Raw genomic sequence first — 115,343 nt, forward strand, 5'->3', positions numbered from 1 at the left:
TACAAGCATTAGCGAAAGAAAAGGATTTTGATTCAATGGGGGAATAACGCGGGGTAAAGTGGCGGAGAGAGGGGGATTTGAACCCCCGGTAGAGTTGCCCCTACTCCAGTTTTCGAGACTGGTCCGTTCAGCCGCTCCGGCATCTCTCCTGACAACGCTTGCTATCATGCCCGCTTTTGCGGCATTTTTACAGCATTAGCATACCGCTGAACGTTCAAGTGATGAGTTTACGAGCAACCTGATGATTAAATGGCCGTGGAAAGCGACTCAACCCTCTCAATCCCAGGCAGACATCGAGGCCCAGTGGCAGGACGCGCTGGCGATCCCGCTGCTCTCGCCGCTGAATGAGCAGGAGCGGCAGCGGCTGGTGGCCGTCGCCGGGCAAATATTGCAGCAAAAGCGCATCGTGCCGCTGCAGGGGCTGCAACTCACCTCGCAAATGCAGGCGCGCATCGCCCTGCTGTTCGCCTTGCCGGTGCTGGAGCTGGGCGCGGAATGCCTCGACGGCTTCAACGAAATTCTGCTCTACCCCACCCCGTTCGTGGTGGAAGACGAATGGCAGGACGAGATCGGTCTGGTGCACTCGGGGCCGGTGGTGCAGTCGGGCCAAAGCTGGGAACAGGGGCCGATCGTGCTCAACTGGCAAGACGTGCAGGACTCTTTTGACCTCTCCGGTTTCAATCTGGTGATCCACGAAGCGGTGCACAAACTGGATATGCGCAACGGCGGCGTCGCCACCGGCGTGCCGCCGATCCCGCTGCGCGAGGTGGCCGCCTGGGAACATGATCTGCATGCCGCGATGGAAAGCCTGCAGGACGAGATCGACATGGTCGGCGAAGAGGCCGCCAGCATGGATGCCTACGCCGCCACCGATGCGGCCGAGTGCTTCGCCGTGCTGTCGGAGTATTTCTTCAGCGCTCCCGAACTGCTGGCCGAACGCTTCCCGGCGCTGTATCAGCACTTTTGCCGCTTCTACCGCCAGGATCCGCTGGCGCGCCTGCTGCGAGACCAGGCGGAAAACAACGCGCAATGGGCTGATTGACGGGCGCATTGCTCAGATACCGAGCAGTCGCACCGCCTGGGGCAATTTAGCGTTGACACACCCGGAGCCGCTGGATATGATGCGCCCCGTTCACACGATTCCTCTGTAGTTCAGTCGGTAGAACGGCGGACTGTTAATCCGTATGTCACTGGTTCGAGTCCAGTCAGAGGAGCCATATTTAGAGAAGCCCGCTTAAGGAAACTTAAGCGGGCTTTTTGCTGTTGGGCGTTTACAGCCCGCGTTGTTCCATCAGCAGCGCCAGATCGACCAAGCGGTTGGAGAAGCCCCATTCGTTGTCATACCAGGCGAGCACTTTCACCAGGTTGCCGCCGATCACCAGCGTGGACAGGCCGTCGATGATCGACGAACGCGCATCGCCGCGATAGTCGCTCGATACCAGCGGTTCGTCACTGTACCCCAGGATCCCTTTCAGCGGGCCGGACGCCGCCGCCGCGCGGAAAGCGGCGTTGATCTCCTCCACCGTCGCCGGGCGCTTCAGCGTCACCGTCAGATCGACGATGGAAACCACCGGCACCGGCACCCGCAGCGAATAACCGGTCAGGCGGCCGTCCAGTTCGGGGATCACCTTGCCGAGCGCCTTGGCCGCGCCGCTGGAGTAAGGCACGATCGATTCCGCCGCCGCCCGCGCGCCGCGCAGATCTTTTTCCGGCTGATCGTGCAGCGCCTGGCTGTTGGTATAGGCATGCGTGGTATTCATCAAGCCGTATTCGATGCCGAACGCCTGATGCAATACCTGCGCGGCGGGCGCCAGCCCGTTGGTGGTGCAGCTGCCGTTGCTGACCACCTTATGCAGCGCCGGATCGTAGAGGTGATCGTTAACCCCCATCACCAGCGTGATGTCGTCATTCTTGGCCGGCGCTGAGATAATCACCCGCTTGGCGCCGCCGTGCGTGATGTGCACTTCCGCCTTGGCTTTATCGGTAAAGAAGCCCGTCGCTTCGATCACCACGTCCACGCCCACGCTGCTCCAGGGGATTTCGGCGGGATCGCGCTGCGAAAACACCTGAATCGGCCGGCCGTCCAGCAGCAGCTGGTTGTCGCCGGCTTCCACCCTGGCCGCCAGCGTGCCGGAAAGCGTGTCGTATTTCAGCAGGTGCGCCAGCGTCTTGCTGTCGGTCAGATCGTTGATCGCCACCACTTCAAAATCGCTGCGCCCCAGCGCCGCGCGCAGCACGTTGCGCCCGATCCTGCCGAAGCCGTTAATGCCTACTCTCACCATGATGCACTCCTCATTTGTGGACTTTGCCTAAAATCTAGCGCCGACCAGAAGCGGCGTAAATGACGTTTACCAATCAATTTACGCCAAATTGCGCGCATGAAAGCGTTCGCGGTATTCGCTCGGGGTCAGCTGCAGTTTGCGCTCAAACACCCGCCGCAGGTTAAGGCCGTTGCCGAAGCCGGTGGCCAGGGCAATCTGCTCGATACCTTCCGCGCTCTGTTCGAGGCGCTGCCTGGCGGTATGCAACCGCCCCTCTTCAACGAATTTGGCGGGAGAAATGCCCGTCTCGCGGGTGAACACCCGGGTAAAGTTGCGCGGGCTCATCGCCACGCGCTCGGCCAACCGATCGACGCTGAGATCGTCGGCGAGGTTTTCCAGGATCCAGGATTGCAGGTCACGGATCGGCCCCGGCGATTTGGCCTGGTTGAGCGGATAGCGGCTGAACTGCGCCTGCCCGCCGGGGCGGCGCAGAAACATCACCAGGTCCTGTGCCACTTCGCGCGCCTGCACGAAGCCGTAATCATCCTCCACCAGCGCCAGCGTCAGATCGAAGCCGGAGCTGACGCCGCCGGAGGTCCAGATCGGCCCGTCCTGCACGTAGATTGGGCCGTTTTCGACCTGCACCCGCGGGAAGCGCGCCTGCAGCGTTTCCGCCAGCCGCCAGTGGGTGGTCGCCCGCCGCCCGTCCAGCAACCCGGCTTCGGCCAGCAGCAGTGCGCCACCGCAAACGGAAGCGATACGGCGCGCCTGCGGCGCCGCGCGGCGCAGCCAATCGGCGACCAGAGCACCCTCTTCTTCGGTCGCCCCCTTGCCGGCGACGATCACGGTATCGCGCGGCAGGGCCGGATCGAGATCCGCCAGGCGATGATCGGCCAACAGGCTCAGCCCGGACAGGCCGTGCACCACCCGGTGAGATTGCGTGGTGGCGACCGCGATCTGATACAGCGGCGTCTCGGCAGGGCTCAGGCGATTGGCCTGCATCAGGATATCGGCGATGCCCGCCGCTTCGAACAGCATGCCCCCTTCAGGGACAATAATCAGGAATGAGTGCATGGCGATAATATAAATAACAATCAAAACAGGCCAGGCAACCACTGTATAAGAAAAGCCCCGTCGGTTCACCCTGCGGGTATAAAAAAGCCCGCCGATAATCACCGACGGGCCAGGAAGGAACGGCCATCAAGTCTGCGGCAGGTTCACCCCGCCGGCGCGCGCCAATTGCGCCAGCAGCGCCGTTTGAAACGCCTCATCGTGCACCGCCGCGTGAGGTTCAAACCGCTGCTGGTGGTGCCAATAGCCGCCGGACGCCAGTGCCTGCGGTTCATCGCTGCTCACCAGCCACGCCTGCGTCACGTGTCCCAGCGCCAGATCGTCGGGCGCATCCGCGCCGCCCATTTTGGTCGGCACCCAGCCGGGATCGACCGCGCTGCTGATGACGCCGGGCCACAGGCGCGCCACGGCGGCGGCCAGCGCGGTGACGAACAGCTTGCTGTCCGAATAGGAGCCGGCTGCGCCGCCAAGCCAGTCCACGCCGTTCAGTTCCGCCACGCCGTCAAAGTGCATGCTGCTGCTCAGGTAGACGATGCGATCGGGGCGTTCGATCAGGGCCGTCAGCAGATAGGGGGCCATCACGTTCACCGGCATCACCTGCGGCCCGGTGAACATGCCGGCGTTGTGGATCACCGCATTCGGGCGGCCGATGCGATTCACCTGCTCGGCAACCTGCCGGATCTGCTGCACCTCGGACAGATCGCCAATCACCGCCTGCGCGCCTTTATCCAGCAGATCGCGCACCGCCTCCAGACGGCCGGGGGCGCGCGCATGCAGGATCACCTGATGCCCTTCCTCCAACAGCGTTTGCGCGGCGGCGCGGCCCAGCCCGTCGACCGAACCGGTAATGAAAATGCGTGACATGCCACTCCTCCGTTTAGCGCCAGCCGAGCGCCGGCGCGACATGGGTTAAAATCGATTCGATAACGTGGGCGTTATAATCCACGCCCAGCTGGTTAGGCACGGTCAGCAGCAGCGTATCCGCTTCGGCGATGGCCTCGTCCTGCGCCAGCTGCTCGATCAGCGCGTCCGGCTCGGCGGCATAGCTGCGGCCGAAGATCGCCCGGGTCTGCGCGTCGATATATCCCAGCTGATCGCCCTCTTTGCCGCTGCCACCGAAGTAATTGCGATCCCGCTGATCCACCAGCGCAAAGATGCTGCGGCTCACGGAAACCCGCGGCTCGCGCGCATGGCCGGCCTCTTGCCAGGCGGCGCGATAGGCGCGGATCTGCTTGGCCTGCTGGATATGGAAGGGTTCGCCGGTCTCGTCATTCTTGAGCGTCGAGCTTTGCAGGTTCATGCCCAGCTTCGCCGCCCAGACGGCGGTGGCGTTCGAACCGGCGCCCCACCAGATGCGATCGCGCAGCCCGGCGGAAAACGGCTCCGGCCGCAACAGCCCGGGCGGATTGGGGAACATCGGCTGCGGATTGGGTTCAGCGAACCCTTCGCCGCGCAGCGCTTCCAGAAAGACTTCGGTATGGCGGCGGGCCATGTCAGCGTCGGTTTCGCCCTCGGCCGGGGCGTAACCGAAATAGCGCCAGCCGTCGATCACCTGCTCCGGCGAGCCGCGGCTGATGCCGAGCTGCAGCCGCCCGCCGGCGATCAGATCCGCCGCGCCGGCGTCCTCCACCATGTACAGCGGATTTTCATAGCGCATGTCGATCACGCCAGTGCCGATCTCGATACGTTGGGTTTTGGCGCCGATGGCGGCCAGCAGCGGGAACGGCGATCCCAGCTGACGCGCGAAGTGGTGCACGCGAAAATAGGCGCCGTCCGCCCCCAGATCTTCGGCGGCAACCGCCAGATCGATGGACTGCAGCAGCGCATCCGCTGCGGAACGGGTGCCGGACTGGGCGGAAGGCGTCCAGTGGCCAAACGAGAGAAAACCAATCTTTTTCATCGGGCATCGTCCTCAAAAGCAAAATCATCGGCCTACAGTGACAAAAACCGCGCGCCTTGCGCCAGCAAAATCGCCCCCGATCGCACTAAACGAACCGATTGCCGCCGCGCCGCCCGGCGATTGTAATCAAAAAACAAATGTCGTATAACAGGCAGCTCCGAGGGGTGTCCTGTTACGGGCTGAGATGGCGCAAGCCGAACCCTTTGAACCTGATCTGGGTCATGCCAGCGAAGGGACGGTTAGGCAACAACGCGATTACCCGTTGCCTGTTCATACCTCAGCGTGCCCGGATCTCCACTGACTCAAGGAGGTCCCATGTCCATCACCACCCTGTTCGAAAGCGGTCTTTACGGCCGGTTGCGCCACCATGCCGGCAGCCACTGGCAGGACTACGTCGATCACCCGTTTCTGCAGCAGCTGGCCGCCGGCACCTTGCCTGAACGCGCTTTTCGCCGCTACCTGACCCAGGACTATCTGTTCCTGCTGCACTTCGCCCGCGCCTACGCGCTGCTGGTCAGTAAGCTGCGCACCCTGCCGGAGATGCGCGCCGCCACCGCCTCGCTCAACGGCATCGTCGCCGAGCTGCCGTTGCACGTGGCCTACTGCGCCGAATGGGGGTTGAGCGAAGCGCAGATCGCCGCCCAGCCGGAGGCGGCGGAAACCATGAACTATACCCGCTACGTGCTGGACATCGGCCATGCCGGCGACGCCCTCGATCTGTTGGCCGGTCTGCTGCCCTGCGTGGCCGGCTATGCCGAAATCGGCCTGCGGCTGCTGCACGATCCAGCCACCCAGATGGAGGGCAATCCTTACGCCTCCTGGATCCGCAACTACGGCGACGAGGGCTATCTGGCCGGCGTGCGCGCCGCCATCGAGCTGCTCGAGACCGTCGGCCACCAGCGCGGCGCACAGGATCGCTTCACCGAGCTGGCGCAGATTTTCACCACCGCCACCCAACTGGAGTCGGCATTTTGGCAGATGGGGTTGAACGCCTCATGACCTCTCCGCTTCTCCCGCCCGGTATCCAGGTGCGGGATCTCAGCCTGCGTTTCGGTCAGCACATCGTCTTCGACCGGCTGAGCTTCGACATCGCCGGCGGCAGCTTCGTCGCCCTGCTCGGCGCCAGCGGCGCCGGCAAAACCAGCCTGCTGAAGATCATCGCCGGCCTGGCGCAGGCCAGCTCTGGTTCGGTGACCGGCAGCGACGGCCTGCCGATCGCCGGGCGCATCGCCTACATGGGGCAAAAAGATCTGCTTTACCCGTGGCTGACCATCGAGGAGAACGTCGCCCTCGGTTCGCGGCTGCGCGGCGAAACGCCGGATCGGGCGTGGGCGGCGCACCTGCTGGAGCGCGTGGGCCTGGCCGCGCATGGCCGCAGCCTGCCAGCCTCGCTGTCCGGCGGCATGCGCCAGCGCGCCGCCATCGCCCGCACGCTCTACGAACGCCAGCCGATCGTGCTGATGGACGAACCCTTTTCCGCGCTGGACGCCATTACCCGCGCCGAGATCCAGAGCCTGGCCGCCGAGCTGCTGGCGCAAAATACCGTGCTGTTGATCACCCACGATCCGATGGAAGCCTGCCGCCTGAGCCACCGGCTGCTGGTGCTGTCGCCCTGGCCGCTGGGCCTCGACGATACTCATCGCATCAGCGGGCTACCGCCGCGCGCGCCGGATGACGCCGACCTGCTGAAAAGCCAGGCCGAGCTGCTGCAGCAGCTGGTGAGGGCAGCACAATGAATAGTGCCCAAGAGCGTGGACTCACCCGCCTGCGGCGCGGGCTGACGGTATTCGTCGGCCTGCTGCTGCTGTGGTGGCTGGCGGCGCAAAGCGGCATCCCGGCCTTTCTGCTGCCCACGCCGGGCGCAGTGGCGCAGGCGCTGTGGGACGGGCGCGGCTATCTCGCCTGGCACACGCTGGTCACCGCTTCGGAAATCGTCAGCGGGCTGGTTCTGGGTGTGTTGCTCGGCGCGGCGCTGGCGCTGTGCATGATTTTCTCGCCGCGCCTGCAGCGCTGGCTGATGCCGCTGGTGCTCACCAGCCAGGCGATACCGGTGTTCGCCCTGGCCCCGCTGCTGGTGCTGTGGTTCGGCTTCGGCATGAGCGCCAAGGTGGCGATGGCGGTGCTGGTGATCTTCTTCCCGGTGGTGTCGGCCTTTTTCGACGGGCTGCGCCGGGTCAACAACGACTACCTCGATCTGGCGCGCACGATGCGCGCTTCGCGCTGGGCGCAGCTGCGGCACGTGCGGCTGATGGCGGCGCTGCCGGCCTTCGGCTCCGGCCTGCGCATGGCCGCCGCCGTCGCGCCCATCGGCGCCATCATCGGCGAATGGGTCGGCTCGGCCGAAGGGCTGGGCTATGTGATGCTGAACGCCAATGCGCGCATGCAGACCGACGTCTGCTTCGCCGCACTGTTTATTTTGGTGCTGATGACCGTGCTGCTGTGGGCCGCGGTGGATGCGCTGCTGCGGCGCCTGATCGCCTGGGCGCCGGAAAACGACTGATGATTGCAACCATAACCAGGGATAAAGGAACGACCATGATCAAACAAACCGTCTGCGGGCTGTTGCTCGGCGCCGCCATCACCGGCCAGGCCGGCGCGGCCGACAAGCTGACGCTGGTGCTCGACTGGTACATCAACCCCGATCACGCGCCGATTATGGTGGCCGAGCAGATCGGCGCCTTCAAGGCCGCAGGGCTGGACGTCAAGATCGTGCCGCCGTCCGATCCGGCGCTGCCGCCGCGACTGGTGGCCGCCAAACAGGCCGACCTCGCCATCACCTATCAGCCGCAGCTGCATTTCTTCGCCGATCAGGGCCTGCCGCTGATGCGCGTCGGCACGCTGATCAACACGCCGCTGAATACGGTGATCGCGCTGGATAAAAACATCACCTCGCCGGCGGATCTCAAAGGCAAAACGGTGGGTTACTCGGTCAGCGGCATCGAACAGGCGACGCTGGCCACCATGGTCGAACACGAGCATCTCAAACCGCAGGATATCAAGCTCATCAACGTCAACTTCCAACTGACTAGCGCCCTGCTGGCGGGCCAGGTCGATGCGGTGATCGGCGGCTACCGCAATATCGAAGCGCTGGAGCTGAAGCTGCAGGGCAAAAAGCCTGTGGTGTTCAACGTCGAAGACTACGGCGTGCCGGCCTACGACGAGTTGATCATCGTCGCCAACCGCGATGCGGTGAACGAGCCGAAAATTCGCAAATTCCTCGCCGCGCTGAAGCAAGGCAGCGACTACCTGCACGCGCACCCGCAGGACACCTGGTTGGCGTTCGCCAAGGCGCACCCGGAGCTAAATACCGAGCTGAACAAACAGGCGTGGCAAGCCAGCCTGCCGCTGTTCGCCCGCGATCCGGCCAAGTTGGATCGGGCCCGCTACCAGGCTTACGAACAGTTCCTGTTCGACAATAAGCTGATCAAGAAAATCACCCCGGTAGACCAGTACGCGGTGGAGCTGAACTGATCACGCCGAGGCGGCCGGCGGCGCCACCGTCACCTCGCCCTGGCCGCTGCGCTGCAGGGCCGCCTTCACCAGCCCATTGGCCTTGCAGCGTTCGATAAACGCGTTCACGTAGGCGGCGCCCTGCGTGTTTTGCCGCGGCACCGCCATCGCCTGGCGGATGGCGGTAAAATGTCCGTCCAGCACTCGGTAGCCGGGATGGGCGGCCGCGGCGGCCAACAGCGGTTGACGCACGCCGGCCGCCGCCTCCAGCCCCCGTTCGAAAAACAGCGCGATCGCCTCGGCGGAGGTTGCCGCCCGCACCAATTGCGCCTGCTGCAGCGTGCGTGATAAAAACAGATCGTACGCCGCCCCCTGCCCGACCGCGATGCGCACCTCCGGCCGGTCGAGCTGCGCCACCTCAGAGTAAGGCGCGTCGTTCGCCACCAGATAAGTCCCCTCGATGATCACGTAGGGTTCGCTGAAGGCGATTTGCGCCGCGCGCACCGGCTCGATGGCCATAAACGCCAGGTTCCAGGCGCCGCTGTCCAGATCGGCGAACACCTTGCCAGCCGCGTCATAGGTCACCAGCTCCAGCGCCACGCCCAGTTCGCGAGCCAGCGCGGCGGCCAGCTCCACCGAAGCGCCTTGCGGTTTGCCATCAGCCCCGGCCTGCGCCAGCACCGGATTGCCGTAGTTGATCGCTGCGCGCAACACGCCTTGCGGGGCCAGATCGTCGAGTACCGCTGCGGGGATTGTCTGCATACTTCCTCCTGAATGGCTGATGGATGCACCGTCGTGGCGCTCATTAAGCGTAGAGCGAAACCTCCGACCAGCAAGCTTTCGCCGCCGCGGCCGCCGTCGGTGTGATTAACGTCACACTATTGTCATAAAAATGTACAATAGCCGCCGCTCGTCGGCCGTAGCGGGAGATCGCGCGTTGTTCCGCCGCCGGCAATAGGCTATACCCTTCACTTTTCGCGCCGCGGCACGCTCGGCGGCGCAAACCAGGGCAGCAACGGTTTTATTTCAATCAGACAAGGTTTGGCGGATGGTTTTAGCAGTCGTTTCGTTTGTTCTCTTTTTGGCGTCGATTTTGATTTATCGCACCCGGGCCGCCGCCAACCGCTGGTGGTTCGCCATTCTGCTGACGCTGCTCGGCAGCTATCTGGTGCTGAACGTCATCCTGATCGCCAGCAACTACTTCACCGGCGACGGCATCACCGATGCGGTGATCTACACCGTCACCAGCAGCCTCAAAGGCGCGGGCATCAGCAAATACGTGCTGCCGTTTATCGGCCTGCTGGCGGCGCTGGGGGTGATTTTCGCGGTGCTGGCCCGCAGCCTGCTGCGCCGCAAGGCCAAAGGCAGCAGCGTGGCCTACAGCGTCGTCGCCGTGCTGCTGGCGCTGTTTTCTGTCGGCACCACCCCGGCGTTTCAGGACATCTCGCTGCTGGTCAAGAGCCAGATCGTCGGCGATACCGCCGATTTCACCACCTACTACAAGGCGCCGAAAAAGACCGTGCAGGGCAAACGGCCGAACCTGGTGTACATCTATGCCGAGAGTCTGGAGCGCACCTACTTCGATACCGAGCTGTTTCCCGGCCTGGCCGACGAGCTGAACGCCCTGCGCACGGACAGCATCGATTTCAGCAATACCCAGCAATTGCCGGGCACCGGCTACACCATCGCCGGCATGGTCGCCTCGCAGTGCGGCATTCCGCTGTTCGCGCCCTTCGACGGCAACGCCTCCAGCGCGGTCTCCACCTTCTACCCGGAGAACGTCTGCCTGGGCGACGTGCTGAAGGCCGCCGGCTACAGCAACTATTTCTATCAGGGCGCCGAGCTGGCGTTCGCCGGTAAAGACACCTTCCTGAAATCCCACGGCTTCGACCACGTTTACGGCTTCAAAGAGCTGCGCGATCGGGTCGCCGATCCGAGCTACAAAAACGACTGGGGCTGGTACGACGACAGCGTGCTGGACGTGGTGTACGGCAAGTTCGTCGAGCTGTCCAAACAGCGCCAGCCGTTCTCGCTGTTCACCCTGACCGTCGATACCCATCACCCGGACGGCTTTATCTCCGCCGGCTGCAGCAAGAAAAGCTACGCCTGGCAGAACAAGGAAAACCGCTCGCTGAGCGCGGTAGCCTGCAGCCAGCAACACATCGCCGCGCTGATCGACAAGATCAAACGCTCGCCCTATTTCAGCAATACCGTGATCGTGGTGTCCTCCGATCATCTGGCGATGAACAACACCGCCTACGATATCCTGACCAAACAGAAGCGCCGCAACCTGTTCTTCATCATCGACGGCACCCGGCCGCTGGCGGAACAGCGCAACGAGAAGCGCAGCACGCTGGACAACGGCGCCACGGTGCTGGACGTGATGGGCGGCGACAACTACATCGGCCTTGGCCGCAGCAGCCTGTCGGCGCCGTCGCTGTCTACGGTGTTCCTGAACATCGAAGAGAAGATCAACGGCTGGAAACCGGCGGTGATCAATCAGTGGGGCCTGCCGAACCGCATCAGCGACTACAGCGTGGATACGCGCCAACGCAGCTTCAGCTTCTCCGGCGTCACCTACAAGGTGCCGTTCATCCTGCGGGTGGGTGACAACCGCATCGAACCGATGTTCAACGTCTACCTCTCCACCCCACTGCGCAAGCAGCTGGCCGGGCTGGGGGCGGGGGAGAAATTCGTCTGGGTCGATAAATGCTACGAGATCGGCCGGGTCTGGGCGCCGCAGCTGGCGCTGAGCACCGACATCTGCGTGGCCTCGGGCACCCTGGCCTCGCCGCCGCAGATCGCGCAGGCCAGCGGCGAACGCTTCAACGGCAAGGTGAACTTCTCCGGCCCGGCGGCGGACAGCGTCGCCGATTATCAAAACGCCGTCGCCCGCCTGCAGGTGGACGACGCGGCGGTGAAATACCGGGCGGACGCCATCGAGTTCATGCTGCCCGGCATGCCGGAACAGGTGAAAGCCATCACCGGCGTCTCCGCCGTCGAGGAATGGGGCCGCTGGTCCGACGCCAATCTGGCGCCGGCGGTCGACATCGATTACGTCGATCCGCTGCCGAAGCGCTTCGATCTGGTGCTGCGCGCCCGCGCCTACGGCAACAACGTCGGCGAACCGATTTCGGTGCGCGTCGGCGACGAAGAGCGCTTCGTGTCGCTCGGTGAACAGGACAGCACCGTCACCCTGCGCTTCGACAACCCGCGCGGCGCGCAGAAGATCAGCATTACTCCGCCGGCGCCGACCGAGCCAAAAGAGAGCGCCAGCGGCGGCTTCACGCCGAAGAAGCTGGGCATCGGCCTGGTGTCGCTGAAGGTCGAAGCGGGCGCTCCCGCCTCCTGATCCCCCGCCTTCACGGGCGCGGTATTTTCTTTGCCGCGCCCGTCATTTCGACCAAGCTTTTACGCCCTTCTTCGGCTAACCTGTGACGGTAAAACGCCGCAACCCCGCCACAGAGCCGGGACATCCAAGGAGAAAGTATGAGCTATGCCCCACCTCGCAGCGGCCTCAGCGCCGATCAGGCACTCGATCAACTGGAAGCCCTGTATGACGCCGCGGTAGACGCGCTGCGGCAGGCGGTCAGTGACTTTATCAGCCACGGCACGCTGCCGGATGCACAAGCGCGCGCCGCCGGGCTGTTCGTGTATCCCGAACTGCGCGTCAGCTGGGACGGGCAGCAATCCGGCCCGAGCAAAACCCGCGCCTTCGGCCGCTTTACCCATCCCGGCAGCTACAGCACCACCGTGACCCGGCCGCAGCTGTTCCGCCACTATCTGGCCGAACAGCTGGCGATGCTGGAACACGATTACGCCGCCCATATCGAAGTGGCGCCGTCGCAGCAGGAGATCCCGTTCCCTTATGTCATCGACGGTTCCAGCCTGGCGCTCGATCGCTCAATGAGCGCCGGCATCGCGCAGCATTTCCCCACCACCGAGCTGGCGCAGATCGGTGACGAGACCGCCGACGGCCTGTACCACGCCACCGACAACCATTTCCCGCTGTCGCATTTCGATGCGCTGCGCGCGGATTTCTCGCTGGCGCGTCTGCGGCACTACACCGGCACGCCGGTGGAACATTTTCAACCGTTCGTGCTGTTCACCAACTACACCCGCTATGTGGACGAGTTCGTGCGCTGGGCCTGCGCCCAGATCGCCGATCCGGCCAGCCCGTACATCGCGCTCTCCAGCGCCGGCGGCACCTACATCACGCCGGAAACCAGCGCCCCGGAGCAGGCGGTGTCCGATCTGGCGTGGAAAAACCACCAGATGCCGGCCTATCACCTGATCTCGCGCACCGGCCAGGGCATCACGCTGATCAACATCGGCGTCGGCCCATCCAACGCCAAGACCATCTGCGATCACCTGGCGGTGCTGCGCCCGAGCGCCTGGCTGATGATCGGCCACTGCGGCGGCCTGCGCGAAAGCCAGAAGATCGGCGATTACGTGCTGGCCCACGCCTATCTGCGCGACGATCACGTGCTGGATGCGGTGCTGCCGCCGGATATCCCGATCCCGAGCATCGCCGAGGTGCAGCGCGCCCTGTATGACGCCACCAAGATGGTCAGCGGCATGCCCGGTGAAGAGGTCAAACAGCGTTTGCGCACCGGCACCGTCGTCACCACCGACGATCGCAACTGGGAGCTGCGCTACTCCGCTTCGGCGCGCCGCTTCAACCTCAGCCGCGCGGTGGCGGTCGACATGGAGAGCGCCACCATCGCCGCTCAGGGTTATCGCTTCCGGGTGCCGTACGGCACGCTGCTGTGCGTCTCCGACAAACCGCTGCACGGCGAGATCAAACTGCCGGGCCAGGCCAACCGCTTCTACGAAGGGGCGATCTCCGAGCACCTGCAGATCGGCATCTGCGCCATCGATTTGTTGCGCGCCGAGGGCGATCGCCTGCACTCGCGCAAGCTGCGCACCTTCAACGAACCGCCGTTCCGCTAACGGTGCTCAGGCCCGCTGCGGCGGGCCGTTTTTTCCTCAACGCACCAGCGCCAGCGCGCGCTTCTCCTGGCTGCGGCCGCCGGCGATCGACAGCAACAGGTCTTTCACCAGCAGCGCCGGGGCGGACAGCCCCTGTTGGCTGGACATGCACAGTGACAGCGGCACCGACATCGTCGGCGCATTGATGCGCGCCATCCAGGCCTTGGCCGGGCCGATCATCGCGCGCGCCACCGATTCCGGCAGCACGGTCGCCCCCAACCCGCTGGCGATCGCGGCGCTCAGCGCGCCCGAGGATTCGATCTCCCCCACCACGTTGGCAGCCAGCTTGCGCAGCGCCATCGCCTCCTCCAGCTGGTTGCGCACCGCATCGCCCTCGCGCGGCAGGAACAGGTTCAGCCGCGCCACGTCCAGCAGCTCGACGCTGTTGCCGGGATGCGGCACCGCGCGCGTCGCCACCAGATAAAGATCTTCCCGCATCAATGCGATGGCGTGCAGACCGGCGGGCATTTTGGCGCCGTAGACCATCGCCATGTCCAGCGTCTGGTTAGCCACCTGCCCGGCCAACGCCGCGCCGCCGTTTTCATGCAGGCTGAGCAGGATGCCCGGCTGCTGATCGCGCAGGGTCTGCAACAGCGGCAGCGCCAGCTGCGCCGCAGTGCTGCCCGACGCCAGCCCGAGAGACACCTGGCCGCTCATCGCCTGCCCGGCGCTGTTGACCGCGCTCTGCGCCTGTTCGCACTGGCGCAGAATGGTCTGCGCGTGGGCATACAGAATGTTGCCGGCCTCGGTCGGCTGCACCCCGCGCTTGGTGCGGATCAGCAGCTGCTGCTTCAGCTCCCCTTCCAGCGTCGCCAACTGCTGGCTGAGCGCCGGTTGGGCGATGTGCAACACCTCCGCTGCCTGGGTCAGGCTGCCGATATCGACGATTTTCACGAAGTACTTCAGACGTCTGAAATTCATAGTGCCTCCAGCGAGCCGCTAAATTGAGAATGCCGAAATCCGGTCATGCAATCACAGCAAGATCCAGGCCAGAGTCGGTAAACGGCCGTGGAAGCGGGGTACAAGGCGGTAAATGGCCGTTCGCCGGGCGGCGCGCGCCACCGCGCAGGGCAACCGTTGCACCATCGGCAGGCAAATGCGCCACACAACGGGCAATTCGACGGCGCTGCGCGCGGGATAAGCGACAAAAGCGAGAAAAAGCAGCAGGTTGGGCAATCTTGCAGCAAACGAACGCATCGGGCGTTTTCACGCTTTACAAGCCGCAACCGCCCCGCTATTATTCGCCCCGTTCCAACGATTCCTCTGTAGTTCAGTCGGTAGAACGGCGGACTGTTAATCCGTATGTCACTGGTTCGAGTCCAGTCAGAGGAGCCAAATTTAGAGAAGCCCGCTCAGGGAAACCCGAGCGGGCTTTTTGCCTTTCAGCCGCCGTCAAAAGCTGCGTTTCGCCACCAGATAGGCGCCCGCCACCAGCAATAAGGCGCCGACCAGCGCCGGCAGATTCTCACGCAGCGCCGCCGGACCGGCGCGATAGGCATCGGCCAACAGCCCCATGCACAGCTGGCTGGCGACCAGGATCGAAATGGTGGCCGCCGCCCCCAGCTTCTGGTAACCCAGAATGCCGGCGAACACGAACAGCGATCCCAACAGCCCCGGCAACAGCATCCACCACCTGGCGGCGCCGGTCACTTCCGCCACCGCGCCGAGGCCGTTTTTGGCCAGCAGCAACCCCACCAGCAACAACAAACCGACGCTGGAGTTGATCACCAGCGTAATGAGGATGGTCGAAACGCTTTCGGTAATGCGCACCATCAGCAGATTCTGCACCACCAGCCCCATTCCCGCCGCGATCAGCAGTAACAGCATATTCATCGCCCTGTCTCCCGGGATCAGCGCGCGGGCGGCGTCGCCCGCTCGTCGAGCCTCAGCTGCAGGAAGGTCAGATCCAGCCATTGGCCGAATTTGGCGCCCACTTGTTCCATGCGCCCCACGTCGCGAAACCCCAGCGCCAGATGCAGCTTAATCGAGGCCTGATTGCCGGATTCGATGCCGGCCACCATCACGTGCTTGCCGATTTCCCGCGCCCGTGCGATCAGCGCCAGCAGCAACGACTTGCCAATCCCTGCGCCACGATGCGCCTGATGGACATACACCGAATGTTCCACGGTATGGCGATAACCATCCCAGGCGCGCCAGTCGCCGAACGACGCGTAGCCGATCGCCTCGTCCGCGGCGTTCACCGCCACCAGCACCGGGTAGCCCGCCGCCTGCCGCTCGCCGATCCACGCCGCGCGGTTGGCCGCATCCACGGTTTGTTCATTCCAGATGGCGGTGCTGTTCAACACCGCGTCGTTATAGATAGCGGCAATCGCCGCGCTATCGTTGAGCGTCGCATTTCGTATAATCATGGTTTACCCCGGCCAATTGTCCACTATAATACTACGATATGAATATTAAATTAGACAATCTAAATCAGCTGATCGGCGCGCGCATTCGCATTGAACGCGAGGCGCGCCACTGGTCGCTGTCCGATTTGGCCGAACGGGCGGGCGTATCGCGGGCGATGGTGCATAAGATCGAACGCGGCGAGAGCAGCCCGACGGCGATGCTGTTGGGCAGACTGGCGGGGGCGTTCGGTCTCAGCATGTCCAAACTGATCGCCCGCGCGGAAACGCAGGAAGGCCGGCTGCTGCGCCGGGAAGATCAACCGGTCTGGGTCGATCCGGAGAGCGGCTACGTGCGGCGCCACGTGTCGCCGCGCACCGATCTGCCGCTCGATCTGGTGCGCATCGAACTGCCGGCCGGCGCAGCGATCCCGATGCCGGCTTCGGTGTATGCCTTCAAGCGTCAGCTGATCTGGGTTTTATCCGGCGAACTGGTCTTTCTTGAGGGCGACGCGCGCCATGAAATGGCCGAAGGAGACTGCCTGGAGCTCGGCCCACCGGCGGACTGCCGCTTTGAAAACCAAAGCGATGAGGCATGCGTGTATATGGTGGCGGTGCTGAGCGCCGCCTGACGGCTCACCGGCGCTACCCCGGCGTCGGCTGGTTATAGCCGGCGTGGAAAAACTTCTCCGCCAACCGGCTGTCGCCGCCGGAGAAGAACTCGCTCATCGGCTCGCGGCCGAGGCCATAGGCACGGCTGAGCTGCCCAGCCTCGAACGCCGCCCGGTTCTCGTCGCCGCAGCGCTGCGCCAAATGGTGCGCATAACCGAGCACGAAACCGCGCTTGTAGTCGGAGCAAAAGCGCGACAGCTCCGCCTCCGGCTTCAGGTTCTCCACCTTTAACCCCGCCAACAACCCTTTGCCAAAATGATCTCCCACGGGTTCCTCCTCACCGCACAATCGCTATATAACAAAATATACAGCGAATGAGCGAACGAGAACATACTCCCTAAGTTTTACTCGCCGCATAAAAAAGGCCCGCCAAGCGGGCCTGCGAGAAAGCGGGCAATCACAGCGTGAAATTCAGCCCTTCGCTGACGGTCTTGCCGAGCGGCAGGCGGCCCGACGGCGCTTCTTTCTCCTGCAGGAAATCCGGCAGGCGGGCTTTGTCGCCCGGCTTGCCGATCGCCACCATGGCGTGCACCGCATAGTCGTCCGGCAGCTGCAACGCCGCTTTGATCTTATCGTGGTGAATGCCGCTCATGCAGTGGGTCAGCCAGCCTTTCAGATGCGCCTGATGCGCCAGGTTGGCCCAGGCCGCGCCGGTGTCGAATGCATGGGTCGGGTTGTCCACCAGACGCTCGCCGTTCAGGCTGGTGGTTTTGGAGACGATCACCACCAGCGCCGAGGCGTGTTGCGCCCAGCCGCGGTTGAAGTCGATCAGGAACTCCAGGTAGTTCTCCCAGCTGTCGGAGCCGTGCTTGCTGTAGGCAAAGCGCCACGGCTGAATGTTGTAGGCCGAAGGCGACCAGCGCGCTGCTTCAAAGAAGCTCAGCAGCGTTTGATCGTCGATGGCGTCGTTGGTCATCGCGCGCGGCGACCAGCGCTCGATAAATTGCGCGTCAATCGGGTAATCGGAGATTCTTGGCTGGCTCATGATAGGTTCTCGCAGTGAAGTAAAAACAAAAGTTCGCTGATATTCCCACAGCTTAGGACGGTAAAACTTTTATTTCGTGCCATTGTCCTGCGGCAATTCCTGCCGCAGCCAGGCCAGAAACGCCCTGACCGGCGGATGCCGCTCGCGCCCCGGGGCGCACAGCACGCTGTATGCGGCGCCCGGTACGCGCACCTCCGGCCGGTACGCCACCAGCAGACCGTTGTCCACCATCTCGGACACCATCACCGAGCTGGCGAGCACCCATCCCTGCCCGGCCACCGCCGCCTGCAGGGCGTAATGCTCCTCGTGATAGCTGCGCATCGCCGCATGGCGCTGCCACCAGTCCACGCCGGCGGCCCGGCACCAGTCATGCCAGCCGCTGTCGTACAGCGCCGAATCCCCCCACTTGACGGTGATCAGCACCGGATTTTCCGGCGGAGCGGCGGCCAGCCCCGGCGCGGCGTAGACGCCAAAGCTTTCCTCCAGCCGCGCCGCCTGATGCAGCGCGGGATAGTGCGCGCGGCTGTAGCGCACCGCCACATCCACGCTGGCGTCCTGCTGCAGGTCGATCACCTCGGCGCAGGCCTCCAGGCGCACCAGATAGTGCGGATGCGCCTGGTAGAAACGCCCCAGGCGCGGCACCAGCCACAGCGCCGCGAACGAGTGCGTCACCGAGACGCACAGCGAGCCGCTGCTGGGCTGCGGCCGCAGGCCCTCAAGCGTGGCGGCGACATCAAGCAGCGCGCCGTGCACGCCGGCAAACAGCGTTTCGCCCTTCGCCGTCAGCCGCACGCCGCGCGGCACCCGCTCGAACAGCGCAAAACCCAGCTGCTGTTCCAGCGCCTTGATCTGGTGCGAAATCGCCGTCGGCGTCACCGCCAGCTCGGCCGCCGCCAGCTTGAAGCTGCGCAGGCGAGCGGCGGATTCAAAGGTGCGTAACGCGTTGACGGGCAGCGTAGCGAACATGGCGAAGCCTCTTGGGATGAGTTGAGTTCATCCTGGCAGAAAAACCGTCATTTGTCGCCTGCAGACGTTCGCTTCTAGATTAAGGCTGAGTTCACTTCACACCAAGGAGTATGACATGAATACAGCTCATCAATCCAAGCGCCTGGTGGTGCTGATCGGCAGCCCGCGCCGCGACGGCAACAGCGCCACGCTGGCGCAGGCGATCATGGCGGGCGCCGCCGAAGCCGGCACTTCCGCCAGCCTGCATTTTCTCGACGATTACCTGAGCGGTTTTCTCAGCGATGAGCGCCACGCGCCGCCGCCGGCCGATCGCTACGCCGAGCTGTTCCTGGAGCACTTCCTGCCGGCCGACGGCGCGGTATTTTGCACGCCGATTTACTGGTACGGCATGTCGGCGCAAACCAAGGCCTTTTTCGATCGCTCGTTCAGCTTCTATTCCAACGCCTACCCTCAGGCGGAACAGGTGCACCAACGCATGAGCGGCAAACGCATCGGGTTGGCGGTGGCGTCGGAAGAAACTTATCCCGGCGCGGCGCTGGGCATCGTGCATCAGATCCAGGAGTTCAGCCGCTACACCCATTCCGCCTTCGTCGGACTGGTGCACGGCGCCGGCAACCAGCGCGGCGAGATCGCCCGCGATCCGCGCAACCCGCTGCGGGCCGCCCGCGAGTTGGGGCGCGAGTTCTTCACCCGCCCCTACTCGGATTATCAGATGGACAGCCCGCGCAGCACGCAGGTTTGGACGGAATAGCCACGGCCTCAACCGCCACTGCCGATTTGCCAGATAAAGGTCGGCGTATGGCGGTTAATTTCCCAGTCACCGATATTGCGCGCCTTGTAGATCACCGGATTATGTGAAGAGAGCGTGCGCGCATTGCGCCAGTGGCGATCCAACGCCTTGCCGGTACGGGTATCTGAAGCGCCGAGCGCATTGAACAATTCACCGGCGGCGCGCTGCACCCACTCCCCGGCGATGACCTGCGCCCTGGCCGCGTCCAGCTCCGCCGTCACGTTAAGCGCCTGCAGCAGCGCTTCATCGCCGGATCGATGCGCCTCATAAGCCTGCTGCAGCGAGGAAGTCGCTTTTAGCACCGTCGCCTCGACCGCATAGGCCCAGGCGCTGATTTGCCCCACCACCTGCTGGATCTGCACGTCGTCCTTCACCCAACCGGCGTTGCCGTGGCTATAGATCCTTTTACGTTGCCTCACGCCCTCGCCGACGTCTCGCAGCACCGCGCGGCCGATCCCCGCCAGCGTCGCCAGCAACACATGCTGATAGAACGCAGTTTGGTAGCGGAAGCGCTCGGCAAAGTCATAGACGTGCGCCTGCTCGACCTGCGCATCAATAAAACGCGTGGTGCCGCTGCCGGTAGTGCGTTGGCCAAATCCGTCCCAGTCGTCGTCGCGCTCTACGCCCGGCTGGGCGACGTTAACCAAAGCGATCACCGGGCCGCCGCTGTCGCTGCGCTCGGCATACACGTCGATCCAATCGGCAAACAGACTGCCGGTGCTGTAAAATTTCTCGCCGTTGAGCGACCAGCCGTCGGCCTGCGGCGTTACCCGGGTATTGACCTGCCCCAGCTTCACGCCGCCGATCTCGGTCCAACCGCTGCCGACCAGCTCGCCGTCGAGAAAGCGTTCGAACCAGCGATCGCGCTCCGGGCCGTCCGGCGCGTTCAGCCGATCTTCCACGAAGGCGAAATGCGCCCGCAGCGCCTGCGGCAGGTTAGAGTCCGCCTCCGCCAGTTCGGCCAGCAGTTCGAACAGCTGCGGCAACGAAGCGCCGTCGCCGCCCTTTTCACGCGGGATGCGCACCCTGCCGAACCCCGCCTCTTTCAGCCAACGGATCGGTTCATGCGGCAGCGTGCGCGACAGCTCGCGCTCCACCGCCCCGGCGGCGATTTCGGCGAAGATCGGCCGAAATCGCGCGGCCAGCTGTGCGTAGTCTGCTCCGGTGGATAACAGGTGTTGCGTCATGTCAGTGTCCTCTGTGGTTAAGCGCGATCGGCCAGATCGTCGATATCGCGCGCCGTCGGTTCGAAGCGAATGATCAGCAGGAAGACGATGGGGATCGCCGCCGCCAGTGAAACAATCCAAAACATGTCGGTGCCGAAGCGCGCCTGCAAAATCGGCAGAATAAACAGCGCCAGCGCGCTGCCGATACCGGACAGCGAACGGCCGAAACCGACGCCGGTGGCGCGGATCGCCGTCGGGTAAGAGAGCGCCGGGTAAATCATCATCTGCGCGCCGGGGCCGAAGCCTTCGGCGAACAGCCATAGGCCCAACATCAGGATCGCCAGCCCAACGCCGAACGCCGCCTGCGGATGCCCGATCAACGCCAGGGCAATCAGCGCGATAAACTGCAGCGCAAATCCGGCGATCGCCACGTGGCGCGACGGATACTTCCATGCCAGACGCATGCCGAGCAGGCCACCGGTAAAGGCGAACAACACGTTCAGCCCGAGCGAGGCGGAGAGGGTTTCAAACACCCCGGCGCCGAGAAACTGCGCCAGAATCGACGGCAGAAAGAAGGCGATGGCGGTGTATTCAAAGGAAATGCAAACGTTCATCACGCAGGAGACCAGAGTGCGCTCGCGGTACGGCTTGCGGAACAGCACGCGGAAGCTGACCTTCGCCGCCGCCGGTTGGGCGGCGTCAGGTTCCGCCTCATGGGCGGCGATGCCGTATGACTCACGCAGGATGCGCGCCGCCTCTTTCAAATCGCCCTGGTTAGCGGCCCACAGCGGCGACTCGTTCATAAACTTGCTGCGCACCATGATGATCAGCAGCGCCGGCACCGCGCCGAAAATCAACGAGGCGCGCCACAGCCAGTTCGCATGTTCGGCCGGCAACAGAAAATAGAGCGCAAAGATGATCAGAAAACACATCGACGAAGCGGCGTACCACATCGGGCACCAGGCCGCCAGGCGCGACGCCTTGTTGGCCTTGCCGGAGAATTTGGAGAATTCGGCCAGATAGGCCATCGCCACCGGCAAATCGATGCCGACGCCAATACCCATCAAAAAGCGCGCGCCGATCAGCACCCAGACGTTGGGCGCCAGCCCGGCGGCGATGGCGGAAACCACAAAAAACAGCATATCGGCCATAAACACCTGATAGCGGCCGTACTTGTCGGTCAACCAGCCGCCGACCAGGTTGCCGAGAATGGTCCCGACCATGATCGAAGAAGTTACCACCCCGGTCAGCAGCGGGCTGAGGCTGAATTCACGCACCACGTCATCGATGCCGTAAGACAGCGTGGTCAGATCATAGGCATCGAGAAAAACACCGCCCAGCGCCAACAGCACGATCATGCGCGCATGGGTATTTTTCTCGCTGCGTTGGTTAATCAAACGCGCCACATCGCTGGCGGAGCCGATGGGCGCAGATAACGGCGGCGCGGTATCGATATTTAAGGTACTCATAGCTTCCTCGTTGTAATTGGCAGGTGACACCTCGTTTATAGGGTGAAAAAATTACGCCGACAAACAACAAATATTTCTATAAATATCATTAAAATCAATAAATTAAACACAGTTACAGCGTAACGGAAACGCCGGATTAACACGCGTTAATCCGGTCTTTATCACGGCCATTTCGGGCGGGGATTATTCTGCCGAGACCGGCACCAGCACGCCTTTCACCAGCGGGTCGTCGGTGTTTTTCAGCCACGCCTGCAACCTGGGATCGGCAAACGCCCGCTGCAGCTTGCGAATATTTTCGTCCTGCAGATAGGGCGTGCCAATCACCAGCTGCGAGGCGAAGGTCTTCGGCGCCGGTGGGAACAAGATGCCCTTCTCACGCGGCACTTTGCCGGCGTCGAACTGCGACACATAGCCAATGGCCGCATCTACCGAATTCAGCGCGCGCGGCATGGTCAGCAAATCCAGCTCCTTGAAGTTAAAATGGCGTTTGTTCTCGCGAATGTCTTTCAGCCTGGCGGTGCGCGCCTCGATCGCCGGATCCAGCCCGATCAGTCCAATGCGCTGCAGCAGCCACAACGCCTGCCCCTGATTGGCGCCGTCGTTGGGCACCACGATCTCCGCGCCGTCCGGCAACTCGGCGATCGACGTATAGCGGTCGGAATAGATGCCGAACGCCCACTGAAACACCGGCAGCGTCGGGGTCAGCTTAAAACCGTTGGCCTCCACCACCTGCTTTAGCCACCACTGGTGCTGGTAGATCGTGGCGGCGTACTGCCCCTGCGCCACCGCACGATCGGCCTGCACCGGGTCCTGCAGGCCAACCGCCTCCAGCCTGAGGCCGTAATCCGGCGCGATATGCTCGCCGACGTACTCGATCACCCGCTGCTCTCCGGCCATCGCCGGCTCAAAGTGCACTTTCAGCGTGCTGCCGAACTGCACCGTCTGCTGCTGGCGGGCGCTGAAGTGCCAAACCGCGACGGCGATAATCGCCACCGCCGCGATACCCACCGGCCACGGCCAGCGTTTCTTCTTCACTATCTCAAAATCGTGATTAGGCATGATTAAAGGGTTTCCTGATGATGACGCAACGCGGCGACCAGGCGGTCACCAATAAACTGAATCAGTTGGATCGTGGCGATCAGCACCACAATGGTGGCGATCATGATGTGATTGTCGAAACGCTGGTAGCCGTACACCACCGCCAGATAGCCGATGCCGCCTGCGCCAATGGTGCCGGCGATGGCCGAATACTCGATCATCGAGATGACGTTCAGCGTGATGGCGGCGACGATCGCCGGCAGCGCCTCGCTGAGCTGCGCGCGGGTGACTATCTGCCAGATCGAACCGCCGGACACCAGCCCCACCGCCGTCACCTCCGGCGGCAGTTCGCGCAGCGCGTTCTCCACCAGCCGGCCGAAGAACGGAATACCGGCGACGATCATCGGGATCACCGCCGCCGGAATGCCGATGGTGGTGCCGGTCAACCAGAAGGTGAACGGAATAATCGCCGCCATCAGCACCAGAAACGGCAGCGAACGGCCCATGTTCACCAACCAGCTCAGCGCGCGATTCAGCGCCGGGCGCGGAAACAAGCCGCGCGATGAGGTGTTGAACAGCACCACGCCGACGGCGCCGCCAATCGCCACCACAAACAGCATCACGATGCCGACCATCAGCCAGGTTTCGCCGTAGGCCGGCAGCATCAACCGATGGATCTCGCGCCAGGGTGTGTCCTGGCTCATCACGCTGTCAGACAGATTTTTCATACCGCCTCCTTCAACGCCGCCGGCTGTTCCAGCACCTCGGCGAGAATGCCCAACCGCCGCAGCTCGTCCTGCAGTTCAGCCACCGAACGCGAACCGCCGCCAAAACGCACCGCAATCTCCAACCGCCCGGCCAGGCTGCCGCCCACCACTTCAACGTGCCCGCCCAACAGATCGATCTGCAGGTCGAGTTGGCGGCTGATGCGGCTGATCCAGTCGGTGGCCGCCGGTTGACGGGCACAGTAGGTTACCTGCAGCCGCAACGCGGCGTCGGACGCCAGCGTCTTCAGCGGGAACAGCCGGCGGCCCAGCGAGGAATCGGGCGCTGCCAACAGCTCGCGCACCGGCCCTTGCTGCACAATCACGCCGTCGCGGATCTCGGCCACCGCGTCGGCGGCATCGCGCACCGCATCCATCTCGTGGGTGATCAGGATGATCGACAGGCCATACCGATCGCGCAGCTGTTTAAGTAGGCTGAGAATGGCCCCGGTGGCGTCCGGATCCAGCCCGGAGGTGGCCTCATCCGCCAGCAGCACCGACGGATTCAGCGCCAGCGCGCGGGCGATGCCGACCCTTTGGCGCTGGCCGCCGGACAGCTGCGCCGGGTAAAACGCCGCCTTGTCCGCCAGCCCCACCGCCGCCAGCAGGCTCTTTACCCGCTTGTCGATATCGCGCGGCACCACGCCCAGATAGGTCAACGGCAGCGCCACATTCTGCCAGGCGGTTTTGCGCTGCAGCAGCGCGGAAGACTGGAACACCGTGCCTATCGCCCGCCGCTCCCTGCGCAGCGCCTCGCCCGCAAGCCGCGACAAGTCCTGGCCGTTCACCCGGATACTGCCGCTGCTCGGCCGCTCCAGCAGGCTGATGCATTTCGCCAGCGTCGATTTGCCCGCCCCGCTGGGGCCGACCACGGCGGTAATCGATCCGGCCGGCACCCGCAGCGAAACGCCCTTCAGCACCTCAATCCGGCGCCCGTCCGGCGCGCGGTAAGCCTTGTGCAACTCCTCAATCTCTATCATCGCATCCTCACTTGACGCTCAGTGCATCGGCCAAGGACGCGCCGGCCGGCCAGCGGTAGCCCACCGCCGGGTGCGGCTCCGCCAGGCGCGGCCCCTGATTGAACAATTTTTCTCGCAGAGTGCCCGCCGTGTAGTCGCGCTTGTACGCTCCGCGTTTTTGCAGCTCGGGGATCAGCAGTTCCACCACGTCGGTGAAGGTTTCATGGGTAACGGCGTAGGCCAGATTGAAACCGTCAACATCCGTTTCCTCCACCCACGCCTGCAGTTCGTCGGCCACGGTTTGCGGGCCGCCCACCAACAGCGGGCCGAAACCGCCGATGCCGACCCATTCGGCGATGCCCTGTACTGTCCATTCACGGCTGGGATCGGCGCTGGAGAAAGTTTCCACCGCCGACTGAATGGCATTGGTGTGCAGATGCTTCAGCACCTGATCCGGCTGATACTGGCCGAAATCGATGCCGGTCCAGCCGGACACCAGCGCCAGCGCGCCTTCGTAGCTGGTATAGGATTTGTATTCCCGCCATTTTTCCTGCGCCTGTTGGTCCGTTTCACCGACGATCACCGTCTGCAGGTTGAAGATCAGGATGCTGCGCGGATCGCGCCCGGCCTCGGCGGCGCGGCGGCGGATATCGGCTACGGTTTTTTTCAGCAATGTTTTCGAAGGAGAAGCGACAAACACGCATTCGGCGTGTTCCGCAGCAAACTGCTTGCCGCGGCTGGAAGCGCCGGCCTGATACAGCACCGGCGTGCGCTGCGGCGAAGGCTCGCTCAGATGAATGCCCGGCACCTGGAAGAACTCGCCCTTGTGGTTGATCGGATGAATTTTCGCCGGATCGCTGAAGATGCGCCGCTGACGATCGCGCAAAATCGCGCCGTCTTCCCAACTGCCCTCCAGCAGCTTGTAAACCACCTGCAGGTATTCATCGGCGTAGTCGTAGCGCGCATCGTGATCGGTCTGCGCCCGGTGGCCAATATTGCGCGCGCCGCTCTCCAGGTAAGAGGTGACGATATTCCAACCGATGCGCCCCTTGGTCAGGTGATCAAGCGTCGACAATCTGCGGGCGAAAGGATAAGGGTGCTCGAATGACAGCGAGGCGGTCAGCCCGAAGCCGAGATGTTCGGTAACCAGCGCCATTGGCGTCACCAGCGCCAGCGGATCGTTAACCGGCACCTGCGTAGCCTGGCGGATCGCCGCGTCGCCGCTGCCGTTAAGCACGTCGTAAATCCCCAGCACGTCGGCGATAAACAATCCATCGAACTTGCCGCGTTCCAGCAGGCGCGCCAGATCGGTCCAATATTCGAGATCCTTATACTGCCAGGAACGGTCGCGCGGGTGCGCCCACAGCCCCGGCGACTGATGGCCGACGCAGTTCATATCAAAAGCGTTAAGACGAATTTCACGTTGCGATGACATAGCGAGCTCCACAATTATCTGCCGGCCACGGGCGGAGCCGGGCCGGATGGGGGGTCTTAGGGTGTTAAAAACGGGAATGGACGATCAGTTTGCAGCCGGACATCGCGCCAGCAGGTATTGCGCGACGCTTTGGGCGTGTTCCGCCACCTGCGGCAGCCCCATCAGTTCGCCGAAGCGGCCGCGCGCCGCCGGGCCGGCCACCAGCAGGCGCGGGTTGGCAAGGCCGTCGCCGCCGATCGCCTGGCTGTCGGCATTGACCCACAGCCCCAATCCCAGCGGATCGGCGCGCAGCGCCCCCTGCTCCGCCAGCGAACTGAGCAACGGGCTGGCGGCGATCAGGCCGGCATGAGCCGGCCCCGTAGCGATCAGCAACCGCTGCGTCTGCAGCGCCCGCTCTGCGCCCTGGCGCGGCAGAATCGTCAAGCGCACGCCCTGCGGCATGGGTTCCGCCCGCCGCAGACGAGCGGCCAATACCTGCAGCGTGCCCGCTGCCTGTTGCTCCATCAGCAGCGTGCTCACCTGCGGCGCAAGGCGATAGCGGTGCACGTCCCAATAGGCGCGCAGATGCCGCAGAAAGCGCTGCTGTTCGGTCGGCGTCAACGCTTGCCACAGGCGCTGGCCCTGGGCGCGCACCGCGTCCAACACCGCCTGCCACGGCACCCGTTGCCGAGCGGCGCGCGCCACCTCAAGGCGCACCTGCCGCACCCCGTCACGCAGTCCGGATGGCGGGGTAAACGACCACGTCGGGTACTCCCCTTCGGCATTGGCACGCGGCAGCAAGCCGTGACGAGAGAGCGCGGTAATCGGCCCGCGATGCCCGCGGCGGTGCAACGCCGCTACCGCATCGGCCATCGTCAGCCCACTGCCGACGATCGCCAACGATTCATCGGGCTCAATCTCATCCAGCGCCCCCTCCGCCCAGGGATTGGCGATCAAACGCGCGTCGCGCGCCAGTTCCGGGGCGATCTGCCGCGGCAGCGCGGGCGGCGGATGGCTGGTCGCCAACACCACATAATCGCCCCACAGCCGTTCGCCGCCGGCGGTGATGACGGACGCGCCCTGCGCCTGCGGCTGCAGGTGCTGCGCCCGATCGCGCAGGTGCCGCAAGCGGGCCTGGCCCGACTGCGCCGCCTGATGAAAACGTTCCTCGACATAGCGGCCGAAGGCGCCGCGCTGCGGATAGGCTTTACCGTCGCGCCACAACGCCTGCGGATCGGCCGCCAGCCCGCCGCCCTCGCGGAACCAGCGGTCAAAATCCCCCGCCGGTTCATCCGCCAGCTGCATCCTATCGGCCGGAACGTTGATGCGGTGAGTCGGCTCGGTGGTCGAATACGCCACGCCATAGCCCGGCGCGGCGCGCGGTTCGATCACCGTGACATCCACCGCTCCGCGCGCCAGCTGGATCGCCAGTGCCGCGCCGGTGAAACCGCCGCCGATAACGATAATATGGGCACGCTTCGCCATCAGCCCTCCCGCTGCGCCGGGCCGGGACGACGATCGCCGCCGATGGTTTCGCCAAACGGGCCGGTATTGATCGTGCGAGCCGTCTGATGAGTCGACTGCGCCAGCGGCAGCAGCGGCATCACCAGCTCGGCGAAGCGGTGAGCCTCTTCCAGATGCGGATAGCCGGAAAGGATGAAATTGTCGATGCCCAGCGCCTGATACTCGCGTATGCGCGCCGCCACCTGCTGCGGATTGCCCACCAATGCGGTGCCGGCGCCGCCGCGCACCAGGCCGACGCCGGCCCACAGGTTGGGGCCGATGCGCAGACTCTCGCGCGAGCCGCCGTGCAGTTCGCTCATGCGGCGCTGGCCGGTAGAGTCCATGCGCGCAAAGATCTGCTGCGCCGCCGCGATGGTGTCGTCATCCAGATGCGCAATCAGTCGCTCGGCCGCCGCCCAGGCTTCGTCTTCAGTTTCGCGCACAATAACGTGCAGGCGAATGCCATAGCTGAGTTTACGCCCCTGCCGCTCGGCGCGCTGGCGCACCACCGCCAGCTTTTCCGCCACCTGAGCCAGCGGCTCGCCCCAGGTCAGGTAGGTGTCGATCTGCCCGGCGGCGATGTCGATCGCTTCCGACGATGAGCCGCCGAAATAGAGCGGCGGGCCGTTTTCCTGCACCGGCGGGAACAGCAATTCGGCGCCTTCGACGCGAATATGCTTACCGCTGAAATCCACCTTCTCCCCTTGCAACAGCCGTTGATACACCGTGAGAAATTCCTGTGTCACCTCATAGCGTTCGGCATGGCTGAGGAAGATGCCATCCCCTTTGTTTTCCACCGGATCGCCGCCGGTCACCACGTTGATCAGCAGGCGCCCGTCCGACAGCCGATCCAGCGTCGCGGCCATGCGCGCCGCCAGGCTCGGCGGCTGCAGGCCGGGGCGCACCGCCACCAGATAGCGCAACCGGCGGGTGATCGGTGCCAGCGCCGCCGCCACCAGCCAGGAATCCTCGCAGCTTTTACCGGTTGGGATCAGCACGCCGTAATAGCCGAGGTTGTCGGCGGCCAGCGCCACCTGCTGCAAATAAGGCAGGTCCACCGGGCGCCCGCCCTGCGCCGTGCCCAGATAGCGACCGTCGCCGTGGGTCGGCAGAAACCAGAAAACGTTGATGCGATCTTTCACTGACTCAGTCATTTATGCCTTTCCTATATAACTATTTTCATTATTTATCGATAGAAAAACTTTGCTTGGTTATAAAAAGAAAAGCAGGATGCGTGCCACATTGCAGATTAAAAAAAACCAATGCATATCAATATATTGATGAGATATCGACGTCAAAACGCTGCTGCATTGGCAGCAGGCGGCGGCGGCAAGCTGTTGCCAATGCAGCACCGTGCGCCTTTTATCCTCTCGCGGCGACTCATTGGCTGGGATAAGATTTTTTTCCCCATCGTCGTCAGACAGGAGACGCCCATGTACGATCCCCAACCGTTCGCCGCCGACAAACCGGTGCTGATCGATCCGGCGTCGCTCGCTCTGCAAAGCGTGCTCGATCGGCTGGCTCCCACCGACGCCACCGTGCTGATCGTCGGTGAAACCGGCACCGGCAAAGAAGTGGTGGCGCGCTATCTGCACCACCACAGCGCGCGCCGCCATCAACCTTTCCTGGCGGTCAACTGCGGCGCGCTGACGGAAAGCCTGGCGGAAGCCGAACTGTTCGGCCATGAGAAAGGCGCCTTCACCGGCGCCGTCGGCACTCATCAGGGCTGGTTCGAAGCGGCGGAAGGCGGCACCCTGCTGCTGGACGAGATCGGCGAGCTGAACCTGTCGCTGCAGGTCAAGCTGCTGCGCGTGCTGCAGGAACGGGAGATCACCCGCGTCGGTTCGCGCAAACCGCTGAAGATCGATGTGCGGGTCATCGCCGCCACCCACGTCGATCTGGCCGGCGCGATTCGCCAACGGCGGTTCCGTGAAGATCTCTATTACCGCCTGAACGTGGCGGCGGTGACTTTACCGCCCTTGCGCCAGCGGCCGGACGATATTCCGGTGCTGGCCAGACATTTTCTTGCGCTGTACGCCCGCCGTCTGGAACGGCCACTGCCGCGGTTGACGGCGGAAGCGCAGCAGACGCTGCTGGACTACCCTTGGCCCGGCAACGTGCGCGAGCTGGAGAACACGCTGCATAATGCGGTCTTGCTGAGCCAGGAGGGGGCGATCGCCCCGCAGCAACTGCAGCTCACCCATCGCCTGACGGATAACGGCGGCGGCGGCGACGACGCCATCGATCGCTTTGTGCAGCAGCAGTTGCAAGGCGACAGCGCGCAGCTTTACCAACGGGTGCTGGATGCGCTGGTGCGCAACGCCTTCGAACGCAGCGGCGGCAACCAGCTGCAAGCGGCGTCGTTGCTCGGCGTCAGCCGCAATACCCTGCGCACCCATTTGGCGCATCTTGGTCTGATCAAACCGCGCCGCCGCAGCGCCGGCGCCCCCTCACATTCACCGGCCATCAGCGCAGCGCCGCTGCCCGAACGCGAACTGCGCATCGGCTATCAAAAGTTCGGCAACCTCGGGGTGCTCAAGGCGCGGCAAAGCCTGGAACAGCTCTTCGCCACACAGCGCATCAGCGTGCTGTGGAGCGAGTTTCCCGCCGGGCCGCAGCTGCTGCACGCGCTCGACGGCGATGAGATAGACTTCGGCACCACCGGCGAAGTGCCGCCGATCTTCGCCCAGGCACAGGGCAATGCGCTGGTGTACGTCGGTTTTGAGCCGCCGGCGCCGCAGAGCGTGGCGATGGTGGTGCCGCAAGACAGCCCGATACGCAGCGCCGCCGATCTGCGCGGCAAACGCATCGCGCTCAACAAAGGCTCCAACGTGCACTATTTATTGCTGCAGATGCTGGACGAACAGGGATTGACGTTGAACGACGTGCGTATCGTCTACGCGCCGCCGAAGTATCCGCTGTCGGCGACCGATCTGCAGGCGGTGGATGCCTGGATGATGTGGGATCCGCTGCTCAGCGACGCGCAACGCAACGGGGAACTGCGCGTGATCGCCGACGGCACCCAGCGGGTGCTCAATCAGCAATTCTACCTGGCGCGCCGCGACTTCGCCGAGCGCTCGGGCGATCTGTTGCAGCCGCTGATGCAAGCATTGCAGCACACCGGCCGCTACATCACTGCGCAGCCGAGAGAAGCCGCTCGTCACCTTTCCAACGAACTGGGGCTGGCGAGCGCCTCGCTGGAACTCGCGCTGTCGCGCCGCAGCCACGAGATCCGCGCCATGGATTTGCAGGTGATCCGCCAGCAGCAAAGCATCGCCGACCGCTTCTACGCCCTCGGGCTGCTGCCCAGAGCGATCGCCGTGCGCGAGGCGGTCTGGCCGTTGTGATCCCCTGCCAAAAGCGCCGACGCCAGATGTCCGGCGGATCCCGGGCGGCAGCCGACAATGCCGCCGCCTGAAAGAGGGCAGAGATCAGAGATAAGGTTCGCCCAGCGTCAACATCAACCGGTTGGCCCAGGCGAAAAACGCCGTCGCCTGCACCAAATCCAACAGCGCCAGCTCATCCAGGCCCTGAGCGCGCAACGCCGCCAGTTGCCCGGCGTCAGCCTGCGGCGGCGTGGCGGATAGCGCGGCGGCAAAGGTTATCTGCGCTTGCCAGGCGTCATCCTGCCCCTGGCTCAACGCGCCGCCCGGCGCCACCGCCAGCAACCGATCTATCTCGGCTTCGCGCTTCGACAGCTGCGCCGCCTTGCGCGCATGCACCGAGGCGCAGTAGATGCAGCCGTTCACCTTGCTGGCGACCGTCGCCGCCAACTCGCGATCCTGTCGCGACAGCCCGCCGGAGGTATAAAAAATCGCCCGGTCAGCCAGCGTGCGTTGTTCCAGCACCGGATGGTTGCGCGCCAACAGGCGGAAGTAATCGGAATCGGCGTGGCCAAACCGCTCTAGCAACGCCCGGCCGGCGTCATCGAATTCCGCCAACGGCTTGGCGGCGATCCACGGCTCCCACCCCAGTTCTTGCCGGGTAAACGCCGGCGGCGCGTGACGGCCGCCTCGCGTCGCGCTCTCCGTTCGCCAGCGGCCGGCCGTTACCGGCTGATGCGCCGCAGCGTCGTCCGTCTTGCCGCCCAACAACCGGTAGCCCCGCAGCAAGCGGCTTTGGAAACTGACAAAGGCGATTAACTGCGACAATGTGACGATGGCGTCCAGCGACCAGCCGGCCTGCCGCAGCGCCTGCAAGTGCTGGGCGTTGGCGTTGGCCGGTTGAAACGCCAAACGTTCTGCATGCGCCAACGCCGCCGGCAGCCGCTCGTCTTCCGGCGCGTCGCCCTGACGTTCCAGCAGAGCAGCGTAATGCGCGGCCAAGCGCGGCTCGCCATGCCATTCACTGATGCGCTGAGCCAACCGCAGCCGCTGCGCCAACGGGAAATCGCCGGCGTCCGCAGGCGCAAACAGCGCCAGATAGCTGGACTGAACGGCATCGGTCGCCGCCTGCCGGGTGGCTCTGGCCTGCGCCAGCGTGGAATCCGGCGCAATCTCGGCCAGTTCGGCCAGCAGATCGACCTGGTGCGGTAATGTCGTCATAGCTTTTCCTCAACGTGATATTCATAAGCAACGGCGGGCGTGCCGCGCCGCCAGCCCAGTTCAGGGGCCACGTGGCGGGCGATAAGATCGATAGAACGCAGAATATGGGCGTGCGGCGGGTCGATGGAGTGCACCTGAAACGCCAGATCGGTGACGCGCGCCAGCGCGCTGTCCCGTTGCAGCGAGGCTATTACCTGATCTGGCGTGCCCAAGTGCACGTCGAAAGCGCGGATCAGGCCGTCGAGCGACGTATCGGCCAACCGGTGGCCGCTGGCGCGCATCCGCTCCAGCCCACGGCTCAACCCGGCCGTGGCGAAGTCGCGTGCCTGCTGGCCGTTCTCGCTGACAAACGCAGTGCGCGACCCCATGATGCGCGGCGCCACCCCTGGCGGCAGCGCCGCCAGATAAGCGTCAATGATCGGATTCTGCAGTTCGTCCAGCGGCAGGTCAGGCGCGTCCGCCGGGCGCGGCTGCGTGCGCGACAGCATCAGACCGTCACCGGCGCGGCCGGCCCGTTCGCCCCCTTCCACCGAGAACGTGGCCTGCCAGACGCGCTGCGCCAGCTGCGGCGCCGCCGGGTACAGCCGGTTGTCTTCGCCGCCCAACGCCTCTCCGCGCCAGGCGCTCAGCAACGTGCGCAAATTCTCGGCGAATGCCGTGTTGCGCTGCCCGGCGTCGAGACCGAAAGCGGCGAAAGAAGACGGCGTGCCGCCGCCGGCCACGCCCACCTCCAGTCTGCCGTCGGACAACAGATCCAGTACCGCAGTGTCTTCCGCCACCCGCAGCGCCGACTCCATCGGCAACGTGATCACCCCGGTGCCCAGCCGGATACGGCGGGTGCGTGCCGCCGCCTGCGCCAAAAACACCAGCGGTGATGGCAGACCGCCCTCATCGGCATGAAAGTGGTGCTGCGCCACCCAAGCGGTGTCGAACCCGGCTCGTTCGGCGTGCACGATCTGTTCGGTCGCCAGCCGGTAGCGCTCCTGCGCGCTGCCCTGATCCAGCAATCGGGTGAAGAAACCGAGTCTTTTTCCGCTCATATCGCCTCCTCGAATTTTGGCTGTCCGGCATGCGATGCGCGGCCGGGAATGGCGGCGATCAATTGGCGGGTGTAATCGCTCCCCGGCATGGCGAACAACTCGGCGGTGGCGCCGCCGTCTACCCGTTCACCGCGGTGCAATACCGAAACGCTGTGCGAAATCCGCCGCACCGTCGCCAGATCGTGAGAAATAAACAGGTAGGTCAGGTCCCGCTCCTGCTGCAACTCTTGCAACAAATGCAGGATCTGCGCCTGCACCGTGACGTCGAGCGCCGACGTGGCCTCATCCAATACCAATATTCGCGGTTGCAGCACCAGCGCGCGGGCAATCGCCACCCGCTGACGCTGGCCGCCGGACAGTTCGTGCGGCCTGCGGTTCAGCAAATCGGGCGGCAGCGCGACCCGTTCGAACAGCTCACGCACCCGCCGATCGCGCTCCGGTTTGCCGATCGGCGCGAAATTCAGCAGCGGTTCTTCAATCACCCGATAAAGAGTCTGTTTGGGATCGAGCGAGCCGAACGGATTCTGATAAACCAGCTGAATGCGCTGCCGAAACTGACGCAGCGCTTCGCCCCTGAGACCGATAACATTGACGCCGTCGATCAGGACCTGCCCGGCATCCGGCCGCTCGAAACCCAGCAGGCAACGCGCCAACGTGCTTTTGCCCGACCCGGACTCTCCCACCAACGCATGGGTGGTGCCGCGCGGCACGCTGAATGACACGCGATCCAGCGCGCGGAACCCCTGGCCGCCGGACAGCCGAAAATCCTTAACCAGCGCCTGAACCACGATCGCCGGCGGCTGCCCGCTGCGTTTCGGCGGCGGCGCAACGGCGCCGCTCAATGAAGGCGCATCGGCTAACAGTTTACGGGTGTATGCGCTGGCAGGCGCGCGCAGCACCTCGGCGGTAGCCCCCTGTTCCTGCACCCGGCCGTGGCGGAACACCAGCAGCCGATCGGCGCGTTCCGCCGCCACGCCCAAATCGTGCGTCACCAGCAGCACTGCAGTGCCGAATTCGCGCCGCAGCTCGTCGATCAGATCGAGAATGCGTTTTTGCACCGTCACGTCCAGCGCGCTGCTCGGTTCGTCGGCAATGATCAACGCCGGCTGCAGCGCAATGGCGATGGCGATCAATACCCGCTGCTTCATGCCGCCGGAAAGTTGATGTGGAAACTGGCGCGCCCGCAGTTCCGGGTGCGTCAGCCCGACGCGGGTCAGCAGTTCCGTCACCCGCTGTTGTACCTGCCCGCGCGGCAACCGGCGGTGAATATTGACGATCTCCGCCACCTGCTCGCCGATGGTTTTTACCGGGTTGAGCGAGCTGGCGGGATCTTGCGGGATCAGGCTGATTTGCGCCCCTCTCACCGCATCCAGCCGCCGCGATGACCAGCCGGCGATATCGGTGCCGTGCAGCCGAATGGCGCCCTGTTCAAGGTGGCCGTTGTCGGCCAGCAAGCCGATGATCGCCTGCGCCGTGGTGGTTTTGCCGGAACCGGATTCGCCAACCAGCGCCACCACTTCCCCCGGCTCAATCGTGAACGACACCTCATGCACCACCCTTCGCCTGCCTTCGTTGCCCTGATAGGCGATGGAAACCTTGTCCAGCGCCAGTACCGGCGGCCGCGCCGCCCGTTGCCATGCCGCTTGCATGCTCATCGCGCTTTTCCTCCCAGCGAACGGCTGATGCGGTTAGCCGCCAACACCACCGCCACCACCACCATGCCCGGGAAGGTGGTCAGCCACCAGGCGGTGGAAATGTAGTTGCGCCCTTCGGCGATCAGCAGCCCCCATTCCGGGGTTGGCGGCGGAGTGCCGTAACCGAGGAAGCTCAGGGTGGCGATCGCCAGGATCGCACTGCCGAACTGCAGCGCCGAGAAGGCGATCACCGAAGTCAGCGAGTTCGGCAGGATATGCCGCCACAGCACCGCCCAAAAGCTGCCGCCGCTGCCGTAAGCCGCTTCAACGTAATCGCTGTGCCGCACTCGCACCACTTCCGCCCGTGCCAGACGGGCAAAGTTGGCAACCGAAGTGACGCCCACGGCGATGGCGGCGTTGACCGTACCGAAACCAAGCAGGATGATAATGCTCAGCGACAGCAGCAGGCCGGGGATCGACAGCAGCACATCGACGACGCGCATCACCGCGTCGTCCGCCACGCCGCCCAACGCGCCGGCGATCAGGCCGAGCGCGGTGCCGAACACCAACCCCAGCGCCACCGCCACTACCGCGCCGGCCAGGGTTTGCGACGCGCCGTACACCATGCGCGCATACAGGTCGCGTCCCAGTTGATCGGTGCCAAGCCAATGAGCACCGCCGGGCGCCAGTCGCTGCGCGCCGGCAATGCCTTCGGTGCCGCTGTAGGCGGTAAACAGCTGCGGCGCCAACGCCCACAGCACCACCAGCGCAATGACCGCCCAGGCCAGCAAAAGCGTCAGGGGGACACGGCGGCGGCTCGAACGACTGGCGGGCAGCGCGCCTTCACTTTCAGCGCCGGACAGATCGCGCTCCGGAACCGTGGCTTTTTCAAAGGAGATACTGCTCATAGGGATGCTCCTGCCTGGGTTTTCAGCCGCGGATCCAGCAGCGGGAACAGCAGATCCACCAGCAAGTTGATGATGACGAAAGCGGCGGCCGAGATCAGCACTATCGCCTGCAGCACCGCCACGTCCTGATTGACCACCGCTTGCTGGGTCAATTGCCCCAGGCCGCTGCGGCCAAACACGGTTTCGGTGATCAGCGCCCCGGCGATCAGTTCGCCGAACAGCATGCCGGCGATGGTCAGCGCCGGCAGCATGGCGTTGCGCGCCACATGCCGCCACAGCACCCCGCTGCGGCTGGCGCCCTTGGCCCGCGCCACCGCGACGAACGGCTGGGTTTGCACCGCATCGATGCTGCGGATCAGAATTTGCGCCAGCGGCGCGGAGATCGGCAGCGCCAGCGTCGCGATCGGCAAAATCACCCCCTGCCACTCGCCGGGGTTAATGATCGGGATCAGCTTCAGGCGGAACGAAAAGAGCTGAATCAGCACAATGCCCAGCCAGAAGGTGGGCACTGAAACGAACAGCGACGGCAGCATCTGCAGCGCCGAACGCAGCCAGCCGAAGCCGGTCAGGTTGGAAACAAAAGCGATAATCAGCGCCAGCAGCAACGCCACCGCAAAGCCCAGCACCGCCAACTGCAGCGTGGCGGGCAGATTAGCCGCCAGCAGCGCGGTAACCGGCACCCCGGCCTGCATTGAGAAGCCCAGATCGCCATGCAGCACGCTGCCCAGGGTATGCAGATACTGCCGCCACAGGGGGACATCCGCGCCATAGGCCGCGCGCATGTCGGCGATCTGCGCCGGACTCAGCCCCATGTCCGGGTTCTGGAATTTGATCAGGATCGCATCGCCCGGCAGCACCTGCAGCAGGATGAACGACAGGGTAAAGGCCGCCCACAGCACCAATGCCGCCTGCCCGATGCGCCCCGCCAGATATCGCTTCATTGCGCCCCCTTAATGTTTCTCTAACCAGGCGCCGTAGAAGCTCGGGCGACCGACCGCTTCGAAACTCACCCCCTTCAAATAAGGCGCACCAGCGAACACCTGCGGCTCCTCAAAAAACGGGATCACGTAGGCCTGGTCAATCAGGTAGTTTTGCGCCTCGCCGGCGATCTGCAGGCGTTGTTGCGCATCAACCTCGGAGGCAATGCCGAGCAGCAGGGCATTCAGCTTGTCATCGCTAAAGTTGCTGTTGCTGCTGGTGCCGCCCTTCTGCAGCAGCCCGTCGCGGTTGGTTGGGTAAAACTGACTTTTAATCACGTCCGGATCGGCGCGCCCCACCTCCACCACCGTCGCCGGGGTTTTCTGTGGGTCGAGATTATCCGCCACCCGGCTGCCGGCGTCGCCCGCCAGAATGTTCAGCCGCGCGCCGACTTTCCCCCACTGCTGAGAAACCAGCTGCAACACCGCCTTGTTCTGCGGCTGCGGCAACGATTCATACACCGTCAGCACCAGCTTCTTGCCGTCCTTTTCCCGCAGCCCGTCGCCGCCCTTTTTCCAACCCGCTTCATCCAACAGCCGGTTGGCCTGCTGCGGGTCAAATTTCAGCTTGTCGGACAGATCGACAAAGCCGGCGGCCGAGGAGGCGATCACCGATTTGGCCTGCGGGTAGTTGGCGGAGAACAGCGTATCGACGATCTGCTTGCTGTCGGTGGCATGCAGCAGCGCTTGACGCACGCGCAGATCGGCCACCAGCGGGTTATCCGGCCGGAAAGCGATGCTGTCGTTGACGCCGCGCGTCGGTGCGGCATAAATGATAAAGCCCTGATCCTGCGTTTGCTTCTCGTCATAGGCCTGGATCTGGCGGATAAAATCCGCCTGCCCGGCCTGCAGCGCACCGATGCGCACGCTGTCCTCGCCGGTGACGATCACCTTGATGCCGTCCAGATTGGCTCGCCCTTGTTGGGGCGATTTGACCGGCCCCCAGTCATAATCCTTACGGGCGCTAAGCTCGACCTCACGCCCCAGCGTTTCGCCGCTGACCACAAACGGACCGGAACCGATGATATGGCGCGCATCGCCCAGTTCGTCGTAGCTGCGGTTCAGCGTGCTGAGCGATACCAACCCGGAGCCGATAGTGGCGGTGCCCTGCAGGAAACCCGGCGACGATCGCGTGAAATGGAATTTAACCGTCAGCGGATCCACCACTTCACTGCGCTGGTAGTTATTGATCACCTCGGAAACCGGCAGGCGTTTCTCCTTGTTGCCCAGCCCGTAGGTGTCGAAGTTCTTCGCCACCGCGTTGGCGTCCAGTGGCGTGCCGTCGGAGAAAGTCACGCCGGGGCGCAGCTTGAAAGTGTATTCGGTTTTGTCGGCGTTGCTGCTCCAGGACTCGGCGATCCAGGGTTCAATCTCCAGCGTCTTGGGGTTCTGGTAAGTCAGCTTGTCGGTGATCTGATTGAGAATACCGCCGTTGGGGTAAAACCCGCCGGAAGGCGGATAAAGATTGGTGTGAGCCTGTTGTTCGAGGTAGATCAGCGTGCCGCCCTGCACCGCCGCCAACGCCGGGCTCATCGCCGCCGCCCCTCCTAACGCCACCGCTATTCCACCGGTTAATACCTTGAAAGAAAAATTAAACATTAGTGCCGCACCCATATTATTTCTGAAAGTTATGGGTTAGATAACAAACCAAATCGGCGGGGAATTGAACGAACTAATTTCGCTAACCAATGGTGTAAATCGCACAAGACGCGTCGCTTGGCGGCGAATGCAATCTGTTATAAAGTATCAAAACCTCAGCCAAAGGAAGACGACGATGAAAATCCAGCTGTCGCTGTTGTTTCTCAGCCTGCTGGCCGGCAAGGCCGCAGCGTTTCAGTCGAAAGTGCCCGAACCGCGCCCGGAGCAGGCGCGGGTGGCGGAACAAAACATCGAAAATCTGTTTTACGGCTTTCACGCCATGGACGCCCAGCCGGTGAGCATCGGCAGCTGCGCGGCGGTGCCGGTGGCGGGATGCCAATGCGCATTCTGCACCCAGCTGCGGCAGGCCGGGCGCTGAACCGCCCCCTTATTCACCCAGCTCATATTGCACGTTCAATTGCCCTTTCTTCATCTTTAGGCCGGTAATCGCGATCGCGCCCACCTCGCCCAGCGCGGCGACATGGGTGCCGCCACAGCCGTAGGCGGGCAGCTCGCCGAAGCCGACCTGGCGCAGGCCGTCCACCGCCTGCTGGCGGCGCGGCAGATCGGCGGCGATCAAACGCATCAGCTCCGCCTGCAAAAAGTCCGCTTCTATCGTCTGCGCATCCGCTCCCGGCGCGAAAGTGATGCGCCCTTCCCCCGGCCAATGATGCGCCTTGACCGGCCGCCAGCCCCGGGTTTCGCCCAACCAGCCGATCAGATGCCCAGCGGAGTGCCAGCGGGCGTGCAGCCGACGCTGCGCTTCATCGATTTGCATCGTCACCGGCCCGTTCGGCAGCGGCGCGGCGGTAAAGTGCACCACGGTATCCCCCTGCTGCTGCACCCGCAGCACGGTAACGTCGCCTAACGACCCCACATCGGAAGGTTGGCCGCCGCCCTGCGGGTGGAACAGCGTGGCGTCCAGTTCCACGGCGTAAGCGCCCGCCTCGGCCGGCGCACAGCTCAACACCCGCGCCTGGCCCTGTAAATCGTCGCTGTAGTAATAACGTCGCTCGGTCATCATTTTTTTTCTCCTCGGTTCGGAGAGCCATTATATTCATGCCATAATCGGAGGATAATCCGCCGCCATCACAATGGACTTTTGCGTCATGAGCACAAATCTTTCTTACACGCTGTTAGCCGAAATGGCCGTTTTCGTTCAGGTGGTAGAGAGCGGCAGCTTTTCCGCCGCCGCCCGCAAGCTGGGCGCTTCGCCTTCCGCCGTCAGCCGCAGCGTGGCGAAGCTCGAACAGGCGTTGACGCTGCAGCTGCTGCACCGCACCACCCGCAAACTGCGGCTGAGCGAAAGCGGTGAAGAGGTGTTTGCGCACTGCCGCACCCTGCTGGCGGCGGCCGACGCGGTCATGGCGATCGGCGGGCGCGGCGCCGCGGAGCCCGAAGGGCTGGTCAGCGTCAGCGTACCCAAAGCGGTGGGCCGCTTCGTGCTGCATCCGCACATGCCGGAGTTCCTGCGCCGCTACCCGAAGGTGGACGTGAGGCTGCGGCTGGAAGATCGCTACATGGATTTGATAGACGATCGGGTCGATCTGGCGCTGCGCATTACCGATCGCCCCTCGCCCGGGTTGATCGGCCGCCAGTTGATGAGAATAGACCATCTGCTGTGCGCCACGCCGCACTACCTGGCGCAGCACGGCACACCGCAGCATCCGCACGATCTGGCGGCGCACAGCTGCATCTATCTGGGGGAAACGCCGAGCGACGCACAATGGAAATTCCGCCGCAGCGGCAAAACGGTGACGGTCAACGTGCGCGGCCGCTACGCCGCCAACCACACCGGCGTGCGGCTGGACGCGGTGAAACGCCATATCGGCATCGGCAGCCTGCCGTACTTTACCGCCCGCCAGGCGCTCGACGACGGCGAGATCGTGCAGGTGTTGCCGGAATGGGATTTTCTCAGCAGCTATCACGGCGGCCTGTGGTTGCTCTACGCGCCCAACCAGTATCTGCCGCCCAAACTGCGGGTGTTTATCGACTATCTCGTCGCCTGCCTGGCGCAGGAGCCGCAGCTAAAGCGCCTTGCGTAGCGTGATGTTGATGCGGTGCGGCCCCACCAGCGAGTGGTAGCCTTCCTTGACCGGCAGGATGCCGTGAAAACAGAGCCGAGATGGGCCGCCCCACACCACCACATCGCCGTGCGCCAGCGGAATGCGCCGCGCCCGGTCGCCGCGCTGCAGGCCACCGAACTGAAACACCGCCGGCAGCCCGAGCGACACCGAGACGATCGGCGCGCCGAAGTCGTGTTCGTCTTTATCCTGATGCAGCGACAGCTTGCTGCCCGGATCGTAACGGTTCATCAGGCAGGAATCCGGCACGAAGGGGCCGAAGCCCGCCTGCTGCGCAGCTTCGTCCGCCAGCGCCATCAGGATGGGGGGAATGGCCGGCCAGCGTTTGCCGCTGCGCGCGTCGCGTTCCGAATAGCGGTAGCCCCGGCTGTCGCTGGTCCAGCCGTTGCCGCACCAGCTCATCGCCACCGACATCACGTGCCCGCCGGGGGTGGTCAAATGCCGCCACGGCACCTGGGCCACCACGCCCTGCACCGCCGCCAGCAGTGCCGGCCCGTGATCGCGCACGAAGCCGTGCATCACCACCGCGCCGGGGGCGATCTCTTCGCGCCACGGCGGCGGCAGCGCGTCTTCAAAAAGATCGATTGTCATCGCCAAAGCCTGTATGAATACACAGTATCCATTGTAACCCGCCGCCGCCGATTGTCCAGCGCCCGGCGGCGCCATTGTTGTTGGCGGCAAATTTCTCTACAGTAGCCGCCATAAAATCAATCACTCACCAGGAATGCGTGTGATTAAGGGCATCACTCTTTCAGTCGTCGCCTCCATCTTGTTCGGCGCGATGTATTACTTCACCTCTACCCTCACCCCGCTGAACGGCGAGCAGGTCTACGGCTGGCGCACGCTGCTGACGCTGCCGTTCCTGACGCTGTTCATGGCGCTGTCCGGCGATTGGCGCAAGGTGGGCGACACGCTGGCCTGGATCGGCCAACGGCCGCCGCGTCTGCTGGGCCTGCTGCTCACCTCGGCGCTGCTGGGGGTGCAGCTGTGGCTGTTCCTGTGGGCGCCGCTGCACGGCAAGGCGCTCGACGTGTCGCTCGGCTATTTTCTGCTGCCGCTGACCATGGTGCTGGCGGGGCGCCTGATCTATCGCGATCGGCTGTCGCTGCTGCAAAAACTGGCGGTGGCATGCGCCATGGTGGGGGTGGGCAATGAGCTGTATCAGGCGGGTGGCGTGTCGTGGCCGACGCTGGTGGTGGCGCTGGGTTATCCGCTCTACTTTATTTTGCGGCGGCGTTTCGGCACCGACAATCTCGGCGGGCTGTGGTGCGAGCTGGCGCTGATGCTGCCGGCTGCGGCCTGGTTCGCCTTCGGCGACGGTGGCGCCGCGGCGTTGCAGAGCAATGCCGAGCTGTATTGGCGCATTCCGCTGCTCGGCGTCATCAGCGCCGTGGCATTGGTGTGCTACATCCTCGCCAGCCGCCTGCTGCCGTTCAGCCTGTTCGGCCTGCTGAGCTATGTGGAACCGGTGCTGCTGGTGATCGTCGCGCTGCTGCTCGGCGAGAGCATCAGCCAAAGCGAGTGGCCAACCTATCTGGCGATCTGGCTGGCGGTGCTGCTGCTGGCGGCGGAAGGTGCGCAACACCTGCTGCGCCGCCAGCGGGTCTGACTCAGGCGGCCAGCGTGGCGCCGCCGTCGATCACGATATCCTGCATGGTGATGTGGCTGGCCAAGTCGGAGGCCAGGAACAACACCGCGTTGGCGATCTCGTCCGGGCGGGCGATTTTACCCAGCGGGATCCCCAGTTTGAACAGCTCGGGGAAGCCGGCGATGGTGCGCTGCTGTGCATCGTCGGTCTGCCACATGCCGCGCTGCATCGGCGTGTCGGTCGAGCCCGGCGACACCAGATTGCAGCGCACGCCGAACGGCGCCATCTCCAGCCCCACGCAGTGGTTCAGGCTGGTCAGCGCCGCCTTGGAGGCGCAGTAGGCCGCCATCTGCGCGCGCGGCACGTGCGCGGCGTTGGAGCCGATGCTGACGATCGCGCCGCTGCGCTGCGCCTTGAAGTGCGGCAGCACGGCGCGGAACAGGTAAAACGCCCCCGAGGCGTTGACGTTGATGCACTGGTGCCAGTCATCCACGCTCAGATCTTCAGTATTGCCCATGCGCAGAATGCCGGCGGCATTGACCAACACGTCCAGTCGCGGGTTTTCCGCCAGCTGTTGGCGGCACACCGCCTCCACCTGCTCCGGCCGGCTGATGTCCAGCGTCACGCAAGGGTAAGGCAGATCCGGGTTGGCGAACTCGCGGTCAAACCCCACCACCTCGGCGCCCTGCGTCAAAAAATGCCGGGCGATCTGCTCGCCGATGCCGCGCGCCGCGCCGGTCACCCACACGCGTTTGCCGGTGAAATCCATCTGAATGCTCATGCGCGCACCGCCATCCGGGCGCACAGCCGGGTCATGTTGTTGTTCATCGTTGTCTCCTGCGAAAAGCATATGATGCGGCGTGCTGCGCCGCAAAGTGGCCCTACAGCGCGCCGCTGTTCAGGCCGAAAGCGTTGAGCATGGTGCCCAGTTTGGCGGCGGTTTCCATCCACTCGGACTGCGGCGTCGAGGCGGCGACGATCCCCGCGCCGGCGAACAGCCGCACCCGGTTGCCGCGCAGCAGGCCGCTGCGGATGACGATCGCCCACTCGCCGTCGCCGTTGGCGTCGCACCAGCCGACGATGCCGCTGAACAAGCCGCGATCGTGCGGCTCCAGATCGGCGATCAGCTGGCGGGCGCTCTCGGTCGGGAAGCCGCACAGCGCCGGCGTCGGATGCAGCAGGCAGGCCAGCTGCATCACGTTGAGCGCCGGATTCAGCAACTCGCCGCGAATGCGGGTGGACAGGTGCCACATGGTGCCGGTGCTGAGCAGCGACGGGCCGCTCGGCACGCTCAGGCTGGCGCACAGCGGCGCCAGGCGCCGACGAATGTCGTCGATCACCAGTTTGTGTTCGTATTTGTCTTTGGTCGAGCGCATCAGGCGCTCGCTGCCGAGGCGATCCTGTCGCGCATCGTCCTGACGGCGCGCCGACCCCGCCAGCGGATTGGTGTGGATCTCGCCGCCCTGCTTGCGGATCAGCAGCTCCGGGCTGGCGCCGAGCAGCACGCCGCCATCGGCCAGCGGCAGGGAGAAGTGGTATCCGGTCGGGTTCTGCACCATCAGGTTATTGAGGATTTGGTGGCCCGCCACCGGCTGCTCCAGCTCGATGTCGAGGATGCGCGACAGCACCGCCTTGTCCAGCTTGCCTTGTTTGAAGCGGCTGACCGCTTCCGCCACCGCGTGCTTGAAGCGCGGCTCGTCCGGAATGCTGGTGCAGGCGACCAGGCGATGCGGCTGTTGCAGCATCGGGCGCGCGGCGCGGGTAAAGCTGTCGTTGGCGACAAACTGGCAGTTTTCAGGCACGTACAGGCTGGAAGGCCGGCGCGTATCGAACGGAATGGCGCCCACCACCACCGGTGCCGCCTGGCCGGCGGCTTTGGCGCGCGCCAACGCCTGGCGGATATGCTGCGCCAGCGCGCTGTCTTCCTGCTCGCCGCCGAACGCCGGCGTCTCAATGCGCTCGAACACGCCGCTGGCGGAGAGGGAACGGAATTCGGACCGGTACAAAAAGGTCGATTGTTCGGCGTACGCAAACCCGGGGAAGGTTTGGTTTTCTGTCGTCAGTGTCGCCACAAGACCACTCCTTTGTTGCGCCTCACCAATGATAATGTTTATGCGAATAGTTATCATTAGCTGTAAAGGGATGGTAAATTACACCGGTTCCCCACCGTGGGTCAATCTCCGATGAATGAATCTTTCCGCCCGCTGCGTCAAATCCGCGTTACGGCACGGAAAGAAATAACACATTGTTATTATTGTATTTTAGCAAAAAATAAAGGTCGTGACGTCGTCACCTTCACGCCAAAAATGCCCGCTGAACCGGCGCCCGGCGGCGCAATGCGGCGTCAATGTCTTAAGCAGCTCTAATACGAACGTCTGCCGCTGCACATCCACGGCCGTCATGCGCGCATCAAGAAAATCGAAGTAACAACGCACCTGCGGATACAGCGCCTTAAACAGGCTCTCTTTGGCGGAAAACGTCAGCGTCAGCAGCGCGTTGAACGGCAGCGTTTCGCCCAGCAACGCCTCGCGCTCCGCCGGTGAAACGATCGCCCCCCACAGCTCCTCAGCTCGCTCCACGGACAGCAACGTCTCCACGTCCAGCCCAACGCCGCCCAGCCCGCTCTCGCGGTGCACGGCGCACAGCGCGGTATGCGAATTATGGCTCAACGCCCCGGCAATGCCCGGCGGCCACTGCGGCGCGCGGTCTTCGCCGCGCGCCAGGGTGAAATCGGCGAAACCGAGTGGCGCCAGCAGCTGGCGCGCCAGAACACGCCCGGCCAAATACTCCGCGCGGCGTTTCGGCACCGCGCGCGCCAGATGGTCCGGCAACGTAAAACCTGCCTCGGGATAACTCTCGTCGCGGTAATCCGCCAGCGCAAAATGGCAGCGCGCCACCTGGCCCGGATAACCGTCCGGCGTGAAAAATTCGATATTGCGGATAAAAGTGGGCAACGGCGGTATCCATGATAAGCAGGCAGGCTGATGATGTTAGCCCCCGAAACGGCCTGCAACAATGACCCTGGGCAAAATAAATGGCGTTAAGTCCCGCGCGGCGGCGCGTTGGACGAAGTGGGGAAAATGCCTCTCCCCCGCGGTCGGAAGAGAGGCTCAGTATTACAAGATGCCCTTCATGGTCTTCTCGAAATCGCTCCAGGCGCAGAAACCGTCTTTATCGATCGGGCAGCCTTTCAGCGCCAGCGTCACGCGCTGCGGCGGGGTTTGCAGCGTCAGCGGCGTCGCCTTGCGCAGCTGTTCGGTGGACTGATAGACGTACTCGATCTTCAGCAATTCACGGCTGTTCTGCGCGTCGCGCCAGCGCTGGAACACCAGCTTGCCGCCGATCGGCGTTTTCTCATACTGCTGCGGCAGCTGATACGGCTGGAACTGCATGGCCGACAGCAGCGAGGCGATATTGGAGTCGTGGCCGACCAGCACCGTCAGCTTCGGCGCGTCCGGTTTGCGCTCGCCGAGCAGCGCGTTGTTGATATAAGTCAGCAGCGGTTTGGCGACGTTTTGCGCCACCACCGGCGAGGTGAACAGCGAATCCTGATAGCCGTCTTTCAGCTGCGCCAGCTGTTTCCACTGATGCGGGGTAGCGATTTTGCCCCAGGCCACCTCTTTCATCGAGAAACCTTCGTAGTACTGCAGCATAAAGGCGTCCACCAGCGAGTTGCCCACCCGCAGCGGGCCGGAGACGCCCGGCTCTTTGCCCGGCACCGCGCTCATCACGCTGGCTTCTTTGGTCAGATCGCAGTGTTTGTCGGTCTTGCAGGCGGCGGAATCCTTGTAATCGATGATCTTCGCCAGCTGTTGATAAGAGGCGTCCAGCTTCAGCGATCCCAGCGCGGCGTTCATCGCCGCCAGCGCCTGCTGGTTGAAGGCTTCGCCGGTGTCGGTGATGATCGGGTTGAAGGTCGGATCCATCTCGCCCATCTTGTCCTGATGGTGCACGCTGACGTCGCAGCCCGGGAACGCGCCGTTGCTGAAGAACTGCGCGGTGGCCACCGTGCGCTGCAGGCTGTTGGCGTAGACGTACACACTGCCGGCGGTCGGGCAGCCCTCTTGCGGCAACAGGCCGGTCTGCTTCAGCCAGGCGTTGAAGTAGTGCCCCATGTACACTTCCAGCACCCCGCCCTTGGTGGTCAGCTGGCCGCCCGGCGTTTCCCAGGCCGGCCAGGCCTTCGGCGTGGACTGCGCCAGCACGCTGCCGTTGTTGGCCAGCGGCGCGCGCAGGTTATGGCGGCTCATCACCAGCACCTGTTCCAGTTGATAACCGCCGGCTTCCGCCAGCGCGTTCCCGGTGAATAACAAAGGCAGGCACAGCAATAACGTTTTTTTTCTCATCCGCAGAGGCTCCCGGAAAATGATTATTTTTAAGGTGTTAGCGTTTGCCTGAGTATGATGGCGGGGTTAGTGTGACAAGTGTGTGACAGGGTTCACGGGAAAAGATCGTACCAGCGGCCACCGGGCGGCGGCCGCTGTAGTTCAACTCAGTACCACAGGCTCATGATCGGCCAGCCGATCAGCAGCAGCGCGGCGATGTACACCACGCCGAGAATGCCGCCCAGGCGCCAGTAGTCTTTCGACTTCACATAGCCGCAGCCGTAGATAATCACCCCCGGCCCGGTGGCGTACGGCGTCAGCACGCCCATGATGCCGATCGACAGCACCAGCAGCATCGACAGCTGCTCCATCGGCACGCCCGGCAACCCTTTGCCGACCGCCAGGATCACCGGCAGCATGGTGGCGGTGTGCGCCGACAGGCTGGCGAACAGGTAGTGGGCGAAGTAGAACACCAGCACCAGCGCCACCACCGTCATGTTCGGCGAGAAGCCGTCCAGATGGGTGCTCATGGTCTGGGCGAACCAGTCGATAAAGCCGGAGCGCGTCAGGCCGTTGGCCATCACCACCAGCGTCGCCAGGTTAACCAGCGTATTCCAGGCGCTGGAATATTTGGTGATTTCTTTCCACGACACCACGTGCAGCGCCAGCATCAGCGACACCGCCAACAGGCACACCGCGGTGGCGTCCAGCACCTTGCCGCCGAACACCCACAGGCACAGGCTGAGCAGCACCAGGCCGATCAGGGTGTATTCCTTGCGCGTCAGCTTGCCCATTTCCCCCAGCGCGGTATCCGCCCAGGCGGCCACTTCGCTGCTGTGGGTCACACCCGGCTTGTACAGATAGTAGGAGATCAGCGGCGCGATGATCAGCAGCAGCAGGCCGACCGGCAGGAACGCCAGGAACCACTGCATCCAGCTGATGTGCACCCCGGCGATCTTGCCGACGAACTCGATGCCCAGCACGTTCGGCGCGGCGCCGGTGACGAACATCGAGGAGCTGATGCTGGTGCCGACCACCATCATCCACATCAGGTAGCCGCCAATGCGGCGCGAGGAGGGATCGTTAGGGAAGGAATCGAACAGCGGCGGCAGGTTTTTCACCACCGGGAACACCGTGCCGCCGGTGCGCGCGGTGTTGGACGGCGTGAACGGCGCCAGCAGGATATCGATGATCACCACCGCATAGCCCAGCGTCAGCGTGCGCTTGCCCATGAATTTCACCAGGAACAGCGCGATGCGCCGCCCCAGCCCGGTGGCCTCGTAGCCCAGCGCAAAAATAAAGGCGCCGAACACCAGCCAGACGGTGGTACTGGAGAAGCCCGCCAGCCCCCATTTCAGCGCCTCTTTACCGGCTTTGAAGCCCGGCTCCGCCAGTTCCTGCGCGCCGAACAGCACCCAGTTGGCGCTCAGCACGCTGACGGTCACCGCGATAAAACTGATGGCGGTGGCCGGGATCGGCTCCAGAATCATGCCGACGATCATCGCCACGAAGATGGCGAAGTAGTGCCACGCCTGCGGCGGCATGCCGTCGGGCACCGGTATCAATAACAGGATCGCGAGCACCGCCAGCGGCGCTATCGCTTTCCAGATCTTTTCCTGGGTTTGGGACATAGGGACTCTCCTGAAGGCTTGGTTATTATTCTTGGGCACCCAGCTGCGCCAGCAGCCAGGTCACTATCAACAGGTCGGCGCTGCCGCCGGGGCTGAGGTTGCGGGCAATGCAGTCGGCATCGAAGCGCCGCAGGCGCGCCAGGCCCGCCTCCCCGGCCGAGCCGCCCTGCGCCAGCAGCAACGCCGCCCGGCGCCGCAGCCAGCGCAGCCCTTGCAGGCCGCCGCGCGAGGCGACGTTGGTGTCACCGTTGTGGGCCATCAGCCACAGCAGACTGTCCAGCAGCGCCCGCTGTTCGTCGCCGTCGGCGGCCAACCGTTGCCGATACAGCGGCAGCGCGCCATCCAGCACCAGCCGAAAACCGGCCTCCGCCTCGCCGCGCGCGCCGCTGAGGCCGTAGGCCGCGAACAGCCGCTGGCCGGCGGTCTGCCCGGCGTTGTTGCGCCGCAGCTCGCGGTCCACCAATCCTCGGCACATCGCCGCCGTTTCGGCGCACAGCGCCGCTGCGCCGATGGCGCGCCCCTGCTGCTGCAGGCGGCCGAAGGCGGCGCACAGCAACCCGAGCGAAAACACGCTGCCCTTGTGGGTGTTAATGCCGCCGGTGGCGCGAAACATCTGGTTTTCGCAGGCCAGGCCGAGCGGCCGCAGCCGCGCCAGCTGCTGTTCTGCCGGCAGAGCCGCGTCTTCGCGCCCGCGCTGGATAAAGCGCGGCAGCCACACACCGATAGCGCGGGCGCTACGGTAAAAATGCCCGAGATCCATATCGCGGTGGGCGCCGGTGTTATGGCGATCCACCAGCCCCGGCTTGGGCGTGAGGTTGACTTCCACCAGCAGCGCGCGAAAGGCGGCGCGGGCGAAGTCGCAGGCCGGTTCGGCACGGCGGGCGGGCAGGTTAATCGGCAGAGATCGCATCGTTGAACATCCTTTCCATTTCATGCAGCAGCTGCTCGCTGCTGTGCCGCCGCTGGCGGGCGCAGATCTTGGCCGGTTGGCCGCACAGCAGGCAGCGCCGTTCCGGCAGGCCGATATCGCGGCGCGACAAAATGCGCCCCTGCGTATCCAGCACGTCGATATCCCACAGCCGGCCGATCGGGCGGCTCACCTCCAGCTGCATGGCACAGTCCTTCACCCGCTGGGCATCGGCGCGCAGCGCGACAAAACCTTCGCAGCCGGTGGAGAGCGCCAGTGCTTCGGCCTGCGGGCTGGGCCAGCCCTGCTCGGCGCACAGCCGCAGCAGCGCCGCCCACCCGAGGTTGAAGATGCCGCGCGTCAGCGCGCTGTCCTTCACCGGGCCGGGGACGACCAGCGTCAGCACCAGCAGCGTGCACTGGTGCTGCGCCAGCCACGCCTGCTGGCGCGCCTGACGGCATTCGCGGCTGGTGAGCAGCTCCGGCAGGCTGACCGCGCGTTCGGCGGCCAGTTGAGGATCGACGGCGGCCATCGCTTACTCCGCCACCTGATGCACCACGTCGATCACCGAACCGTCGCGGTAGCGCACCACCGCCACCACCTTGTCGGTAAAGGCGATCGGCTGCGGTTCACCGGTCAGCTGCAGCGCGCGGGCGCGCAGCCAGTCGATGCTCACCACCTCGAGCCCGGCCTCCCGCAGGCGCTGCGCCAGCTCCGGCCGCGCCGGGTTGACGGCGATGCCGTGGTCGGTCACCAGAATGTCGATGCTGGAGCCCGGCGTGACGCAGGTAGTCACCTGCTCCACCAGCGTCGGGATGCGCCCGCGCACCAGCGGCGCGACGATGATCGCCAGCCGCGCGGCGGCGGCGGTGTCGCAGTGGCCGCCGGACGCGCCGCGCAGCACGCCGTCGGAGCCGGTCAGCACGTTAACGTTGAAGCCGGTGTCGATTTCCAGCGCGCTCAGCACCACCACGTCGAGCCGATCGACCGAGGCGCCCTTGGAGCTGAAGTTGGCGTACTGGTTGGCGCTGATTTCGATATGGCGCGGGTTGCGCGCCAGCGAGGTCGCCGCCGCCCGATCGAAGCTCTGCACGTCCAGCAGCTTGCCGATCAGCCCTTTCTCATGCAGATCCACCATGGTCGAGGTGATGCCACCGAGGGCGAACGCGGCGCGAATGCCGCGGGCGCGCATCTTGTCCTCCAGGAACCGGGTCACCGCCAGCGAGGCGCCGCCGGTGCCGGTTTGCAGCGAGAAGCCTTCGGTGAAGTAGCCGGAACCGGCGATCACCTCGGCGGCGCGGCGGGCGATCAGCAGCTCGCGCGGGTTCGAGGTCATGCGCGTGGCGTCAGCGCCGATCTTGTCGGCGTCGCCCACCCGCTCCAACTGCACGATCAGATCCACCCGATCCTGCGCCAGGCTGGCGGGATGATGCGGATACGGCACCAGCTGCTCGGTCAGCAGCACCACGGTGCCCGCCGCCTCGGCGTCCACCCGCGCATAGCCGAGCGAGCCGCAGCAGGCTTCACCGCTGTAGCCGTTGGCGTTGCCGAACTCATCGCAGGCCGGCACGCCGAGGAAGGCCACGTCTATCTTCAGCTCGCCGGATTCGATCAGGTTGACCCGGCCGCCGTGCGAGTGAATTTGCACCGGCTCCGCCAGCAGCCCGCGTGAAACGGCGTCCGCCAGCGGGCCGCGCAGCCCGGAAGTGTAAATGCGGCTCACCACGCCGTGGCGAATGTGTTCAACCAACGGCGCGTGGCAATCGGTCAGCGAGCTGGAGGCCAGCGTCAGGTTGCGGAACCCCATCGCCGCCAGCGTCTCCATCACCTGATTGAGCGTCAAATCACCACCGCGAAACGCATGGTGGAAGGAAATGGTCATGCCGTCCTGCAGCCCGCTGCGGCGCACCGCTTCCTGCAAGGAGTCGCACAGCTTGAGATCGCGCGGTTTGCGCGCCTGCAGGTTGGCTTTGGAAACGTCCTGATAGCCCGGCAGATCCGCCGGGTTGGCGAAGGTCATCAATCGTTGTTGGCGGTTCATCATGCTTCCTCCCCGTGCTGCGCCGGTTCTTCCCGTAAGCCGGACAGCGCGGCGCGCTCCAGCACCAGCCGGGCGCGTTCAATCACCGGGCTGTCGACCATTTTTCCGTTCAGCGACACCACGCCGCGCCCCTCCCGCTCCGCCGCTTCGGCGGCGTCCACCACCCGCTGCGCGTGCGCCACCTCTTTGGCGGTCGGCGCGTACAGGTTGTGCAGCAGCTCAATCTGGCGCGGGTTGATCAGCGATTTGCCGTCGAAGCCGAGCTGTTTGATCAGCGCCGCCTCCTGCAGGAAACCGGCCTCGTTGTTGGCGTCGGAGTAGACGGTGTCGAACGCCTGAATGCCGGCGGCGCGCGCCGCCTGCAGCAGCGAGCAGCGGGCGAACAGCAGCTCGATGCCTTCCGGCGAGCGTTCGGTGCGCAGATTGCGTACATAGTCTTCCGCCCCCAGCGCGATGCCGATAAGACGCGGCGAAGCGTGCGCGATCGCCACCGCGTTGGTGATGCCCTGCGCCGATTCGATCGCCGCCAGCAGCCCGGTGCTGCCGACCGGCCGGCCGCAGGCCGCTTCGATGACGGCGATCTCGCGCTCCATGTCGATAACGTCCTGCGCGCTGTCGGTCTTCGGCAGGCGCACGATATCCGCGCCGCCGCGCACCACCGCCTGCAAATCCGCCAGGCCGTAGGCGGAGTCGAGCGCATTGACGCGCACGATGGTTTCCACCTCCTGGTACAGCGGGTGCTGCAGCGCGTGGTACACCAGCCGGCGCGCCGCGTCTTTTTCACGCAGGATCACCGAGTCTTCCAGGTCGAACATCAGCGCATCGGCCTGATAGATAAAGGCGTTGCTGACCATCGCCGCGTTGGCGCCGGGGACGAACAACATGCTGCGGCGCAGCCGGGTTTTATTCAGCGTTTTCATCTTTCGCCTCCCACGGCAGTTGGCCACCCTCGCAGGCGCGCATCAGCGCGGTTTCCAGCCGGGCGCGCAGCACGCAGTCCAGCGCCCCTTTGTCGTCGACGATCACCTGCACCGGCTCCACCTCATAACGCTGCAGCACTTCCAGCAGGGTGCGACGGATCGCCGCGCCGAACTGTTTTTCCACGCTGCTGGCGATCAGCAGATCGTGCTGCGGCCCCTCGGCGGGCGCGATGCGCACCATGACATCGCTGGATTCCAGCGTGCCGGCCATTGCTTCTCGGATAATTTTCATCATTCACCTGATTGTGCGGACTCAAAAGGATGCGGGGCCGCCTTGGCCCGGCGCTGCGTTTGCAGATCCTGCAGGTAGTACAGGGTGTCCGGCGGCACCAGCGGCGCGGCAGCGTGGAAGTCCCCCGCCGCCAGCAGCTTGCGCACCCAGGAGGCGGAGATCGCCGTGCCCTGATATTGCAAACGCTCGATTTCCACCAGCGCGATCGGCGGGCTGGGCAGCGCCGGCGTTTCCAGCCAGTAGCGCATGTCGCGGTTGTATTTCGCGGTCACCGCGCAGAACGGCTCGTTGCCGACGAAGCGGTGCGTAATGCCCAGCGCGGGCGCCAGATACTGGCGGAAGATCTTCAGATCGATTTCGGTGTAACAGTCGTCGGCCACGCCCTGGTCCTTGATGAAGTAACAGGGGAAGGTGGCGCGCGAGATCACGTACTGCGAGCCTTCGTGTACCGTGAGGTTGGGGATGTCGGCAGTGCCGGCCAGCACCAGCCGGCGCCGGTCTTCATAGCTGAAGCGCGAGGTATTTTCCTTCACCAGAAACAGGTGCAGCCAGTCGCAGCGCTTGGCCGCCTGACGCACCAGATACTGGTGCCCGCGGGTAAAGGGGTTGGCGTTCATCACGATGCTGCCGATGGTGTCGCCCGGCCGACGTTGGCTCGCCAGTTGGGCGGCGTAGCGTTTCAGGCGGCACGGGCTGTTTTCCATCAGCACCACGATGCCCGGCACGGTGGCAATCGGGTAGAAACCGCACTGGCGAAACAGCGGCTCGTTCTGCACCTTGGTGTAGATAAACAGCTGGGTGTGATGGCGCTCATAGGCCAGGTTCACCAGCTCGGTCGCCAGCGCCAGCGCCAAGCCTTCGCCGCGCATCAGCGGGCTGATGGCGACGCATTTGATAATATTGTCGGCGATGCCGCCGCAGGCGACCAATTTGTCGTGCTGGGTAACGGTAATAAATATTTCAACCGTGGTATCGATATTCAGATCGTTACTGCGCAAGAAGGCGCTTATTTCTGAAATCGCTTTATGATCCGATCGCTTTACCCGATTAAATACGGCATCGCCTAACATAACACGCTCTCTGGGTTAACTGGCAAACAACAAATGAAATACAAAAATGCATTTTAATTAACATCATAAATGGCAATTAAAACCTTAAAAACCATGAAGATAAAATCACCCTCTCGTTCAATAAACCCATGGTAAGCAGAAAAAAAACGCGGATTATTGACCTATTTCACAAACCGATCCCGGTTAATAAGTTATTTAATGTTCTTTATTTGCTTAATTAATCTTATGGTGTTTATTATTGAGATAATCTTTATTTGGCGCCGCAATTCACTTACATTCATTTAGCATCTTGATTGCAATAGTAGGTTTCATTATGGAATGGCTGAACATCCTGATCGTTGAAGACGAAACGCCGCTGGCGGAGATGCACGCGGAGTTTATCCGCCAGAACGGCGGCTGCCGCCAGATTTGGCTGGCCGGCACGCTGGCGCAGGCGCGCGCCATGACCGAACGCTTCAAGCCGGACCTGATCCTGCTGGACAACTTTCTGCCCGACGGCCAGGGCATCACCCTGCTGCGCGAACTGACGCTGAGCGGCTATCGTGGCGGCATCGTGTTCATCACCGCCGCCAGCGACATGGCTACCGTGGCCGAGGCGTTGCGCTACGGCGTGTTCGACTACCTGATCAAACCGCTGGCCTATGACCGGCTGAGCCAGACGCTGCAGCGCTTCAGCCAGCGCCGCGAAGCGCTGAAGGACAAAGCGCGTCTCAACCAGCGCCGCATTGACGAGATGTTCAACACCTACGCCCGCGGCGAACAGCAGGCGGCGTTGCCCGCCGGCATCGACGAGCTGACGCTGGGCAAGGTCCGCGCGCTGTTCGCCGAGCCCGCCGCGCGCCACACCGCTGAAAGCGTTGCGCAAAAAATGGGGCTCAGCCGCACCACCGCGCGCCGTTATCTGGAGTTTTGCACCGCCGCGCAGCAGCTGCGCGCCGAGATCATTTACGGCAAGGTTGGCCGCCCACAGCGGATCTACCGCGCCGGCGAGCCGCATTAGCGGTTATTTGATCGCCCTTGCAAGGTTGCGTGTAACCGCTTTACTTTTTATGCGCCGGTCAGCATCTTGGTGAGCATCACCTAGCCGACTGGACGATCGCCGATGCCCGCTGAACCCCTAGCTTCCCTGTCCGAGATCCTCGCCCGCCGTGACTGGCAAAACCCCGCCTGCACCCACTACCGCCGGCTGGACGCCCACCCGCCGTTCGCCAGCTGGCGCACGGTGGAAGACGCGCGCGACGATGCCCCCAGCGCCAGCCGCCGATCACTGAACGGCGAGTGGCGTTTCAGCTACTTCCCGCGCCCAGAGGCGGCGCCGGAAGGCTGGCTGCAGCAAGATCTGCCGGACGCCGCCCCGCTGGCGGTGCCGGGCAACTGGCAGCTCGCCGGCTACGACGCGCCAATCTACACCAACGTGCGCTACCCGTTCCCGGTCGATCCGCCACGCGTGCCGGAAGACAACCCGACCGGCTGCTACTCGCGCGCCTTCAGCGTCGATCCGGCCTGGCTGGCCACCGGCCAGACGCGCGTCATCTTCGACGGCGTCAACTCGGCGTTCTATTTATGGTGCAACGGCCACTGGGTCGGCTATTCGCAGGACAGCCGCCTGCCGGCGGAGTTCGATCTCAGCCCGTGGCTGCAGCCGGGTGAAAACCGGCTGGCGGTGATGGTGCTACGCTGGTGCGACGGCAGCTATCTCGAAGATCAGGACATGTGGCGCATGAGCGGCATCTTCCGCGACGTCAGCCTGCTGCACAAACCCGCCGCGCACCTGAGCGATGTACGCATCACCACCCCGCTGCATGACGGCTTTACCCGCGGCGAACTGGTGGTGACGGCGCGCGCCAGCCGGCCCGGCCCGCTGCAGGTGCAGGTGCAGGTGCAGCTGTGGCGCGATGGTGCACGGGTGGCCGAGCGCACCCAGCCGCTCGGCGGCGAGATCGTGGACGAACGCGGCGCCTATGACGATCGCGTCACGCTGCGCCTGCCGGTGGAACGCCCGGCGCTGTGGAGCGCCGAAACGCCCGCGCTGTATCGCGCCACCGTCGCCCTGCTCTCCCCCAAGGGGGAGATTATCGAGGTGGAAGCCTATGACGTCGGCTTCCGCCAGGTGGAAATCAGCGGCGGGCTGTTGAAGCTTAACGGGCAGCCGCTGCTGATCCGCGGCGTTAACCGCCACGAGCATCACCCGCGCCACGGCCAGGTGATGGACGAAGCGACGATGCGCCACGACATCCTGCTGATGAAGCAGCACAACTTCAACGCGGTGCGCTGCTCGCATTATCCCAACCACCCGCTGTGGTATCGGCTGTGCGATCGCTACGGGCTGTACGTGGTGGACGAAGCCAATATCGAGACCCACGGCATGCAGCCGATGAACCGCCTGGCTGACGATCCGCTGTGGCTGCCGGCGATGAGCGAGCGCGTCACCCGCATGGTGCAGCGCGATCGCAACCACCCTTGCATCATTATCTGGTCGCTGGGCAACGAGTCCGGCCACGGCGCGAACCACGACGCGCTGTACTGCTGGGTGAAAAGCCAGGATCCGACCCGCCCGGTGCAATATGAAGGCGGCGGCGCCGACACCGCCGCCACCGACATCATCTGCCCGATGTACGCGCGAGTGGATCAGGATCAGCCGTTCCCGGCGGTGCCCAAATGGGCGATCGGCAAGTGGATCGGCCTGCCGGAGGAGCCGCGCCCGCTGATCCTGTGCGAATACGCCCACGCGATGGGCAACAGTTTCGGCGGTTTCGAGCGCTACTGGCGCGCGTTCCATGCACATCCGCGCCTGCAGGGCGGCTTTGTCTGGGACTGGGTCGATCAGGCGCTGATCAAGCGTGACGAGCGCGGCGAGGAATTTTGGGCCTACGGCGGCGACTTCGGCGACACCCCCAACGATCGCCAGTTCTGCCTGAACGGGCTGGTGTTCGCGGATCGCACCCCGCACCCGGCGCTGTTCGAAGCGCAGCGGGCGCAGCAGCTGTTCCGCTTCGCCTTCGACGCCGCCTCGCTGACGCTGACCGTCACCAGCGATTACCTGTTCCGCCACACCGACAACGAACAGCTCAACTGGCGGCTGGAGCTGGACGGCGTGGAGCGCGCCAGCGGCAGCCTCGATCTGACATTGCCGCCACAGGGCAGCGCCCGCTTTACCCTGCTCGACCGCCTGCCGATGCTGCATCAGCCCGGCGAGTTGTGGCTGAACGTGGAGGTGGTGCAACCGCAGGCCACCGACTGGTCCGAAGCGCACCACCGCTGCGCCTGGGATCAGTGGCGGGTGCCACGCGCGCTGCATCCCGCGCCGCCGCCGGCGCAGGGCGTGCCGCCCACGCTGATTGAAGACGATCAGGGGCTGACCCTCACCCACGGCGACCAGCGTTGGCGCTTCGAGCGCAGCAGCGGCCACCTGACGCAGTGGTGGCAGAATGAGCAGCCGCAGCTGCTGACGCCGCTGCGCGACGGCTTTGCGCGCGCGCCGATCGACAACGACATCGGCGTCAGCGAGGCGGACCATATCGATCCCAACGCCTGGGTCGAACGCTGGAAGCTGGCGGGCCTGTACCGGCTGGAGGAGCACTGCGTGCGGCTGCAGGCGGATGCGCTGCAAAACGGCGTGCGGGTGGTGAGCGAACACCAGTTCGGCGTGGACGGGCAGATTTTGCTGATTAGCCGCAAGCAGTGGCTGTTCGACGCGCTGGGCGCGGTGAGCGTGAATGTGGAGGTCGAGGTGGCCGACGCCCTGCCGCCGCCGGCGCGCATCGGCCTGAACTGCCAACTGGCGACGGTGCAGCCGCAGGCGGAATGGCTGGGTCTGGGCCCGCACGAGAACTACCCTGATCGCCGCCTGGCCGCGCAGCATGGGCGCTGGCGCCTGCCGCTGGCGGATCTGCACACGCCGTATATTTTCCCCGGCGAGAACGGCCTGCGCTGCGACACCCGCAGCCTGCGCTACGGCGGCTGGCGCATCGACGGCCGCTTCCACTTCTCGCTCAGCCGCTTCGGCCTGCAACAGCTGATGGCCTGCAGCCACCAGCATCTGCTGCAGCCGGAAGCAGGCACCTGGCTGCACCTGGACGGCTTCCACATGGGGGTGGGCGGCGACGACTCCTGGAGCCCGAGCGTGCACCGGGATTACCTGCTCACCGACGGCGTTTACCGCTATCAGCTGCGCCTGCAGCGAGCGCCAGAGGGCTAAATCTGCCAAAAAACTCAACGGGTTGCGCATTCTGTAAGCAAACAGTCACAGAATGTGTAATCCGCCTTTGACATGCCGACGACGCCTCGCTATTATTCGCCCCGTTCACACGATTCCTCTGTAGTTCAGTCGGTAGAACGGCGGACTGTTAATCCGTATGTCACTGGTTCGAGTCCAGTCAGAGGAGCCATATTTAGAGAAGCCCGCTCAGGGAAACCTGAGCGGGCTTTTTGCTGTTGGGCGGCTATGCTCGAGTATCCCCGACACTCTCTACCCGAAACCGGTCAGCCATCCGTTGAACGGGTAAGTTTCTCCCATTGTTCAATTTCCTGACCTAACGCCTCGAGCTTTTGCCGCACCAAACTTAATGCGTCACTGCCTAACAACAGATGCGTGGGTGGGTTCCGGCTCTCAATCACTGCCAGCATGGCGTGAGCCGCCTTAATCGGATCGCCGAGTTGCTTACCGCTTTTTTCCTGACGCGCCTGACGAACAGGTTCAAATAACGCGTCATAGTCCGGGAGACGGCGAGGGCTGCGCACCATTGAACGCCCGGCCCAGTCCGTTCGAAACGAGCCGGGCGCTACTGCGGTCACGTAGATGTTGAACGGGTCAAGCTCTTTACTTAACGTTTCTGATATCCCTTCCAGTGCAAATTTGCTGCCACAGTAATAGCTGATACCGGGCAAGGTAATGAAGCTGCCCATTGAGGTAATATTGATAATGTGGCCGCGACGGCGCTGGCGCATGCCCGGTAGCACGGCTTTGATCATCGCCACCGCGCCAAACACATTGACGTCAAACTGGCGGCGCAGCTCTGCAAGCGGGGACTCTTCCAGAATGCCTTCGTGGCCGTAACCGGCATTGTTCACCAGCACATCTATCGGACCGACGGCGGACTCAATCTCTCCAACCACCTCATCAATACGCTCAACGTCCGTGACATCAAGCAGATAGCCAAAAGCCCGCTGCGTATCGAGCGCGCCGAAAGCCTGCAGTGCTTCGCTGTTGCGCACCGTCCCTACAACCCGATGCCCTACGGCGAGGGCTTCCCGCGCCAGCGCCTGGCCAAAGCCACTGCTGACGCCGGTGATTAAAATCGTTTTTGCAGATGCCATAAAAAGAACTCCCATGAACCATGAAGGTTGCATGGTATTCTCTGCTCTGCCGCATTTTTAGGCCGTATCTTCTCTTTTTCTTGCCTGATTTTATGAGGTGGTGGGATGTCCGACATGATTGCCCTGATGAATAGACTTGCGGAGCAAGAGGGATACAACCTCACTGCCCTACCTGATGTGCGAATTTTGCGTTCCGATCGCCCGCTTGCCAGAACGCCGGTGCTTTACGATCCGGGGATCGTGATTGTCTGCCAGGGCAGCAAACGCGGTTATTTCGGTCAACAAACCTATTTATATGATGAGCAGCACTACCTGGCGGTTTCGGTGCCGGTGCCGTTTGTGATGGAAACCGACGCGTCGGCAGCACATCCGCTGCTGGCGATTTATATGCATCTGGATTTTCAGCTTGCCGCTGAACTGATGTTGCAGATTGAACAGCATGGCGCCCCGCATCCTCCCGTCGCACCGCAAAGCATGATGTCGAGCCCGATGGACGACAGGGTAAAAATGGCCGTTCTTCGCTTACTTGACGTCCTGACCAACCCGCTTGAGGCGGCGATCCTCGGCCCGGCGCGGGTGCGTGAGCTTTATTTTCGCGTGCTGACAGGCGCACAGGGCAACGCAATGCGTGCCGCTCTGGCCTTGCAGGGCCAGTTTGGCAAAATCGGTAAAGCGTTGCAGCACATCCATGCCGCTTACGCGGAGCCGTTAACGCTGACGCAGCTGGCGATGGGGGCCGGCATGAGCGTGCCGACCTTTCATAGCCATTTCAAAGCGATAACGCAGATGCCGCCGATGCAGTATGTGAAATCGGTACGCCTGCACCAGGCACGGATGCTGATGGTGCGCCAACAAATCACCGCCGCCGCCGCGAGTTACGCCGTTGGCTATGAAAGCCCATCGCAATTTAATCGAGAATTCAAACGTCTGTTTGGCCTACCACCGGCAGAGGAGATAAAACGCATGCAGCGTCACTTCGCCATTCCGCCCGCGCAGCCTGCCTCGGTATTTGTTTCATCGCACTGAGGCTTATGTGGTCAGGCGAACGATAGTCCGCTTCTGGCGCCAGGCGGATCGGCACTTGGGGAGAAAGTCCGCTATGAGCGAGAGCGGACATCAAAGTATTAAAGCAAAGAACAACATCTTCAGGTGATAAATAAATTTGACTGAAATAACGTACTTACCGACCCGAAGGCCGGTCATTGTTAACACGGATAACGGTTACCATGCGTAGGCTTCAGGGGCTTCTCCACCCGGTCCCGGCCAGATGGTATCCAGTCTTTTGAGCGTATCGCCTGAAAGGGACAACGTCAGGGCATTGAGATTCTGACGGAGCTGTTCAGCTGTGCGCGGACCACTGAGCACAGCGGTAACCACGGGGTTCTGCAACAGCCAGGCCAACGCCACGTCTGAGGGCGCCTCCCCCAGCTCATCACACAGCGTTTCCCAGGCCTCCAGTTGCGGCCGCAAGCGATTGATTTGTGCCTGCAGCTGCGGTGTTGCCCGGCGGCCATCGGCAATTTTTTTCAGCACGCCACCCAGCATCCCCATCCCGACCGGGCTCCAGGGGATCAGGCCAATGCCGTAATGGCGCAGTGCCGGAATGACTTCAAGCTCAACCGTGCGCTGGGTCAGGTTGTAAAGGCTCTGTTCCGATGCCAGCCCCAGCAGGTTGCGCGCATCAGCCGTGCACTGTGCGGTGGCAATATCCCAGCCGGCAAAGTTACTGCTGCCCACGTAGCTGATTTTACCCTCACGGATCAGCTGTTCCATGGCCTGCCAGATTTCCTCCCAGGGGGTGTTCCGGTCGATATGGTGCATCTGGTAGAGATCGATATGGTCCGTTTTCAGTCTTTTCAGACTGGCCTCACAGGCCCGGCGAATATGGTAAGCGGACAGATATTTGTCATTCGGGCCCGTATCCATCGGCTGGTAAACTTTCGTGGCCAGCACGATTCGGTCACGCAGGCCACTGCGCGCCAACCAGTTACCGATGATTTCTTCGGATGTCCCGTACCCCTTTGCCATATCCGGTGACTGCGGTCCGCCATAGACGTCAGCGGTATCGAAAAAGTTGATACCCGCATCCACGGCTTCATCCATGATCCTGAAGCTGGCCGGCTCATCCGTCAGCTCACCGAAATTCATGGTACCGAGACCGATGCGGCTCACCCGCAGGCCGGTACGACCCAGATGTTTATAGTTCATGTCAGATGCTCCTTAACTGAACGTGTTATTGCAGGTTCTTACGGAAAAAGTCTGTCAGTTTGTCAAAAGGGATCACGTCGATACGATCATAGAGATCGACATGCCCTGCGCCCGGTACGACATAAAGCTCTTTAGGCTGACCGGCGCGTTTGAATGCATCCTCGCTGAACTCTTTTGAGTGAGCCCGATCGCCGGTGATAAACAGCATCGGACGCGGTGAAATGGTTTCAATATCGTTGAACGGATAGAAGTTCATAAACTTGCCGATACTGCTCAACATCGGTTTCGTCGTCAGTGCTTCTTTCTCACCCTTCGGGGTGTAACCACCGCGTTCGGTGCGGTAGAAATCGAAAAACTCACGCTGAATATCCGGCGTTGAAGCGTCCAGTGTATTCACGGTACCGGGAATGTAGGCCGTCTCGCCTCCCTGAAACTCTGCTAAACGCTGCTCTGTGGCTGACCGGATAAAGGCCTTTCGTTGTTCCGGCGTCTGGGAATGGTTGAGGCCGTTGCGAAATGCAGCCCCCATGTCATACATGCTGACGGTGGCAATGGCTTTCATACGCGGGTCAATCTTGGCAGCACTGATAACAAAACTTCCGCTGCCGCAGATACCTAATACACCGATGCTATCCGGATCAACAAACGGCTGTGTGCTTAGATAATCAACCGCCGCGCTGAAATCATCTGTGTAGATTTCCGGTGAAATCAGGTGCCCCGGTTTGCCCTCGCTTTCTCCCCAGAAAGAGAGATCGATAGCCAGCGTGACAAACCCCTGCTCCGCCAGCTTCTGCGCATAAAGATTCGAACTCTGTTCCTTAACGGCTCCCATCGGGTGACCAACGACGATCGCCGGGTGTCGGGTATTCTGGTTCATCTTTTTCGGGATAAACAGGTTGCCGACCACGGCCATCTGATACTGGTTTTTAAAGGTGACTTTTTGCTGCGTCACCTTATCGCTTTTATAAAAATTATCGGCCCCACGGGACATATCCGCCGCAGAGGAAGCAAATGCACTGATCAACAGCCCCAGCGCTAACGTAAATTTTTTCATGATGGTCTCCTTATCATTAAGCCAGGGTGGCGTTATCCGAATGGCAGACGCCGCAGAACGCGAAATCAATCTGCACATCACGGGCGCCGGAGGCGCGACGGGTGATATCCATCGGCTCCAGCGGCAGTGTGCCCGCATGGGCACCGTAAGCTTTACCTGTCATGACATAACTCCAGGGTTTATGAATGGTCTCTGGCAGAGGTGTCTGCGCGTGAGGTCAGGAAAATCAGCCCGGCCGCGATAAGCAGCATCGTGACGCTGGCCAAGAAAGTGCTCTGGTAGCCGTGGTGATCGAAAAGCAGCCCCCCTACCGTTGAACCTAGCGCAATGGATAACTGGACCATTGCCACCATCAGCCCGCCGCCGGCTTCGGCATTCTGCGGAAAGATACGCGGTACCCAGGCCCACCACCCCACCGGCGCACCGGTAGAAATCAGCCCCCACAACCCGAGCAGCACCATCACGATGGCCACCTGACTGCCAAAAGCGATCAGTGCCAGCGCGGTGATGGCCATCAGCACCGGAATGGCTATCAGGGTCGAGTAGAAGCCGCGTTTCAGCACTCTGCCAATCAGCGTGGTGCCGATGAAACCCGCGACACCGATAACCAGCAGGATTAGGGTGACCACTGAAGCATCCACCTTCGTCACCGTTTCAAGGAAAGGCCTGATGTAGGTAAAGAGCGTGAACTGCCCCATAAAGAAGATGCCGACGCCCAGCATGCCTAACGTGACCACTCGACGGCGAAACAGCGTGAAGACATTGCTGGCACCGTTACTCTGCCGGGTGACCTGCATGGAGGGCAGGCTGAACAACTGCCAGATAAACGCGGCGATCGCGACCGGCACCAGACAAAAGAAGGCCCCGCGCCAGCCGATCACCGAACCGAGCCAACTGCCCAAAGGGGCCGCGATGACCGTGGCCAGTGCATTGCCGCTGTTAAAAATGGCCAACGCCAGCGGAACTCGGTGCACCGGAACCAAACGCATCGCCGTGGCTGCCGACATCGACCAGAACCCGCCGACTACGATGCCAATCAGAGCCCTGCCCGCCATATAGGTCAGGTAATTGGGTGCCATCGCAATAACAGCACCGGAAATTGCCATCATGCAGGTCAGGCCGAGCAGCAGCGTTTTCCGGTTAAGCGTGCCTGCCAGCACGGAAATAAACAGGCTGGTTACCACTGCAAATGCCCCGGAAATGGCGATGCCCTGTCCGGCCATGCCTTCGGTGACACGAAGGGTCTGCGCCATCGGTGTCAGCAGGCTGACCGGCATGAATTCGGAGGCGATCAGGGCGAAGACGCACAGCGTCATGGCAAAGACACCACTCCAGTGCGCAGGCTGTTTCCCGCTTCCGGTGTTTTTTTTTCTGTTTTCGTCTGTCTTATTACTCATTCAGGGATTTCTTTTCAGTAGATAACATGAAGTCTGTGCCCCGGAGCCTTCAGCGCTGCAGGAAGAGCTGAAACGGCATACGGAGACGGGATAAGGGGGATAATCGCGGTACGGAAGGTGCTGCGGGTCAGTTGGCGACCCTGATCTGCACCGCAAGAGGTCCGTGGCGCTGCAGGACCGGCAGTCCGGAATCCACTTTCCCTAACGGGATCAGTGAACGGGCGTAAGCCCTGCCCTGGGCAAAAATCGCCAGGTTGCCCCAGGGCGCGTAGTAAGTGATATCTCCGGCTTCCGGCGTCATGCCGTCCGGTGCCTGCACCGTGGAAAGCCTGCGCGGCAGGTCGCTTATACGCTCAATATCGTCATAGTCTTCCAGCGTCAGGCTGAGGGGAAGCAAAGACGCAAAGTCCCGGCCTGTCGGCGTATCAAAGAGGGTGGCGGTGGCGGTTTCTCCCTCCACAATGATCTCAATTTTCATAAGCGTCTCCTGCGCCACTCCCCGGTCGTTGTCACCCGCCATAGCGGACTGCGTGACGAAAAGCAGGCCGGCAAGGAGCAGCAGTGATGTTCTGCAGTAAGCGTTTTGCATAAGGGTTAGCGTTGACTTTTTCATCGCATTATTGTTACCAATATGCAGCGGGTTAACTAGCTAATGAATACTTAATACCCTTATAAGTAAAATTTATAAATGGACCGGAAACGAGCATGGCCAGACGCAATCTCAACGACTTACTCTCTTTCGTCACCGTGGCGCGTGAGGGCAGCTTTACGCGCGCTGCCGCCCAGCTCGGCGTGACCCAGCCCGCACTGAGCCAGGCGATTTCCGGGCTGGAAGAACGGATGCAAATCCGCCTGCTGACGCGAACCACGCGCAGCGTGTCAGTGACCGCCGCCGGGGAACGCCTGCTGCAGTCTGTGGGCCATCGTATTGATGAGATTGAAGCCGAGCTGGACATGCTGACGGCACTGCGTGATAAACCTGCGGGGACCGTCCGTATTACATGTGGACCTAATGTTCTGAAGACCACGCTGCTGCCAAAGCTGACACCACTGTTACGCGAATATCCTGATATTCATATTGAGTTTGATGCCAACCACGGGTTCCGGGATATCGTGGCGGACCGTTTTGATGCCGGCGTGCGGCTCGGAGACACTATCGACAAAGATATGATAGCCGTACCCATTGGCCCGAAACTGCGCATGGCGGCTGTAGCTTCCCCTGAGTATTTTGCCCGGTGCGCCGCCCCTCAGACGCCACGCGATCTGATGCAACACTGCTGTATTAATGAGCGCATGGTTCAATCGGGGAAAATTTACGCCTGGGAGTTTGAGCAGGAAAACGGTAAATTTCACGTTCGGGTTGAAGGGCAAATGACGTTTAACACATCGGAACACGTCGTTGACGCAGCTCTTGCCGGACTGGGCATTGCCTTTTTACCTGAAGAGGAGTTCGGCACACATCTGCAGGAAGGAAAACTGATCCGCGTGCTTGAAGAATGGTGCCGTCCTTTTCCCGGCTACTATCTTTATTATCCCAGCCGTAAACAGCCTTCCCCAGCGTTTTCACTCGTTGTGGATGCGTTGCGTATTAACCGGAAAATTTAACGCTGAATTATCGGGCCAATATTTCAAGAACGGACGTGAACGTCCGCTTCTGGCACGCAACGGACAGGCTACGTGGTCATTGGGTCTGCTTTGAGCGAGGAGCGGAAGTTGGCGTCTTAAACCACTTGCACAAATTTACCATCTTTAATTATTTCGGTGATTTCTAGCAAAGTTAACCAGCTCCTCGTTGATTAGTACACCCTGATATAAGTAGCGTCTTCATTAGCAACGTGTAGGTATTCCCATAAAGAAGCGTTTTCCCTACGAACAGATCATCAGTATTCTACGCTAGGGCAAATCAAGGGTGGTGTGGGAACTCTTAGCGACCAAGCCACTTTCGACAACTAGCGCAGGAAGTTTGGGGTCAGAAGTGAAGCGGCTTAAGTTATATGAAGAGGAGAAAGCCCACCTCAGGAAGGCTTCTCGCTCAACATATGTTCTACAAATTAACGCGATGTTGGTTTTGAACGAGGAGCTAGATTTCGAATATAGCTCCTACAACTGATGAAGGAAATACATGGAACTGCAAAATGCTAATCAAATTTTGAAATATTAAAATATCTTAGCTCAATTCATTTGTTTAAAGAATTGACCGCTCTACCTAGAACACCATTTGGAGTGCCGCTATAGATATTTTCCACTACAAGTTTAGCAGATTGAGTTGCAAATAAATAAAGTATGTGTAAAGCGTCTTTAATAAATTCACGATCTAATTTAATTATACTGCCTAAATTAGCGCTGGCATCGGTTTCGCGCAAATACTTCCTATCAATCTTACCATTGTTATGTGCAATAATATTTCTTGCTGCAATTATCTTCTTTAGTTTGTTAAGTTCTGCCGTGCAATTATCCTTAAAGAAGGAACCAAATTCCAATTTTGCTTTATCTTTTTCAAATACATCCAAAGGATTCCCATAGAACACTCCTCGAATTTTCTCTTCAACTAATCTTTCTACCATTTCATCTTTGTTGGAACAGCTAAGCATTAATTTTAAAAGTTTTTGATAACCAGTATTGTTGCTGTCATCTTGAACTGATGTTAATTTATTTGGCAAGTCTAAATACACCAATTCGATCAAGTCAGACATGTAGTCTTCAAATATTAGAACAGCCTCAAGTAATGTCCGTCTAAAATTACCACGCCGTTCCAATGAACTTAATGCACCATAGGTGTTATCTTTATCAAGAGTTTTAGTGTTTTCATTTCTAAAGGTATCAATTGTTAAGGTCGGCAACCGATCGTTTTTTATTAAATCCTTAATTCGAGGAGTGTAAAACTCTATAATTAAAAAAGATTCCCATACGTCTTTTAGATCCTTCTGAAATCTCTTATATCTTACATGTAATTTCGGTAAGCTTTTTGATTTATCCATTGCCATTGCTCCATTTAACTCAATATGTTGATTCTGTTAGGGAAGTCGAACAGCATATCCTTTGTTGAAGTGAATCAATTCAATACGTCCGCTATGGCCCCGCGTAGCAAGGAGGGCCTTAACCTACCGCTCTAAGATAACTCAACACACTCTCAGGATAAGTGTTCGCAAAAGCCATCTTAAGTTAATCACTTAAAAATTCAATGATGTAAATAAAATCTGTCTATTCTATGAACCTTGCTTGGATAAATCCATATCAGCTTCGTAGTTAGATAAGGGTATGACACGACTCGTTTGAGTAGGAGGAACTGTAAATACATAGTATGTCTGCTCCTAGCACAGGGCTGCTGTTGCAGCCCTGACAATCTTAGACTTCAATCGACTCAGATATCTCTAACGCATCATCGACTTCAATGCCCAGATAACGAACCGTGCTTTCCAGTTTCCTATGGCCCAACAAAAGTTGGATCACCCGGAGATTCTTAGTTTTCTTGTAGATCAGGTAAGGTTTTGTTCTTCTCATGGAATGTGTGCTGTACAGCGAATCGTCGAGGCCAAGTTTTGCTACCCACCCATGAAAAATTCGGTTGTATTGCCGGGTTGATATGTGCTGGTTAGTACCGACCCGAGATCGAAACAAGAAGTCTTTACTGTGAAAATTACCAAGGTTTATCAATGCAGTAACAGCTTCTCTTGTCCCTTTAGTTATCTCAAATTGGACAGGGCTACCGGTTTTCTGCTGCAACACCGTTGCTCTACTTGAAACAGAGCTACCATATGCAACATCAGATACTTTAAGTTTTACCAGATCACAGCCTCGTAGCTTACTGTCCAGGGCCATATTGAACAGAGCCAAATCGCGCGTCTTACCTTCCAGTTCAAGCCTGATTCGGATCCCCCAGATATGAGATATCTGAAGTGGTCTTTTTTGGCCGACGATACGGCCTTTGTTCCACGGTGACGTGTTCATGCTCAAATCTCCTGCAATGTGGGAGATTTGAGTATGGTCGTCCCTCATGAGCGAGGAGCGGAAGTTCCAGTTGTTCTGCAACGGATGAAGGCTTTAATCAACGGATAGCTGGTAATGGTTAATATGTCATTGTCTCTAAGTTAAAAGAATCTGTGTGCTCCTGGCTTGGGTAGTCTCAATGAAGATAATATTGTCAAGGTACAGTGATTGTTTTAAATACATCGGAAAAATAAGATGGAAAGACTTGCAGCATTATTTCGAATCTCTCTGGGTTTTCTCGAATCATGTGTCTGGCGTCAAAACTTACTTGAACAGCACCTTGAGTCATTCCCTCTGCAAGACACTGGGCAATCACGCGTTCAGCAAATCCCGCTTCAAAAAAGGCAATGCAACTCTGATTCGGAAGTCCATATTTCAATCGCTTCTGAAGAAGATCAGCGTATTCTCTAAATACCTCACCCGCCTGTTCTGAAGAGAACGCGAGAAATGATTCCTTTACCGCTGCGAGCAACAGTGCAAACTCAAAGCCAAATGTTCGTTCACACAGGTCTACAACCACATCAAGATCAAATTTTCTTTGGTTCGCGCCATAGGGGTAATACGCACCCAATTTGTCAAGCCGTTGAAGGAGAGCTGCAAACGAATCTCCAGCCAGCCACCCCAATGCTAATGTCATAAGAGCCCCATTAGGAACAGTGTCACTCAACCGTTTTTCACTGGATAAGAGGACTAAAAGCGGCCATAGCACATCAAACAGGTGATCGGCAGAGGTTGCTCCCTCGAGTGCGTTTGCATTTGTAGTGACCCATGATTCGATCGCCAACGCTTGATCAATACCTAACAATGTCCGCCCAAAACGCTGCTGGATCGCTGTATCTGGAACAAAAAGTTCGATCCTTCGCGCCACAGACTCGAAGATATCTGTCAGGAGTATTTGTTGCTCCTCAGTGGCAAGTGAATAGGCAAGTGTTTCAGTAACTAATTCTCGAGAGTTGTCCACAAAAGTTTCGGGCTGAACATCACTACGATATGTCATTAAGAAGCTTTCAACTGCTTCAATAATCTTTTTCTTGGATTTAAGTTGTTCGCTTAGTGAAGCGACCGAAAAATTCTCTTTAGGAAGATTGATAGGGACGCTCTCTACCCACTTTAAAAGAGCTTCCCAGTCATTGACAATGTAACTGGCTACCTCAGCAGAGCTTGGCGAGCTTAGAATAACTGTTCCGAGGTCATTTCGCAGAGGATCGAAAAGAGAAAGCAATGTACTTCCCGTTGGCTCAGCACTATCAGGATTGATTAGATTGATCGTATCTTTCCAGCGGTGCGTCTTTGCGACACGCTCGTCATAGAGACGGGGGTCAGTGAAAATAACAGTGCCCTCACCGTACATTCCAGCACGTCCAGCACGTCCCATGAGATTATGGAAGTCGCGTACTTTGATCGATTCACGCCCCTGCATTGCACTTGTTACAAGTAGGTATCGAATTGGAAGGTTAACACCCTGTGCGAGTGTCGAGGTGCAGACGATCAATCGAATAAGGCTTTGCCTCATAGCATACTCAATAGCCAGACGAACACCTTGGGGAGTATTGCCGTGATGAGCAAAAATGCCTAAAGCAGCTGCTTGAGTCAAATATGCATTAGCACCAAAATTACGTTCGAAGAGGTAAACAAAGCGACGAATCTCATCAGGGTCACTATTAGCAGAAGGTGGTTCAAGTGAAATTCCACGATGAAAAATATCTTCGGCGGCCTCACGAACAATTTTTGCAGCAGAAGACTTTCTCCCTGTGAAAATAGCAACCCCACCATTTTTCAGCAGGCGTAAACTAAGATACAACGCTATGGAGCCACTCTCCTGGGTAGGGAAAAAACGATCCTTTCTTTCCTTAGGTAGTCGTGGCATTTTTTCTGAAACAATAACTCGCGGGACAAAGAATTTCTGATCGCTATCAGAGGCAACATTGAACTGTAGTTGACCATCTTTACCTTTCGGAAGGCTGGCAAAGGCAATGAGTTTACTAGCCTGTAAGGATTTACTGGAGACAACCTTTGAACCGTCATTTAATAGCCAGGCAGCAACAGAAGCAGCATTCTGAATTACTGCTGAAATCAACACACTCTGGGCATTTTCGTGTAGCATTCGCTTAATGGATGTTAGTAACAGTTCATAAGTTACACCCCGGCTGCCTGTGTCAAACTGATGCCCTTCGTCATAAACTACAAGTCCAGCTTTCTGAATAATGTCTGGCTCTTGTCGAAGTATGTAAAGAAGCTTCTCCGGGGTAAGAATAATGACCTGCGGCTTCGATTCGACCTCTGAGTCAAATATTCCAGATTCCAAATCGAGAAAATCTGATAAGTTAGAAAAATCGAACTCGACATCTGGTTGCAACGCGTCACTGGGTTGATTGACGTCATAGCCATCATCCTTAAATGCCTTTTCAAGATCGTTGGCTATCTCCTGGCAGAGTGCGCGGAAGGGGGCAATAACTAAGACCAATTTCGTACGAGCAGAAAGAAATTCCGACCGGATAATAAGCTCGATCGCTCTCGATTTCCCGGAACTCGTCGGCATCTGAACTACTCCTGATGCCCCGCTATACAATCCTGCCTCTCCTAGCAAGCGCTGAGATGGCCACATTTCCTTAATTGACATAGAACGCGATAAGTATGACTCCCACTTTTCTGGCGGGAGGTTGCTATAATGTGGAAGTAATGTCCAAGCAGAATTAGCGATGCGAGTGGCACTAATCGCTCCGAGCAAATCAGCCATAAGTAGGTCATGTGCAGACGCATGGCTATAGGCCCATTCGCGCAGTGATTTAATAGCATCATAGGCTTTCTGTCCGCCACTCCGGCCATTCCTGAAGTGTTGGCGCAATACATCCAAAATATCTTTTGCACGTGAAGATTCTAATGTCTCGTTGGTCTGCTCCCAAGGCCGATCCATCGCTGCTTTAACTGCAATAGCTAAAGTATCGTGCTCAGGAAACTCGAGTTGGCTCAGTTTAGATAATTGGACTGCAGCATTTCCGGGTACATCGCCAAGATAGAAACCAGCAGCGGCAAGTATACGAAGATTGAAGGAGAGTTCTTTGTTAAGCAGGGAGTCGTCATAAGCCTGAAGGACTTTAGCCGAAAAAATAACCTCATCCAGTGGGGTTTGGGATTGAGCTTCAATCGAATTGCCGATGGCCTTAGCCACCACTTCGGACGCAAAGTCGCCGACGGTACCAACAGCTAATGGAAACTGCATCTCCAAGTCGAGATCATCAGGAAGCTCAATATGGTCTCCTTCTGGGACTCCATACTCAAACATTTTTCCTTTTGATAGCGTAACTGCCGCCGCATACCGAGCACGTTTTTTAGGCTTCATTTTCTGCCCTGCCATAGAGAGCGTGAACAAATTTCATAAGCGACTTAGCATGAATCACAACCAACATTAGATTTTTAATATTTTCATGCGAAGTGCAGTCTGTAGTTTCAGATATATGAGCCGAATCATAAAGACTTGAACAAAAAACAGCCGCCGCCCCTGTCATTCGTACATAAGGAACATCCAACCCTTCTTGAAAGCGTTCCACCCGATCTGCACCTTCTTCATCTTGGCGATCAATTAAACGGCGCTTCATCGCATTAAGGGATTCTGAAATTCGATACACATCCTTTATCGAGTCGATAACGGCGTCTTGCAATCTCGGCTTTGCTTTCTTACCACTGAGTTGTGCTTTCGACTCAAAAGAAATCAAGATGTCTTTTGTAGATGGCCGTGATGCGCCTATGCCATCAAACTTAAACGCTAAGACATCTGTTCCCTTTGGTGACTCGTTGCGAACCATTTTGTTGTCATATCGGGTACGAGGAACCCAAAAACCAAAATGGCTTTCAAGTAGGTCCGCGATAAGAATTTCAGCAAAATCGCCGGAGCGCGTTGCAGGGCCAAAATCTTCAGACTCATCAGGAAACACCAAGTCTCTCAAATACTCGGCTCGCGTTTTTTTAGTCCCTCTACGCAGGCGATCAATTTGGCTGTCCAGACAGTAATGCTCACGGAAATGTTTGGCCCATGCGGATAGTACATGCCCCGCTTCAAGATCGATTTCGAGCTCGTATACCTCTACCTCATTGCCGTCAGAAGTGGTTATGCTATGTTCAGCTTTTTTGAGCCAAGCTGAGTACGGTTGTCCAACAGTTATTTTAACCATTTTTGCTCTTTCTTAAGCACTCCGTGGCTTAACACTTCGAGATGCGCCGACGAAATCGACAGTTTTCGGGCATCGTGCTCCCTTTGATTTTACTGCCATAATTGTCCATATAAGATGGCATGGAACTGCCGACTTTGGTAGCCGATCTTACTCGAATGTGATGATGACATCATTGGTATAGCGGTATATTAATCAACAGAGAACGGGTGAGTAGCAAAGTAAGAGGAAATCAATGGATATTTTAGCGTTAAAAGAATTACTTCGCCCTGTGGTGGGAAACTTGAAAAATCAATGCACTAACGAAAAAATCCCTGATCTCTGTCATCAGTTGGGGCTACCTATGCCCAGAGAGGAAGGATGCAAGCGCGAGCGCTTGCATGGAGCCTTTGATTTACTTGATGACGCAGATATGCCGGAGTTTGCAAGAACGCTGTTGGCGCGAAAGGTTTTCAATCCAAGCATACGCAACAATATCCAGGACCTCCTATGGGAGAACGAGCCTAACATCGATATACCCAAGCGGCATCGTCGTGAGCTAGCAGAGGCTCTGCAACCATTTGAATTATTTAGCCACTGGGAAAATTTCAAGCGTTTATTAAATGATCTGTTTGTTTTTCCGGTGGATTTAAGTGAAATGTTTTCGATGCATGAGACAGGGATTCTTGGCGAAATTCACCGACATTTTGTACGAAATCCTGAAGACGGTGATGTGGCGTGGTTATTTGAAAAACTGCAGATTGTCGAACTATCAGCTCCACGTTTCCGTAGGTGGCTCGAAGGTTTAGTCTCTGCGGACGTGCAGATCAGTATCGAAAGGCAGTTAGCAAAGGTTGAGGCCATTAATAAAGTTTTAAGAACATGTGGAGCTGAGCTTACCCATAGCTCTGATGCTGAAGGCTATCCGGTTTTTAGCCTGATATCGTTGCGGGCATTTCGTGGGCGCCCTAAGAACATTATTTTCGCCTCTCTCACCAAACCCGACATTCGCTTGAGTGACTCTCTTAATAACGAAATTGAAATTCTTTCAAACCCAAATGAGGTTTTGATCTATGATCGTCCACTAAGTACCGAGGGATTGAGTTGGCGTGAACTGCAGGCATGGTGGGCAGATTTTACTTGTGAAAAGAATAGCGAACAGGCAAAAAATTCGCTTTATCGACGATTGCAGCAAAGTTTGCCTAACTCGTCTCCACCTCAGAAAAATTTTTTCAAGGAATTCTTTCGACAATATAGTTCAGCAATTTATGACTTACCTGCATTGCTACCCGAAGTTTGGCTGCACTGGGATCCCAAAACCGTATCTGAGAGAGGAGCTGAAGCATTACTCAATCATAGGATGGATTTTCTTTTGCTAATGCCTGATGGCGGTAGGGTTGTGATCGAAATCGATGGTATTCAACATTACTCAGATGAAACAGGTAGGGCGAGTAGGAGTAAGTATGCAGATTTAGTTGCAGGTGATCGTAGCTTAAAATTGGCAGGTTATGATATTTATCGTTTTGCAGGTATCGAACTTCATCGTGACGATGCTTCATATAAAATAAAGTGCTTTTTTGATGCTTTGTTTAAATGTCATGGGATAAAAATAAATTTTTAGCCGAATTTTATTAAAAATTTCGCACTAGACAAGCTGAGATTAGTAGTTTGGATTCGCCTTCAGGGAGGTGGTCACTTTATTATTTTATTTGATCTGCTCCCCACAGATTGATGCAGATAGATGTTAGTAACGTCCGATCTTGGCACGGAGCTGACAGTTCTATGTAACTTGCTATCTGCTCTGAGCGAACAGCGGACTTTAGAAGGCACCCAGAAAAGGCACTTCTTTTGTATGTATTTCAATCAATACCTACAAATTCCAGTGTAGGTTTTTGGTATAGTGGACACTGAAATCAAAATATTAATATTTATTGACACAACCACGATCCGGTGAGAAGCTCAATCATACAGATTCCATTACTATTTAGTAATGTGAATTTAGATTGATTTACTTTGTTGAGTATTAGGTGAAGTTAATTATGAGGTTGATATGAGTAATTCTGAAAAATTTTGGGACATTGGACCTCATTCCCCGTTGCCTGTTGAAAAAACATTTCATTCGTTTGTCCGAAAGTATGGGGGGAGGGTTGTTTCTGAAATATTACCTGGAAACCCATCATTTGAAAATGCCGATTATTCATTCAAAAATAATAATATAATCGGGGAGTTAAAAGAAATCGAGACTGAATTCCTTAACCAAGAAAGTGCAAAAATAAAATTTTCCGAAATGATGGGGAGATTATTAAATGAACGCCCAAATTGGAAACCTTCTCTTATGGGAGGGAAAGATGACTATCCAGATTGGTTTAAGATTGAATTTATAAGACTGGCTCGGCCGGGGATTACCAGAATTTTAAAGAAAGCAAATAAGCAAATTAAAGAAACAAAAAAACATTTTCATGTCCCTAATGCAAACGGGGTATTGTTTTTTGTCAATGATGGTTTTACTGGTATTTCACCTTTTTTAGTTCAAGCCTTAGCTTGTGATGCATTAACTCATTCCTATTCCTCAATAGATTGTTTTTTATACATGACCATCAATCGCTATGTAGAACTCGATGGTTCAAATGAACCTCAATTAATTTGGGCACCAAGCTACAGTGATCGAGCTGATGATTCTTTTGTCGATTTTATAGATAATCTGGGACGTAATTGGTTTGATTTCTTGGAGGAAAAAATAGGAGGCTTTACGTCTCGACACGAAGAAAGTGACAGAAGTATCCTATTAAATTCAAAAGCAATAATCATCCCACCTCACCAAAACTGAAAATAGCCTCATTTCAATGATTGATTGGTAGCAGGTTGGATGAAAGGTCTTCAGGTCTGCTAGGTAACTTTTATTTACAGTCCCTTAACGTACTGAGATACGAAAAAACTAAATCCGGATCTGCACTGACAAATTGTATGGAGAACTGAATGTTATACGGCGGGAAGAACTTCAAATCAAAAAGCGAAAGGTAAGTGTAGGTCCGCTTTGACCTAATAACGGCAATAGTATTTATTAAAGATATTGCAATGTTTTTATTGAGTTACTAAGGCTAAAATTTAGCATTAAACACTTTTAGTTAGGATGTTATTCTAAATTCTCTCCAAAGTCCGCTCTTGGCACAAAACCGACCGCCAGAGTCCCCACTCCAGCATTCCCCCCCATTCCACACTCCAGCAGCGCCAGAGAGAAATCGCCCTCCTGCGTTGCCGTCGGTGTGAACCCGCAAAGCGGCAGCCACCGCCATAACGCCGACGCTTGGCCCCACCAGCGAAACCCACTCTTTTATCTAAGAAGATTCCTAACCCAGCTGACGGATATTCCTTCCTGACGCCAATACGCGGGTTAACCCGCCGTTTTACAGCAATAATCCTGTAAAAACAATCGATAAGCGAATTGTTCGCGCTCGGTAAGTTACGTCTATCCTTTCGCTATGGGCGCCTGCCGCCCATCGTTCGCTGCAGATCGCGGCATGCGCGTTTCTGGCTGTTCGGGTTTCGGTTTATTCCATCGCGCGCTTCCATTCATCATGTTGAATTTCAAAGCAATCTCTCAGCAACAAGGAGTGTTTATATGGCTTACGTCATTACCGACCGAGAAAAACTGCAAGCGATTTGGGAGGCCGCCAAAGCCGGCGACTGGCCGGCCGTGTATGCCGCATCCGTCGATGCGCTCACCGATCCCAACCATGCCAACCAACCCATTGAGGGCGTGGATATCGCGGTCTATACCTGGATTAAAGGCGCCTATGGCGTGAACTCGAATCAGGGGGCGTTTGCCCATTACATTCGCGACCAAACCAAGCTGCAGTATGAGCTGCGCACCGGGCATGTCCCCGATGACTGGGAGACGCGCATTCAGAACGCCTCCGACAACATCGCCAAAAACTTCGCCAAAACGCTGTTTGGCGTCGATCTGAGCAGCGATCCTAACGCGCCGCTGCCGGATGCCCCGCCCACCAGCGCCAAAGTGCCGGATATTCACGAGGTTGGTCTGATCGACGCCGGTGCGGCGGCATCCGAAGTGTTCACCGACGCCTCCTCGACCGGTGCCCCCAACTATTCCCCCTGGGCCGGCACCACGCTGTTCTCCTATTTAGGCGACACTTCGTTCTTTACCGAATGGGTGGCGACCAACGACACCTCGGCCTTTAAGGTGGAAGGCGGCACCTACGATCTGATTGCGGCGGCGCAGGTCTCCATGCAGATGAAAAACCTCAGTTACGTGGTTGAAACGCTGCTGGCGGGCGAAGTGCCCACCTATTTGACCACCCTGGGCATTGGCCACGAGACCATCCGCCTGGCCGCAGAGGCGGCGCGTGATTTCTACACCGAATCCTACGGCAGCAGCGTGACCGGCGGCGGCAGCATCATTCCCGGCAAGCTGGATATCGGCTCGGCGATTTTCAACGACATTGCCGACGTGCTGTCCACGCCGAATCTGTACCGCGTCGGTACGCTGCATGACGATGATTTCACGTTGGCGTTCGGCAATATCGCCGTTAACACCGGCAGCGGCGACGACACCATCAGCGTGCCGCGCGGCTGGCAAAACAACGCCGGCAACTACGGCTGGACGGTGATCGACGGCGGCAGCGGCCACGATACGGTCGATTATTCCAGCCTGTCGCACGGGGTAAACCTGAAGTTTGACGCCCAGGGCAGCTATGGCGGGCGCGGGGTAATCGAGAAAAACGGCATCGGGCTGTATGGCTTTAAGGACGGGCTGTACAACATCGAAGCGGTGAAACTGACCGACTTTAAGGACAACGTCACCTTTAACGATCGGGTGCTAACGCCGGCCAACGGTCTGGAGGTCAACCTGGGCAAAGGCTCCAGCGAGATTCGCTTCGAGCATGGTTATACCACTGCGCCGGGTGGGAGTGCGCCGCAGGATTATCTCGGCGTAAACCTGAGCATGCTGTCCAACGATGTGCCCTTCCCCAACAGCCTGCTGAACATTCCCGTGAAGCAGACCCACAATATCTACATCGACGACAGCTTCGAGCTGGGCTTTTTACAGGCCTCCTCCCTGTCTATCGATAACCACCTGCTGGCCTTCGGCGCCGAAGGATCAAACAGCAGCTTCTCACTGAATTACAACGCGCAAACCCATACGCAGGATCTGTCGATATTCATGCAGGGCGAAAGCGCGCTCAATCAGCACGTCGTCAATATCTACAATTGGGATCAAGGATACTTTGGCATCAATCTGGAGCAGCCGGCCATTCAGCTTGTCGGTTTGCAAACCATTGCCCCGCAAGAGCTGGCGGCCGCCTAAGCGAAGCCCGCCGGGTTTACCGGCGGGCTGTTTACCTGCGGCGCGGCGGCTCACTCCCTGTCACGCTCCGCAATCCGCGCCATCAACGCCCCCAGCAACGCCAGATCGACCAGCAGCGCCAGCGCGAAACAGGCTCCCTTTATCCCCGGCGCGGCATAGGTTTGCACCAACGAAACGGCAACCACTACGGCTACGAGAGTCACCACCGTCGTCAGCCTGCACGCCACGGCGAACGCCGCTTTCTCCCCCCCTGCCGTGCGGTAGGCGACGCCCTGGCCCAGGCCGCCGAGGGCGAGGCCCGGCAGCAGGGCCGGCCAGCCGTGGCCGCCGAACAGCATCAGCAGCATCAATAGCCATCCCGCCGCCGCCAGTAAAAAGCCGTGGCGGAGAATAGCCAGCGCAGGCCGGTTCCGCAGCGTCCGCCAGCGGGCCAGCGCGGCGCCGCCGAGAAACGCCAGCGCCAATGTCGTCAGCAGCATCAGGGTCGCGCCGATGCCCAGCAGATTTTCGGTCTTCAGCAGCAAGGCGCCCGCCGCGACCGGCACGCTGAGCGCCAGGGCGCTCGCCGCCGTTCCCGTGTGTTCCATGGCGCCCAGGGCGCCGTTGTTGATATAGAGGCTCATCGTTCACTCCGACATGATGGAAATGATGAAATAAATTCATTTCCCTGTTCACATGTCAGTAGCCTATCTCTTGTATAATCGGTAAGACAAACTCATAGTTTTCAGCCTTGGATGAGAATAATTCAGCCATGAGAAAAACCCGTTTGCCGCCGCTGGGCGCGCTGCGCGCTTTCCACGCCGTGGCCGTCTGCCGCAGCTTCAAACTGGCCGCCGAGGAGCTGGGCGTCAGCGCAACGGCGATCAGCCATCAGATCAAGCTGCTGGAGTCGGTGCTGGCATGCCGGGTGTGCGAGCGCAGCGCGCAGGGCGTCAGCCTGACCGAAACCGGCGAGATCCTGTATGCCGGCACCCAGCGCGCCTTCGCCGCGCTGGAGCAGTCCGTCGCCCAAATCACCCGCGCCCGGCAGCCGCCGGCGCTGACCGTCACCACCACCTCCAACTTTCTCACCCACTGGCTGGTGCCGCGCCTGGCGGATTTCAAGGCGGAGTTTCCCGCCATCGATCTGCGCCTGCACACCAGCGTCGAGCGGGTGGATCTCAGCCAGCGCACCGTGGACGTCGCCATCCGCTACCGTGAAACGCCGGAAAGCGATCTGCACTGCACCCTGCTGCATGAGGATCGCTTTATCGTGGTGGCCAGCCCGGCGCTGGCGCTGGAGCGCATCGAAGATTTGCTGCGGGTGACGCTGTTTCACGTGGAGCATCGGCAGGTGCCCGCCGACTCACCGACCTGGGAGAACTGGCGGCGGCGCTACGGGCCGGAAGGATTGAACGTGGAAGCCGGGCTGACCTTCAGCGACGAGACCCATGCGCTGCAGGCGGCGGTGGCGGGCCAGGGGGTGGTGATCGCCAGCCGGCTGCTGGCGCGCGATTTGTTGCAGCGCGGCGTGTTGGCGGCGCCGTTCGAGATGTCATTGCCCGGCGCCAACTACTATCTGGTGGCCACCGAAGAGACCGCGCAGCGCCCCGATATCATGGCGCTGCGCGCGTGGCTGCTGCGGCAAATGGCGGCGGGCTAACGGCTCTCGGGGGCGATTTCCCCCAGGCGGATCGCCACGCTGATCGCCTGCGCGGTGGTGGCGGCGCCGAGACGTTGGCGAATGCGCCGCAGGTGGTTTTCCACCGTGCGTTCAGACAGGCCGAGCATCGCGGCGATATCCGCCTGCCGCCGGCCAATGGCGGTCCAGCTCAGCACCTCGCGCTCGCGCGCCGACAGCCGGCCCTCCCGTTCACCGGCAGCAGGTTCGAACAGCCGCCGCGCCGCCAGAAAAGCCGCCGCGCCCACCAGCGACAGCGCCAGCCGCACCGGCGGCGAGGCGTCGATGCACTCGCCCCCCAGGCTGACCGCCCCCTCCAACCCGGCGGGGCCGAATACCGGGATCTGCACGCCGTGCAGACCGGCGCCGCGCGGCGTGCGCACAATCCGGTAGCGCTCGCCCTGCTGCGCTCGGGTTTTGGTCCAGAAAAACGGTTCGGCGGCCCGCAGCATGTGCCGGGTCACCGGGCAGTGCCGCACGTAGGTCAGCGCATCGACCGCCTCCCCCTCACCGAACCAGTCGCCCTCGACCCAATAAATATGCTCGATCCCCGCCTCCGCCGCCGCGGAGGCGGAAAACAGCACAAAGCGGTTGAAACCGAACGGCGCGGCGAAGGCGCGAACCCGCCCCTGAATGGCGGACAAGGTGCGCTCGTGGTCCATCGCCAACGCCGTCTGGAAAGCGCGCTGCGCGATCTCGTCGCTCATCGCGCGGCGACGTCGGCCAGCAGCGTTTCTGCCGCCAGTTTGCCGAGGTTGTTGGAAGCCAGCGGGCTGTCGCCGGTCAGCAGGCGCCGATCTTTATGCACCTTGCCGGTGATGTCGGCGTTGACGATCTTAACGCCCAGCTCGCGCAGGCGTTCGCCTACCAGCCAGGGCATCGGGCCGGGGATATAGCCGATATCGATGTTGGCGCCGGTATCGAGCGAGTCCGGGAACACACACATCTCATAGCCGCGATAGAGGAAATCCGCTTTGCTCTCGCCGATGCCCGCCGCCAGCAAACCGGCCGGCCCGTGGCACAGCGAAATCACGTAGCGATCGTGGTCATGCGCCCAGTGCAGCGTCTTTTTCACCTCTTCACTGAACGGGATATCGTTGAGCACGCCGTGGCCGCCGGGAATGAAAACGCCGAGGTAGTTGCCGCCATCCAGATCCTTCACCACTTCCGTCAGCTTTTTCGGCTGCTTGAGTTGGCTGCGGTACTTCTCGTAGGTGGCCTTGACCGCTTCATCTTCATGCGGGAACGCCCACATCTCCAGCTTCACCGGATCGCCGGACGGCGTAGCGACGTCGATCTCGAAACCGGCCAGATCCAGGTGATACATCGGCAGCAGCATCTCGACCGGGTGATTGCCGGTGGAGAAGAACTTGCCGTTTTGCATCAGCAGGTAGCGCTCCTGCGAGGCGATCATCAGCACCTTCCACTTGCCGCCGCGATAGGCGTTCGGGTAACTGGCGCCCGTGAAGTCGGTTTTGGACGAGGTGTACTGGCTGAGGGAGTAAGGGGATGGGAAGAACGCGTTGTCTTCCGCCACATCCGGGGTGGGATTACGATCGTTGGACACTGAATCAGTCATGATTATCTCCATATTCATCGTTGCATTGCCCATTCAGCTTAAATAACCGCCGGCAGGGCCGCAATGAGGGATATCCCTCAAGCAGCGCCCAGGCGGCGGAGCGTCCCCCTGGGCGCTGTTCTTAGCTGTTCACAAACGCCAGCAGATCGGCGTTGACCTGATCGGCGTGGGTAGTCGGGATGCCGTGCGGCGCGCCCTTGTAGGTATGCAGCGTGCCGTTTTGCACCAGCTTGGCCGACAGCACGCCGGAATCCTGATAAGGCACCACCTGATCGTCGTCGCCGTGGATCACCAGCACCGGAATGGAGATCTTCTTGAGATCTTCGGTGAAATCGGTCTGCGAGAAGGCGACGATGCCGTCATAGTGCGCCTTGGCGCCGCCCATCATGCCCTGGCGCCACCAGTTCCAGATAATGGCCTCCGACGGTTTGGCGCCCGGACGGTTATAGCCGTAGAACGGACCGGCGGGCACGTCGTAATAGAATTGCGCCCGGTTGGCGGCCAGCTGCGCCTGGAAATCATCGAACACCGCTTTGGGGGTGCCCTGCGGATTGGCGTCGGTTTTCACCATCAGCGGCGGCACCGCGCTGATCAACACCGCTTTGGACACCTTGTCCTCGCCGTGGCGCACGATATAGCGCACTACCTCGCCGCCGCCCGTCGAGTGGCCCACGTGCATCGCACCCTGTACGCCCAGGTGTTTCACCACCGCGGCGACATCATCGGCGTAGTGATCCATGTCGTGCCCTTCCGACACCTGGCTGGAGCGGCCGTGGCCGCGGCGATCGTGCGCAACCACGCGGAACCCTTGGTTCACGAAGAACAGCATCTGGGCATCCCAGTCATCGCTGGACAGCGGCCAGCCGTGGTGGAAATAGATAACCTTGCCGTTTTTGGGGCCCCAATCCTTGTAGAAAATCTCGACGCCATCGCTGGTCGTTACATAACCCATGTCGTTTCTCCCATTTACACTATGGTTAAAAAAGAAGGTTTATACTGCGCGCGGCGCCGGGATCTCTGGCTCCCTCATCCCGGCTGGCCGACGATCTTGCGTTGATCGTTTAACGAGTATAGGTTTAAAGCTCACTTTAAGGTCAAACCCAATTCGGCAAACCGCATTCCCGCTTTCGATCGGCATCAGGAGTATTCAAGTGCAAGGAGATGACACCGCCACGACGATGGAGCAACGGCTTGCCGCCCAGCGCCACGCCTTCCTGCGCGACGGCGCGCCGACGATGGATCAGCGCAAGGCCGTCCTGCGCCGCCTGCGGAGCGCCATTCTGGCCCAGCGCGGCGCGCTGGCGGCGGCCGTCAGCGCGGACTTCGGCCACCGCTCGCCTTACGAGACCGACATTTTGGAGATTCTGGTCACCGTGCAGGCGATCGATTACCTGCTGCGCAACCTGAAACGCTTCATGAAACCGGAGCGCCGCCACGTTGCCCTGCCGTACCAGGCTGCGCGCGCCTATGTGCAATATCAGCCCAAGGGCGTGATCGGCGTCATGGCGCCGTGGAACTACCCTTTATCGTTGACCTTCATCCCGCTGGCCACCGCCCTGGCCGCCGGCAACCGCGTGATGCTGAAACCTTCGGAGCTCACGCCGCATACCAGCCAGCTCATCGAGACGATGCTGGCGGCGCAGTTTCCCGCCGACGAGATCGCCGTGGTGACCGGCGGGCCGGAGATCGGAGCCAGATTCAGCGAGCTGGCGTTCGACCATCTGGTGTTCACCGGCAGTACGACGATCGGCCGTCAGGTCATGCAGGCGGCCGCTAAAAATCTGGTGCCGCTGACGCTCGAGTTGGGCGGCAAAAGCCCTGCCGTCGTGGCGGCCGGCGCGCTCACCGCCAGAATCGTTAACAGCCTGGCGTTCGGCAAGCTGTCGAACGCGGGCCAAACCTGCATCGCGCCCGATTACCTGCTGATCCATCAGGACGATCTGGCAAGCTTCATGGCGCTCTACGACGCGGCGGTCAAAGCGTTTTACCCCACAGGGCCAACCGGCAACGACTACGGCGCCATCATCAGCGACAGGCACTATCAGCGTTTGCAAGACCTGCTGGCCGATGCCCAGGCGCGGGGCGCGCAAATCATTCCGGTCGGCCATCGCCCGGACTCGGCGTCTGAACGGCCGAAAACCCTGGCTCCCACGCTGATCGTCGGCGCCCCCGACGACAGCCGGATCATGCAAGAAGAGATCTTCGGGCCGCTGCTGCCGGTGCGCACCTACGCCGCCTTTGATGAAACGATCGACGTTATCAACGCCGGGCCGCGCCCGCTGGCGCTGTATTACTTTGGCCCGGCAGGCGCGCAGCAGGATCGGCTGCTGACGCACACCACCTCAGGCAACGTCAGCGTCAACGCCACCCTGCTGCATTTCGCCCAGGACGATCTGCCGTTCGGCGGCATCGGCCCCAGCGGCATGGGGGCCTGTCACGGCATCGAAGGATTTCGGGCGCTGAGCCACGCCAAGGGCGTTTTCATCCAGAGCCGCTGGCACTTTACCGGCCTGCTGCGCGCGCCGTTCGGCAAACTGGCGGACGCGGTGCTCACGTTCATGTTGCGGCGCCGATAAAGCGGTGTGCTGACAATCAATAGCACAGCCATGAATCGCCGCAAGCTATCACAATATTCACTCATTCCTATTTTATCTCTCCGCCGCCGCTGACTAAGCTTAGCCATGAGTCACCCTTTGTCCGTTGGCGACGGGGGTGACGTAAATCGATTGAGTTCAGTTATTTAGCGCAACACCCGACGCAAGCCTTACCCGCATGCCTTGTTAACCGCTCCACGCCCGGCGGCTGGAGCATCTTTACGGAAGCAGAGAGCGCATTATGACAACTGAAAGCAAATGCCCGTTTTCGGGCGGCAAGCAGCCCGCACCGCAGAACGGCCCCACCAATCAGGATTGGTGGCCTAATCAGCTCAGCCTGAAACCGCTGCATCAGCACTCCCCCCTGTCCGATCCGATGGATAAAGACTTCAACTACGCCGATGCCTTCAACAGCCTCGATCTGGCGGCGGTCAAACAGGATCTGCACGCCCTGATGACCGATTCGCAGGAATGGTGGCCGGCGGACTTCGGCCACTACGGCGGCCTGTTCATCCGCATGGCCTGGCACAGCGCCGGCACTTACCGCATCGGCGACGGCCGCGGCGGCGCGGGCGAAGGCCAACAGCGCTTCGCCCCGCTCAACAGCTGGCCGGACAACGTCAGTCTCGACAAGGCGCGCCGCCTGCTGTGGCCAATCAAGCAGAAATACGGCCGCAACATCTCCTGGGCCGACCTGATTATCCTGACCGGCAACGTGGCGCTGGAATCGATGGGCTTCAAAACCTTCGGCTACGCCGGCGGCCGCGCCGACACCTGGGAGCCGGACGACGTCTACTGGGGGTCTGAGAAGATCTGGCTGGAACTGAGCGGCGGGCCGAACAGCCGCTACTCGGGCGACCGCGATCTGGAAAACCCGCTGGCGGCGGTGCAGATGGGCCTGATCTACGTCAACCCGGAAGGCCCGGACGGCAACCCCGATCCGGTGGCCGCCGCGCGCGACATCCGTGAAACCTTCGCCCGCATGGCGATGAACGACGAAGAAACCGTGGCGCTGATCGCCGGCGGCCACACCTTCGGCAAGACCCACGGCGCCGGCCCGGCGTCTCACGTCGGCGCCGATCCGGAAGCGGCCGGACTGGAGTCGCAGGGCCTCGGCTGGCACAGCACCTTCGGCACCGGCGTCGGCAAAGACGCCATCACCAGCGGCCTGGAAGTGACCTGGACCACCACCCCGACCCAGTGGAACCATGACTTCTTCCGCCACCTGTTCGAATACGAATGGGAGCTGAGCCAAAGCCCGGCCGGCGCGCACCAGTGGGTGGCGAAAGACATCGGCGAAACCATTCCCGACGCCTTCGATCCCAACAAGAAGCGCCGCCCGACCATGCTGACCACCGACCTGTCGCTGCGCTTCGATCCGGCCTACGAGAAGATTTCACGCCGCTTCTATGAACACCCGGAAGAGCTGGCCGACGCCTTCGCCCGCGCCTGGTTCAAGCTGACCCACCGCGATATGGGGCCGCGCGCGCGCTACCTCGGCCCGGAAGTGCCGCAGGAAGAGCTGATTTGGCAGGATCCGATCCCGGCGGTCGATCATCCGCTGATCGACGAGCAGGACATCGCCGCGCTGAAAAGCAAGGTGCTGGCTTCCGGCCTGCCGGTGTCCGCGCTGGTTTCCACCGCCTGGGCTTCCGCATCGAGCTTCCGCGGTTCCGATAAACGCGGCGGCGCCAACGGCGCGCGCATTCGCCTGGCGCCGCAGAAGGACTGGGCCGTCAACCAACCTGCGCAGCTCGCCGCGACGTTGGCCAAGCTGGAGAGCATCCAACGCGCCTTCAACGACGCGCAGACCGGCGGCAAGCGCGTCTCGCTGGCGGATCTGATCGTGCTGGCCGGCGCGGCGGGCGTGGAACAGGCGGCGAAGAACGCCGGCTTGACCCTGACGGTGCCGTTCGCCCCAGGCCGCATGGACGCCTCGCAGGAACAGACCGACGTGGACTCCTTCGAGGCGATGGAGCCGCTCGCCGACGGTTTCCGCAACTTCCTGAAGGGCAAATACCGCGTGCCGGCCGAAACGCTGCTGGTCGACAAGGCGCAGCTGTTGACCCTGACCGCGCCGGAAATGACGGTGCTGGTCGGCGGGCTGCGGGTGCTCGGCACCAACGTTGGCGGCACGCAGCACGGCGTGTTCACCCATCGCCCGCAGGCGCTGACCAACGACTTCTTCGTCAACCTGCTCGACATGGGCACCACCTGGCACCCGGTGGGTGAGGACGGCCTGTTCGAAGGCCGCGATCGCCGCAGCGGCGCGGTCAAATGGACCGGCACCCGCGTCGATCTGGTGTTCGGTTCGCACGCGCAGCTGCGCGCGCTGGCCGAAGTCTACGGCAGCGCCGACGGGCAAGAGAAGTTCGCCCACGACTTCGTCGCCGCCTGGAACAAAGTGATGAACCTCGATCGTTTCGATCTGGCGTAAACTCCCCGCAACGGTCTGCTTCGGCAGGCCGTTTTTCCTCCCGAGAGCAACACTGCCCCCGCTCAGCGCCAGCCGTAGCGCACGTCGTTATATTTCTTTTCCCGCTTATTCGTATTTACTCAACAAGTCATATAAAAATTTGATGGGCGGCAATTCTTTTAATGCTGTATTTATATTTAGAGGGCAATGAAGAACGTAAATTCAGCGCGCTAATACGATATATCCCATCAAGGAGAACACCGTTATGGATTATCCTCAATTCACTTCAACACGCGGCGAGGCGGACCGCATTATCAGCGCCGTCCCTTAGCGATAGCGGGCCTGCTGGCCCGGCGCCTCACCGTTTACGCCAATAAGAATAAATGTTCTGCCCCTGCGCTATGTTCGCCGGGGCGTCAGAACTTCGCCCCTATTTAGCGTTTCATCACGCGCGTTGCGTTTTTAGCTTTTATTTTTCAGCCGACGGGAAAGCTCATAGGAAATGACGTTTCACTCAGGAAAATAACCGCTACCTGGAGGTCATCATGCAACACATTATCGGTATTTCTTCTCGTCGGCTGAGGATATCGGCCCTTGCGCTGCTGCTCCCTGCCGTATCATGGGCGGCCGATACGGCATCTCTCGCCGTGGGGCCGCAATATGACACCACCCATGTCTACGTCGAACGCGGCAAGATGGATGCCTTTGTCGACAGCATCCTGAAAACCTTCGGCGGCACCCGCACCGAACGCGTGCTGGTCAACGTCACGCCCACGCCGAGCGAAACCTATTCCCAGCTGATACTGACGCCAGCCGGCAGCTTCTCGGTGTTCGATTTCAAAACGCCGATCCCGCACCCGTTCGGCGCCGAGCGCAACGGTTTTCTGGTCAGGGATATGGATGCCGCCATTCAACAAGCCAAGGCCGCCGGCGCCGATGTGCTGGTCGCCCCCTTCGACGATCCGATTGGGCGCGACGCGGTGATCCAATGGCCCGGCGGCGTCAACATGCAGCTTTATTGGCACACCAAAGCGCCCAACTACAAGCCGCTGCTGAGCGTGCCGGAAAACCGCCTGTATCTCTCCGCTTACCGCGTCGATGACTTCCTGAAAAGCTATCAGACGTTCTCGCACGGCAAAGTCGTGCGCGACGAGCAGGTCAGCGATGCGGCGATCGGCCGCAACGATAACGGCAAGATCCGCCAGATCGAACTGGACTCGCTTTTTGGCAAAACGCGCATTTTCGTCACCGATGGGCATCTGCCTTATCCGTTCGGCCATGAGCGCACCGGCTATGGCGTCGAGGATCTGCAGGCCACGCTGGCCAAAGCGACGGCCAGCGGCGCGCAGGTGCTGTGGCGATCGACGGCGGCGGAACGCCGCGCCTCGGCGCTGGTGCGTTTCCCCGGCGGCTACATCGCCGAAATTCACCAGACAGCCAAATAAACCCAAGGCGCGCTGCGGCGCGCTTTTTTCTTCGGATATTCATGATGAAACGCACGCTACCCGCACTGTTGCTGTTCTCCACGCTCCCCGCTCTGGCGGCGGAGCCCGCCGCCTCCCCCTGGAAAAACATCCCGTTGGGCGATGCGGCCACCTTATCTTTCGACGGTTCACTGCGCGAGCGCTATGAATGGACGGATCAACGGGATCTGAGCGGCGGACGCGACGACACTTTCATGCAGCGCTTGCTGGTTGGCGCGCGCCTCGACTACGGCGACTATTTCGGCGCCTATGTGCAAGTGGGATCGTCGCTGGCCACGCCGCGCGATCGCGGGCGCAAGCCGACCGACGAAGATCATGCCTACCTCGGGCAGGGCTATGTGGATATGAAACTGCCCACTGCCTATGGCCTCGGCACCCTGCGGGTCGGCCGCCAGGAGATTGCGCTGGGCTCGCTGCACCTGCTGGGCACCCGCGACGGCCCCAACGTGCGCCGTTCCTTCGATGCTATCCGCGCCAGCTGGGTCAAGGATAAAAACCGCCTCGACGCCTTTATCGGCCATCCCGTCACCCTTAAAACCGGCAGTTTCGACGACGATACCGACAACAGCCAAAAGGTGTGGGGACTGTACGGCACCACGCCGCTGACGCCGCTGGCTTCTTCGCTCGATCTCTACACCTTTGGCTTTGAGGATAACGACGCCCACTACGCGCAGCTTAGCGGGCAAGAGCGGCGCTATACCGTCGGCGCACGCATCTTCGGCGCAGCGCGGGGGTTCGACTGGGATAATGAAGCTGCCTGGCAGTTCGGCAGCGCAGAACAGCGCGATATCCGCGCCTGGTCGGCGTCGGCGCACGCTGGCTATACGGTGAGCGACTGGCGCTGGCAGCCGCGCTTTGGCGGCAAGATCGGCATCGCCAGCGGCGACAAAAACGGTCACGATGGGCAGCTCAACACCTTCAACGCCATGTACCCCAAGCTGCCCTACCTGACCGAAAACGGGCTGGTGGCGCCGGCTAACCTGATCGCCATCCATCCTTCGGTCACCATTACGCCGTGGCAAACCCTGGCCATCGATTTCAGCTGGGACGCCTTATGGCGGCAACGCCGCGAGGACGCCTTCTATCTCGGGCCAATGCGCCCGGTGAAAGGCAGCGAACAGGGATCGCGCTTTATCGGCAACCAGTACCAGGTCGAAACCACCTGGACGCCGAGAAGCGATCTCCAGTTCAAGGTGGCCTATGTCTACTTCGACGTCGGCCACAGCCTGCAGCACCATGCCGGGCTGAAAGATATGAACTTCGTGCTGGCGCAGGGCACCTACAGTTTTTAAGCATCAGGCAAGTTAATCGGTGTACGCGGGCCCCCTCAATAATCCCGTATCCGATTAATGACGACAGCCGGCGTGCGGCCGCCTCTATGCGTTACGGCAATGGCGGCTACTCACCGCATTTCACAGATAAAAAGCTGGAAAAACAGAAAGATAAATCAGCAACGCAAATGCCGCGCGCCGATTACAGAGAAATATTAAATAAAGATTTAATTCCAACGAGTTATTTAAACAAGTCTTTTACTCATATCTTATGTAAAAGATTCATATAAGAATAACTAATTAATAAAATAATTGTGTTTATACTGCTTTAACTCAATCGCAGTGCACAATTAATTCCTCACCGTGACTAATGATAAGGATATATTCCGCTTGAACGCAATATTCAAGCCAGACCAAGGAGGCAAGCCAATGATATCACATTAATTATCCCTGATTTTCAAACCTGTGTACGAGCATATAGAGCGTTAGGTGCAATATTGTCAACGTCCAAAGGAGTTTGATATGTCATTAGCTACCGATAAGATTTCCGATTATTTAACCAGTTATGAAAGAGGCGATCACGCGGAGAGCAGTAAACCGTCATATACCACGCAAGAGGTTTCAGATCTGCTGCTGAGGAGCCATTATTCCGCCAATGGCAAAGGCGTGACAGACCATGCGGCTACCTTGACCTACTCTTTCCCCGTCTATACCGGCAGCGACAAGACGGGCGCCGCGCAGCTTACCGCCGCTCAACAAGCCCAAACCAAGCTTTCATTGCAATCCTGGTCGGATGTGGCCAACATCACGTTCACCGAGGTTAAAGGCAACGACGCGAAAAATGCAGATATAAAGTTTGGTTTTTATAAGGCGGCCAGCGGGGGCAATTACACCTCGTATGAAAGTACGCAGAGCGATCTCAAAAGCACCATTTGGATCAGCGGTAATAACGGCTACGACGCCTCCAATCCGCAAACCAATAACTACGCCAGGGATACGCTTACCCATGAAATAGGGCATGCGTTGGGGCTTTCTCATCCCGGCAATTATGATGCGTCAAATGCCACCTACCCCACCTACGCCAACTCGGCGAAGTATTATGAAGACGACCATCAATATTCTTTGATGAGCTATTTTAACGAACAATACACCAGCGCTGACTATAAAGGCGTTTGGCCATCAGGACCGCAGCTGGATGATATTACCGCCATACAGAAGCTTTACGGCGCGAATACCACCACGCGCACCGGCGATACCACCTATGGTTTCAACTCGAATACGGACAGAGACTTTCTGAGCGTTAAAGCGTCCACGGACAAAATCGTGGCGGCTATCTGGGATGCCGGCGGCAATGACACGCTGGATTTTTCAGGCTACAGCCAGGATCAGCGCATCAACATTAACGAAGGCGCATTCTCTGATGTAGGCGGCTTGAAGGCGAATATAGCCATCGCCTACGGCGCGCAGATTGAAAATATCATCGGCGGCAGCGGTGCCGACATTCTTGTGGGCAACGCGCTGAACAATACGCTAAAAGGCGGTGCAGGCAACGACATCATTTACGGTGCCGGCGGCGCCGATCAGCTTTGGGGCGATGCAGGCGCGGACACCTTCGTCTTCCGCGAAGCCGGCGACAGCCAAGCCGCCGCGCCGGATTGGATCCGCGATTTCCAGACGGCGGTGGATAAAATCGATCTGTCGTGGCTCAACCAGACGGCTAAGGCCGAAGGGAGCGAGTTGCACTTCGTGGATAGTTTAAGCGGCTCGTTGTATGAAGCGGCGCTGAATTATGACGCGCAGCAGAATGTCACCGATCTGGCCATCAATCTCTCCGGCAATCAACTGCCTGATTTCCTTGTAAAAATCGTTGGGCATGTCGACGCTTCCGCCGATATTCTCGTCTAGCCAAGGCAAACCCGCAGTCCGGCCTTCACGCCGGACTGTTTATTTCTTTTCAGGCCTGCCGCTGGCGTTTTTTACGCGGTTCCCACATCCATCGCCAAAGCAGTAAATGGATGTGGGGAGCAACGGAACAACAAACGCACTTAAGCAGTCAATTTAAATGACTATTCATCTATAAATTAGTAAGTTATCACGTCATCGCCAGAAATCATCCGTTCTACTTTCTTGTCTCATCCACCACACAACAAACGATTATCATTATCATTTGATATTTATTCTTGATGCTCACAAACTACTGTTCATACACACAGCTTTCGTGCTTTTTTAACCATCTTCGCCTTAAATGCGCAGCGTCGTTAACTGTCTTTAAGGCGTTACCATGCGCCATTTCCATGGCAGGAACTTATTAATAAACTGAGGAATTATCATGGCTGAACAAAAGAAAAATGCCCAGGTACAGAGTGGCGTCAACGACGACATCACCGAACTTAAATCACTCACCACCCTTCGCAAACGGGTCATCAGCGACGATGAAATCGTCTCCAAATCGGCCAACGGTTTTCGGCTGGCAAATGGCAATACCGGAGTGATGCTGCGTAACGACGGCGAGGCTTTCTACTTACTGACAACTCAGGCTGGGCAAGCTCAAAACGGACAATGGAACACCTCGCGTCCTTTCGCTTTCAGCCTGGCTTCCGGCAGGGTTGCACTCGGCAACGGCGTTGATATTTCCGGTGGTGCGATGGTATCGCATAATGCCGGCATCTCCACCGCGACCACCGGTCCAGCACCACTTATTAATGGGCAAATCTATGATGCGGCTGCCGTACATACCAATTTCACCAGCGGTAACGTCACTACGGCCATGTTGATGGGGTCACGCGTGATCGCCGGCAAAGAGGATTATGGCCTGCTCTCTTACCGCGACTGGCAGGGAAACTGGAACGAACTCCAGGTCAGGCCGAATGCCGAATTGTCAGTAGGACAACTGATTAAGCGTAATGCTAATGGATGGATTTGGGCGGCCGGTAACCAGAATGTAAACAATAATGCAGACCGCATTACCAACGGTATGCATATACAGGGTGCAGGCGACCTGTCAGCCGATTTGTACCACTACGAGCGCATCGGCAAACACCACATGCTCGCGTTGCACGTGGCCAATGGCGGCGCTGATGGTTGGTATGAATTCCGCAATGATGGCCATGCCTACACCAATGGCGCCTGGAACAGCAGCTCAGATGTCCGCATGAAAACCGATATCACAACAATTGACGGCGCATTGGACAAGCTGGCCAATATCGGTGGTTACACTTACCTCAAACAGGGCGTGCCGGAAGCCGGGGTGATTGCACAGGAAGTGGAAGAAATTCTCCCCCAATCTGTGACCCAGACCGAGCTGAAACTCAATGACGGCAGCGTGCTGAAAGACGCCCGCAGCATCAATATCAATGGCGTAGTGGCGTTGCTGGTTGAAGCGCTTAAGGAAGAACGCTCACTGCGCGAAACAGAGCGAGAGGCTTTTGAAAGACGACTGGTTGCTTTGGAAAAAGGCATTGAACGCGCCTGATTAACAATATTGCAGTGGTTTGCACTGAATACCTCTCAGCGCCTTTACAGGCGAGTACCGCGCTTACAATACGATGACGAAAAGGAACTCAATGATGAATGGATTTAATTACGGTGATGGTAAAGGAAGGAAACGTCAAGGCGGTGTAAATGCAGAAGCTGCTTCCCGGTTCAGTAATGTCTGCGTTATTCGCAGCTCGGTAGCGCGTCGATTACATCGTTCTATTTGAAGAGGGATCGGATTATGACACGATATGAAGATACAACGCAGTATGAACGCGATGTAATGACTTCAATGGGATACAACTGGAATGGACATGGGTGGCAACGAGGGTTTGACTTATCAGATAACAATATGGTTGTAGAAGCATGGGTTGGCGAGGGTTTACCTGATAGACAGAAGGAATTAAGTAGTATTACCCATATCTGGGATCAAAAAATTTCCGATATTAATAAACCGATAAGTGCTTTTGATCCTGAAGATGATGATATCAGGCCATTCAGCAATGAAGCGAAAGAGAGTTATCGTGAGGATTCGGACAAAGCCATTCAGTTTTACGCTAATAAAGTCAATGAAATTGACAACCAAATTAAAGAAATTCAAAAGGATATTGATGCATTAAGCAAGAAAGCTGAAAGCAGTCAATTTAGTGAATTCGAGAGAGCAAGTATAAAAGTAATTATTAGCAAATTAAAGGTAAGTAAAGAACGTCTTACCATTCTTCGAAACGAAGCTAATAAAAGGAAAGTACATCAGGAATATTTAAAACTGAATAATGAAAGCTGGTTCTTCTCTAGAGAAAAACCTACGCCCTGGGTTAGGGAGCAGCAATCATTGACTAGAAAAGAGATGGGTAACAAACTGGAAGAGGAGAAGAGAATACAATTAGAAATTGACGCAGCTAAACAAAATATTGAACATTTAGAAAGTGAACTGCGCGAGAAGGAAGAGGATGTCCGCAAAGCCGATGAGGCTCATAAGGCCGAGGAAGCCCGCAAAGCCGAAGAGGCCCGCAAAGCTGAGGCTGTACGGAAAGCATTGTTCGCCAAAGCCGGCGTACTGGACGCCCCGGTCTATACACCCGACATGATAAAAGCGGCCAATGCCGCGTTGGCCACGGCCGGGGTCATGGTGCTCAACCGCGCGGGCGGTATGGTACAATTATCGACATGGGGCAACAGTGTGATGACCACCGCCAGTGAGCTGGCCGGCTGGGTATCCAGTGCCGTGTGGCGCGGCGCGGTGGAAGTGTCCCGGATTGCCACGCTCAGTGCGGTAGCTCCGGCAGTCGGCGCCTTCGTTGTCGGGTTCTGGCCGGGGAAAGCCGGTGAAAGTCAGAGCGATATTGATAAATTGCTGGGTCGTGATTTGACACAGATGTTTACCGTTCCGGCCAGCCTGGTTGCCGCAGGGAAAACACAAATTAAGCCGGAAATGACCACGGTCGATTTGCCGGTGCGCGGGTTTATTCGCCGAGGGAATAACGGTCAGCAAGAGGTAATACTGGTCAAAACAGGAACGGGCGGCGTCTCCGCTACTGTGCCGGTGTATCGGCCGGTTCGCGATGAAAAAACCGGCCTGGACCGGATAACCTTGCCGGCGGTGGCCGGTGCGCCGGGGCGAACCATTTTGATAAACCCGGGCGCTGCCCCGTCGGGTCCGTGGCATACCGGCAATCCTGCGCCTGCAGCGCCGGTAACGCCGGTGCATACCGGTACGGAGATAAAGCAGGCCGACAGCATCGTCACGACGACGTTCCCTGCAGATAACATGCCACTGCAGGATTTTATCTACTGGCAGCCTGATGCAACGGGGACCGGCGTTGAGCCTGTCTATGTCATGCTCAGTGGTATCTATGGTGAAACCAACGCTAAAGGGCAATACAGTGGTCGCGACTACAACACGGACAAGGCCGGTGGCCCAATTCAGAATCTGGACTGGAAAACCGCCACCATTGACCGTGCCGGCGTGGACAAGGTGAAGCTGCATACCGGGCGGTTTGGCGAATCTCCCGATAACAAGGTGATGATTGACCGCCTGGAAAAAATCCTGAAGGGAGCAGTACAGCCCACCGATACCGACAAGCGTTTTTACACCCACGAAATCAGGGAATTGGAGCGTTATAGAGCAATTGGTGTTCCTGATGGAATATCACCTGATGACGATGGTGCTACGTGGAATAACACTCATACGGCGACGTTGGAAGATTACAAATTAAGTAGCGATCGCTCTCTGTTATATACACCAGAAGCATTAAAAGCTGGTGATGAATAAATCTAGAGGCTATATATGATTGATTTTAAACCTATGTTTGAAAATGAACAAATCCGAGACATAGTTTTATTCTTGTCGGGACGAAAAGAAAACGGGATATCTCATCCTCAATTAGATGGGTATTGCACTATGTATGGTAATAAACGTATATCAAACATTGAACTGATTTCATTAGTGAAAAGTATGCGAGAAAAAGGGGATGTATCATCTAATGGAAAAGGTGGCTATAAAAGAGGTCCAAACTGGAAAGAACCTGCATTCGTAACCGAGAAAAAATACGGTATTGAGTAATTACCAGTGCCTTCCATAAGTGCGTTTTAAGCAGCGTCCAACAAACAAGAGTTTGTTGGACGTTTTCGTTGATAGCTAATTCCACGCCAGATTGGTTTTCAGTCCAGCCCAGGGTCAGAAAACAACGGTTTTGGCTCCGTTGCTCCCCCCAAATCGCGCAGACGAGCTCACACCGCTTCCAGCTCCGCCGCCAGGGTGGCGACCAGCTCCGCCGCCGGCATCGGCCGCGCCAGGCCGACACCCTGCCCGGCCCACAGCGACATAAACTCCCCGCGCCCGGCCTTGGCCGCCGCCTGGCGGATATCGCCGGTGAGCGCGTTCTGCACCGGATAAGGCAGGATCTGCGCCTCTTCCGCGCGCATCTGCCGCATGAAATCATTGACGATGCCGCGCGCCGGGCGGCCGCTGAAGGCGCGCGTCAGGCGCGTGCTGTCATCGCCGGCGTTGCTCAGCGCCGCCCGCCAGGCTTCGGCGATGCCCGACTCCGGGCTGCACAGAAACGCGGTGCCGAGCTGCGCCGCCTGCGCGCCCAGCAATTGCGCCGCCGCGATGCCGCGCCCGTTCATGATGCCGCCTGCAGCGATCACCGGGATTTTCACCGCCGCCACCACCTGCGGCAGCAGGGCCATCAGCCCGACGCAGGATTGTTCGATATCGCCGAGGAAGGTCGGGCGGTGGCCGCCCGCCTCCGAGCCTGAGACGCAAACGAAGTCGGCGCCCGCCTCTTCCCAGGCGCGGGCTTCCGCCACCGTGGTGGCGGTGCCGATCACCCGTGAACCGGCCTTCTTGAACTGCGTGACCGTGGCGCGCGGCAGCACACCGAAGGTGAAGCTGACCACCGGCGGCGCAGCCTCCAGCAAGGCTGCGATCTGGTCGCGGTTGTTTTCGGCGAATTGAGTGGGGATCGGCGGCTCGCTCAACCCCAGCGCTTCGCGGAACGGCCGCAGCAGGTGCTGGGCGCGCTTCAGTTCGGCGAGATCCGGGTGCTGCTCATTGAGCAGAAACAGATTGATGTTGAACGGCGCGGCGGTCTGCGCGCGGATCTGCTGCACACGTTCGAGGATCAGCGCCGGTGAAAACAGCGCCGCCGCGCACGATCCCAGCGCCCCGGCGTTGCTCACCGCCACCGCCAACGCCGGCGGTGACGCGCCGTTCATCGGCCCCTGAACGATCGGATAGCGCAGCCCAAGCTCGCGGGCAAAAGCAGAAGGTGCCGTCATCAATGTGTCTCCCTGTACTGACTACATTCGTCTTACGGCGGCCGCGCCGCCGAACCGACCAAAAGCATAGCACCTTCTCACCGCCTGGCCGTGCAGTTAATGCTTCACCTGCCGCCTGTCCAACGACAGGAAGTGATGCACCACCGGTTTCTCCGGGCCGATATGGAAGCGCAGCGCCTCCTGCTGCAGATCGGCGTCGGCGTGCGACACCCGCTGGTGCTGCCGCAGATGCTCCGCCCAGGACTCCACCAGGAACCACTCCATGATGCATTCCGGATCGCCGGTATGCTCGGTGATACCCCAGGCGTAAGCGCCATCGCGGCGGCGCGCCCGCTCCAGCATCAGCAGCGTGCGCAAGAACTGCGGGCGATCCTGTTCGCGGATGCGGTACTCCACCTGAATCATTACCGGGCCGCGATCGTTTTCGACCGGCGTGTTGACCAACGGTTCCGGCCAATGGTTCGACGGCTGCAGATCGGCCTCACCGGTCGGCAGACGCAGGCGGTGGAACAGCAGCCCCGCCGCCAACAGGCCGACGCCGCCGACCAGCAGCGTGGCGGCCACGCCCAGCTCCTGCGCCACCAGCCCCCACAGCAGGCTGCCCGCCGCCATCGCGCCGTTGAACACCATCAGGTAGATGGCCAGGCCGCGGCCGCGCACCCAGTTGGGCAGCACGCCCTGCGCCGCACCGTTGAGCGTGGTCAACGCGATAATCCAGCCTGCGCCCAGCACCAACAGCAGCACCACCGCCAGCCACTGCGGCGGCGCCAGCGACAGGGCCGCCATCACCGCCGCCGTCAACACCGCCGCCAGCAACACCAGCCCGTCGGCATTCAGCCGCTGACGCAGGCGCGGCAGCACAATTGCCCCGAGGATCGCCCCGGCGCCCACCGCCCCCAGCAAAACGCCGTAAAAGCCGGCGCTGCCGCCCAACATGCGGCGCGCCACCAGCGGCAACAGCGCCCAGACCGAGCTGGAGAAGGCGAAAAATACCGCCGCCCGCAGCAGCACCACGTGCAACTCGCGGCTGGAGCGGGCATAGCGCAGGCCGGCGCGGAAGGCGCCGAAGAAGTGTTCCGACAGGCCGCTGTCCTCAACCTTCGGCCGCTTCCACCACAGCAGCGCCGCGATCACCAGCACATAGCTCATCACGTCCGCGCCGTAGGCCGCGCCGGCGCCGAAGCTGGCCAGCAGCAGCCCCCCGGCCGCCGGGCCGATGGAGCGAGCGATGTTGATGCCCAGCGAGTTCAGCGCCACGGCGTTTTTCAGCTCGGCGCGCGGCACCAGCTCCGGCACGATCGCCTGCCAGGTCGGCCCCATCAGCGCCGCGCCGATGCCGCCGACGAAGGTCAGCGCCAGCAGGTATTCCACCGTCAGCGCGCCGGTCTGCGACAGCACCAGCAGGCTGCCGCTGACGCAGGCCAGCAGAATTTGCACGAAGATCAGAAAGCGTCGCCGATCGAGAATGTCCGACAGCACCCCGGCCGGGATCGCCAGCAGGAACACCGGCAGCGTAGCGGCGGTTTGCATCAGCGCCACCGCCGAAGGGTTGCTCGACAGGTCAGTGATCAACCACGAGCTGGCGACGTCGCGCATAAAGCTGCCGACGTTGCCGAGCACCGTCGCGCCCCACAGCACCGCAAATAATGGGATTTTCAGCGGCGCGAAGCCGCCCGCCGCCGCCTTGTTTTCCGTCTGCTCAGCCATCTGTTCGCTCCTTCAAATCGTTAAATGCCACCAGCAACAGCGCGCCGGCCAGCCCAAGGTGTTCAAAAAATCCGTTCATCATCTGGCCGCGCTCCGCCCCGTCGAACTGCCAGAACGGATTGGCCATCAGCGTCGCCATCAGGGTAAAACCGGCCAGCGCCAGCGCGCCGAGCCAGCGATAAAAGCCGCTCAGGATCAGCGCCGACGCAGCCAGTTCCAGCAGCGTCACCAGCACGGCGAACAGCGCCGCCGGCTGCAGGCCGAAGTGGCTCATCTCGGCGACCGCGCCTTCGACGTTCAGCGCTTTGACCAACCCGCCCTGAATATAGGCGGCGCAAATGGCGAGCAGCAGCAGCCAGCGCACCACAGGCGCATGCAGCCGCTGTGCGCAGCGGGCGGCGATAGCAGTCAGGTTCATCGCGCCCCCTTAAAACGGCGAATTTTGGATGAAGGCCAGCAGATCGGCGTTGAAGCGATCGGGATCGATCTGCGCCAAACCGTGCGAACCGCCGGCGTAAACATTCAGCTCCGCCTGTTGCATAAGCTTAGCGGCTTTCAGCGCCGAGGCGCCGATCGGCACGATCTGATCGGCGTCGCCGTGCACCAGCAGCGTCGGCTTGTCGATCGCCAGCAGGTCGGCGGTGTAATCCACTTCGGAGAACGCGCGCACACACTCGTACTGCCCTTTCACGCCGCCCTGCATGCCCATCAGCCAGAAGTGGTCGATCAGCCCCGCATTGCTCTCCACCTCGTCGCAGTGGAGGCCATAGAACGGCACCGCCAAATCTTTGAAGAACTGCGAGCGGTTGCCCGCCACGCCGCTGCGAATGCCGTCGAAGGCCGCCATCGGCGTACCCTCAGGGTTGACCGGCGTTTGCAGCATCAGCGGCGGTACGGCGCCGACCAGCACCACCTTCGCCACCCGATCGCTGCCGTGACGGCCGATGTAGCGCGCCACTTCGCCGCCGCCGGTGGAATGGCCGACCAGGATCAGATCGCGCAGATCCAGCGTTTCGATCAGCAGGGCCAGATCGTCAGCGTATTGGTTGATGTCGTTGCCGTGCCAGGTTTGCTCCGAACGGCCGTGGCCGCGGCGATCGTGGGCGATCACGCGGAATCCGCTCTGGCCGAAAAACAGCATCTGGTTGTCCCAGGCGTCGGCAGACAGCGGCCAACCGTGGGAGAACAGGATCGGCTGGCCGCGGCCCCAATCCTTATAAAAAATGCGTGCGCCATCGGGCGCGGTAAGGGTGCTCATGACGTGTTCCCCGCTCGGTATCGAATTGGATTTTGTACGGGTTAACAGTACGGCAGGCGTAAAGGCAGTGATAACGGAATAATTTTCGCATGATCGCGAGTTTTTTTGCTGAAGAAGCCGGCGTCGCCGCCGGCGCAAAACGTCAGATGTTTTCCAGATCGATACCGCGCGTTTTTGGGCCGAACAGCCCGATCACCAGCATCACGATCAGCATGCTGGCGACGATAAACGCGATCACCCCCAGCGAACCGCCGTACTGCAAGATAATGCCGATGATGATGCTGCTGAACACCGTCGACAGCCGGCTGAAGGAGTAGCAGAAACCGACGGCGCGGGCGCGGATATGGGTCGGGAAGATCTCGGATTGATACGAGTGGTAGCTGTAGGTCAGCCAGGCGTTGGACCAGGTGATGAAGAAACCGCACAGGATCAGCCACAGCGGGTTGTTCTGCAGTGCGAACAGCGAGCCGAAGATCACCGTCACCAGGCAGGACAACACGATCTGCCACTTGTTCTCCATCTTGTCGGCGTAGAAGCTGCACAGCAGCGAGCCCAGCGGGTAGGCCAGCGTGATAAAGAAAGCGTACAGCAGGCTGTGGGTGACCGAAGCGCCCTTGCCCGACAGCAGCGCCGGCAGCCAGTTGCCGAAGCCGAAGAAGCCGATGGCCTGAAAGAAATTCATCACTACCAGCATCAGCGTGCGATCGCGATATTGCGGCGCCCAGATGTCGCGAAAGCGGCCGCGCAGCGGCGCTCCCTCGGCATCGTCCACCGGGCGCGACGGGAAGTCCGCGGCCGCCACGCCGCAGCGCCGTTCCATGTCCCGCATTACCTGCCGGGCCTGCGCATAGCGCCGCTGTTGCACCAGCCAGCGCGGCGACTCCGGCAGCCCCTTGCGCACCAGCCAAATCACCAGCGAAGCCAGCGCGCCGGCGATCACCACATAGCGCCAGCCGCTCAGCCCCCAAATCGTCTGCGGCACCAGCCACCAGGACATCAGCGCCACCGCCGGCACCGACAGAAACTGCACGAAGAACGCGAAGGCGAAAGCCCGGGTGCGCAAGTGCGCGGGCACCCACTCCGTCAGGTAGGTATCGATGGTCACCAATTCGATGCCGAGCCCGACGCCCACCAGAAAACGCAGAAAGATCACCCATTCCGCCTGCTGTTGAAACGCCAACAGCAGCGAGAAGGCGCCATACCAGATCAGGGCGAACATAAAGGTGGCGCGCCGGCCGAAGCGATCGGCGTACGGGCTCAGCAGGCTGGCGCCGACGAACAGGCCGAGAAAGGTGGCGGAGGCAAAGGCCGCCTGATCCGACACGCCGAAAACGCCCTGCGCACCGGTGTGGAAAATGCCGTCGGCGATAAGGCCAGTGCTGATATAGCCGGTCTGGAACAGATCGTAGAGTTCGAAAAAGCCGCCCAGCGACAGCAGAATGATAAAGCGCCACAGGCCGGCCGACGCGGGCAAGGCGTCGATTCTGGCCGCCAAATCCCGCGCATGGATCGGCGACGCCGCTACAGATTCACTCACCATTAACCTCGCATTAACATTTTTGATGACTTTCTATGCTAGCGAAGCGGCGTCGGAGTTAAATTTTTAATTAGCAGACTATGAAAAAAAGTTAAGCATAAAACGCTGCAGCAGCCTGTTTTATAGCAGGAAAATGTAGCGCGGGATGCCGCAGCGGCATCCCGAATCGGCAGGTTAACGGCTGTGGTGCTGCTGCAGCCGTTCGCTGCGGTAGACGCTCAACAGGCACCAGCCGAGGGCGATCAGCGCCAGCGGCGCGGCGACGAAGCCGATGTTGCCCATGCCCAGATGCAGGCTCACCTGGTTGCCCAGCAACGCGCCGCTGCCGATGCCGAAGTTGTACAGGCCGGAGAAAATCGCCATCGCCACGTCGGTAGCGTCCGGCGCCAGGCTCAGCACTTTGGCCTGCATCGACAGGCCGATCGCCATGATCGCCATCCCCCAGAAGATGCACAGCACCGTCAGGTGGCTTTCACTGCCGGCCGCCGGCAACAGCAGCAGCAGGCTCAAGGCCAGCAGCGTGATGGCACCGATGAAGAAGCCGGAAGGAAACCGCTCGCTGTAGCGGCTGAACAGCAGGCTGCCGACGATGCCGGCGGCGCCGAACAGCAGCAGCATCAGCGTGGTGAAGTTCTCCGACAGCCCGGCCACGGTCTGGATAAACGGCTCAATGTAGCTGTAGGCGGTGAAGTGCGCCGTCACCACAATGATGGTCAGCATGTAAAGCGCCACCAGCGCCGGGCGCTTGAACAACAGCGGCACGCTGGCCAGCGAACCGGAATGCTCGCTTTTCAGCACCGGCAGCAGGCGCCACAGCAGCACCAGCGCCAGGGTGGCACACACCGCGATGCCGATAAAGGTCATGCGCCAGCCGAGCAGTTGCCCGACCACCCGCCCGAGCGGCAGCCCGAGCACCATCGCCAGCGCGGTGCCGCCCGCCAACAGGCTCAGCGCCTGGGCTTTCTTGCCCGGCGGCGCCACCCGGATCGCCAGCGAGGCGGTGATCGACCAGAACACCGAGTGCGCCAGCGCCACGCCGGCGCGCGAAATGACCAGCGTGGTGAAGTTCCAGGCCACGGCGGTCAGCACGTGGCTGGCGATAAACAGCACGAACACGCCGATCAGCAACTTGCGGCGCTCAATCTTGCTGGTCAGCAGCATGCACGCCAACGAGGCGGCGGCGACGATCCAGGCGTAAATGGTAATGATCAAGCCGACCTGTTCGGTTTGCATCGAGAAGCTGGCGGCGATATCGCTCAGCAGACCGACCGGAATAAACTCGGTGGTGTTGAAGATAAAGGCCGAGACGGCGAGGATAACCACGCGCAACCAGGCGGTTGAGCGCGAAACGGGAGCGTGTTCCATGGTAAACAAAATCCGGACAGGTGCGGGCAAGTCGCGATATTTTAACCAACCGGCCCGCTAAATGCGATATACGTCACACTTTAATTGTGTGGTTTTTTTCACCGCCCATCGACACGCTCACCGACGCACGGTTGCCAAAATGCTGTGCTAATCTATTGAAGCGTACCAATTTTTCCTGCCGTTCTTCCCAGGCCGTCCACGCGCCGCGCCGAAGAAGCGCGCAGTGTCCCTTTGGCGTTTCCTGAGGCGAGGTCATTATGATGTCCGCGATTTATGATTGGTCCGTGCTCGCATTGCGCAATGTTTACGATCGCCGCATTCAGGGCAAGCCGGTGCTCGACAGCGCCGCGCTGTTCCCCGACGCCGAACGTTTCACCGCCCAATGGCGGCAGATCCGCGAAGAGGCGCTGACCGTCGCCCACGATCTGCACAATATTCCCCGTTTTCACGAGATCATGAGCCAGCAGGCGTCGATCTCCGCCAACGACGCGCGCGACTGGCGCATGTTCATCATGAAGGCCTACGGCCAGCCCATCCCCCACAACCTGGCGCGCTGCCCGACGCTGGCGGCGCTGATCGCTTCGTCGCCTGACGTGCTGTCCGCCTCGCTCTCCTTCCTGGCGCCCGGCAAACAGGTGCCGCCCCATCGCGGGCCGTTTCGCGGCATTCTGCGCGGCTATCTGGTGCTGGACATGCCCAAACGCGCCGACGGCGCGCCGGCGGCGGTGCTGAAAGTGGACGGCCGCGAATACCGGCTGCACGAGGGGGAGTTCATGCTGTGGGACGATACCTTCGAACACGAGGTGTGGAACGACAGCCCGCAGGTGCGCACCGTGCTGCTGCTGGACATCCGCCGCCGCGACATGCCCGCCGGGCTGCGGCTGCTCTCCGGCGCCATCATCGCGCTGGTGCGGCTGAACGTGCGCTGGATGCAGCGCCAGTTCTGACTGCGGCGCTCAGGCGATTAACCGCCCTGAGAAGCCAGCCACTGCTCGGCGGTAGTGGTGGCTATGCCCTGGCGCGCATTGAAGGTTTTCGCCTTATCCCAGGCCACGCCGTCGGGCCGGGCGAAAGCCAGCCGGTATTTGGCGCCGACGTCATGCGGATGATTGCGCACCTCCGCCTGCAGCCGCTCTTTGTCCAACAGGACTCTGTTGACCTCCACGCCCCAGTGCGCCTGCATAAGTTCGGCAAGCTCGCGGTAGGTCAGCGTGTCGCCGGCGATATAGACCACCTGGTTGCGAAACGCGGGCCGATGGAAAAAAATCGCGGCCGTAAGCCGGCCAATGTCCTCAGGGGTGGTCAGCGTCACCGCGTAGCGCCAGTCGCCCAGCGCGCGCACCGTTTTGCTTGCCGCATCCACCACGCCAAAGCCGGGGTCAAACAGGTAGCTGGTGAAAATGCCCGTGGAAACAATCACCCACTCCGTCGCCTTCTGCGCACGCAGCAGGTGGCGCACCTCAAGCTGTTCATCCCACACCTGTTGCCCGCTGCCTTTACCCACGACATCGTAGTCCACGCCGAACTGCCACGGGAAGTAGCGCGCCACGCCCGCCAGCAAGACGGCCTGGGTGATCTTTACCTGCGTGCCCGCCCCGCCGACAAAGCCGCTGCAGTTGATCACCGCGTCGAAGGAACGAAATAGCGCGCTCAGCGCCTCCACGCCGTTTTGCTGCAGATCGCCTTCCACCACGGCGATGCCGAGCCGCGCCAGCGCATCCCGCCGCGCCCGGAGCGGGCCGCTGACGGCGCGTGCAGCCTCCGGCCGGAGCAGCACGCTGATTTTTAAAGATGGAGATAACCGAGCCTGCCGGCTCATCGCACGCAATACCGGCAGCCCCAGTTCACCGGCGCCGAGTATGAGCACGGCATTGATAGATGGATTTGTGGATTTCATTCTTGCCTCCTGTCTTGACACTGCGTCATCCTGACAGCTGACAAAAACGGGTTCAATTAGGTACACGCGTGATACCGGAGAGGAATATGACGAGCGATCGGGAAGCGCTGCTGCAATTTTCGCAGGCGTTCTGTGAAGAACTGAGCAACGACGATGAAGGGTTGAAGCGTGAGATCCTCGCGCATGCGGGCAACCGTTGGTCGCTGGGGGTATTGCATATCCTGGGCACTCACGGGCCGCTGCGCCACGGCGAGATAAGCCGCCAACTGGCGGGCGTGACGCAGAGAATGCTGACGCGGACGCTGCGCCATCTCGAGCGGGACGGGCTGATATCGCGCTGCGATTATCAGGAGAAACTGCCCCGCGTGGTTTACACCATCACCGACGCGGGGGAAGAGATGCTGCTCAACATGCTGCCACTCTGGTCGTGGATTATCGCCTCCGCCGACGCCTTCAGAGCGGCCCGTTCGCACTACGATGGCCAAGAGCGCAACGCCGAAAAATGAACGCGGGCATCCCTGCCCGTGGGGCGGCGCTCAGCCGCCGCCCAGATAGGCCTTTCTCACCTCCGGATCGTTCAACAGTTCTTCCCCGCTGCCGGTGAGGCGGATCTGGCCGTTGACCATCACATAGCCGCGATCGGACAGTTTCAGCGCATGGTTGGCGTTTTGCTCCACCAGAAACAGCGTCATGCCGCTGCGGGTCAGTTCGCGCAGCACGCCGAAGATCTGCCGCACCACGATCGGCGCCAGCCCCAGGCTCGGCTCGTCCAGCAGCAACAGCTTCGGCCGGCTCATCAGCGCGCGGGCGATCGCCAGCATCTGCTGTTCGCCGCCGGACATGGTCATCGCCCGCTGGTTGCGCCGCTCCTTGAGGCGCGGAAACAGTTCGAACATGCGCGGCAAATCCTCTTCCAGGTAGCGATTGCCGACGGTGATGGTGCCCATCAGCAGGTTCTCCTCCACGCTCATGTCCGGAAAGATGCGCCGCCCCTCCGGCGCCTGCGCGATGCCGCTGCTGGCAACAAAGTGCGTGGAGCGGCGGCTGATGTCCTCGCCGCGAAACAGGATCTGTCCGCCGGCGATGCGCGGCTGACCGAAGATCGACATCAACAGCGTGGACTTGCCCGCGCCGTTGGCGCCGATCAGCGCCACCGTCTCCCCGGCGTTTACCTGCAGCGACACCTGGCGCAGCGCCTGGATCGGCCCGTAAAACACATCGACCTCGCGAAATTCCAACATCGCTTCGCTCATCCCGCCAGCTCCTCTTCGTCCGCGCCCAGGTAGGCGGCGATCACCGCCTCGTTGTGCTGGATCTCCTGCGGCGTGCCGCGGGCGATCACATCGCCGTGATCGAGCACGATCACCCGATCGGAGATCTCCATTACCATGCCCATGTCATGCTCGATCAACAGCACCGTGATGCCGTGATGCTGCCGCAGGAAGCGAATGATGCGGCTCAGCGTGGCCGTTTCCACCGGGTTCAGCCCGGCGGCCGGCTCATCGAGGCAGATCATCTCCGGCGCGGTGCACATGGCGCGCGCGATCTCCAGCCGCCGCTGCTGGCCGTAAGACATCTCTCCCGCCAGCCGGTTGGCGCAGCTCACCAGATCCACCACCTCCAGCCAGTAGAAGGCATGATCGAGCGCGGCGCTCTCCGCCCGGCGGTAGCCCGGCGTATTCAGCACCCCGGCGATCAGGTTACGGTTGCTCTGCATGTGCTGCGCCACCAGCAGGTTCTCCACCACCGACATTTCGCGGAACAGACGGATATTTTGGAAGGTGCGCGCCAGCCCGGCGCGGTTCACCAGGTGGGTGCCGCCGAACATCTTGTAGTAGAGGCGCGAACCGAGGCGCTTTGGGCGTATCCAGTCGCCGGCGCGGAACTTCTGCCCCAGTACCTGGATCACGTCGGTCGGCCGCTTGTGGGTATTGAGCAGGATCGCGCCGCCGCTGGCGCGGTAAAAGCCGGTCAGGCAGTTGAATACCGTGGTCTTGCCGGCGCCGTTGGGGCCAATCAGCGCGGTGATGGAGCCGCGTTCCACCTCCAGATTGACGTCGTTCAGCGCTTTGATGCCGCCAAAGTGCATCATCAGGTGTTCCACCCGCAAAATGGCGTCGCTCATGGCGCCACCCCCTTGCGTTCGGCGAAGCTGGATCGGCTGATGCGCACCAGCCCGCGCGGCCGCCAGATCATCATCGCCACCATCAGCACGCCGAACAGCAGCACCCGGTATTCGGCGAAGCTGCGCAGCAGCTCCGGCGCCACCGTCAGCACGAAGGCCGCCAGCACCACGCCGAGGGTGGAGCCCATGCCGCCCAGCACCACGATCGCCAGGATCAGCGCCGACTCGAAGAAGGTGAACGAAGTCGGGTTGACGAAGCCCTGGTAGGTGGCGAAGAACACCCCCGCCAGCCCGGCGGTGGAAGCGCCGAGCATAAACGCCGACAGCTTCACCAGCACGTGATTCAGCCCGAGAGAACGGCAGGCGATCTCATCTTCGCGCAGTGCCTCCCAGGCGCGGCCGATCGGCATGCGCGTCAGCCGGTGCTTGATATACAGCACCAGCAGCACCACCAAAAACAGCACCGCGTAGATGAAAATGAACTTGAGATTCGGGTTGTAATCGATGCCGAAAAACTCGTGGATCGGCACCCCGCCGTCTTTGGCGCGCCGGCCGAACTCCAGGCCGAACACCGTCGGCGCCGGCACCGAGACGCCGTTCGGCCCGCCGGTGAGCGACATCCAGTTGTTCAGCACCAGCCGAATGATCTCGCCGAACCCCAGCGTAACGATCGCCAAGTAGTCGCCGTGCATGCGCAGCACCGGGAAGCCCAGCAATGCGCCAGCCAGCGCCGCCATCAGCGCGCCCAGCGGCAGCATCGCCCAGAACCCCAGCCCGAGATACTGGTAGCCCAGCGCCAGCCCGTAGGCGCCGATGGCGTAAAACGCCACGTACCCCAGATCGAGCAGCCCCGCCAGCCCGACCACAATGTTCAGCCCCAGGCCGAGCAGCACGTAGATCAGGCCGAGGATCGCCACCGTCAGCAGGTATTTGGTGGCGACAAACGGGAACAGCAGCGCGATCGCCGCCATCAGCGGCAGGATCCAGCGCAGGTTGGATTTATAGCCCAGCGGCCGCACGTAAACGCCGTCGTTGCCGCCGTCGAAGCGCGCCAACACCCTGCGCCCCGGCGCGGTTTGCAGGAACAGGCTCAGCAGCAGCCGCCCGGCCATCACCGCGACGATGATCCACACCAGCCGGTGCGGCTCGAAGTTGAAGCTGTAGCCGTTCAGCACGATGCCGACGATCGGCCCGAACACGATCAGGGCGATCAGCCCGGCCAAAACGGCATCCAGCAGGCTGCGTTTGACGTTCAGCCCGCCGTTGATTACGGATTGCGACATGGCGTTCTCCTTAAACCTTGGCGATCAGGGGCCGGCCGAGCAGGCCCTGCGGACGGAAGATCAGGATCGCCACCAGCAACCCGAAGGAGAACACGTCCTTGTAATCCGAATTCACCATGCCGGCAAACTGCGCCTCCGCCACACCGAGCAGCAGCCCGCCCAGCATCGCGCCCGGCAGCGATCCGATGCCGCCCAGCACCGCGGCGGTGAAAGCCTTGATGCCAATGATAAAGCCGACGTAAAAATCGAAGGTGCCGTAGTTCATGGTGATCAGCACCCCGGCCAACCCGGCCATGGCGGCGCCGATCACGAACACCAGCGAGATCACCCGATCGGTATTGATGCCGAGAATCGAGGCCATTTTGCGATCCTGCTGGGTGGCGCGGCAGATGCGTCCCAGCCGGGTGCGCTGAATGATGTAGGTGAGGATCGCCATGCCGAGCAGCGACGCCACCAGAATGAACACTTTGGTGTAGGTGATCTGCACCACGCCGCCGTCGAACTCCAGGCGGAACACGCCGCTCAGCAGCGTCGGGATGCCCTGCTGGCGCGGCCCCTGGCTTATCTGCGCGTAGTTTTGCAGGATTAACGACATGCCGATGGCGGAGATCAGCGGCGCCAGGCGGGTGGAGTTGCGCAGCGGCTTGTAGGCGATGCGCTCGATTACCCAGCCGTACACCCCGGTGATGACGATGGTGAACACCAGCGTGCCGAGGATCAGCAGCGGAAACGAGTGCAGCCCGAAGAACGACAGCAGCGCCAAACCGATGGCGCACAGGTAGGCGGAGATCATATATACCTCGCCGTGGGCGAAGTTAATCATGCCGATGATGCCGTAAACCATGGTGTAGCCGATGGCGATCAGGCCATACACCGCGCCGAGGGTCAGGCCGTTGATCAGCTGTTGCAGAAAGAATACATCCATAATGAGCAGTCTCGCCTGGTAAGGCCGCCAACGCAGTCCGACGCGGCCCAAAGGTCATCGCGGAACGGGCGCGCCAAGGCGGCGGCCCGTCGGTCATAGGGTCATAACTTCACGGTTAGGCCGTTTACAGTTGGTGATATTTGCCCTTGTCATCCCATTGATAGACCACGTAGTCCGAGACCTTCAGATCGCCCTTCTGGTCCCAGGCTTTCTTGCCCATCACGGTGTCCACGTCGTGTGACTTCAGCCATTCGGCGGCCTTGGCGCTGTCTTTGCCGCCGGTGGCGTTAAAGGCGGCGGCGATCGCCTGGATCGAGGCGTAGGAATAGAGGGTGTAGCCTTCCGGCTCAAAGCCGCTGGCGCGGAACTTGGCGATCACCGCCTTGCCCTCCGGGATCAGGCGCGGATCGTTGCCGAAGGTCATCAGCACGCCGTTGGTGTACTGCGGCCCGCCGGCGGCGGTCACCAGCTCTTCGGTCACCACGCAGTCGCCGGAGAAGAACTTGGCGGTCACGCCCTGCTCGCGCATCTGGCGCACCAGCGGCCCGGCTTCCGGATGGCAGCCGCCGAAGTAGACTACGTCAGGCTTGACCGAGGCGATCTTGGTCACCAGCGCGTTGAAGTCTTTCTCACCGCGCGACAGCCCCTCATACAGCACTTCCTTGACCCCGCGCTTGTTCATCGCCGCCTTCGCTGCGTCCGCCAGCCCCTGGCCGTAGGTGTCTTTATCGTGGATCACCGCGATGCGCTTGGCCTTCAGCGTATCCAACATGTAGTTGGTGGCGATCACGCCCTGCTGATCGTCGCGCCCGCACATGCGGAACATGGTCTTCATGCCGCGCTCGGTGATCTGCGGATTGGTGGAGCCGGGGGTAATGGCGATAATGCCGGCCTCGTCATACACCTCGGAAGCGGGCATGGTGGATGAGGAACAGAAGTGGCCGACCACCGCCGAGACCTTGTCCTGATCCACCAGTCGGTTGGCGACCGCGACCGCCTGCTTCGGTTCGCAGGCGTCATCCCCCTGCACCAGCTTGATTTTTTCCCCTTTGATGCCGCCGGCGGCGTTGATGTCCGCCGCCGCCTGCGAAGCCCCGCGCCAATACTGATCGCCATAGGTGGCGTTCGGCCCGGAGAACGGCCCGGCGACGCCGATGACGATATCGGCCTGCGCGGAAAAAGCCGTACCTAAACAACCGATGAGCAAAGCAGCGAGCGGACTTTTTATCAATTTCGATGACATTGTTATCTTCCTCAGCACTGTTGTAGCGAAACGCCCTGGGGCGCGGATCAGTCACTTTATGTGTAGACGGGGAAAATAATTTTCTTGAGAGCGCAGTCGCATTCCCCAAAAATGGGTAAGCAAAAATCCAGCCATTGTGACGACGAATACATATTGTTTGCTTATTCATCCTACATATCAGTTGCAGCGCGGCGTGTAGCGGGGATAACCGAGAGTATGGGCAGTGCGGCTAGCATGAGAGGGAGAACGGCCCTGCACCATCGCCGTGCAAAGGCTTGTGCAATCGTTGTGGGCCGCAAAATCACCGCACAGCGATGGAAAATGCCGAAAAACAGCGCAAGATGTTCATTCCGCCAGCAAACGCGCTTTTTTTGCAGTTTAGCGCTTTGACAAACCCCAGGCACCCCGCTATTATTCGCCCCGTTCACACGATTCCTCTGTAGTTCAGTCGGTAGAACGGCGGACTGTTAATCCGTATGTCACTGGTTCGAGTCCAGTCAGAGGAGCCATATTTAGAAAAGCCCGCTTAAGGCAACTTAAGCGGGCTTTTTGCTTTTCGGGTTATAACTCGCTGCAAGAGAGGGTTCATTCATCCAGGAATGACGACCGGTTACCTGGATCGCTAACCGGTGTTTCAATAGGGTTTACGGTGCATGTCAGCACATCATCACCGCCCCAGGGACAACATGACAATGGCGGTTCAGCTCGGGAACCAGCCTGGGGTATTTTGAATCGCTTGCCACAGTTTATGTGGGATCTGTAATTCATCCGGATCTTGCGACAAATTGAGTTTGACGTTCATGCTTCCTTCATGGCCTGATTGTACTCTCTCCACCCATTGGGGATTCATAACCATCGCGCGTCCCAAAGCGACCATGGACAATCCGGCATCCAGCGCTTGCCGTGCCACGTCCGACGACGTGATTTTTCCGGCGGCCAGTATCGGTAAACGGCCGTTATTCTGCTCAATGAACCTTGCCAGCGTACCCTTTTCATCATCGTCATCCCGAGGGGTGTCCGTCAGTACATGGTGCAGCGAGATGTGCAAATAATCGATAAGCGCCTCTTCCGTCAATTGGTTCGCCAACGCCAGAGAATCATCTATACGCAGTCCCTTTTCGCCGGATTCTTCCGGAGACAACCGATACCCCAATAAGAAAGGCTACGTAGCATGGCGTTCGATAACTCGCCGAACTTCGCGCGCCACTTCCAATGGGAAACGCATGCGATTCTCTAGCGAACCGCCCCATTCATCCGTGCGCTGATTGAAATACGGGGAGAAAAAGTTTTGGAGCAGGAAACCATGCGCGCCATGCAATTCCACGCCATCGAACCCCGCCTCAATCGCGCGGCGAGTGGCTTCGCCAAAATCGCGGATCACAGTCAGAATTTCATCATGGCTTAACGCGCGGCCGGCTTTTTTGCCATCGTTAAACGGGCCTGCCGGTGCGGCTAGCGCACTGGCGCTAACGAGCTCGCCATCGGGGATCAAGGCCGGAACGGCTTTATTTCCCGCGTGAAAGAGTTGCAGGATCGCCGGCGCGCCGCCGCTTTTAGCGGCATCCGCCAGCCGTTTCAGGCTCGGAATAAAGCGATCGTCATAGGCCGCGAACTCATGAGTAAACCCGATGCCATTTCGCTGTACATGGGAACAGCCTGTCAGCACCAACCCAACACCGGTCGCGCGTGCCCGATAATAGGCTAACTCCGCATCTGAAATAGTTTCATCATCATTGGCTGACCAGGTGGTCATTGGGGCCATCACGATGCGATTACGCATCTCAAGACCGTTTTTAAATAAAAATGGCTGCATTAATGGATCTTTCATAACTCTCTCAGCATTTAACATTTTGATCTAAAATAAAAAATCATAAAAAATCACTTCGCCAGCGGGGTTCCCAGCCAGCGATCATCGATAAATTGCAGCATCTGTTCCGGTGTGATTTGCTGCGTCATTCGCCCTCGCAGCACCGTGCGATGCTCGAAAGTTACTGCTCCCCGTGCAAGCACCTGGGCTTTAAAACGCGCGATATGCTCGTCCGAAAAGTGGCTGTTGTGGGTATTAAACAGGATGACCCGTTTACCGCTGAAATCGCTGTTCTCAATAAAAGCCCAAATCGGCGGCGCCGGACTGTATAGCCAGATCGGCGAGCCCAACCAGAGGGTGTCAAACGGCGTCAAGTCAATCTTGGCCGGCGTTATCTCGGGCAACGCATCCTGCCGCTCTTTCAGCAAAGTGGCGTCTTTCAGCGCATACGCCAGCCCCGGCAAGCCAGGGGCATAGTTCGGCGCATCAAGCCTGAAGAGCTGTGCATCCAGGCGGTGAGCGATATGGCGAGCGGCCAGCGCCGTATTCCCTGAACGAGAAAAATAAACGACGGCGGTACGCGATGCGTTTTCTCCTGAATGCGCATGAGGCTCTATCTTGGCCAACTGGGCGGCTTGTCGATTTTCAATCAGCGTGACAGAGGCCAATACGCCCAAAATGGCCAGCAAAACGACCGTCAAACCGATGAGGGTTCCATACATAGGTAAGCGCCTTGATGCCATTAATCAAAATCGGTCGTCTTGCTGAGCGCCTCAAACTCCCACGTTTCTTCAATGCGGGACTGCAACGTCGGCATGACGAAATCGATAGCATCATTACCGATTAATAGCTGGCGCGGAGGCGTGTCCATTTCCACCAACCGGCAAATCACCTGCGCAAGTTTGGCAGGATCGCCCTGTTGCTGACCATCGGCGGATGCCAGTAGCTCGCGCGCGCTGCCAAAAGCGGCATAATCGGCAATGCTTCTTTCCCCGTACCGGGCAGAACTGTCATTGAGAAATTCGGTGCGGAAAAAGCCGGGCTCAACGGCGGTGACGGTAATTCCAAGAGGCGCGACCTCATCAGCCAACGCCAGGGTCATACCTTCCACGGCAAACTTCGACGCGGAATAAAATGTGGCGTTCGCGACGGCTTTTACGCCGGCGATGGAAGAGGTGTTGATAATGCGCCCGTTCCGCTGGCGCCGCATCACCGGCAGCACCGCGCGCAATACATTGGCCATGCCGAAAACGTTGGTTGAAAATTGCTGCTCTATCTGTTCGGCTGTCGCTTCTTCAAAACGCCCCAACAGACAGAACCCGGCATTATTCACTAATACATCAATGCGGCCAAAACGGCTCACGGCCGCATCTGCAGCAGCCAGCGCCTGATGTTCATCACGAACATCAAGCTCCAGCAGCTCAATCTTTTCCGCTGCAACATCGCTGAATGTCCGGCGCAATTTTTCCCTATCCCGCCCCGTTGCGACCACACAGTCTCCCTGTTGCAACGCAGCCCTGACAATATGGGCGCCCATGCCGCGCGCGGCGCCGGTGACAAACCAAATGCGATTCATATCTGTTCACCTTAATCGGTTTAAAAACTCGTACTGCCTCATTGCAGTACGAGGTGTCGAGGCACTAAAGCGTCAATTGCAAACTAGGGCGTATCACGATGTCATCGAGTAATACGCCGGGCGGTTGAGCAAATGAATAGACCAATGCACGAGCCACATCATCCGGCATGAGAGCCTGAATGGCATCACGACGTTCGCGCATCATGTCCGCAGAAACATTGTGTCCCCATTCCGTATGCACCGCCCCCGGATGAATCAATGACACGCGTATCCCTGCTTCAGCCAGCTCCTGCCGCAAGCCGTCACAGAACCCCCTGACTGCAAATTTGGTGGCGCAATACACGGCCCAGTTAGGCGCGCTGCTTTTCCCCCCGACGCTGGATACCGTGGAGATCATTGCGCCGGGGCGATTTTTCATCAGAGGGATAGCTTCGTAGGAACAGTTCAACACGCCGTACATATTCGCATTGATCTGCTCCTGCCAGCCCTCGGGTGAGCTCTCCTCGAACCGGCCGAAAATCCCCATGCCCGCGTTGTTGAAAAGCAGATCCACACCGCCGAAGCGGCTCTTCACCTCATTAAAAAGTGACCGGACCTGAGCTAAATCAGCAACGTCAGCGTCAAAGGCGACGGCGCCCCCGCCCAGTTCGGCAGCCAGGCTTCCGATTCGCTCTTTGCGTCTTGCTACCAGCACGACCGAAACGCCTTCCGCAACCAATCGGCGGGCGGCAGCTTCACCAATACCGCTTGAAGCCCCGGTGATAACAGCGACTTTGCCGCTGAGACTGTTCATCTCCATCGTCCTGCCTCTATAGAAAAATTTTATGGCGGGTGTTTACATAAAATACGGCTTGTCACCGTCAGTGCCCGGCTGGTTGACGCCGATGTTTTCACCCAGATGTTTTTTCGGTTGCTCGATGATGTCGGCAACTAAAGCGGCGACGCTCTTGCGCGATACGATGGTTCCTTTGAACGGCGCATCGCGGGCGGTAAGCTCATAGTCAACCAGGTCTTCATCCGTTAACCAGGCCGGGCGCAGAATGGTGTAGTCCAGCCCGGAGGCTTCAATCGCGTCAGCCGCCCGACGAAATGGCTTGAGGGGCTCACCGATGATCGCGTTGTTCCATTCACCGAATTTTCCCGGGACCTCATCATAAATCCCCAGCGAAAGAACGAAGATCAGGCGTTTGACGCCGCTGGCCTGCATGGCGGCAATCACCGCCTCAGCCTGCACATCCAGATCCTCTCCCGTCAGGTTGGCATACACCAGATCCTGGCCCTGCATCGCTTGTTCCAATGCGGACGGGTTCAACACATCGCCGATAAGGATCCGGCCGTTGGCCGGGCGCGACCGGATTTTTTCCGGCTGGCGAGCGAACAACGTTTGCACAAGCGACTGTTCATCCGCCAATCTGTCGATAACATGGCGGGCGATTTGGCCGCCGGCGCCAAGGATCAATACATTCTTCATGGTGTTCTCCATCGGTTATTCACCCAGGTGCGCGGCCAAAAACGGCAGCACCTTGTCCATCGCTGCGCGAACGGCTTCCGGTTTGTCATACAGCTCGTAATGTGAAAAGTCCGCTAACGAGACCAGCTCGCGATGCGCTGAAGCCGTTGCGCGCCCATAGACTTCCATGCCATCGCGATAGGCGCCGAAGGCACCGACTTTCTCGCCCACCACCACCATCACCGGCTGAGTCAGCAGCACCTCGGTAAAGGCGAAGGCATCCCAGGCCAGCGTTTTTTGCGCATGCGAGAACAACATGCGCGTCGCGCCACCCGGCTGTTGACCGCGCGCGGTCTTGTAATAGTCTGTCGCTTCGAAAACGTCGCGTTCGGTGAGCCCATGGGCCGTTGCCTCTTGAGGACTGGCAGGCAGCAGTTCGTTGACCTGAAGCTCTCCGCCCCGCGCTTCCCGGGTGCGCTGCGCAGCCATCGCATTCAGCGCACCCAGCGGATCGTAGCCGCTGAAGCCTTCGCGGAAGAGTCGCCCAATATTAACGCCGGTGATGCTCACCACGGCTTTGATGCGTTTCTCTGTCAGCGTGGCATTGACGGCATAACCGCCGCCGCCGCAAATGCCCAGCACGCCGATACGCTCCGCATCGACATACGGCAAGGTGACGGCATAGTCGATGACGCGGCTGATGTCTTCCACCCGCTGGGTCGGATCTTCTATCCAGCGCGGCGCCCCGCCCGACTCCCCCTGAAAACTGGCGTCATAGGCGATAACGACGTACCCCTGCTCCGCCAACGCCTTACCGTAAACATTGCCGGAGGTTTGTTCCTTGCAGCTGCCGAAAGGATGGACGCTGACCACCGTCGGGTAGCGCTTGGATTCATCGAACCCCGGCGGCAGCTGAATGTGGGCGGCGATGTGCCAGGCCATATCGGCGTTTTGGATGCGAACATTTTTCATTACAGCGTCTCCTCAAAGAACGGCGCCAAGACGGAAACGGCTTCGGCGACATAGGCTTTACCGTCATACAATTCCATATGATTCGCGCCTTCGACGATGTGGTAACGCTTGTCGCTGCTCGCGGCGCGGTCGTATAAATCGTCACTCATCCATTTACTGCCCGCCACGCTGCCCGCCACGATCTGCATCGGCTGGGTCAGATACACTTCGGCCATATGGTAGGCGTCGTAGGTAATGATCTGGTTGAGGCTGCGCAGCGTCGCATAGCCGGGCGCCGTCGGATATTGCGCGCGCGGGGTGTGGTAATACTCCCAGGCCTGGCGCAGCTCTTCGTTCGGCGCATCGGATTCTTTCATCGGCGCCAGCGGCATGGTGGCATGTTCACCGCTGCTGATATCGCCGGTGCGGGCGTTGGAGCCCGCCTCAACGTACGGCAGCGCATCAATGGACTTCACATTGTTTTCCCACCCGTTGCGGAACATCGAGCCGATATTGACGGCGCTGACGGTGCCGATGGCCTTGATGCGGCGATCCTGGATCGCGGCGTTGGCGGTATAGCCCGCACCGGCGCAAATGCCCATCGCGCCAATGCGCTCGTTGTCGACATAAGGCAGCGTGGTCAGGTAATCAATCACCGCGCTGACGTCTTCGGTGCGGATATAAGGGTTTTCCAACTGACGGGGTTCGCCGCCGCTTTCCCCCTGATAAGAGGCATCGTAAGCCACGGTCACGAACCCCTGCTCCGCCAGTTTTGCGGCATAGGTGCCGGCGGTTTGCTCTTTCACGCCGCCCCCCGGGTGAGAAACGACGATGGCCGGATACTGACGGCCCGCGTCGAAGGCCGGCGGGAAGTAGAGCACTGCGGAAAGATCGATGGTTGGGTTATTGCTATTCGTGAAGCTGATTTTCTGGTTCATCATCCGGTTCCTCATCAGGGTGGTCGGTTAACTGCATCGTTTCTGATTCTCACTATAGACATTGAACATTAAGATGATTAGACCCAAAATAATGATTAGACCTATCACTTAAATGATTAATCAGCCGAACGGAAAACAGAGATGAAACGTGATGAGATAGCCGATTTGGTGGCATTTGTGGTGGTCGCCGAGGAGCGCAGCTTCACCCGGGCCGCGGCCCGCCTGGGCATGGCGCAGTCGGCG

102 protein-coding genes, 5 tRNA genes, 2 pseudogenes and 1 riboswitch (1 of these 110 cut by a window edge) are annotated in these 115,343 nt (G+C 60.3%); of the genes and pseudogenes, 36 read left to right on the forward strand and 73 right to left on the reverse strand.

The window, feature by feature from the left end:
* Positions 1-59 precede the first annotated feature (59 nt).
* Positions 60-149, reverse strand: a tRNA-Ser gene (locus GT753_RS11675).
* A gap of 92 nt (positions 150-241) precedes the next feature.
* On the opposite strand from GT753_RS11675, the gene mtfA reads away from it, so the two are divergent.
* Both mtfA and GT753_RS11685 read left to right on the forward strand, forming a co-directional pair.
* Positions 242-1,042, forward strand: a complete 801-nt coding sequence (gene mtfA, locus GT753_RS11680; protein WP_021505828.1) for a DgsA anti-repressor MtfA — start codon at positions 242-244, stop codon at positions 1,040-1,042.
* A gap of 99 nt (positions 1,043-1,141) precedes the next feature.
* Positions 1,142-1,217, forward strand: a tRNA-Asn gene (locus GT753_RS11685).
* A gap of 54 nt (positions 1,218-1,271) precedes the next feature.
* Here GT753_RS11685 and gap read toward each other — a convergent pair.
* From gap to GT753_RS11705, 4 genes are all read right to left on the reverse strand, one after another.
* The gene (gap, locus tag GT753_RS11690; RefSeq protein WP_033632647.1) at positions 1,272-2,282 is read right to left on the reverse strand and encodes a type I glyceraldehyde-3-phosphate dehydrogenase; all 1,011 of its coding nucleotides are present in this window, start codon (positions 2,280-2,282) and stop codon (positions 1,272-1,274) included.
* A 78-nt stretch (positions 2,283-2,360) separates the two neighbouring features.
* Entirely contained in the window at positions 2,361-3,335 is a 975-nt protein-coding gene (locus tag GT753_RS11695; RefSeq protein WP_004935441.1) for a GlxA family transcriptional regulator, read from the reverse strand.
* Between the two features lie 126 nt (positions 3,336-3,461).
* The gene (locus tag GT753_RS11700; RefSeq protein WP_160125597.1) at positions 3,462-4,196 is read right to left on the reverse strand and encodes an SDR family NAD(P)-dependent oxidoreductase; all 735 of its coding nucleotides are present in this window, start codon (positions 4,194-4,196) and stop codon (positions 3,462-3,464) included.
* Positions 4,197-4,209: 13 nt separating this feature from the next.
* Positions 4,210-5,232, reverse strand: a complete 1,023-nt coding sequence (locus GT753_RS11705) for an LLM class flavin-dependent oxidoreductase (protein WP_015378399.1) — start codon at positions 5,230-5,232, stop codon at positions 4,210-4,212.
* Between the two features lie 150 nt (positions 5,233-5,382).
* A riboswitch (TPP riboswitch) is annotated at positions 5,383-5,485 on the forward strand.
* A 62-nt stretch (positions 5,486-5,547) separates the two neighbouring features.
* Here GT753_RS11705 and tenA point away from each other — a divergent pair.
* Genes tenA through GT753_RS11725 form a run of 4 tightly spaced genes read left to right on the forward strand, consistent with a single transcriptional unit; the run spans position 5,548 to position 8,703 of the window.
* The gene (gene tenA, locus GT753_RS11710; RefSeq protein ID WP_025303400.1) at positions 5,548-6,231 is read left to right on the forward strand and encodes a thiaminase II; all 684 of its coding nucleotides are present in this window, start codon (positions 5,548-5,550) and stop codon (positions 6,229-6,231) included.
* Positions 6,228-6,968, forward strand: coding sequence for an ABC transporter ATP-binding protein (locus GT753_RS11715; RefSeq protein WP_033632644.1), 741 nt, complete (start codon positions 6,228-6,230; stop codon positions 6,966-6,968). The genes tenA and GT753_RS11715 overlap by 4 nt, the downstream gene beginning before the upstream one ends.
* On the forward strand, positions 6,965-7,732 hold the full coding sequence (locus GT753_RS11720) for an ABC transporter permease (protein ID WP_015378402.1): 768 nt from the start codon (positions 6,965-6,967) through the stop codon (positions 7,730-7,732). Before GT753_RS11715 ends, GT753_RS11720 begins: the two co-directional genes overlap by 4 nt.
* Positions 7,733-7,767: 35 nt before the next feature.
* Positions 7,768-8,703, forward strand: a complete 936-nt coding sequence (locus tag GT753_RS11725) for an ABC transporter substrate-binding protein (protein ID WP_044030898.1) — start codon at positions 7,768-7,770, stop codon at positions 8,701-8,703.
* Here the strand turns inward: GT753_RS11725 and GT753_RS11730 are convergent, their stop codons facing one another.
* Entirely contained in the window at positions 8,704-9,444 is a 741-nt protein-coding gene (locus GT753_RS11730) for a transporter substrate-binding domain-containing protein (protein WP_004935461.1), read from the reverse strand. It abuts the gene before it with no gap.
* A 286-nt stretch (positions 9,445-9,730) separates the two neighbouring features.
* Here GT753_RS11730 and opgB point away from each other — a divergent pair, with 286 nt between their 5' ends.
* Positions 9,731-12,034, forward strand: a complete 2,304-nt coding sequence (gene opgB, locus GT753_RS11735; RefSeq protein ID WP_160125598.1) for a phosphatidylglycerol--membrane-oligosaccharide glycerophosphotransferase — start codon at positions 9,731-9,733, stop codon at positions 12,032-12,034.
* A 137-nt stretch (positions 12,035-12,171) separates the two neighbouring features.
* Positions 12,172-13,635, forward strand: a complete 1,464-nt coding sequence (locus GT753_RS11740; RefSeq protein WP_015378406.1) for an AMP nucleosidase — start codon at positions 12,172-12,174, stop codon at positions 13,633-13,635.
* A gap of 36 nt (positions 13,636-13,671) precedes the next feature.
* Here GT753_RS11740 and nac read toward each other — a convergent pair whose 3' ends face one another.
* Positions 13,672-14,595, reverse strand: a complete 924-nt coding sequence (gene nac, locus GT753_RS11745; protein WP_015378407.1) for a nitrogen assimilation transcriptional regulator NAC — start codon at positions 14,593-14,595, stop codon at positions 13,672-13,674.
* 51 nt (positions 14,596-14,646) lie between these two features.
* Entirely contained in the window at positions 14,647-14,871 is a 225-nt protein-coding gene (locus tag GT753_RS11750) for a hypothetical protein (RefSeq protein WP_130054808.1), read from the reverse strand.
* Between the two features lie 62 nt (positions 14,872-14,933).
* On the opposite strand from GT753_RS11750, the gene GT753_RS11755 reads away from it, so the two are divergent.
* Positions 14,934-15,009, forward strand: a tRNA-Asn gene (locus GT753_RS11755).
* Between the two features lie 57 nt (positions 15,010-15,066).
* Here GT753_RS11755 and GT753_RS11760 read toward each other — a convergent pair.
* Together GT753_RS11760 and GT753_RS11765 are read right to left on the reverse strand one after the other, a co-directional pair.
* Positions 15,067-15,507: a DMT family transporter gene (locus GT753_RS11760; RefSeq protein WP_015378408.1), complete on the reverse strand. Its 441-nt coding sequence runs from the start codon at positions 15,505-15,507 to the stop codon at positions 15,067-15,069.
* 17 nt (positions 15,508-15,524) lie between these two features.
* Positions 15,525-16,043: a GNAT family N-acetyltransferase gene (locus GT753_RS11765; RefSeq protein WP_015378409.1), complete on the reverse strand. Its 519-nt coding sequence runs from the start codon at positions 16,041-16,043 to the stop codon at positions 15,525-15,527.
* A 38-nt stretch (positions 16,044-16,081) separates the two neighbouring features.
* Here GT753_RS11765 and GT753_RS11770 point away from each other — a divergent pair, with 38 nt between their 5' ends.
* A complete protein-coding gene (locus tag GT753_RS11770) occupies positions 16,082-16,651 on the forward strand; it encodes an XRE family transcriptional regulator (RefSeq protein ID WP_015378410.1) in 570 nt (189 codons plus the stop codon).
* Between the two features lie 13 nt (positions 16,652-16,664).
* Here the strand turns inward: GT753_RS11770 and GT753_RS11775 are convergent, their stop codons facing one another.
* The 3 genes from GT753_RS11775 to GT753_RS11785 form a co-directional block, all read right to left on the reverse strand.
* The gene (locus tag GT753_RS11775) at positions 16,665-16,958 is read right to left on the reverse strand and encodes a DUF2623 family protein (protein WP_015378411.1); all 294 of its coding nucleotides are present in this window, start codon (positions 16,956-16,958) and stop codon (positions 16,665-16,667) included.
* A 130-nt stretch (positions 16,959-17,088) separates the two neighbouring features.
* Complete coding sequence (locus GT753_RS11780) at positions 17,089-17,676, reverse strand: nitroreductase family protein (protein WP_015378412.1); 588 nt, start codon at positions 17,674-17,676, stop codon at positions 17,089-17,091.
* Between the two features lie 69 nt (positions 17,677-17,745).
* On the reverse strand, positions 17,746-18,642 hold the full coding sequence (locus GT753_RS11785) for a LysR substrate-binding domain-containing protein (RefSeq protein WP_082996628.1): 897 nt from the start codon (positions 18,640-18,642) through the stop codon (positions 17,746-17,748).
* 115 nt (positions 18,643-18,757) lie between these two features.
* Here GT753_RS11785 and GT753_RS11790 point away from each other — a divergent pair, with 115 nt between their 5' ends.
* A complete protein-coding gene (locus GT753_RS11790; RefSeq protein WP_021505837.1) occupies positions 18,758-19,393 on the forward strand; it encodes a flavodoxin family protein in 636 nt (211 codons plus the stop codon).
* An 8-nt stretch (positions 19,394-19,401) separates the two neighbouring features.
* Here GT753_RS11790 and GT753_RS11795 read toward each other — a convergent pair whose 3' ends face one another.
* From GT753_RS11795 to ssuD, 8 genes are all read right to left on the reverse strand, one after another.
* Positions 19,402-20,619 (reverse strand): acyl-CoA dehydrogenase family protein, encoded by a 1,218-nt coding sequence (locus tag GT753_RS11795; RefSeq protein ID WP_015378415.1) that lies wholly within the window; start codon positions 20,617-20,619, stop codon positions 19,402-19,404.
* Between the two features lie 17 nt (positions 20,620-20,636).
* The gene (locus tag GT753_RS11800; RefSeq protein ID WP_021505838.1) at positions 20,637-22,067 is read right to left on the reverse strand and encodes an MFS transporter; all 1,431 of its coding nucleotides are present in this window, start codon (positions 22,065-22,067) and stop codon (positions 20,637-20,639) included.
* 183 nt (positions 22,068-22,250) lie between these two features.
* On the reverse strand, positions 22,251-23,126 hold the full coding sequence (locus GT753_RS11805) for a MetQ/NlpA family ABC transporter substrate-binding protein (protein ID WP_076740683.1): 876 nt from the start codon (positions 23,124-23,126) through the stop codon (positions 22,251-22,253).
* A gap of 2 nt (positions 23,127-23,128) precedes the next feature.
* Entirely contained in the window at positions 23,129-23,833 is a 705-nt protein-coding gene (locus tag GT753_RS11810) for a methionine ABC transporter permease (RefSeq protein WP_004940850.1), read from the reverse strand.
* Positions 23,830-24,849 carry a methionine ABC transporter ATP-binding protein gene (locus GT753_RS11815; RefSeq protein WP_021505840.1) on the reverse strand — a complete coding sequence of 340 codons (1,020 nt, stop codon included), beginning with the start codon at positions 24,847-24,849 and terminating at the stop codon, positions 23,830-23,832. The genes GT753_RS11810 and GT753_RS11815 overlap by 4 nt, the downstream gene beginning before the upstream one ends.
* Positions 24,850-24,856: 7 nt before the next feature.
* Complete coding sequence (locus GT753_RS11820) at positions 24,857-26,263, reverse strand: LLM class flavin-dependent oxidoreductase (RefSeq protein WP_118891889.1); 1,407 nt, start codon at positions 26,261-26,263, stop codon at positions 24,857-24,859.
* An 84-nt stretch (positions 26,264-26,347) separates the two neighbouring features.
* Positions 26,348-27,727, reverse strand: a complete 1,380-nt coding sequence (locus GT753_RS11825; protein ID WP_103085463.1) for an FAD/NAD(P)-binding protein — start codon at positions 27,725-27,727, stop codon at positions 26,348-26,350.
* Positions 27,727-28,899 carry an FMNH2-dependent alkanesulfonate monooxygenase gene (ssuD, locus tag GT753_RS11830; RefSeq protein WP_015378420.1) on the reverse strand — a complete coding sequence of 391 codons (1,173 nt, stop codon included), beginning with the start codon at positions 28,897-28,899 and terminating at the stop codon, positions 27,727-27,729. Before ssuD ends, GT753_RS11825 begins: the two co-directional genes overlap by 1 nt.
* A gap of 279 nt (positions 28,900-29,178) precedes the next feature.
* On the opposite strand from ssuD, the gene GT753_RS11835 reads away from it, so the two are divergent.
* Positions 29,179-31,092: a sigma-54-dependent Fis family transcriptional regulator gene (locus GT753_RS11835; protein ID WP_160125599.1), complete on the forward strand. Its 1,914-nt coding sequence runs from the start codon at positions 29,179-29,181 to the stop codon at positions 31,090-31,092.
* Between the two features lie 84 nt (positions 31,093-31,176).
* On the opposite strand, the gene GT753_RS11840 is transcribed toward GT753_RS11835, so the two are convergent.
* From GT753_RS11840 to GT753_RS11865, 6 genes are read right to left on the reverse strand one after another with little or no spacing between them, the layout of a single operon-like run.
* A complete protein-coding gene (locus tag GT753_RS11840; RefSeq protein WP_015378422.1) occupies positions 31,177-32,289 on the reverse strand; it encodes an alkylhydroperoxidase domain protein in 1,113 nt (370 codons plus the stop codon).
* A complete protein-coding gene (locus GT753_RS11845; RefSeq protein ID WP_015378423.1) occupies positions 32,286-33,329 on the reverse strand; it encodes a putative FMN-dependent luciferase-like monooxygenase in 1,044 nt (347 codons plus the stop codon). Before GT753_RS11845 ends, GT753_RS11840 begins: the two co-directional genes overlap by 4 nt.
* A complete protein-coding gene (locus GT753_RS11850; protein ID WP_015378424.1) occupies positions 33,326-34,984 on the reverse strand; it encodes an ABC transporter ATP-binding protein in 1,659 nt (552 codons plus the stop codon). The genes GT753_RS11845 and GT753_RS11850 overlap by 4 nt, the downstream gene beginning before the upstream one ends.
* A complete protein-coding gene (locus tag GT753_RS11855) occupies positions 34,981-35,871 on the reverse strand; it encodes an ABC transporter permease (RefSeq protein ID WP_015378425.1) in 891 nt (296 codons plus the stop codon). The genes GT753_RS11850 and GT753_RS11855 overlap by 4 nt, the downstream gene beginning before the upstream one ends.
* On the reverse strand, positions 35,868-36,812 hold the full coding sequence (locus GT753_RS11860; RefSeq protein ID WP_004940833.1) for an ABC transporter permease: 945 nt from the start codon (positions 36,810-36,812) through the stop codon (positions 35,868-35,870). Before GT753_RS11860 ends, GT753_RS11855 begins: the two co-directional genes overlap by 4 nt.
* A 9-nt stretch (positions 36,813-36,821) precedes the next feature.
* Complete coding sequence (locus tag GT753_RS11865) at positions 36,822-38,381, reverse strand: TIGR04028 family ABC transporter substrate-binding protein (RefSeq protein ID WP_229705516.1); 1,560 nt, start codon at positions 38,379-38,381, stop codon at positions 36,822-36,824.
* Between the two features lie 241 nt (positions 38,382-38,622).
* Between GT753_RS11865 and GT753_RS11870 the strand changes: the two genes are divergently transcribed.
* Positions 38,623-38,865, forward strand: a complete 243-nt coding sequence (locus tag GT753_RS11870; protein WP_004940831.1) for a hypothetical protein — start codon at positions 38,623-38,625, stop codon at positions 38,863-38,865.
* Positions 38,866-38,874: 9 nt separating this feature from the next.
* On the opposite strand, the gene GT753_RS11875 is transcribed toward GT753_RS11870, so the two are convergent.
* The gene (locus GT753_RS11875; protein ID WP_076740790.1) at positions 38,875-39,507 is read right to left on the reverse strand and encodes a hypothetical protein; all 633 of its coding nucleotides are present in this window, start codon (positions 39,505-39,507) and stop codon (positions 38,875-38,877) included.
* An 88-nt stretch (positions 39,508-39,595) separates the two neighbouring features.
* Between GT753_RS11875 and GT753_RS11880 the strand changes: the two genes are divergently transcribed.
* On the forward strand, positions 39,596-40,531 hold the full coding sequence (locus tag GT753_RS11880) for a LysR family transcriptional regulator (protein ID WP_088381746.1): 936 nt from the start codon (positions 39,596-39,598) through the stop codon (positions 40,529-40,531).
* Here the strand turns inward: GT753_RS11880 and alkB are convergent.
* Positions 40,514-41,161 carry a DNA oxidative demethylase AlkB gene (alkB, locus tag GT753_RS11885; RefSeq protein ID WP_004940828.1) on the reverse strand — a complete coding sequence of 216 codons (648 nt, stop codon included), beginning with the start codon at positions 41,159-41,161 and terminating at the stop codon, positions 40,514-40,516. The genes GT753_RS11880 and alkB overlap by 18 nt on opposite strands.
* A gap of 139 nt (positions 41,162-41,300) precedes the next feature.
* Between alkB and rarD the strand changes: the two genes are divergently transcribed.
* Positions 41,301-42,179 carry an EamA family transporter RarD gene (gene rarD / locus GT753_RS11890; RefSeq protein WP_015378430.1) on the forward strand — a complete coding sequence of 293 codons (879 nt, stop codon included), beginning with the start codon at positions 41,301-41,303 and terminating at the stop codon, positions 42,177-42,179.
* A 1-nt stretch (position 42,180) separates the two neighbouring features.
* Here the strand turns inward: rarD and dhbA are convergent, their stop codons facing one another.
* The 11 genes from dhbA to citC all read right to left on the reverse strand — a co-directional run bounded on the left by dhbA (position 42,181) and on the right by citC (position 53,344).
* On the reverse strand, positions 42,181-42,939 hold the full coding sequence (dhbA, locus tag GT753_RS11895) for a 2,3-dihydro-2,3-dihydroxybenzoate dehydrogenase (RefSeq protein ID WP_031300685.1): 759 nt from the start codon (positions 42,937-42,939) through the stop codon (positions 42,181-42,183).
* A 100-nt stretch (positions 42,940-43,039) separates the two neighbouring features.
* A complete protein-coding gene (locus GT753_RS11900) occupies positions 43,040-44,230 on the reverse strand; it encodes an isochorismate synthase MenF (RefSeq protein WP_015378432.1) in 1,191 nt (396 codons plus the stop codon).
* A 189-nt stretch (positions 44,231-44,419) separates the two neighbouring features.
* Complete coding sequence (locus tag GT753_RS11905) at positions 44,420-45,112, reverse strand: 4'-phosphopantetheinyl transferase (protein ID WP_160125600.1); 693 nt, start codon at positions 45,110-45,112, stop codon at positions 44,420-44,422.
* A gap of 162 nt (positions 45,113-45,274) precedes the next feature.
* Positions 45,275-46,504, reverse strand: coding sequence for a bifunctional glucose-1-phosphatase/inositol phosphatase (agp, locus tag GT753_RS11910; protein WP_160125601.1), 1,230 nt, complete (start codon positions 46,502-46,504; stop codon positions 45,275-45,277).
* Positions 46,505-46,650: 146 nt separating this feature from the next.
* A complete protein-coding gene (locus GT753_RS11915) occupies positions 46,651-48,114 on the reverse strand; it encodes an anion permease (RefSeq protein ID WP_015378437.1) in 1,464 nt (487 codons plus the stop codon).
* Between the two features lie 25 nt (positions 48,115-48,139).
* Positions 48,140-49,024: a triphosphoribosyl-dephospho-CoA synthase CitG gene (gene citG / locus GT753_RS11920; RefSeq protein ID WP_076740671.1), complete on the reverse strand. Its 885-nt coding sequence runs from the start codon at positions 49,022-49,024 to the stop codon at positions 48,140-48,142.
* Positions 49,005-49,553 carry a citrate lyase holo-[acyl-carrier protein] synthase gene (gene citX, locus GT753_RS11925; RefSeq protein ID WP_019452467.1) on the reverse strand — a complete coding sequence of 183 codons (549 nt, stop codon included), beginning with the start codon at positions 49,551-49,553 and terminating at the stop codon, positions 49,005-49,007. The genes citG and citX overlap by 20 nt, the downstream gene beginning before the upstream one ends.
* Before the next feature lie 3 nt (positions 49,554-49,556).
* Positions 49,557-51,062: a citrate lyase subunit alpha gene (gene citF, locus GT753_RS11930; protein ID WP_004940815.1), complete on the reverse strand. Its 1,506-nt coding sequence runs from the start codon at positions 51,060-51,062 to the stop codon at positions 49,557-49,559.
* A complete protein-coding gene (gene citE / locus GT753_RS11935; protein WP_160125602.1) occupies positions 51,062-51,982 on the reverse strand; it encodes a citrate (pro-3S)-lyase subunit beta in 921 nt (306 codons plus the stop codon). Before citE ends, citF begins: the two co-directional genes overlap by 1 nt.
* The gene (gene citD, locus GT753_RS11940; protein WP_004940811.1) at positions 51,966-52,274 is read right to left on the reverse strand and encodes a citrate lyase acyl carrier protein; all 309 of its coding nucleotides are present in this window, start codon (positions 52,272-52,274) and stop codon (positions 51,966-51,968) included. Before citD ends, citE begins: the two co-directional genes overlap by 17 nt.
* Positions 52,274-53,344, reverse strand: coding sequence for a [citrate (pro-3S)-lyase] ligase (gene citC / locus GT753_RS11945; protein WP_004940809.1), 1,071 nt, complete (start codon positions 53,342-53,344; stop codon positions 52,274-52,276). Before citC ends, citD begins: the two co-directional genes overlap by 1 nt.
* Before the next feature lie 313 nt (positions 53,345-53,657).
* Between citC and dpiA the strand changes: the two genes are divergently transcribed.
* The 3 genes from dpiA (at position 53,658) to GT753_RS11960 (ending at position 57,732) form a co-directional block, all read left to right on the forward strand.
* Positions 53,658-54,344 carry a two-component response regulator DpiA gene (gene dpiA, locus GT753_RS11950; RefSeq protein ID WP_021505854.1) on the forward strand — a complete coding sequence of 229 codons (687 nt, stop codon included), beginning with the start codon at positions 53,658-53,660 and terminating at the stop codon, positions 54,342-54,344.
* 102 nt (positions 54,345-54,446) lie between these two features.
* Positions 54,447-57,542, forward strand: coding sequence for a beta-galactosidase (locus tag GT753_RS11955; RefSeq protein ID WP_160125603.1), 3,096 nt, complete (start codon positions 54,447-54,449; stop codon positions 57,540-57,542).
* Between the two features lie 114 nt (positions 57,543-57,656).
* Positions 57,657-57,732 (forward strand) — tRNA-Asn (locus GT753_RS11960).
* 94 nt (positions 57,733-57,826) lie between these two features.
* Here the strand turns inward: GT753_RS11960 and GT753_RS11965 are convergent.
* Positions 57,827-58,660 (reverse strand): oxidoreductase, encoded by an 834-nt coding sequence (locus GT753_RS11965; RefSeq protein WP_004928681.1) that lies wholly within the window; start codon positions 58,658-58,660, stop codon positions 57,827-57,829.
* A gap of 105 nt (positions 58,661-58,765) precedes the next feature.
* Here GT753_RS11965 and GT753_RS11970 point away from each other — a divergent pair, with 105 nt between their 5' ends.
* A complete protein-coding gene (locus GT753_RS11970) occupies positions 58,766-59,686 on the forward strand; it encodes an AraC family transcriptional regulator (protein ID WP_160125604.1) in 921 nt (306 codons plus the stop codon).
* Between the two features lie 195 nt (positions 59,687-59,881).
* Here GT753_RS11970 and GT753_RS11975 read toward each other — a convergent pair whose 3' ends face one another.
* The 5 genes and pseudogenes from GT753_RS11975 to GT753_RS11995 form a co-directional block, all read right to left on the reverse strand.
* On the reverse strand, positions 59,882-60,868 hold the full coding sequence (locus tag GT753_RS11975) for an aldo/keto reductase (protein ID WP_015378445.1): 987 nt from the start codon (positions 60,866-60,868) through the stop codon (positions 59,882-59,884).
* Positions 60,869-60,893: 25 nt separating this feature from the next.
* Entirely contained in the window at positions 60,894-61,922 is a 1,029-nt protein-coding gene (locus GT753_RS11980; protein WP_160125605.1) for an alpha/beta hydrolase, read from the reverse strand.
* Positions 61,923-61,956: 34 nt separating this feature from the next.
* Positions 61,957-62,085 (reverse strand): annotated as a pseudogene (locus tag GT753_RS11985) (alcohol dehydrogenase); the annotation flags it as partial.
* Positions 62,086-62,101: 16 nt separating this feature from the next.
* Positions 62,102-63,319, reverse strand: coding sequence for an MFS transporter (locus GT753_RS11990; RefSeq protein ID WP_071591411.1), 1,218 nt, complete (start codon positions 63,317-63,319; stop codon positions 62,102-62,104).
* Between the two features lie 127 nt (positions 63,320-63,446).
* Positions 63,447-63,797 (reverse strand): cyclophilin-like fold protein, encoded by a 351-nt coding sequence (locus GT753_RS11995; RefSeq protein WP_015378446.1) that lies wholly within the window; start codon positions 63,795-63,797, stop codon positions 63,447-63,449.
* Positions 63,798-64,024: 227 nt separating this feature from the next.
* Here GT753_RS11995 and GT753_RS12000 point away from each other — a divergent pair, with 227 nt between their 5' ends.
* Positions 64,025-64,924, forward strand: a complete 900-nt coding sequence (locus GT753_RS12000) for a LysR family transcriptional regulator (protein WP_004928662.1) — start codon at positions 64,025-64,027, stop codon at positions 64,922-64,924.
* Between the two features lie 572 nt (positions 64,925-65,496).
* On the opposite strand, the gene GT753_RS12005 is transcribed toward GT753_RS12000, so the two are convergent.
* The 4 genes from GT753_RS12005 to GT753_RS12020 form a co-directional block, all read right to left on the reverse strand.
* A complete protein-coding gene (locus GT753_RS12005) occupies positions 65,497-66,297 on the reverse strand; it encodes a hypothetical protein (RefSeq protein ID WP_160125606.1) in 801 nt (266 codons plus the stop codon).
* A 367-nt stretch (positions 66,298-66,664) separates the two neighbouring features.
* The gene (locus GT753_RS12010) at positions 66,665-67,267 is read right to left on the reverse strand and encodes a site-specific integrase (RefSeq protein ID WP_160125607.1); all 603 of its coding nucleotides are present in this window, start codon (positions 67,265-67,267) and stop codon (positions 66,665-66,667) included.
* A 193-nt stretch (positions 67,268-67,460) separates the two neighbouring features.
* Entirely contained in the window at positions 67,461-70,646 is a 3,186-nt protein-coding gene (locus tag GT753_RS12015; protein ID WP_230857993.1) for a DEAD/DEAH box helicase, read from the reverse strand.
* Entirely contained in the window at positions 70,636-71,475 is an 840-nt protein-coding gene (locus GT753_RS12020; protein ID WP_166445246.1) for a Hachiman antiphage defense system protein HamA, read from the reverse strand. Before GT753_RS12020 ends, GT753_RS12015 begins: the two co-directional genes overlap by 11 nt.
* Before the next feature lie 232 nt (positions 71,476-71,707).
* On the opposite strand from GT753_RS12020, the gene GT753_RS12025 reads away from it, so the two are divergent.
* The 3 genes from GT753_RS12025 to GT753_RS12035 all read left to right on the forward strand — a co-directional run bounded on the left by GT753_RS12025 (position 71,708) and on the right by GT753_RS12035 (position 76,777).
* Positions 71,708-73,072: a hypothetical protein gene (locus tag GT753_RS12025; protein ID WP_160125608.1), complete on the forward strand. Its 1,365-nt coding sequence runs from the start codon at positions 71,708-71,710 to the stop codon at positions 73,070-73,072.
* Positions 73,073-73,501: 429 nt separating this feature from the next.
* Complete coding sequence (locus tag GT753_RS12030) at positions 73,502-74,278, forward strand: hypothetical protein (RefSeq protein ID WP_160125609.1); 777 nt, start codon at positions 73,502-73,504, stop codon at positions 74,276-74,278.
* 792 nt (positions 74,279-75,070) lie between these two features.
* The gene (locus tag GT753_RS12035; RefSeq protein WP_076740668.1) at positions 75,071-76,777 is read left to right on the forward strand and encodes a hemolysin; all 1,707 of its coding nucleotides are present in this window, start codon (positions 75,071-75,073) and stop codon (positions 76,775-76,777) included.
* 50 nt (positions 76,778-76,827) lie between these two features.
* On the opposite strand, the gene GT753_RS12040 is transcribed toward GT753_RS12035, so the two are convergent.
* Positions 76,828-77,400, reverse strand: coding sequence for a hypothetical protein (locus tag GT753_RS12040; protein WP_160125610.1), 573 nt, complete (start codon positions 77,398-77,400; stop codon positions 76,828-76,830).
* Between the two features lie 128 nt (positions 77,401-77,528).
* On the opposite strand from GT753_RS12040, the gene GT753_RS12045 reads away from it, so the two are divergent.
* The gene (locus GT753_RS12045) at positions 77,529-78,419 is read left to right on the forward strand and encodes a LysR substrate-binding domain-containing protein (RefSeq protein WP_049242430.1); all 891 of its coding nucleotides are present in this window, start codon (positions 77,529-77,531) and stop codon (positions 78,417-78,419) included.
* Here the strand turns inward: GT753_RS12045 and GT753_RS12050 are convergent.
* From GT753_RS12050 to GT753_RS12060, 3 genes are all read right to left on the reverse strand, one after another.
* The gene (locus GT753_RS12050; RefSeq protein ID WP_160125611.1) at positions 78,416-79,144 is read right to left on the reverse strand and encodes a PA1136 family autoinducer-binding transcriptional regulator; all 729 of its coding nucleotides are present in this window, start codon (positions 79,142-79,144) and stop codon (positions 78,416-78,418) included. The two genes, GT753_RS12045 and GT753_RS12050, sit on opposite strands and share 4 nt — an antisense overlap.
* Complete coding sequence (hchA, locus tag GT753_RS12055) at positions 79,141-80,016, reverse strand: glyoxalase III HchA (RefSeq protein WP_015378451.1); 876 nt, start codon at positions 80,014-80,016, stop codon at positions 79,141-79,143. The genes GT753_RS12050 and hchA overlap by 4 nt, the downstream gene beginning before the upstream one ends.
* 121 nt (positions 80,017-80,137) lie before the next feature.
* Positions 80,138-80,968: an alpha/beta fold hydrolase gene (locus tag GT753_RS12060; RefSeq protein ID WP_049242437.1), complete on the reverse strand. Its 831-nt coding sequence runs from the start codon at positions 80,966-80,968 to the stop codon at positions 80,138-80,140.
* Between the two features lie 199 nt (positions 80,969-81,167).
* On the opposite strand from GT753_RS12060, the gene GT753_RS12065 reads away from it, so the two are divergent.
* The 8 genes from GT753_RS12065 to GT753_RS12100 all read left to right on the forward strand — a co-directional run bounded on the left by GT753_RS12065 (position 81,168) and on the right by GT753_RS12100 (position 93,818).
* Positions 81,168-82,592, forward strand: coding sequence for a coniferyl aldehyde dehydrogenase (locus GT753_RS12065; RefSeq protein WP_230857994.1), 1,425 nt, complete (start codon positions 81,168-81,170; stop codon positions 82,590-82,592).
* 259 nt (positions 82,593-82,851) lie between these two features.
* A complete protein-coding gene (katG, locus tag GT753_RS12070) occupies positions 82,852-85,047 on the forward strand; it encodes a catalase/peroxidase HPI (protein ID WP_075685866.1) in 2,196 nt (731 codons plus the stop codon).
* Between the two features lie 524 nt (positions 85,048-85,571).
* A complete protein-coding gene (locus tag GT753_RS12075; protein ID WP_162895221.1) occupies positions 85,572-86,471 on the forward strand; it encodes a VOC family protein in 900 nt (299 codons plus the stop codon).
* A gap of 44 nt (positions 86,472-86,515) precedes the next feature.
* A complete protein-coding gene (locus tag GT753_RS12080) occupies positions 86,516-87,802 on the forward strand; it encodes an alginate export family protein (protein ID WP_254071034.1) in 1,287 nt (428 codons plus the stop codon).
* A 501-nt stretch (positions 87,803-88,303) separates the two neighbouring features.
* On the forward strand, positions 88,304-89,686 hold the full coding sequence (locus GT753_RS12085; protein WP_118891873.1) for a serralysin family metalloprotease: 1,383 nt from the start codon (positions 88,304-88,306) through the stop codon (positions 89,684-89,686).
* A gap of 424 nt (positions 89,687-90,110) precedes the next feature.
* Entirely contained in the window at positions 90,111-91,253 is a 1,143-nt protein-coding gene (locus GT753_RS12090; protein ID WP_049242452.1) for a tail fiber domain-containing protein, read from the forward strand.
* 243 nt (positions 91,254-91,496) lie between these two features.
* Positions 91,497-93,527: an S-type pyocin domain-containing protein gene (locus GT753_RS25945; protein WP_305851717.1), complete on the forward strand. Its 2,031-nt coding sequence runs from the start codon at positions 91,497-91,499 to the stop codon at positions 93,525-93,527.
* Between the two features lie 15 nt (positions 93,528-93,542).
* Positions 93,543-93,818, forward strand: coding sequence for a hypothetical protein (locus GT753_RS12100; protein WP_071796825.1), 276 nt, complete (start codon positions 93,543-93,545; stop codon positions 93,816-93,818).
* A gap of 167 nt (positions 93,819-93,985) precedes the next feature.
* On the opposite strand, the gene GT753_RS12105 is transcribed toward GT753_RS12100, so the two are convergent.
* The 6 genes from GT753_RS12105 to GT753_RS12130 form a co-directional block, all read right to left on the reverse strand.
* Positions 93,986-95,038, reverse strand: a complete 1,053-nt coding sequence (locus GT753_RS12105) for a nitronate monooxygenase family protein (RefSeq protein WP_015378460.1) — start codon at positions 95,036-95,038, stop codon at positions 93,986-93,988.
* Positions 95,039-95,134: 96 nt separating this feature from the next.
* Complete coding sequence (locus tag GT753_RS12110; RefSeq protein ID WP_015378461.1) at positions 95,135-96,745, reverse strand: MFS transporter; 1,611 nt, start codon at positions 96,743-96,745, stop codon at positions 95,135-95,137.
* On the reverse strand, positions 96,738-97,163 hold the full coding sequence (locus GT753_RS12115) for a DoxX family protein (protein ID WP_004928622.1): 426 nt from the start codon (positions 97,161-97,163) through the stop codon (positions 96,738-96,740). The genes GT753_RS12110 and GT753_RS12115 overlap by 8 nt, the downstream gene beginning before the upstream one ends.
* A gap of 9 nt (positions 97,164-97,172) precedes the next feature.
* Positions 97,173-98,003, reverse strand: a complete 831-nt coding sequence (locus GT753_RS12120; RefSeq protein WP_015378462.1) for an alpha/beta fold hydrolase — start codon at positions 98,001-98,003, stop codon at positions 97,173-97,175.
* Between the two features lie 142 nt (positions 98,004-98,145).
* Entirely contained in the window at positions 98,146-99,543 is a 1,398-nt protein-coding gene (locus GT753_RS12125; protein ID WP_004928618.1) for an MFS transporter, read from the reverse strand.
* Positions 99,544-99,714: 171 nt separating this feature from the next.
* Positions 99,715-100,905, reverse strand: a complete 1,191-nt coding sequence (locus GT753_RS12130; RefSeq protein ID WP_004928615.1) for a sugar transporter — start codon at positions 100,903-100,905, stop codon at positions 99,715-99,717.
* 260 nt (positions 100,906-101,165) lie between these two features.
* On the opposite strand from GT753_RS12130, the gene GT753_RS12135 reads away from it, so the two are divergent.
* Entirely contained in the window at positions 101,166-101,852 is a 687-nt protein-coding gene (locus GT753_RS12135; RefSeq protein WP_031300704.1) for an aspartyl/asparaginyl beta-hydroxylase domain-containing protein, read from the forward strand.
* Positions 101,853-101,869: 17 nt separating this feature from the next.
* On the opposite strand, the gene GT753_RS12140 is transcribed toward GT753_RS12135, so the two are convergent.
* The gene (locus tag GT753_RS12140; RefSeq protein WP_160125613.1) at positions 101,870-102,802 is read right to left on the reverse strand and encodes an aromatic alcohol reductase; all 933 of its coding nucleotides are present in this window, start codon (positions 102,800-102,802) and stop codon (positions 101,870-101,872) included.
* Between the two features lie 86 nt (positions 102,803-102,888).
* Here GT753_RS12140 and GT753_RS12145 point away from each other — a divergent pair, with 86 nt between their 5' ends.
* Complete coding sequence (locus tag GT753_RS12145; protein WP_160125614.1) at positions 102,889-103,308, forward strand: helix-turn-helix domain-containing protein; 420 nt, start codon at positions 102,889-102,891, stop codon at positions 103,306-103,308.
* Positions 103,309-103,338: 30 nt separating this feature from the next.
* Here GT753_RS12145 and GT753_RS12150 read toward each other — a convergent pair whose 3' ends face one another.
* From GT753_RS12150 to GT753_RS12170, 5 genes are all read right to left on the reverse strand, one after another.
* Complete coding sequence (locus tag GT753_RS12150) at positions 103,339-104,055, reverse strand: ABC transporter ATP-binding protein (protein WP_015378467.1); 717 nt, start codon at positions 104,053-104,055, stop codon at positions 103,339-103,341.
* Complete coding sequence (locus GT753_RS12155) at positions 104,052-104,927, reverse strand: ABC transporter ATP-binding protein (RefSeq protein WP_004928596.1); 876 nt, start codon at positions 104,925-104,927, stop codon at positions 104,052-104,054. Before GT753_RS12155 ends, GT753_RS12150 begins: the two co-directional genes overlap by 4 nt.
* Positions 104,924-106,210, reverse strand: coding sequence for a high-affinity branched-chain amino acid ABC transporter permease LivM (livM, locus tag GT753_RS12160; protein ID WP_015378468.1), 1,287 nt, complete (start codon positions 106,208-106,210; stop codon positions 104,924-104,926). The genes GT753_RS12155 and livM overlap by 4 nt, the downstream gene beginning before the upstream one ends.
* Positions 106,211-106,220: 10 nt before the next feature.
* The gene (locus GT753_RS12165; RefSeq protein ID WP_004928592.1) at positions 106,221-107,135 is read right to left on the reverse strand and encodes a branched-chain amino acid ABC transporter permease; all 915 of its coding nucleotides are present in this window, start codon (positions 107,133-107,135) and stop codon (positions 106,221-106,223) included.
* Between the two features lie 124 nt (positions 107,136-107,259).
* Entirely contained in the window at positions 107,260-108,378 is a 1,119-nt protein-coding gene (locus tag GT753_RS12170) for a branched-chain amino acid ABC transporter substrate-binding protein (protein ID WP_015378469.1), read from the reverse strand.
* Between the two features lie 433 nt (positions 108,379-108,811).
* Here GT753_RS12170 and GT753_RS12175 point away from each other — a divergent pair.
* Positions 108,812-108,887 (forward strand) — tRNA-Asn (locus GT753_RS12175).
* Positions 108,888-109,078: 191 nt separating this feature from the next.
* Here the strand turns inward: GT753_RS12175 and GT753_RS12180 are convergent.
* The 7 genes and pseudogenes from GT753_RS12180 to GT753_RS12210 all read right to left on the reverse strand — a co-directional run bounded on the left by GT753_RS12180 (position 109,079) and on the right by GT753_RS12210 (position 115,103).
* Positions 109,079-110,191, reverse strand: a pseudogene (locus GT753_RS12180) (NADH-dependent flavin oxidoreductase).
* A 65-nt stretch (positions 110,192-110,256) separates the two neighbouring features.
* A complete protein-coding gene (locus tag GT753_RS12185; protein ID WP_015378471.1) occupies positions 110,257-110,907 on the reverse strand; it encodes a flavodoxin in 651 nt (216 codons plus the stop codon).
* Positions 110,908-110,927: 20 nt separating this feature from the next.
* A complete protein-coding gene (locus GT753_RS12190) occupies positions 110,928-111,761 on the reverse strand; it encodes an SDR family NAD(P)-dependent oxidoreductase (protein ID WP_015378472.1) in 834 nt (277 codons plus the stop codon).
* A gap of 64 nt (positions 111,762-111,825) precedes the next feature.
* Positions 111,826-112,554, reverse strand: a complete 729-nt coding sequence (locus GT753_RS12195; RefSeq protein ID WP_230857995.1) for an SDR family oxidoreductase — start codon at positions 112,552-112,554, stop codon at positions 111,826-111,828.
* A 42-nt stretch (positions 112,555-112,596) separates the two neighbouring features.
* Positions 112,597-113,232, reverse strand: a complete 636-nt coding sequence (locus GT753_RS12200; protein ID WP_015378474.1) for an SDR family oxidoreductase — start codon at positions 113,230-113,232, stop codon at positions 112,597-112,599.
* A gap of 15 nt (positions 113,233-113,247) precedes the next feature.
* On the reverse strand, positions 113,248-114,183 hold the full coding sequence (locus GT753_RS12205) for an alpha/beta hydrolase (RefSeq protein ID WP_015378475.1): 936 nt from the start codon (positions 114,181-114,183) through the stop codon (positions 113,248-113,250).
* Positions 114,183-115,103, reverse strand: a complete 921-nt coding sequence (locus tag GT753_RS12210) for an alpha/beta hydrolase (protein WP_031300707.1) — start codon at positions 115,101-115,103, stop codon at positions 114,183-114,185. The genes GT753_RS12205 and GT753_RS12210 overlap by 1 nt, the downstream gene beginning before the upstream one ends.
* Positions 115,104-115,241: 138 nt before the next feature.
* On the opposite strand from GT753_RS12210, the gene GT753_RS12215 reads away from it, so the two are divergent.
* Positions 115,242-115,343 carry the 5' end (the start) of a LysR family transcriptional regulator gene (locus GT753_RS12215; protein ID WP_004935498.1) on the forward strand. It continues 807 nt past the right edge of the window, so the window shows 102 of its 909 coding nt (coding positions 1-102); the start codon lies at positions 115,242-115,244; its stop codon lies off the right edge, out of view.

It is taken from the genome of Serratia sp. Z4, assembly GCF_009900725.1.
GTDB classification, from domain to species: domain Bacteria; phylum Pseudomonadota; class Gammaproteobacteria; order Enterobacterales; family Enterobacteriaceae; genus Serratia; species Serratia nematodiphila.

Coding starts and splice junctions, on each gene's coding strand:
- GT753_RS11965 (WP_004928681.1), bottom strand. CDS start 58,660: ATGGCATCTGCAAAAACGATTTTAATCACCGGCGTCAGCAGTGGCTTT.
- GT753_RS11825 (WP_103085463.1), bottom strand. CDS start 27,727: ATGGCGAAGCGTGCCCATATTATCGTTATCGGCGGCGGTTTCACCGGC.
- GT753_RS11860 (WP_004940833.1), bottom strand. CDS start 36,812: ATGAAGCGATATCTGGCGGGGCGCATCGGGCAGGCGGCATTGGTGCTG.
- GT753_RS11870 (WP_004940831.1), top strand. CDS start 38,623: ATGAAAATCCAGCTGTCGCTGTTGTTTCTCAGCCTGCTGGCCGGCAAG.
- GT753_RS12015 (WP_230857993.1), bottom strand. CDS start 70,646: ATGAAGCCTAAAAAACGTGCTCGGTATGCGGCGGCAGTTACGCTATCA.
- GT753_RS11850 (WP_015378424.1), bottom strand. CDS start 34,984: ATGAGCATGCAAGCGGCATGGCAACGGGCGGCGCGGCCGCCGGTACTG.
- GT753_RS12005 (WP_160125606.1), bottom strand. CDS start 66,297: ATGGATAAATCAAAAAGCTTACCGAAATTACATGTAAGATATAAGAGA.
- alkB (WP_004940828.1), bottom strand. CDS start 41,161: ATGACAATCGATCTTTTTGAAGACGCGCTGCCGCCGCCGTGGCGCGAA.
- opgB (WP_160125598.1), top strand. CDS start 9,731: ATGGTTTTAGCAGTCGTTTCGTTTGTTCTCTTTTTGGCGTCGATTTTG.
- dhbA (WP_031300685.1), bottom strand. CDS start 42,939: ATGAGCATTCAGATGGATTTCACCGGCAAACGCGTGTGGGTGACCGGC.
- gap (WP_033632647.1), bottom strand. CDS start 2,282: ATGGTGAGAGTAGGCATTAACGGCTTCGGCAGGATCGGGCGCAACGTG.
- GT753_RS11855 (WP_015378425.1), bottom strand. CDS start 35,871: ATGAGCAGTATCTCCTTTGAAAAAGCCACGGTTCCGGAGCGCGATCTG.
- GT753_RS12170 (WP_015378469.1), bottom strand. CDS start 108,378: ATGTCATCGAAATTGATAAAAAGTCCGCTCGCTGCTTTGCTCATCGGT.
- GT753_RS11865 (WP_229705516.1), bottom strand. CDS start 38,381: ATGAGCCCGGCGTTGGCGGCGGTGCAGGGCGGCACGCTGATCTACCTC.
- GT753_RS12045 (WP_049242430.1), top strand. CDS start 77,529: ATGAGAAAAACCCGTTTGCCGCCGCTGGGCGCGCTGCGCGCTTTCCAC.
- GT753_RS12050 (WP_160125611.1), bottom strand. CDS start 79,144: ATGAGCGACGAGATCGCGCAGCGCGCTTTCCAGACGGCGTTGGCGATG.
- GT753_RS12035 (WP_076740668.1), top strand. CDS start 75,071: ATGGCTTACGTCATTACCGACCGAGAAAAACTGCAAGCGATTTGGGAG.
- GT753_RS11725 (WP_044030898.1), top strand. CDS start 7,768: ATGATCAAACAAACCGTCTGCGGGCTGTTGCTCGGCGCCGCCATCACC.
- GT753_RS11720 (WP_015378402.1), top strand. CDS start 6,965: ATGAATAGTGCCCAAGAGCGTGGACTCACCCGCCTGCGGCGCGGGCTG.
- GT753_RS11705 (WP_015378399.1), bottom strand. CDS start 5,232: ATGAAAAAGATTGGTTTTCTCTCGTTTGGCCACTGGACGCCTTCCGCC.
- GT753_RS12210 (WP_031300707.1), bottom strand. CDS start 115,103: ATGATGAACCAGAAAATCAGCTTCACGAATAGCAATAACCCAACCATC.
- GT753_RS11810 (WP_004940850.1), bottom strand. CDS start 23,833: ATGAAAAATCTGTCTGACAGCGTGATGAGCCAGGACACACCCTGGCGC.
- GT753_RS11875 (WP_076740790.1), bottom strand. CDS start 39,507: ATGACCGAGCGACGTTATTACTACAGCGACGATTTACAGGGCCAGGCG.
- ssuD (WP_015378420.1), bottom strand. CDS start 28,899: ATGACTGAGTCAGTGAAAGATCGCATCAACGTTTTCTGGTTTCTGCCG.
- GT753_RS12185 (WP_015378471.1), bottom strand. CDS start 110,907: ATGTATGGAACCCTCATCGGTTTGACGGTCGTTTTGCTGGCCATTTTG.
- GT753_RS11815 (WP_021505840.1), bottom strand. CDS start 24,849: ATGATAGAGATTGAGGAGTTGCACAAGGCTTACCGCGCGCCGGACGGG.
- dpiA (WP_021505854.1), top strand. CDS start 53,658: ATGGAATGGCTGAACATCCTGATCGTTGAAGACGAAACGCCGCTGGCG.
- citF (WP_004940815.1), bottom strand. CDS start 51,062: ATGAACCGCCAACAACGATTGATGACCTTCGCCAACCCGGCGGATCTG.
- GT753_RS12030 (WP_160125609.1), top strand. CDS start 73,502: ATGAGTAATTCTGAAAAATTTTGGGACATTGGACCTCATTCCCCGTTG.
- GT753_RS12205 (WP_015378475.1), bottom strand. CDS start 114,183: ATGAAAAATGTTCGCATCCAAAACGCCGATATGGCCTGGCACATCGCC.
- GT753_RS11760 (WP_015378408.1), bottom strand. CDS start 15,507: ATGAATATGCTGTTACTGCTGATCGCGGCGGGAATGGGGCTGGTGGTG.
- GT753_RS12140 (WP_160125613.1), bottom strand. CDS start 102,802: ATGAAATCCACAAATCCATCTATCAATGCCGTGCTCATACTCGGCGCC.
- GT753_RS11795 (WP_015378415.1), bottom strand. CDS start 20,619: ATGACGCAACACCTGTTATCCACCGGAGCAGACTACGCACAGCTGGCC.
- GT753_RS12155 (WP_004928596.1), bottom strand. CDS start 104,927: ATGAGCGACGCCATTTTGCGGGTGGAACACCTGATGATGCACTTTGGC.
- GT753_RS11970 (WP_160125604.1), top strand. CDS start 58,766: ATGTCCGACATGATTGCCCTGATGAATAGACTTGCGGAGCAAGAGGGA.
- GT753_RS12200 (WP_015378474.1), bottom strand. CDS start 113,232: ATGAAGAATGTATTGATCCTTGGCGCCGGCGGCCAAATCGCCCGCCAT.
- GT753_RS11780 (WP_015378412.1), bottom strand. CDS start 17,676: ATGAGCCAGCCAAGAATCTCCGATTACCCGATTGACGCGCAATTTATC.
- GT753_RS11740 (WP_015378406.1), top strand. CDS start 12,172: ATGAGCTATGCCCCACCTCGCAGCGGCCTCAGCGCCGATCAGGCACTC.
- GT753_RS12085 (WP_118891873.1), top strand. CDS start 88,304: ATGTCATTAGCTACCGATAAGATTTCCGATTATTTAACCAGTTATGAA.
- GT753_RS12115 (WP_004928622.1), bottom strand. CDS start 97,163: ATGAACCTGACTGCTATCGCCGCCCGCTGCGCACAGCGGCTGCATGCG.
- GT753_RS12110 (WP_015378461.1), bottom strand. CDS start 96,745: ATGGCTGAGCAGACGGAAAACAAGGCGGCGGCGGGCGGCTTCGCGCCG.
- citE (WP_160125602.1), bottom strand. CDS start 51,982: ATGAAAACGCTGAATAAAACCCGGCTGCGCCGCAGCATGTTGTTCGTC.
- GT753_RS11790 (WP_021505837.1), top strand. CDS start 18,758: ATGAATACAGCTCATCAATCCAAGCGCCTGGTGGTGCTGATCGGCAGC.
- GT753_RS11880 (WP_088381746.1), top strand. CDS start 39,596: ATGAGCACAAATCTTTCTTACACGCTGTTAGCCGAAATGGCCGTTTTC.
- GT753_RS11975 (WP_015378445.1), bottom strand. CDS start 60,868: ATGAACTATAAACATCTGGGTCGTACCGGCCTGCGGGTGAGCCGCATC.
- GT753_RS12000 (WP_004928662.1), top strand. CDS start 64,025: ATGGCCAGACGCAATCTCAACGACTTACTCTCTTTCGTCACCGTGGCG.
- GT753_RS12100 (WP_071796825.1), top strand. CDS start 93,543: ATGATTGATTTTAAACCTATGTTTGAAAATGAACAAATCCGAGACATA.
- citX (WP_019452467.1), bottom strand. CDS start 49,553: ATGGCCGCCGTCGATCCTCAACTGGCCGCCGAACGCGCGGTCAGCCTG.
- GT753_RS12135 (WP_031300704.1), top strand. CDS start 101,166: ATGTCCGCGATTTATGATTGGTCCGTGCTCGCATTGCGCAATGTTTAC.
- GT753_RS12075 (WP_162895221.1), top strand. CDS start 85,572: ATGCAACACATTATCGGTATTTCTTCTCGTCGGCTGAGGATATCGGCC.
- GT753_RS11820 (WP_118891889.1), bottom strand. CDS start 26,263: ATGTCATCGCAACGTGAAATTCGTCTTAACGCTTTTGATATGAACTGC.
- citD (WP_004940811.1), bottom strand. CDS start 52,274: ATGAAAATTATCCGAGAAGCAATGGCCGGCACGCTGGAATCCAGCGAT.
- GT753_RS12025 (WP_160125608.1), top strand. CDS start 71,708: ATGGATATTTTAGCGTTAAAAGAATTACTTCGCCCTGTGGTGGGAAAC.
- GT753_RS12130 (WP_004928615.1), bottom strand. CDS start 100,905: ATGGAACACGCTCCCGTTTCGCGCTCAACCGCCTGGTTGCGCGTGGTT.
- GT753_RS11840 (WP_015378422.1), bottom strand. CDS start 32,289: ATGACGACATTACCGCACCAGGTCGATCTGCTGGCCGAACTGGCCGAG.
- GT753_RS11730 (WP_004935461.1), bottom strand. CDS start 9,444: ATGCAGACAATCCCCGCAGCGGTACTCGACGATCTGGCCCCGCAAGGC.
- GT753_RS11695 (WP_004935441.1), bottom strand. CDS start 3,335: ATGCACTCATTCCTGATTATTGTCCCTGAAGGGGGCATGCTGTTCGAA.
- GT753_RS12105 (WP_015378460.1), bottom strand. CDS start 95,038: ATGACGGCACCTTCTGCTTTTGCCCGCGAGCTTGGGCTGCGCTATCCG.
- katG (WP_075685866.1), top strand. CDS start 82,852: ATGACAACTGAAAGCAAATGCCCGTTTTCGGGCGGCAAGCAGCCCGCA.
- GT753_RS11955 (WP_160125603.1), top strand. CDS start 54,447: ATGCCCGCTGAACCCCTAGCTTCCCTGTCCGAGATCCTCGCCCGCCGT.
- GT753_RS11980 (WP_160125605.1), bottom strand. CDS start 61,922: ATGAAAAAATTTACGTTAGCGCTGGGGCTGTTGATCAGTGCATTTGCT.
- GT753_RS25945 (WP_305851717.1), top strand. CDS start 91,497: ATGACACGATATGAAGATACAACGCAGTATGAACGCGATGTAATGACT.
- GT753_RS11990 (WP_071591411.1), bottom strand. CDS start 63,319: ATGAGTAATAAGACAGACGAAAACAGAAAAAAAAACACCGGAAGCGGG.
- GT753_RS12190 (WP_015378472.1), bottom strand. CDS start 111,761: ATGAATCGCATTTGGTTTGTCACCGGCGCCGCGCGCGGCATGGGCGCC.
- livM (WP_015378468.1), bottom strand. CDS start 106,210: ATGTCGCAATCCGTAATCAACGGCGGGCTGAACGTCAAACGCAGCCTG.
- GT753_RS11765 (WP_015378409.1), bottom strand. CDS start 16,043: ATGATTATACGAAATGCGACGCTCAACGATAGCGCGGCGATTGCCGCT.
- GT753_RS11785 (WP_082996628.1), bottom strand. CDS start 18,642: ATGTTCGCTACGCTGCCCGTCAACGCGTTACGCACCTTTGAATCCGCC.
- GT753_RS12165 (WP_004928592.1), bottom strand. CDS start 107,135: ATGGATGTATTCTTTCTGCAACAGCTGATCAACGGCCTGACCCTCGGC.
- GT753_RS11700 (WP_160125597.1), bottom strand. CDS start 4,196: ATGTCACGCATTTTCATTACCGGTTCGGTCGACGGGCTGGGCCGCGCC.
- GT753_RS11845 (WP_015378423.1), bottom strand. CDS start 33,329: ATGAGCGGAAAAAGACTCGGTTTCTTCACCCGATTGCTGGATCAGGGC.
- GT753_RS12020 (WP_166445246.1), bottom strand. CDS start 71,475: ATGGTTAAAATAACTGTTGGACAACCGTACTCAGCTTGGCTCAAAAAA.
- GT753_RS12090 (WP_049242452.1), top strand. CDS start 90,111: ATGGCTGAACAAAAGAAAAATGCCCAGGTACAGAGTGGCGTCAACGAC.
- mtfA (WP_021505828.1), top strand. CDS start 242: ATGATTAAATGGCCGTGGAAAGCGACTCAACCCTCTCAATCCCAGGCA.
- GT753_RS11750 (WP_130054808.1), bottom strand. CDS start 14,871: ATGCGTTCGTTTGCTGCAAGATTGCCCAACCTGCTGCTTTTTCTCGCT.
- agp (WP_160125601.1), bottom strand. CDS start 46,504: ATGAGAAAAAAAACGTTATTGCTGTGCCTGCCTTTGTTATTCACCGGG.
- GT753_RS11770 (WP_015378410.1), top strand. CDS start 16,082: ATGAATATTAAATTAGACAATCTAAATCAGCTGATCGGCGCGCGCATT.
- GT753_RS11800 (WP_021505838.1), bottom strand. CDS start 22,067: ATGAGTACCTTAAATATCGATACCGCGCCGCCGTTATCTGCGCCCATC.
- GT753_RS12010 (WP_160125607.1), bottom strand. CDS start 67,267: ATGAACACGTCACCGTGGAACAAAGGCCGTATCGTCGGCCAAAAAAGA.
- GT753_RS12120 (WP_015378462.1), bottom strand. CDS start 98,003: ATGAGCACCCTTACCGCGCCCGATGGCGCACGCATTTTTTATAAGGAT.
- GT753_RS12080 (WP_254071034.1), top strand. CDS start 86,516: ATGAAACGCACGCTACCCGCACTGTTGCTGTTCTCCACGCTCCCCGCT.
- GT753_RS12125 (WP_004928618.1), bottom strand. CDS start 99,543: ATGGTGAGTGAATCTGTAGCGGCGTCGCCGATCCATGCGCGGGATTTG.
- citC (WP_004940809.1), bottom strand. CDS start 53,344: ATGTTAGGCGATGCCGTATTTAATCGGGTAAAGCGATCGGATCATAAA.
- GT753_RS11805 (WP_076740683.1), bottom strand. CDS start 23,126: ATGCCTAATCACGATTTTGAGATAGTGAAGAAGAAACGCTGGCCGTGG.
- GT753_RS12145 (WP_160125614.1), top strand. CDS start 102,889: ATGACGAGCGATCGGGAAGCGCTGCTGCAATTTTCGCAGGCGTTCTGT.
- tenA (WP_025303400.1), top strand. CDS start 5,548: ATGTCCATCACCACCCTGTTCGAAAGCGGTCTTTACGGCCGGTTGCGC.
- nac (WP_015378407.1), bottom strand. CDS start 14,595: ATGAATTTCAGACGTCTGAAGTACTTCGTGAAAATCGTCGATATCGGC.
- GT753_RS12150 (WP_015378467.1), bottom strand. CDS start 104,055: ATGAGCGAAGCGATGTTGGAATTTCGCGAGGTCGATGTGTTTTACGGG.
- citG (WP_076740671.1), bottom strand. CDS start 49,024: ATGCGATCTCTGCCGATTAACCTGCCCGCCCGCCGTGCCGAACCGGCC.
- hchA (WP_015378451.1), bottom strand. CDS start 80,016: ATGACTGATTCAGTGTCCAACGATCGTAATCCCACCCCGGATGTGGCG.
- GT753_RS11715 (WP_033632644.1), top strand. CDS start 6,228: ATGACCTCTCCGCTTCTCCCGCCCGGTATCCAGGTGCGGGATCTCAGC.
- GT753_RS11915 (WP_015378437.1), bottom strand. CDS start 48,114: ATGTCCCAAACCCAGGAAAAGATCTGGAAAGCGATAGCGCCGCTGGCG.
- GT753_RS12040 (WP_160125610.1), bottom strand. CDS start 77,400: ATGAGCCTCTATATCAACAACGGCGCCCTGGGCGCCATGGAACACACG.
- GT753_RS12195 (WP_230857995.1), bottom strand. CDS start 112,554: ATGAACAGTCTCAGCGGCAAAGTCGCTGTTATCACCGGGGCTTCAAGC.
- GT753_RS11995 (WP_015378446.1), bottom strand. CDS start 63,797: ATGAAAATTGAGATCATTGTGGAGGGAGAAACCGCCACCGCCACCCTC.
- GT753_RS11835 (WP_160125599.1), top strand. CDS start 29,179: ATGTACGATCCCCAACCGTTCGCCGCCGACAAACCGGTGCTGATCGAT.
- GT753_RS12060 (WP_049242437.1), bottom strand. CDS start 80,968: ATGGGTTATGTAACGACCAGCGATGGCGTCGAGATTTTCTACAAGGAT.